Origin of the sequence: uncultured Caldilinea sp. (assembly GCF_937128415.1) — a bacterium.
GTDB lineage: Bacteria > Chloroflexota > Anaerolineae > Caldilineales > Caldilineaceae > Caldilinea.
On record NZ_CAKZMJ010000082.1, the window covers coordinates 10,001 to 121,999 of the forward strand.

The 111,999-nt window shown below is 61.3% G+C and carries 89 protein-coding genes, 8 tRNA genes and 1 other RNA gene (1 of these 98 running past the window's edge); 23 read left to right on the forward strand and 75 right to left on the reverse strand.

The features are described 5' to 3' along the window. Positions 1 to 725: the 5' portion of a phosphotransferase family protein gene (locus Q0367_RS15495; protein ID WP_298983311.1), read on the reverse strand. The gene continues 349 nt to the left of window position 1, outside the view; 725 of the gene's 1,074 nt are visible here — the first part of the coding sequence; it begins with the start codon at positions 723 to 725; its stop codon lies beyond the left edge, outside the window. Positions 726 to 950: 225 nt separating this feature from the next. Between Q0367_RS15495 and Q0367_RS15500 the strand changes: the two genes are divergently transcribed. Further along, entirely contained in the window at positions 951 to 1,982 is a 1,032-nt protein-coding gene (locus Q0367_RS15500; protein WP_298983314.1) for a beta-ketoacyl-ACP synthase III, read from the forward strand. Here the strand turns inward: Q0367_RS15500 and Q0367_RS15505 are convergent. Further along, a complete protein-coding gene (locus tag Q0367_RS15505) occupies positions 1,968 to 2,255 on the reverse strand; it encodes a hypothetical protein (protein WP_298983316.1) in 288 nt (95 codons plus the stop codon). The two genes, Q0367_RS15500 and Q0367_RS15505, sit on opposite strands and share 15 nt — an antisense overlap. Before the next feature lie 35 nt (positions 2,256 to 2,290). Continuing rightward, positions 2,291 to 2,776 (reverse strand): adenosine-specific kinase, encoded by a 486-nt coding sequence (locus Q0367_RS15510; RefSeq protein WP_298983318.1) that lies wholly within the window; start codon positions 2,774 to 2,776, stop codon positions 2,291 to 2,293. Positions 2,777 to 3,031: 255 nt separating this feature from the next. On the opposite strand from Q0367_RS15510, the gene Q0367_RS15515 reads away from it, so the two are divergent. After that, positions 3,032 to 4,510 (forward strand): phosphoglucomutase/phosphomannomutase family protein, encoded by a 1,479-nt coding sequence (locus Q0367_RS15515; protein WP_298983320.1) that lies wholly within the window; start codon positions 3,032 to 3,034, stop codon positions 4,508 to 4,510. Positions 4,511 to 4,597: 87 nt separating this feature from the next. Here Q0367_RS15515 and Q0367_RS15520 read toward each other — a convergent pair whose 3' ends face one another. From Q0367_RS15520 to Q0367_RS15530, 3 genes are read right to left on the reverse strand one after another with little or no spacing between them, the layout of a single operon-like run. Continuing rightward, a complete protein-coding gene (locus tag Q0367_RS15520) occupies positions 4,598 to 5,581 on the reverse strand; it encodes a deoxyhypusine synthase family protein (protein ID WP_297638531.1) in 984 nt (327 codons plus the stop codon). A gap of 41 nt (positions 5,582 to 5,622) precedes the next feature. Continuing rightward, positions 5,623 to 6,510 carry an agmatinase gene (speB, locus tag Q0367_RS15525; RefSeq protein WP_298983323.1) on the reverse strand — a complete coding sequence of 296 codons (888 nt, stop codon included), beginning with the start codon at positions 6,508 to 6,510 and terminating at the stop codon, positions 5,623 to 5,625. 13 nt (positions 6,511 to 6,523) lie between these two features. After that, entirely contained in the window at positions 6,524 to 7,069 is a 546-nt protein-coding gene (locus Q0367_RS15530) for a pyruvoyl-dependent arginine decarboxylase (protein WP_298983325.1), read from the reverse strand. Between the two features lie 310 nt (positions 7,070 to 7,379). Here Q0367_RS15530 and pdeM point away from each other — a divergent pair, with 310 nt between their 5' ends. Both pdeM and Q0367_RS15540 read left to right on the forward strand, forming a co-directional pair. Continuing rightward, positions 7,380 to 8,030, forward strand: coding sequence for a ligase-associated DNA damage response endonuclease PdeM (pdeM, locus tag Q0367_RS15535; RefSeq protein WP_298983327.1), 651 nt, complete (start codon positions 7,380 to 7,382; stop codon positions 8,028 to 8,030). A gap of 146 nt (positions 8,031 to 8,176) precedes the next feature. Further along, positions 8,177 to 10,774 carry an alpha/beta fold hydrolase gene (locus Q0367_RS15540; RefSeq protein WP_298983329.1) on the forward strand — a complete coding sequence of 866 codons (2,598 nt, stop codon included), beginning with the start codon at positions 8,177 to 8,179 and terminating at the stop codon, positions 10,772 to 10,774. A gap of 25 nt (positions 10,775 to 10,799) precedes the next feature. On the opposite strand, the gene Q0367_RS15545 is transcribed toward Q0367_RS15540, so the two are convergent. The 4 genes from Q0367_RS15545 to Q0367_RS15560 all read right to left on the reverse strand — a co-directional run bounded on the left by Q0367_RS15545 (position 10,800) and on the right by Q0367_RS15560 (position 16,599). Then, positions 10,800 to 12,191, reverse strand: coding sequence for a S8 family serine peptidase (locus tag Q0367_RS15545; protein ID WP_298983332.1), 1,392 nt, complete (start codon positions 12,189 to 12,191; stop codon positions 10,800 to 10,802). Between the two features lie 237 nt (positions 12,192 to 12,428). After that, entirely contained in the window at positions 12,429 to 15,203 is a 2,775-nt protein-coding gene (locus Q0367_RS15550) for a CHAT domain-containing protein (RefSeq protein ID WP_298983334.1), read from the reverse strand. Between the two features lie 77 nt (positions 15,204 to 15,280). After that, entirely contained in the window at positions 15,281 to 15,895 is a 615-nt protein-coding gene (locus tag Q0367_RS15555) for an anti-sigma factor (RefSeq protein ID WP_298983336.1), read from the reverse strand. 29 nt (positions 15,896 to 15,924) lie between these two features. Next, positions 15,925 to 16,599 (reverse strand): RNA polymerase sigma factor, encoded by a 675-nt coding sequence (locus Q0367_RS15560; protein WP_298983339.1) that lies wholly within the window; start codon positions 16,597 to 16,599, stop codon positions 15,925 to 15,927. Positions 16,600 to 16,691: 92 nt separating this feature from the next. Between Q0367_RS15560 and arsN2 the strand changes: the two genes are divergently transcribed. Next, positions 16,692 to 17,126 (forward strand): arsenic resistance N-acetyltransferase ArsN2, encoded by a 435-nt coding sequence (gene arsN2 / locus Q0367_RS15565; protein WP_298983342.1) that lies wholly within the window; start codon positions 16,692 to 16,694, stop codon positions 17,124 to 17,126. Here the strand turns inward: arsN2 and Q0367_RS15570 are convergent. The 5 genes from Q0367_RS15570 to Q0367_RS15590 all read right to left on the reverse strand — a co-directional run bounded on the left by Q0367_RS15570 (position 17,121) and on the right by Q0367_RS15590 (position 22,673). Continuing rightward, positions 17,121 to 18,260, reverse strand: coding sequence for a Zn-dependent alcohol dehydrogenase (locus Q0367_RS15570; protein WP_298983345.1), 1,140 nt, complete (start codon positions 18,258 to 18,260; stop codon positions 17,121 to 17,123). The two genes, arsN2 and Q0367_RS15570, sit on opposite strands and share 6 nt — an antisense overlap. A gap of 6 nt (positions 18,261 to 18,266) precedes the next feature. Continuing rightward, positions 18,267 to 18,962: a phosphoribosylglycinamide formyltransferase gene (gene purN / locus Q0367_RS15575; RefSeq protein WP_298983348.1), complete on the reverse strand. Its 696-nt coding sequence runs from the start codon at positions 18,960 to 18,962 to the stop codon at positions 18,267 to 18,269. A gap of 15 nt (positions 18,963 to 18,977) precedes the next feature. Continuing rightward, positions 18,978 to 19,994, reverse strand: coding sequence for a phosphoribosylformylglycinamidine cyclo-ligase (gene purM, locus Q0367_RS15580; RefSeq protein ID WP_297638506.1), 1,017 nt, complete (start codon positions 19,992 to 19,994; stop codon positions 18,978 to 18,980). Positions 19,995 to 20,081: 87 nt separating this feature from the next. Continuing rightward, positions 20,082 to 21,416: a phosphoribosylamine--glycine ligase gene (purD, locus tag Q0367_RS15585; RefSeq protein ID WP_298983353.1), complete on the reverse strand. Its 1,335-nt coding sequence runs from the start codon at positions 21,414 to 21,416 to the stop codon at positions 20,082 to 20,084. Positions 21,417 to 21,743: 327 nt separating this feature from the next. Beyond that, entirely contained in the window at positions 21,744 to 22,673 is a 930-nt protein-coding gene (locus tag Q0367_RS15590; RefSeq protein WP_298983356.1) for a glutaminyl-peptide cyclotransferase, read from the reverse strand. Positions 22,674 to 22,882: 209 nt separating this feature from the next. On the opposite strand from Q0367_RS15590, the gene Q0367_RS15595 reads away from it, so the two are divergent. Both Q0367_RS15595 and Q0367_RS15600 read left to right on the forward strand, forming a co-directional pair. After that, positions 22,883 to 24,391: a response regulator gene (locus tag Q0367_RS15595; RefSeq protein ID WP_298983358.1), complete on the forward strand. Its 1,509-nt coding sequence runs from the start codon at positions 22,883 to 22,885 to the stop codon at positions 24,389 to 24,391. A 42-nt stretch (positions 24,392 to 24,433) separates the two neighbouring features. After that, complete coding sequence (locus Q0367_RS15600; protein ID WP_298983360.1) at positions 24,434 to 26,092, forward strand: aspartate:alanine exchanger family transporter; 1,659 nt, start codon at positions 24,434 to 24,436, stop codon at positions 26,090 to 26,092. Between the two features lie 78 nt (positions 26,093 to 26,170). On the opposite strand, the gene phnX is transcribed toward Q0367_RS15600, so the two are convergent. The 6 genes from phnX to Q0367_RS15630 all read right to left on the reverse strand — a co-directional run bounded on the left by phnX (position 26,171) and on the right by Q0367_RS15630 (position 34,238). Continuing rightward, positions 26,171 to 27,001 carry a phosphonoacetaldehyde hydrolase gene (phnX, locus tag Q0367_RS15605; protein ID WP_298983362.1) on the reverse strand — a complete coding sequence of 277 codons (831 nt, stop codon included), beginning with the start codon at positions 26,999 to 27,001 and terminating at the stop codon, positions 26,171 to 26,173. Next, on the reverse strand, positions 26,998 to 28,119 hold the full coding sequence (locus tag Q0367_RS15610; protein WP_298983364.1) for a 2-aminoethylphosphonate--pyruvate transaminase: 1,122 nt from the start codon (positions 28,117 to 28,119) through the stop codon (positions 26,998 to 27,000). Before Q0367_RS15610 ends, phnX begins: the two co-directional genes overlap by 4 nt. 13 nt (positions 28,120 to 28,132) lie before the next feature. Next, positions 28,133 to 29,917, reverse strand: a complete 1,785-nt coding sequence (locus Q0367_RS15615) for a putative 2-aminoethylphosphonate ABC transporter permease subunit (protein ID WP_297638485.1) — start codon at positions 29,915 to 29,917, stop codon at positions 28,133 to 28,135. Further along, positions 29,914 to 31,032 carry a putative 2-aminoethylphosphonate ABC transporter ATP-binding protein gene (locus Q0367_RS15620; RefSeq protein ID WP_298983366.1) on the reverse strand — a complete coding sequence of 373 codons (1,119 nt, stop codon included), beginning with the start codon at positions 31,030 to 31,032 and terminating at the stop codon, positions 29,914 to 29,916. The genes Q0367_RS15615 and Q0367_RS15620 overlap by 4 nt, the downstream gene beginning before the upstream one ends. A gap of 365 nt (positions 31,033 to 31,397) precedes the next feature. Continuing rightward, on the reverse strand, positions 31,398 to 32,468 hold the full coding sequence (locus Q0367_RS15625; protein WP_298983368.1) for a putative 2-aminoethylphosphonate ABC transporter substrate-binding protein: 1,071 nt from the start codon (positions 32,466 to 32,468) through the stop codon (positions 31,398 to 31,400). A gap of 147 nt (positions 32,469 to 32,615) precedes the next feature. Continuing rightward, a complete protein-coding gene (locus Q0367_RS15630) occupies positions 32,616 to 34,238 on the reverse strand; it encodes a CHAD domain-containing protein (RefSeq protein ID WP_298983371.1) in 1,623 nt (540 codons plus the stop codon). 170 nt (positions 34,239 to 34,408) lie between these two features. Here Q0367_RS15630 and Q0367_RS15635 point away from each other — a divergent pair, with 170 nt between their 5' ends. The 7 genes from Q0367_RS15635 (at position 34,409) to Q0367_RS15665 (ending at position 39,300) form a co-directional block, all read left to right on the forward strand. Then, on the forward strand, positions 34,409 to 35,521 hold the full coding sequence (locus tag Q0367_RS15635; protein WP_298983373.1) for a histidinol-phosphate transaminase: 1,113 nt from the start codon (positions 34,409 to 34,411) through the stop codon (positions 35,519 to 35,521). Positions 35,522 to 35,530: 9 nt separating this feature from the next. Continuing rightward, entirely contained in the window at positions 35,531 to 36,340 is an 810-nt protein-coding gene (locus tag Q0367_RS15640; protein ID WP_298983377.1) for a hypothetical protein, read from the forward strand. Between the two features lie 109 nt (positions 36,341 to 36,449). After that, a complete protein-coding gene (locus tag Q0367_RS15645; RefSeq protein WP_298983379.1) occupies positions 36,450 to 37,724 on the forward strand; it encodes a DUF418 domain-containing protein in 1,275 nt (424 codons plus the stop codon). Positions 37,725 to 37,792: 68 nt separating this feature from the next. Further along, positions 37,793 to 38,224, forward strand: coding sequence for a hypothetical protein (locus Q0367_RS15650; RefSeq protein WP_298983381.1), 432 nt, complete (start codon positions 37,793 to 37,795; stop codon positions 38,222 to 38,224). 37 nt (positions 38,225 to 38,261) lie between these two features. Then, positions 38,262 to 38,495 carry a hypothetical protein gene (locus Q0367_RS15655; RefSeq protein ID WP_298983382.1) on the forward strand — a complete coding sequence of 78 codons (234 nt, stop codon included), beginning with the start codon at positions 38,262 to 38,264 and terminating at the stop codon, positions 38,493 to 38,495. Positions 38,496 to 38,502: 7 nt separating this feature from the next. Then, positions 38,503 to 39,006, forward strand: a complete 504-nt coding sequence (locus Q0367_RS15660) for a type II CAAX prenyl endopeptidase Rce1 family protein (RefSeq protein ID WP_298983384.1) — start codon at positions 38,503 to 38,505, stop codon at positions 39,004 to 39,006. Positions 39,007 to 39,075: 69 nt separating this feature from the next. After that, positions 39,076 to 39,300: a hypothetical protein gene (locus Q0367_RS15665; RefSeq protein ID WP_298983387.1), complete on the forward strand. Its 225-nt coding sequence runs from the start codon at positions 39,076 to 39,078 to the stop codon at positions 39,298 to 39,300. A 159-nt stretch (positions 39,301 to 39,459) separates the two neighbouring features. On the opposite strand, the gene rph is transcribed toward Q0367_RS15665, so the two are convergent. The 4 genes from rph to Q0367_RS15685 all read right to left on the reverse strand — a co-directional run bounded on the left by rph (position 39,460) and on the right by Q0367_RS15685 (position 41,276). After that, positions 39,460 to 40,182: a ribonuclease PH gene (rph, locus tag Q0367_RS15670; protein ID WP_297638453.1), complete on the reverse strand. Its 723-nt coding sequence runs from the start codon at positions 40,180 to 40,182 to the stop codon at positions 39,460 to 39,462. Positions 40,183 to 40,310: 128 nt separating this feature from the next. Beyond that, positions 40,311 to 40,383 (reverse strand) — tRNA-Ala (locus Q0367_RS15675). A gap of 70 nt (positions 40,384 to 40,453) precedes the next feature. Beyond that, positions 40,454 to 40,526 (reverse strand) — tRNA-Ala (locus Q0367_RS15680). Between the two features lie 45 nt (positions 40,527 to 40,571). Next, a complete protein-coding gene (locus tag Q0367_RS15685; RefSeq protein WP_298983390.1) occupies positions 40,572 to 41,276 on the reverse strand; it encodes a class I SAM-dependent methyltransferase in 705 nt (234 codons plus the stop codon). A 193-nt stretch (positions 41,277 to 41,469) separates the two neighbouring features. Between Q0367_RS15685 and Q0367_RS15690 the strand changes: the two genes are divergently transcribed. After that, the gene (locus Q0367_RS15690; protein ID WP_298983393.1) at positions 41,470 to 45,378 is read left to right on the forward strand and encodes a DUF4397 domain-containing protein; all 3,909 of its coding nucleotides are present in this window, start codon (positions 41,470 to 41,472) and stop codon (positions 45,376 to 45,378) included. A 226-nt stretch (positions 45,379 to 45,604) separates the two neighbouring features. Here Q0367_RS15690 and Q0367_RS15695 read toward each other — a convergent pair whose 3' ends face one another. Beyond that, positions 45,605 to 46,114 (reverse strand): hypothetical protein, encoded by a 510-nt coding sequence (locus Q0367_RS15695; protein ID WP_298983395.1) that lies wholly within the window; start codon positions 46,112 to 46,114, stop codon positions 45,605 to 45,607. Between the two features lie 462 nt (positions 46,115 to 46,576). Here Q0367_RS15695 and Q0367_RS15700 point away from each other — a divergent pair, with 462 nt between their 5' ends. Next, positions 46,577 to 49,840, forward strand: coding sequence for a S8 family peptidase (locus Q0367_RS15700; RefSeq protein WP_298983397.1), 3,264 nt, complete (start codon positions 46,577 to 46,579; stop codon positions 49,838 to 49,840). A gap of 150 nt (positions 49,841 to 49,990) precedes the next feature. Then, on the forward strand, positions 49,991 to 50,950 hold the full coding sequence (locus Q0367_RS15705) for an aldo/keto reductase (protein WP_298983399.1): 960 nt from the start codon (positions 49,991 to 49,993) through the stop codon (positions 50,948 to 50,950). 254 nt (positions 50,951 to 51,204) lie between these two features. On the opposite strand, the gene Q0367_RS15710 is transcribed toward Q0367_RS15705, so the two are convergent. Then, positions 51,205 to 51,420 carry a hypothetical protein gene (locus Q0367_RS15710; RefSeq protein WP_298983401.1) on the reverse strand — a complete coding sequence of 72 codons (216 nt, stop codon included), beginning with the start codon at positions 51,418 to 51,420 and terminating at the stop codon, positions 51,205 to 51,207. 157 nt (positions 51,421 to 51,577) lie between these two features. Between Q0367_RS15710 and mgtE the strand changes: the two genes are divergently transcribed. Further along, positions 51,578 to 52,930: a magnesium transporter gene (gene mgtE, locus Q0367_RS15715; protein ID WP_297638433.1), complete on the forward strand. Its 1,353-nt coding sequence runs from the start codon at positions 51,578 to 51,580 to the stop codon at positions 52,928 to 52,930. A gap of 261 nt (positions 52,931 to 53,191) precedes the next feature. On the opposite strand, the gene Q0367_RS15720 is transcribed toward mgtE, so the two are convergent. The 24 genes from Q0367_RS15720 to Q0367_RS15835 form a co-directional block, all read right to left on the reverse strand. Further along, positions 53,192 to 53,266, reverse strand: a tRNA-His gene (locus Q0367_RS15720). A gap of 51 nt (positions 53,267 to 53,317) precedes the next feature. Further along, positions 53,318 to 53,391, reverse strand: a tRNA-Gln gene (locus Q0367_RS15725). Positions 53,392 to 53,407: 16 nt separating this feature from the next. Beyond that, positions 53,408 to 53,480 (reverse strand) — tRNA-Phe (locus Q0367_RS15730). A 50-nt stretch (positions 53,481 to 53,530) separates the two neighbouring features. Then, positions 53,531 to 53,602: transfer RNA gene (locus Q0367_RS15735), tRNA-Gly, on the reverse strand. Positions 53,603 to 53,670: 68 nt separating this feature from the next. Continuing rightward, positions 53,671 to 53,742: transfer RNA gene (locus Q0367_RS15740), tRNA-Ala, on the reverse strand. Between the two features lie 17 nt (positions 53,743 to 53,759). Continuing rightward, positions 53,760 to 53,845: transfer RNA gene (locus tag Q0367_RS15745), tRNA-Leu, on the reverse strand. Positions 53,846 to 53,895: 50 nt separating this feature from the next. After that, positions 53,896 to 54,349, reverse strand: an RNA gene (rnpB, locus tag Q0367_RS15750) — RNase P RNA component class A. A 345-nt stretch (positions 54,350 to 54,694) separates the two neighbouring features. Then, the gene (locus tag Q0367_RS15755) at positions 54,695 to 55,633 is read right to left on the reverse strand and encodes a 1-phosphofructokinase family hexose kinase (RefSeq protein WP_298983403.1); all 939 of its coding nucleotides are present in this window, start codon (positions 55,631 to 55,633) and stop codon (positions 54,695 to 54,697) included. After that, positions 55,633 to 57,129: a xylulokinase gene (xylB, locus tag Q0367_RS15760; RefSeq protein WP_298983405.1), complete on the reverse strand. Its 1,497-nt coding sequence runs from the start codon at positions 57,127 to 57,129 to the stop codon at positions 55,633 to 55,635. The genes Q0367_RS15755 and xylB overlap by 1 nt, the downstream gene beginning before the upstream one ends. Then, positions 57,126 to 58,331: a carbohydrate kinase family protein gene (locus Q0367_RS15765; protein WP_298983407.1), complete on the reverse strand. Its 1,206-nt coding sequence runs from the start codon at positions 58,329 to 58,331 to the stop codon at positions 57,126 to 57,128. Before Q0367_RS15765 ends, xylB begins: the two co-directional genes overlap by 4 nt. Beyond that, positions 58,332 to 59,852: an L-fuculokinase gene (locus Q0367_RS15770; RefSeq protein WP_298983410.1), complete on the reverse strand. Its 1,521-nt coding sequence runs from the start codon at positions 59,850 to 59,852 to the stop codon at positions 58,332 to 58,334. A 4-nt stretch (positions 59,853 to 59,856) separates the two neighbouring features. After that, entirely contained in the window at positions 59,857 to 60,702 is an 846-nt protein-coding gene (locus tag Q0367_RS15775; RefSeq protein WP_297638421.1) for a carbohydrate ABC transporter permease, read from the reverse strand. A gap of 3 nt (positions 60,703 to 60,705) precedes the next feature. Further along, positions 60,706 to 61,605, reverse strand: coding sequence for a carbohydrate ABC transporter permease (locus Q0367_RS15780; RefSeq protein WP_297638418.1), 900 nt, complete (start codon positions 61,603 to 61,605; stop codon positions 60,706 to 60,708). 116 nt (positions 61,606 to 61,721) lie between these two features. Beyond that, positions 61,722 to 63,350 (reverse strand): extracellular solute-binding protein, encoded by a 1,629-nt coding sequence (locus Q0367_RS15785; RefSeq protein WP_297638415.1) that lies wholly within the window; start codon positions 63,348 to 63,350, stop codon positions 61,722 to 61,724. A gap of 242 nt (positions 63,351 to 63,592) precedes the next feature. Beyond that, positions 63,593 to 64,372 carry a class I fructose-bisphosphate aldolase gene (locus Q0367_RS15790; RefSeq protein ID WP_297638412.1) on the reverse strand — a complete coding sequence of 260 codons (780 nt, stop codon included), beginning with the start codon at positions 64,370 to 64,372 and terminating at the stop codon, positions 63,593 to 63,595. 152 nt (positions 64,373 to 64,524) lie between these two features. Continuing rightward, positions 64,525 to 65,601, reverse strand: coding sequence for a zinc-binding dehydrogenase (locus Q0367_RS15795; RefSeq protein ID WP_297638409.1), 1,077 nt, complete (start codon positions 65,599 to 65,601; stop codon positions 64,525 to 64,527). Between the two features lie 357 nt (positions 65,602 to 65,958). Then, entirely contained in the window at positions 65,959 to 66,984 is a 1,026-nt protein-coding gene (locus Q0367_RS15800; RefSeq protein WP_297638406.1) for a zinc-dependent alcohol dehydrogenase family protein, read from the reverse strand. A 40-nt stretch (positions 66,985 to 67,024) separates the two neighbouring features. After that, positions 67,025 to 67,831: an SDR family oxidoreductase gene (locus tag Q0367_RS15805; protein ID WP_363325878.1), complete on the reverse strand. Its 807-nt coding sequence runs from the start codon at positions 67,829 to 67,831 to the stop codon at positions 67,025 to 67,027. A 110-nt stretch (positions 67,832 to 67,941) separates the two neighbouring features. Next, positions 67,942 to 68,979: an NAD(P)-dependent alcohol dehydrogenase gene (locus tag Q0367_RS15810; protein ID WP_297638392.1), complete on the reverse strand. Its 1,038-nt coding sequence runs from the start codon at positions 68,977 to 68,979 to the stop codon at positions 67,942 to 67,944. Between the two features lie 6 nt (positions 68,980 to 68,985). Continuing rightward, entirely contained in the window at positions 68,986 to 69,207 is a 222-nt protein-coding gene (locus Q0367_RS15815) for a DUF2160 family membrane protein (protein ID WP_297638382.1), read from the reverse strand. Between the two features lie 4 nt (positions 69,208 to 69,211). Further along, positions 69,212 to 70,066 carry a carbohydrate ABC transporter permease gene (locus Q0367_RS15820; RefSeq protein WP_297638380.1) on the reverse strand — a complete coding sequence of 285 codons (855 nt, stop codon included), beginning with the start codon at positions 70,064 to 70,066 and terminating at the stop codon, positions 69,212 to 69,214. Positions 70,067 to 70,074: 8 nt separating this feature from the next. Beyond that, complete coding sequence (locus tag Q0367_RS15825; protein ID WP_297638377.1) at positions 70,075 to 70,950, reverse strand: carbohydrate ABC transporter permease; 876 nt, start codon at positions 70,948 to 70,950, stop codon at positions 70,075 to 70,077. A gap of 115 nt (positions 70,951 to 71,065) precedes the next feature. Next, entirely contained in the window at positions 71,066 to 72,550 is a 1,485-nt protein-coding gene (locus tag Q0367_RS15830; RefSeq protein WP_297638374.1) for an extracellular solute-binding protein, read from the reverse strand. A 120-nt stretch (positions 72,551 to 72,670) separates the two neighbouring features. Further along, positions 72,671 to 73,675 carry a LacI family DNA-binding transcriptional regulator gene (locus tag Q0367_RS15835; protein WP_297638371.1) on the reverse strand — a complete coding sequence of 335 codons (1,005 nt, stop codon included), beginning with the start codon at positions 73,673 to 73,675 and terminating at the stop codon, positions 72,671 to 72,673. Between the two features lie 180 nt (positions 73,676 to 73,855). On the opposite strand from Q0367_RS15835, the gene pdxH reads away from it, so the two are divergent. From pdxH to dcd, 4 genes are all read left to right on the forward strand, one after another. Next, on the forward strand, positions 73,856 to 74,500 hold the full coding sequence (gene pdxH / locus Q0367_RS15840) for a pyridoxamine 5'-phosphate oxidase (protein WP_297638369.1): 645 nt from the start codon (positions 73,856 to 73,858) through the stop codon (positions 74,498 to 74,500). Positions 74,501 to 74,538: 38 nt separating this feature from the next. Continuing rightward, complete coding sequence (locus tag Q0367_RS15845; RefSeq protein WP_298983425.1) at positions 74,539 to 77,199, forward strand: DEAD/DEAH box helicase; 2,661 nt, start codon at positions 74,539 to 74,541, stop codon at positions 77,197 to 77,199. A gap of 63 nt (positions 77,200 to 77,262) precedes the next feature. After that, a complete protein-coding gene (cobU, locus tag Q0367_RS15850) occupies positions 77,263 to 77,814 on the forward strand; it encodes a bifunctional adenosylcobinamide kinase/adenosylcobinamide-phosphate guanylyltransferase (RefSeq protein WP_298983427.1) in 552 nt (183 codons plus the stop codon). A gap of 38 nt (positions 77,815 to 77,852) precedes the next feature. Then, a complete protein-coding gene (gene dcd, locus Q0367_RS15855) occupies positions 77,853 to 78,410 on the forward strand; it encodes a dCTP deaminase (RefSeq protein WP_297638351.1) in 558 nt (185 codons plus the stop codon). Positions 78,411 to 78,432: 22 nt separating this feature from the next. Here the strand turns inward: dcd and Q0367_RS15860 are convergent, their stop codons facing one another. The 24 genes from Q0367_RS15860 to Q0367_RS15975 all read right to left on the reverse strand — a co-directional run bounded on the left by Q0367_RS15860 (position 78,433) and on the right by Q0367_RS15975 (position 109,893). Then, positions 78,433 to 79,368, reverse strand: coding sequence for a methionyl-tRNA formyltransferase (locus tag Q0367_RS15860; RefSeq protein ID WP_298983429.1), 936 nt, complete (start codon positions 79,366 to 79,368; stop codon positions 78,433 to 78,435). Between the two features lie 23 nt (positions 79,369 to 79,391). Then, a complete protein-coding gene (locus Q0367_RS15865) occupies positions 79,392 to 79,796 on the reverse strand; it encodes a DUF1667 domain-containing protein (protein ID WP_298983431.1) in 405 nt (134 codons plus the stop codon). A 20-nt stretch (positions 79,797 to 79,816) separates the two neighbouring features. After that, positions 79,817 to 81,106, reverse strand: a complete 1,290-nt coding sequence (locus tag Q0367_RS15870; RefSeq protein WP_298983433.1) for an NAD(P)/FAD-dependent oxidoreductase — start codon at positions 81,104 to 81,106, stop codon at positions 79,817 to 79,819. After that, positions 81,103 to 82,548 (reverse strand): NAD(P)/FAD-dependent oxidoreductase, encoded by a 1,446-nt coding sequence (locus Q0367_RS15875; RefSeq protein WP_298983435.1) that lies wholly within the window; start codon positions 82,546 to 82,548, stop codon positions 81,103 to 81,105. Before Q0367_RS15875 ends, Q0367_RS15870 begins: the two co-directional genes overlap by 4 nt. A 290-nt stretch (positions 82,549 to 82,838) precedes the next feature. Then, positions 82,839 to 83,753: a dienelactone hydrolase family protein gene (locus Q0367_RS15880; RefSeq protein ID WP_298983437.1), complete on the reverse strand. Its 915-nt coding sequence runs from the start codon at positions 83,751 to 83,753 to the stop codon at positions 82,839 to 82,841. Positions 83,754 to 83,921: 168 nt separating this feature from the next. Further along, on the reverse strand, positions 83,922 to 84,548 hold the full coding sequence (locus Q0367_RS15885) for a hypothetical protein (protein WP_298983439.1): 627 nt from the start codon (positions 84,546 to 84,548) through the stop codon (positions 83,922 to 83,924). Between the two features lie 86 nt (positions 84,549 to 84,634). After that, a complete protein-coding gene (locus Q0367_RS15890) occupies positions 84,635 to 85,660 on the reverse strand; it encodes an ABC transporter ATP-binding protein (protein ID WP_297638330.1) in 1,026 nt (341 codons plus the stop codon). 13 nt (positions 85,661 to 85,673) lie between these two features. Next, positions 85,674 to 87,299 (reverse strand): iron ABC transporter permease, encoded by a 1,626-nt coding sequence (locus tag Q0367_RS15895; protein ID WP_298983442.1) that lies wholly within the window; start codon positions 87,297 to 87,299, stop codon positions 85,674 to 85,676. 260 nt (positions 87,300 to 87,559) lie between these two features. Next, positions 87,560 to 88,630, reverse strand: coding sequence for an extracellular solute-binding protein (locus tag Q0367_RS15900; protein WP_298983444.1), 1,071 nt, complete (start codon positions 88,628 to 88,630; stop codon positions 87,560 to 87,562). Between the two features lie 345 nt (positions 88,631 to 88,975). Then, the gene (locus tag Q0367_RS15905; RefSeq protein ID WP_297638321.1) at positions 88,976 to 89,773 is read right to left on the reverse strand and encodes a sugar phosphate isomerase/epimerase; all 798 of its coding nucleotides are present in this window, start codon (positions 89,771 to 89,773) and stop codon (positions 88,976 to 88,978) included. Between the two features lie 24 nt (positions 89,774 to 89,797). Further along, a complete protein-coding gene (locus Q0367_RS15910; RefSeq protein ID WP_298983446.1) occupies positions 89,798 to 90,790 on the reverse strand; it encodes a Gfo/Idh/MocA family protein in 993 nt (330 codons plus the stop codon). Positions 90,791 to 90,804: 14 nt separating this feature from the next. Next, the gene (locus Q0367_RS15915; protein ID WP_298983447.1) at positions 90,805 to 92,208 is read right to left on the reverse strand and encodes a sulfatase; all 1,404 of its coding nucleotides are present in this window, start codon (positions 92,206 to 92,208) and stop codon (positions 90,805 to 90,807) included. Positions 92,209 to 92,298: 90 nt separating this feature from the next. Next, positions 92,299 to 93,093, reverse strand: coding sequence for a sulfotransferase (locus Q0367_RS15920; protein ID WP_298983449.1), 795 nt, complete (start codon positions 93,091 to 93,093; stop codon positions 92,299 to 92,301). 144 nt (positions 93,094 to 93,237) lie between these two features. After that, on the reverse strand, positions 93,238 to 94,296 hold the full coding sequence (locus Q0367_RS15925) for a Gfo/Idh/MocA family protein (RefSeq protein ID WP_298983451.1): 1,059 nt from the start codon (positions 94,294 to 94,296) through the stop codon (positions 93,238 to 93,240). A 20-nt stretch (positions 94,297 to 94,316) separates the two neighbouring features. Then, positions 94,317 to 95,315 (reverse strand): Gfo/Idh/MocA family protein, encoded by a 999-nt coding sequence (locus tag Q0367_RS15930; RefSeq protein WP_298983453.1) that lies wholly within the window; start codon positions 95,313 to 95,315, stop codon positions 94,317 to 94,319. Between the two features lie 68 nt (positions 95,316 to 95,383). Continuing rightward, positions 95,384 to 97,510, reverse strand: coding sequence for a hypothetical protein (locus Q0367_RS15935; RefSeq protein ID WP_298983455.1), 2,127 nt, complete (start codon positions 97,508 to 97,510; stop codon positions 95,384 to 95,386). Beyond that, on the reverse strand, positions 97,488 to 98,525 hold the full coding sequence (locus tag Q0367_RS15940; protein ID WP_298983457.1) for an ABC transporter ATP-binding protein: 1,038 nt from the start codon (positions 98,523 to 98,525) through the stop codon (positions 97,488 to 97,490). The genes Q0367_RS15935 and Q0367_RS15940 overlap by 23 nt, the downstream gene beginning before the upstream one ends. Before the next feature lie 16 nt (positions 98,526 to 98,541). Next, positions 98,542 to 99,558, reverse strand: a complete 1,017-nt coding sequence (locus Q0367_RS15945) for an ABC transporter ATP-binding protein (RefSeq protein ID WP_298983459.1) — start codon at positions 99,556 to 99,558, stop codon at positions 98,542 to 98,544. A 41-nt stretch (positions 99,559 to 99,599) separates the two neighbouring features. Continuing rightward, positions 99,600 to 100,814: an ABC transporter permease gene (locus Q0367_RS15950; protein WP_298983461.1), complete on the reverse strand. Its 1,215-nt coding sequence runs from the start codon at positions 100,812 to 100,814 to the stop codon at positions 99,600 to 99,602. Further along, positions 100,811 to 101,809, reverse strand: coding sequence for an ABC transporter permease (locus tag Q0367_RS15955; protein WP_298983463.1), 999 nt, complete (start codon positions 101,807 to 101,809; stop codon positions 100,811 to 100,813). The genes Q0367_RS15950 and Q0367_RS15955 overlap by 4 nt, the downstream gene beginning before the upstream one ends. A gap of 174 nt (positions 101,810 to 101,983) precedes the next feature. Further along, a complete protein-coding gene (locus Q0367_RS15960) occupies positions 101,984 to 103,942 on the reverse strand; it encodes an ABC transporter substrate-binding protein (RefSeq protein WP_298983465.1) in 1,959 nt (652 codons plus the stop codon). Between the two features lie 102 nt (positions 103,943 to 104,044). Next, positions 104,045 to 108,067, reverse strand: coding sequence for a glycosylhydrolase-like jelly roll fold domain-containing protein (locus Q0367_RS15965; protein WP_298983467.1), 4,023 nt, complete (start codon positions 108,065 to 108,067; stop codon positions 104,045 to 104,047). Between the two features lie 20 nt (positions 108,068 to 108,087). Beyond that, complete coding sequence (locus Q0367_RS15970; RefSeq protein WP_297638279.1) at positions 108,088 to 108,411, reverse strand: L-rhamnose mutarotase; 324 nt, start codon at positions 108,409 to 108,411, stop codon at positions 108,088 to 108,090. A gap of 12 nt (positions 108,412 to 108,423) precedes the next feature. Next, positions 108,424 to 109,893 (reverse strand): L-fucose/L-arabinose isomerase family protein, encoded by a 1,470-nt coding sequence (locus tag Q0367_RS15975; protein ID WP_298983469.1) that lies wholly within the window; start codon positions 109,891 to 109,893, stop codon positions 108,424 to 108,426. Positions 109,894 to 110,220: 327 nt separating this feature from the next. Between Q0367_RS15975 and Q0367_RS15980 the strand changes: the two genes are divergently transcribed. Further along, positions 110,221 to 111,900 (forward strand): substrate-binding domain-containing protein, encoded by a 1,680-nt coding sequence (locus Q0367_RS15980; RefSeq protein WP_363325877.1) that lies wholly within the window; start codon positions 110,221 to 110,223, stop codon positions 111,898 to 111,900. The last annotated feature ends 99 nt before the right edge of the window (positions 111,901 to 111,999 follow it).

Below are 111,999 nucleotides of genomic sequence, written 5' to 3' on the forward strand. Positions count from 1 at the left end.
TCGCCGATCGTGCACATCTCCCAGTCCAGAACGGCGATGATCTCCGTCAAGTTGGCAGGATTGAGCATCAAGTTGTCGAATTTATAGTCGTTGTGGATCAAGGCTGCGCTGCGTTCCGCAGGCATGTGCGCATGCAGCCATGCGATCAACGTTTCGAGCGCAGGAACTTCGTCGGTCTGCGCCGCGCGATAGCGCTTTGTCCAACCCTCGATCTGGCGGCGAACATATCCCTCCGGCTTGCCGAGGTCGCCCAGACCGGCGGCGGCGTAGTCGATGGCGTGCAACGCCGCAAGATTTTCAATGGCGGCGACGCCGATGGCGCGCAACGCCTCCCCAGAGAGCTGTTGCAGAAGAGGAGAATGACTGCGCAAAATCACGCCGTGGAGCCGTTCCATCACATAGAAGGGCGCGCCGATGACGGATTCGTCTTCGCAGTAGAGCAGGGGACGAGGAACTTTGCGATACACCGGATAGAGTCGAGAGAGAACGCGGTGTTCGCGGCCCATGTCGTGGGCGCTCTTGATGGCGGCGCCGAAGGGAGGGCGGCGCAACACCAGCTCTCGATCGCCAAGCCGAAGGAGGTAGGTCAAGTTGGAGAAGCCGCCCGGAAATTGCTCGACGACCAGAGGGCCTTGCGCTTCGGGCAAGTGCGCCAGCAGATAACGCTCCAACGCTGCAACATCCAATTCTTCGCCCCGCCGGACCGGCGCCGATGGATCGATCATCTTTTCCTCACTTCGACAAAGTTCTGCGCACCCTTGTCCCTACCCGCTCCAAGGCAAAGAAAAACATCGGAGCTTGCGTTCCTTCGCGTCTTGGAGTCTTGGTGGTCAAATTTTTTTCAAACACATCGGCTGAAAAGATGGATAAAAACACCGGTTTGTAGTATCGTAGCAAAAATTTGAATCATTGACCACTAAAATGACCATCCATCCGAAACGAGGGAAGCGATGAGCAGATTGTACGGCGCCATCACCGGATGGGGAGCCTACGCCCCGCCCCACATTGTCACCAATCATGATCTGGAGGCCACGCTTGACACGTCCGACGAATGGATCGTGCAGCGCACCGGCATTCGCCAGCGTCATATCGCCGGCGCCGACGAGACGACCTCCACGATGGCGATCAAGGCGAGCCTGGCGGCCCTCTCCTGCGCCAACACACCCGCCAGCGAGCTGGACCTGATCCTGGTGGCCACCTCTTCGCCCGATTACTTCACCCCGCCGGCGTCGAGTCTCGTGCAGGCGGCGCTCACCCCACGCCCGATTCCGGCGATGACGATTGTGACCGGTTGCACGGGCTTCGTGTATGCACTGGTTGCAGCCTATCAGTTCATCCAGGCGGGAGTGTATCGCAACATCCTGGTGGTGGGCGTCGAGCTGCTCAGTCGCTTTCTGGACTGGCGCGACCGTTCGACGTGCGTCCTGTTCGGCGACGCAGCGGGGGCCGTCGTCGTGCAGGCGACCGAAGAGCCGTGTGGTTTGCTTGGCTACGACCTGGGGTCGGATGGAGCCAATCACCAGCACATCATCATGCCGTCGGGTGGTTCGGCGCGGCCCTTCGGCCCGGATGTGCTGGAGGAGCGCAGTCATTATATTCGCATGAACGGACGCGAGGTCTTCAAATTCGCCACGCGCATCTTCACCCCGGCGAGTGAACGGGCGCTGCGCATGGCGGGCAAAAGCATCGGCGACATCGACTGGGTGATTCCCCATCAGGCCAATCTGCGCATCATCCAGGCTGCTGCGAAGGAAATGGGCGTCCCGCTGGAGCGATTCATCATCAACATCGACCGCTACGCCAACACGTCGGCGGCGTCGATCCCGCTGGCGCTGGCCGAAAATCTGGCGAACGGTCGCATCCGACCTACAGACACCCTGCTGCTGGTCTCCTTCGGCGCGGGGCTCACCTGGGCTGCGGCGGTGGTGCAGATGCAGCCGCACTCCCACCGTCTGGCGGAGCAGGCTTCACGACGCGCCTGACCGCTTCTCAACGAGCCTGGACGCCTGCGCCAATGCTGCGATCACGCGGCGAATTTCGTTCAGCGTTTCGAGGTCCGGCTCTGCGATCTGTCCGGGCACACCGCGCTCCAGAAACTGCGCCGGCGTCTGATCCACCTCGCTGTCGTCCCAGTCGCAGAGACAGCCGGCATTGGCGAACCAGCGCAGTTTGTGCGTCTCCTCATCCACCGAGAGGCCGTAGACTTCGCCGTCGGCGCCCCACATCCACGCCAGCGCTTTCGTCCTTTCGGGCATCCTTCTCTCCTTTTACGCCCCAGTTTACATCTCGGTCACAGCTTATAGCCAAACCGGCGCAACAGCGCCTTGCGCGCGGCGATCTCCTCCTCCCCCTCGACGCCTTTGCTTTTGACGCCGTCGATCACGCCGAGGATGCCGCGCCCCTGCTCCGTCTCCGCCACGACGACCTCGGTCGGATTCGCCGTTGCGCAAAAGATGCGGCAGACCTCCGGCACGGCCTGCACCGCTTTCAACACATTGACCGGATAAAAGCCCGCCGCCAGGAAAATGATAAAGCTGTGGCCGCACGCTAACGCGAGCGCATTTTTCCTGGCCAGCTCAATCATGGCCTCGTCCGTGCCCGACCAGCGCACGAGCGCAGGCCCCGATGCTTCGCAGAAGGCCAGGCCAAACTTGATGCCCGGCACGGCGGTCACCAGCGCCTCGTGTATATCCTCGACCGTTTTGATGAAGTGACTCTGGCCGAGGATGAAGTTGATCTCCTCCGGCTTTTCGATGCGCACCGTGGTGAGTTGCATAGCACTTCTCCGTTTTACGCTCAACTCGAAACCGCTCCGAGATCAGTATAGCACAGCCAGCCAGGGCTTGAAACACCCTGGCGAACAGAGACGATCGCTTTCGTGAAGGGCGACAAAACAGGCGCAAGCGCCGCAGCACGCGCCCGCTGAATTCATTCGGCGCCTCCCGCCCCATGGTATAATTGCGTCCGTTGGCAATGAGACGCCTTTCATGGAACAGCGCAAGGCCTGAGGTGTACGGGAAGAGAGAAAATTATGTCGATTCATTTCGGGACAGATGGTTGGCGCGCCGTCATCAGCGAAGAATTCACCTTTGAAAATGTTCGCAAGGTGGCCCAGGCGATCGCCGAAAAGACGCTGGCGGATGTTGCGTTGCGCGGGCAGGCGAACGGCGCCGCACCGCAGCAGCCGCCATCGCTGGTGGTGGGCTTCGACACGCGCTTTCTGAGCGATCGCTACGCCATGGCGGTCGCCGAAGTGCTCGCCGCCAACGGCATTCACGTCTGGTTGACGCATGGGGATTCGCCCACGCCGGTCACTAGCTTCGCCATCGTCGACAAACAGGCCGACGGCGGCGTCATGATCACGGCCAGCCACAACCCGCCTCGCTACAACGGCATCAAGCTCAAGGCGGCCTTTGGCGGCTCCGCCAGCCCTGCGGATTGCAAGGAAGTGGAGCGGCGCATCGTTGCAGCGAACGGCGCGGCGCCGAAGCGCATGGAGTTTGAGGAGGCGGTCGACGCCGGCCTCATCACGCGCTTCGATCCCTTCCCTGCATACGCTGCGCATGTGCGCACTTTGATCGACTTTGAAAAAATCGCAGCCGCCAATCTCTCCGTGGCGGTCGACGCCATGTACGGCGCCGGTCGGCTTTATCTGGCGCGGCTCTTGCGCGAGGCGGGCTGCCAGGTGCGCGAGCTGCGCAACGAGATGAACCCCGGTTTCAACGGCATCCATCCCGAGCCGATTGCGCGCCACCTGGAGCCGCTGATCGAAGTGATGCGCAGCGGCGACTATCATCTGGGCCTGGCGACCGACGGCGACGCCGACCGCATCGGCGCCGTCGATGTCACCGGTCAGTTCGTCGATCCTCATTGCATCATGGCGCTGGCGACGGAGCATCTGGTGCGCCATCGCAACCTGCGCGGGAGCATCGTCAAGACCGTGAGCACGACGCAGATGCTCAACCGTCTGGCGGCGCGTTACCATTTGCCGGTGCACGAGACGCCGGTCGGTTTTAATCACATCACCGAGCACATGCTGCACGAGCCGGTGCTCATCGGCGGCGAAGAGAGCGGCGGCATCAGCATCCAGGGGCACATTCCGGAGGGAGACGGGCTGCTGATGGGGCTTTTGCTGACGGAAATTGTCGCCGTGGAGCGCAAGTCGCTCGGAGAACTGCTCCACGAGCTGATGGCGTCTGAAGACGTCGGCGTGTTTCGCTATGGTCGCATCGACCAGCCGGTGCGGCCTTTCAAAAAGGCCGACCTTGTCACGCGGCTGATGGCGAACGCGCCGGATTGCCTGGCCGGCGAACGCATTGCTCACGTCAGCGACCGCGACGGCGTGAAATTCACCCTGGCGGACGAGAGCTGGCTGCTGATTCGCCCCAGCGGCACCGAGCCGGTGTTGCGCGTCTACGCCGAAGCCCGCACCGATGCGCAGGTGAAGGCGTTATTGAAGGAAGGCGTTGCGTTGGCGGAGAGACAGATCGCGGCGCTGGCGGCGGTGTAGCGCTCGACAAAAACCATTTCTTTTGCAGGCGCAGCGAAGCGCTGCGCCTGCGTGCTTCACTTCCCGCCGCATCAGGGAATGCGGAGTCTACTCTTCGCCCAGGACATAGGCGAAGATCAACGGTGCGACGATGGTGGCGTCGCTTTCGATAATGTACTTGGGCGTGGTGATGTCGAGCTTTTCCCAGGTGATCTTCTCGTTTGGCACCGCGCCGGAGTACGAACCGTAGCTCGTCGTCGAGTCGCTGATCTGGCAGAAATAGGCCCAGAGCGGCACATCGTGGCGCTGAAGGTCCTGGCGCAGCATCGGCACAACGCAGATGGGGAAATCGCCGGCGATGCCGCCGCCGATCTGGAAAAAGCCGATCGGCGTCTGCGCCGCCGTCTGCGTGTACCACTCCGCCAGCACCATCATGTATTCGATGCCGGTGCGCACCGTGTGGACATTCTTGATGTCGCCGGCGATGCAGTGCGCTGCATAGATGTTGCCCGTCGTCGAGTCCTCCCAGCCGGGCACGAAAATCGGCAGGTTCTTCTCGCAGGCCGCCATCAGCCAGGAATCCTTGGGATCGATCTGATAGTACTTCTCCAGCTTGCCGCTGCGCAAAATGCGATAGAGAAATTCATGCGGGAAGTAGCGCTCTCCGGCGCGGTCGGCGGTCGTCCATTCCTCCAGGATGGCGGCCTCGATGCGGCGGATCGCCTCTTCTTCCGGGATGCAGGTGTCCGTCACGCGGTTCAGGTGGCGTGAAAGAAGTTCGTGTTCATCCTCCGGCGTCAGGTCCCGATAGTTCGGAATACGCACGTAATGATCGTGCGCCACCAGGTTGTAGACGTCCTCTTCCAGATTGGCGCCTGTGCACGAAATAGCGTGCACTTTGTCCTGGCGAATCATCTCCGCCAACGAGAGGCCCAGTTCGGCTGTGCTCATGGCGCCGGCCATCGCCACCAGCATTTTGCCGCCGCTGTTGATGAAGCGGGCATAGCCTTCCGCTGCGTCGACGAGCGCAGCTGCGTTGAAGTGGCGAAAGTGTTGTTTGATGAAAGCGCGAACTTCTTTGGCGTATTGCATTGTTTGTCTCCTCATTGAACTCATGCAAGCGGCGGATTCCGTTAAGCTGTGCGCATCATTGTGTAAGAGATTGCCTTGTAAATGAGTTTTGCGACGGCGAAATCCGCCATGTGCAGACCCGGCGACGGCGCCAGCTCGACGCAATCTATGCCGATGACTTCTGCGTGCTCGTTGAGCGTGCGCAAAATCTCCAATGTCTCGCGCCACGTCAGACCATCCGGCTCCGGCGTACCCGTGGCAGGAACGATCGAAGGGTCCAGGCCATCGACGTCGATGGTCAGAAAGACGCGTCGACCGCGCACTCGTTCGATGAACTCTTCGCGCCAGCGTCCTTCATGAATCGCTTCTGCGTACCAGACCCGCACCCGATCGGGGTGGCTGCGGGTAAACGCAACTTCTTCCGTGCAGACTGAACGGATGCCAAGCTGCAGCGCCTGTTCAACCTGGGGTGATTCAAGCAGCCGACGCGCAATGCACGCATGGCTGTAGGGCGTGTCTTCATACCGATCGCGCAGATCGCTGTGCGCATCGATCTGAACGATGGTGAGCGGCCCGCCCAGGGCGTCGAGCAGGCCGCGGCCTACGCCGACGCTGACGGTGTGCTCTCCTCCCAGCGCCACAAGAAATTTGCCGGTGCGCGCCGCCTCGGCTACGGCAGCGCGAATGGTCGCCACCGCAGCTTCCGGTTCGTTCGGCAGCTCGAGCGCAGGCAAGGTGTGCACGCCGTAGCGCAATGCAGGCTCGTCGTCGTACTCGCGATCGTACAGTTCAACCTGCTGCGAGGCCGTCAGGATCGCCTGCGGCCCTCCCCCTGTGCCGTGGCCGTAGCTGACGGTCGCCTCGAACGGAATCGGCAACACCAGCACGCCTGCGCGCGCAAAGTCGCTGTATTCGGCTTCCAGCCCCAAAAAATTATCCGGCGTCGTCATCGGTCGCCTGCGCTCAAATCAAAATCGCTGCGCTGATGACCGTCGTCCAGACGCCGCCAGGCGCAGCCGTAGTCGCCATGGTGATGCTCGTGCTGTCGACGATCTCGCCGCCCATCATGTACTGCTCTTTGCGCTCGTTGTAGTCCTTGTTAGCGTCGAAGTTGATGCCCAGCGTGGTCGCCAACATCGTAGCGGCCAGGTCTTCTGCATAGTCGCCCGCTTCCTTTTCCGTCTGGCCGTAGCTGTGATGCTCGGAGAGATAGCCGTATTTGTCATGGTCTGCCGGCCGCGCCACGCCGATGGAAGCGGCAATGCGCCGCCCCGGCTCGTTGCTGGACATCTCGGCGATGACCGAGAAGACGATCTCTCCGGGCTGCAACAACTTTAACCCTTCCTCCTTCGAGACGATTTGACAGTGAGGAGGAAAAATCGAAGAAACTCGCACCAGATTGAACTGGGCGATGCCGGCGTCGCGCAGCGCCAACTCGAAGCTGGTCAGTTTTTCTTTGTGGATGCCCACCCCGCGCGTCAGAAACAGTTTACGTGGAATAAGTCGCATGTCGAACCCCCTCCATCCAACTGGAATCAAACAAAAAATCGCGGCCAGGCCAAAACCGCGCACCAAATGCGTATAGTACGATCATTGACGGCGCGCGTCAAATGAAAGGCGATCGTTTCGTGTAAATTCAACGTTAACAAGGCGCTGCGCGCTGGAAAAGCAGGCATGTTATACTGAAAAAGGTGAATTCATCACAGGCGGCTGTGAACAAATGGACGAGTTGGTAAATCAAGAGTTGGTAAATCAAGAGTTGGTAAATCAAGAGCCTCCAGGCAAAACTGCTGAAATCGCCCATCGCCAGGTTGAATTGATGGGAGAACGCGTGCTGTTGCTGGCCACCCGCGCGCTGTATTGGCCTTCCGGGGCGACGCTCTTTATCGCCGATCCGCATTTCGGCAAGACCGACAGTTTCCAGGCCGCCGGCGTTCCGCTTCCGAACGGCGCCACCGGAGACGATCTGCGCCGGCTCTCGGCGAGCATCCACGCCACGGGAGCGCGGCGGCTGGTCATTTTGGGCGATTTTTTCCACACCCGGGCCAGCCAAAGTCCGGCCACGCTGGATGCGTTAACCGCCTGGCGTCAAGAACATCTCGGCTTAGAGGTGCTGCTGGTTCCCGGCAATCACGACCGGCACGCCGGCGCGCCTCCGGCCGGTCTCGACATTGCCTGCGCCCCGGAGCCGTTGCTGTTGGCGCCGTTCGCTTGTTATCATCATCCGCCTGCAGACGCCTCGACGACGTACGCGCTGGCCGGACATATCCACCCGACCGCGACCCTGCGCGATATCGACGGCAGCCGTCATCGCTTCCCGTGTTTTCACATCGGCGCCAGGGCCGCCGTCCTCCCCGCCTTCGCCGCCTTCGCCGGCGGTCAGACGATCCGTCCTGCGCCAGGCGATCGCATTTTCATCGTTTCCGGCAATTCCATCCACGAAACGCCCATAACGTCGCGCCTCTTTTGATCGCCCCTCTTTCGGGCAGCTTCGGAGCTTCCTGGAAAGAGGCGTCTGCTGCGTAGCCTTTGTCGTTCAATTGGCGTTTGCGCAGTTTTCTGCGAAGATACCGGTGTGTTTGGGCGACGCTTTGCCGATGGATGAGGAGTAGTCCCGTGGTGAGAACCTTCCACAGGTTTGGTTGCAGGCTGCGAGGTCTGCGTTGTCTGGCCATTGCGATTTTGCTTTTCACGAGCACCGTTGCGCTCATCCCGCTTGAAATTCAGGCGCAACCCTCAGCGACATCTTTTGCCAACGTCTATAAAGGATGGACAACGACCTCCGACGGCGCAACGATCGACAGCACGCTGTATCTCAATGTAGATGGCAGTGCGTTGCTGGTCGATGATCCGCTGGTGACAGGCGGCGCGGCGGCCTACACCGGGCAATGGACTGCAGCGGAGAACGGCGTCCTGTTGACTCTCGTCGCCGATCTCAACGGGCCGCTCCCTCAACCTGTCACCCTCCTTCTGGATGCATCGGCAGGTCAGCCGCTGATCACACAGCCGGACGAGAACGTCCTGGATGGCCGCAGTCGACGTTATTATTCCATCGCATATCTGCTCGAAAATCGTGCGTCGCCGCCTTTCAATGCTGATTTTGCCATGGCTGCAATCAGAAACAGCGGGCTTGCCGGCGCATACAAGGCGTTCATTCCCGGCGGCGCCAGCGGACGCCTTGATCTTTCGCTTGTGCTCTTCCCAGATTTTCGCGCCCTGCTCAAACGCGATGGATTGGATGGGCGCCCTGCTTCTCTGACCTATGGCGCCTGGCAAGACATCAACGGCCAGCCCCTGGTGGTGCTGACCGAGCGCGATGGCGTGGCGCTGCAGACGCCGGCCGAGATCGCCTTCAGCGTGGAGAACGGCGCGTTGCGCGGTCAGAGCACCGACAGCGCTGCTGTCCGCGACCTGGTCGGCGTTCCTTTCTTTCGCGTCGAGGGGCTGGCGAACGCGGTCACCGTGTTGGTTCCTCCGACAGAGGTGACGTCAACCGAAGAAGGAACGGCGCCGGCTGTTGAGGAGCCTTCTGCAACGCCATTCAACCCAGCACCTGCGCCGCTCCCGACGGAGGTCCTGGCCGAATATGAACCGCTGTTTGAAGAAACTCCCTGCCCGGAGGAGCTGCAGCGCGATGCAACCGTCGTTTGCGGCTTCCTGCTAGTTCCCGAAAACCGCAGCCGGGCGGATAGCCGGTCGATCCGCATTTTTGTCGTAAAGTTGATGGCTCTGAACGAAGAGGCGCCCGACCCGCTTGTCGTGATTGCAGGCGCGCCTGGCGATGATCCCGATGCGTCGCTCGCGTGGTTCGCCGAAGCGCCTGTGCGCAGGGCGCGCAGCATTTTCATTCTCCATCCTCGTGGGGAGGGGCGCTCCGAGCCGTCGCTGGCCTGTCCGGAATCTTTCGACGGCGACGACGTCCAGATCAAGCTGCAAGCGCTGGCCGACTGCTACAACCGCCTGTTGCAGGAAGGCGTCGATCTGACCGGCTACGCGCTCGACCAGCGCGCCTTCGACGTGATCGACCTGGCGCGGGCGCTGCAGCTGGAGCAGATCAACCTGCTGGGCAACGATCTCGGCGCAGCCGTGGCGCAACTGGTCTTGGAGCGCCGGCCTGGGTTGGTGCGCAGCCTCATTCTCGAAAGCCCGCTGCCCTTGGGCGTCAACCGCACGCTGGAAAGCCCCTTCGGCGCCTACGATGCGCTGCGCCGGGTCTTCGCCGACTGTCGTCGCGAGCCGGCCTGCGACGCCGCCTATCCCGACCTGGAGACGCGCTTTTTAGAAGTCGTCGCACGCTACAACCAGAACCCAGCATCGGTTGGTTTTAACGGCGACGCTGCGGCGCGCTCGATCTTCGCCAAACTTCAGCAAGGAGGCGCCGAGATTCCGGCGCTGATCGACGCGCTGCAGCGAGAAGACCTGGACGCCGCCTGTCGGCTCGCCCCCCTGCTCGACGGCTGTCCATCGCCGGCCGCCGTGGACGAAACGGAGAGCGCCATCGACGCTGCACAGCCGATCACTGCTTCCGAACATCTGCTGTTCCTCCCTGCGATGCAGGCAGGCTCGCCGACAGCGCAAAGCTGGCGCGACTTTTTCACCGATCCGGGCGCCGGCGAAGGCGCCGAAGCGGAGTTGCTCAACTGGATTCAAGAGCGACTAGGGTTCGAGACGCGTGAGGAGCTCTTCGCCTTCCTGGACGACCTTCAGGTGCAGAACTTCTTCGCGCTGTTGCACGCCCTGGGCGTCTCGATCTCGTCGCCGCATGCAGAACGCCACGGCGCAGCGTTGAACATCCTGTGCGCTGAAGATGTCCCCCGCTTCAGCCTCGACGACGTGGAGCGCATCCGCAGGCGACTTCCCCCCGCAGTGGCGCCGTTGCTGACCGCCTCTGCAGAGGAGGCGCTGCTGATCTGCCCCCTGTGGTTGACCCCGCCGGCCGCCATCGGCGATCGCGTCGTGCAGGTGAGCGATGCGCCTGCGCTGATCATGGCAGGCGCTTACGACCCGGTGACGCCGGCGCGCTGGGCGCAGCGCAGCGCCGGCGATTTCACTCAGCCCTTTGTGCGCATCTTCGCCGGCCAAGGCCACAATTTGTTGCAGGAACCGACGGGCTGCGCCCAGCAGATGCTGGCGACCTTCGTTGAACGTCCTACGCAAGCGCCCATTCTGTCGTGCTTCCTGCGCTTGCGTCCGACGTTCTCGCTGCCAGACTAAAGACTGCTGGTCAGAAGCGACGCAATCACCGCACGATCGCAGGAAGATAACACCGGAGCGAAAGATGAGGCGGCGCAACATTGTTGTCGCCGTCGCCGCCCGGATCCTCTTCGGGCGGCGACGGCCGTTGCGTGGGCGGCAGCCCTAAAGCAGCGGCTGCATCGATGCGCGGCGGCTCCCCTGAAGGGCCAGACGCCGTCACCCGGATGCGCTTGGCGACCTGATGCGGAGTCCAGTTTGGGTGCGCCGCGCGCACAAGCGCCGCCTGACCGGCGACCAGAGGCGCAGCCATCGACGTGCCGCTCCATACACCGTACGCAGCGCCAGGCACGCTGCTGAGAATCCGGTCGCCAGGCGCCGCCACGTGCACCCAGGGCCCATGGTTTGAGAAACTTGCCAGTGCGTCGGCCTCGGTGTTGGCGGCTACGGCCAGCAGCCCTGGCTGCGCTTCTGCGGCAGGATATTCGGGACGGATGGAAGCGCGATTGCCTGCAGCTGCAATCACGACAGCCCCACGACCTCGCCCCGCCAGGCAGTCGTCATCATTGTCGTCGTCATCATCGTCGTCATCATCGTCGCTGCAGATGATATCTTCCAGAATTTCATCAAGCAGATCCGTGCGACGCAGGGTGCTGAGGCTCAGGTTGATGATATGCGCCCCGTCCGCCGTGTTGAGATCGCCGTCGGGATTGACTGCGTAGGCGAGCGCTTCGGCCAGCACCCATACGTTGCCGACGCCGTTACGGTCGAGCACGCGCACCGGCAGGATCTGCGCCTCCGGCGCAGCAAGCGCCACCAGACCGGCGACATGGGTGCCATGTCCGTACAGCAAGTCCTCACCGGCGACGCCCACCTCGCTCGGATCGTCATCCATATCGACGAAATCCCACCCTGGCAGTAGACGATCTGCCAACAGAGGATGAGTGCGGTCCACACCCGTGTCCAGCACCGCTACGATGACGCCCGCCCCTTGTGTTATGGTGTGAGCGGCAGGCAAGCCGATGAAAGCGCCTGCCCATTGCCCGGCGTACTCGTCGCTGCTTCCGCCGCGCGCCCAGGACACGCGTTGCTGCCCCTCCGGCGCCTGATGAATGTAATTCGGCTCTGCGTAGAGCACCCGTCCATCTTGCCGAAGCGCTTCCGCCTTTCGGGGCGGAGGCGCGCCATCCAAAATACGCAACCGATAGATCGGACGTGCACCAAACTGCCCCAGAGGCGTAGGGTCAAGGTCGTAGTCTATAGCTACGCCTGGAAGGTCGCCGGGATGCACAAGCTTCACCACCACTTCTCCTGGGACATACTCCTCATCGTCCTCATCGTCATCCTCAAACGCAAAGACCTGAATGCCGCCGCCGAGGGCCAGCAAAATCGTCAGCGTTAGACTGAGTAGACATCGCCAGAGGCGTCTCTTTTTCATAGCAACTCCCTTCTCATCACGGCGTGAGGTTCAGATCTTCTCCTCGCACACGGTTCTTTCAGTCGCCATGTCACGCCGGAGGCCATCATCTACGCAGGCGAAGTCAGTTCGCCGCCACAGCCAGACGGTTCGGCCTATGAAAGCCCGTTCCTCTTCTACAGAGCGACGCGACATCCATTTGATACATTTGATACATTAGACATGTTCTGGCTTGATGAATGACTTTCCAAAGCAATTTCACCATCGGCCGATCAAGGTGAAAGGCGCCCAGAAAAATGGATGGGGATGCCGGGCCAGGAGAGCGCGCTGCGCCTGACGCAATGCGGCTGCAGGACGGAGACCAGAAAGCAGCGCCTGATAAAAGTGGGCCATCAATTCGGCGGTGGCGGCGTCATCCACCATCCACAGCGAAACCAAAAGCGAGGGAGCGCCGGCCAGGAGAAAACCGCGCGCCAGGCCGACCAGTTCATCGCCTGGCGCCAGAGCGCTCAGTCCGGTTTCGCATGCGCTGAGCGTCACCAGCGAACAATCCAGCTGAAGGGTGTACGCGTCGCGCACGAAGACCCAACCATCGGCCAGATGTAAAGCAGAGAAGAAAGGATTGTCGTTGCGAAAGCGACCGTGACAGGCAATATGGAGGAGGTCCGCCGCAGGCGACTGCGCCTGAAGCTGCATCCAGGTGGCCTGGTCATCAAGCAGCACAGTGCTGTGCGCAAAAAGCGGTGCAAGGGCGGCCACCTCGTCCGCCACGCGCGGAGCGTACTCGTCAGGCTTCCCGACAAGCAACGCCCGCTGAGGGGGACGAACCGATTTTTTCAGGCAGTGATGCAACAAGGCGGCGCTTGGCGCCACTACGACTTCTCGGGTCTCGACGATGTAGCGTTCGCCATCATGAAGGGCGTGGAATGGAATATAGTGCAACGTCTGATAGGGTGCAATCGCCAGGCGACGATTGCCGAGAAGCGACGTCAGCGGGGCAAGGAGCAACCCGTACAGTTGACGCAAAAGGCGCTGCGTGCGCTCCACAAGCGCCGGCATATGTCGCCGCAGAGGGCCGCCGTTCCCTCGGATCGCGCCGAGCTGAAAGCGCAACTTTTGCAAAAGGTCGACGACGTCACCCAGTCCTCCTTCCAGTTCGATGGTCGCAAGCTCATTGTCGGTGACGACAAAAGCCACCAACTCATCGTCGATGGCGAAATATTCGACCAGGGCCGTCTCTTCACCCAGTTCTTTGCGAAGGGCTGCCAGGTCAAAGCTGAACGATGAATCGACGGGGCGAACGTTGCGCTGATGGAGCTGGCGCAACAACGCCTGGATGCTCACCTCGCGATGGCGCGCCTCTCGGTTCAACAGTTCCAGGGTGAGTCCGCGCTCGTGGTGTGCGTCATCTGGGCGGTTGATCTGAGTGTAGAACCAGTTCAGTTCCCTGCGCAGTTGTTCGATCTGGGCCATCAGCTCAGCCTCAAATGCATCGCGAGGCGTAAACATCGATGGAGCGGAGTGCAGCAGATCGAGCAGCGCCTGGGCGCGGCTGCGTTCGATATAGGTCAATGCCTCTTTCAGGCGCTCCGGCGAGCCATCGACGAGGCAAAGGCGCACCATTTCGACATAGGGGGTCAGCTTGTCGCCGAGGAAGCCCATGCGAAATTCCTCGGCGGGCAGCGGCGCGCGCATTGACTCAATCAGTTCAATCGCTCGACGGAAATAGTTTTCCGCCTGTGCAACGTTCTTTTCGGCGAGAGCCGCCAATCCAAGCTCGGTGAGACAGCGCTGAACCGTCTGGAGCGCCAGATTCTGTTCGGCGTCCTTTTGGGTGGCCGTCAGGATCCAACGCGCCTCCGCCAACCTATTCTGCCGTCGGGCGATCAGCCCCCGCAGCCATCCGGTCACCAGACGCCATCCTTCTGCGCGAGCTTCTGCAAAAACAGGTTCAACTTGTCTCAGGAGGGCATCGGCAGTCTCCAGATCGTCTCCCCAAATATGAAGCTGCGCCTCTGTGAGAAGGGTGATGGCTACGCCGACGGGCATCTGCAACGTTTCATAGAGGGCGCGCGCGCGTTTCAACAACTCGTGCGCCTGTTGCATGCGTCCCAGCAGGATGGCGGCGCGAGCGTGATAGGCGCAGGCGCGCGCTTCTTCCACGGGCATGCTCAGTTCGGCGAAAATAGATGCAACGCGCGCGTAGATGTCCGCAGCCTCGTGCGCCAGATTGAGCTCAAGATAGGCGTCGGCCAGCTCCTGCTCTGCGATGGCAAGCTCATGGGGCATGTCCAGTTGCATGTAGCGCCGACGGGAACGTTCCAGGTAATCGAGCGCCTGAGCGAATTGTCCCTGGTACAGCGCCAGACATCCCAGGTTGCACTCGATTTCTGCGAGCGTCATCTCGGAATGGGTTCTCTGTGCATGGCGCAAAGCGTCGGCGTAGAGAGCTTCCGCTTCGGCGAAGCGGTGTTGGGAGGTCAGCGTCGTCGCCAGGCAATTCTCGATCTGGGCAAGCTGTCGCAGATCGCCCACCTGCTCGATGTATGTTTTGGCCAGCCGGTAATGTTCTTCGGCGTCCAGGTAGCGATGGCGAATGAATTCGACGTTGCCGAGATTTTGTGCGATCTTGGCCACCGTCGCCAAATCGCCGCCGGCTTGCGCGGAGATCAGCGCCGCTCGCCCCACCTCAATCGCTTCGTCGAGCCGACCTTGCATCGCCAGCGCAATCAACCGGCCAACTTGAACGGACGCCGCCTTTGCACGGAGTCCGGCCTCGGCGAAATGTTCCTCCGCCTCAGAGAGCAACTCTACGGCGCGAGAGAGTTGTCCGGAGTCGAGCGCTGTAAGCCCGGAGACCCAAGCGGCAAGCCCCCTTACGCCAGCATGATCGACCAACTCGGCCAGCACACAGAGGAGATCGGCTGCAGCTTTGGCGCGGAAGGGATCGCTCTGATAACTTGCATCATAGATTTGCTTCAACGCTTCGGCCAGCAATTCGGCGGAGCCGCCCTCCCGCAACCAGGTGTACAAACCTCGTTTGCGGTCTCCAGCCTCCTGTAGGAGGAGTTGCTCAGTCAGTATTCCAATATTCATTCACGTTCGCCGATTCACCCACTCTCGCCGACCACGAGATCTTCAACCACTAGCTCGACGGCGCCCAAACGCACGATCAGCGTGTAACGTCCTGATTGCACGCCGACGAATCTAAAGAACAGGTCGTCACTCAGGCTGGCGTGCAAAGTCAACTCCCCGCCGACGAGCGTCGCCACGCCGGCGACCTCCGCCTTCTCGACGCCGAGCACCTGACCGCTGACTGTCCAGGCGGTTGCATCGGGGGCGATGCGAAGATCGATGTCAAACCCATCGGCGTTGTAGATTTGCTGCAGCTCCGCCACGCTTTGAGAGCGCAGACCAAACGCCGGCGCCAACGTTCGGCTCTCAAAGCTGAGCGTCGCCACCCAGCGCTGGAGCAGGCCAGGAGTTGGCTCAGAAGCTCGCCGCTGGAAGAGCTTGACGGCGCGCGTGATCAATTCGGGCGGGGCGTCGACGCCGGCATCGCTGCGCATCACCGCCGTCATCCGCTCGATGCGGGCCGCCTGCTTGCGACAACGGGCGCAGGCGTTCAGATGGCTCTGGATTGCCGCCTGCTGTTCTGCAGAAAGTCGACCTTCCACCCAGTCCACTAATTGTTCATACGAGAGATGAAAAAAGCCTGGCCGCACAAAACGCCCTTTCTTTGTAAGCGTCCAGCCTACAGATGCTGTACGATTGCCCAACTATTCAGACAGAGCGCAATGAACCCGACAAAATACATGAAGAATCCGCTGTCTTTCAACAGGCGCTCCAATTTTTTCAGGCAGCGCGCTCGGGTCGGCCCGATGCTGCCCACCGGCGCGCCGATCTGAGCGCTAATTTCCTCATACGTCGCCGGTTCGGAGGAGTAGAAGAGCAGCGTCAGCAGTTGCCGGCATCGCTCGTCGAGTTTCGCCAGCGCAGTGCGCACAATGTGCTGTTCCTCCAGTTCCGCCACCATTTCGTCGGGTAAAGGCGCGGGATCGACCAGAGAAGGAGAAGACTCCTCCGTTGCTTCCTCTTGCGTTTCGTGGACCAGAGGTTGAATACGCGCTGTGCGTTGCAACGCGCGTTGCGTTTCGCGTCGCGCTGTGGTCACCAACCACGCCCGCACCCGCTCCGGTTGGCTGATGCGGTCGAGGTGCTCCACCAGCAGTGCAAACGTGCGCTGGAAGACGTCGGCGCAGCCTTCATCATCCAGGCCGGCGCGGCGAGGAATGGCGTAAATCAGGCGTTGAAAACGATAAACCAGCGCCTCCCATGCTGCAGCGTCGCCGCGACGACAAGCGTCCACCAGAGCAGCGTCGTCGGCGTCGACGAAGAGTGTTTGGGTAGAGTCTTTTGGAGTGACCATAGAGCTAGACATTGCTGTATCTTACACAAAGCTTTAGAATTTTTGAAGCAGGCCGAGAAGGGGTTGAATTGCAGGGATGGAGGGAGAGCATTATGAACCATCTGTTGTTTCGCACCGCCATTGCGTCGGACTGGCCGGCGGTTGCGATGTTGCTTCAGCGCTACGACCTACCGCTTGAAGGCGCCCAGGCGCACTTAGAGAATTTTATCGTCGCTGTCAACGGGAAAGGTGAGTTGGAGGGCGTCGCCGGGCTGGAGCGCTACGGGGAAGTGGGGCTGTTGCGTTCGGTGGCGGTCGCAGAGCGACGGCGCGGGGTCGGCGCCGCACTGGTGGAGCGTATTCTCGAGCTGGCTCGCTCGCTGGGGATGCAGCAAGTGGTGCTGCTCACCACGACGGCGGCCGATTACTTCCCGCGCTTCGGCTTTCAGCGCATTGAGCGCAGCGAAGCGCCCGCGGCTGTGCACGCCTCCGCCGAATTTCAAGGGGCCTGCCCGGCCTCCGCCACGGTGATGTTGTTGCAACTATGAACGCGCGCGCCGATCGATCCTGGCCTCATTTTCATCGAAGAGGATCACGCTGCGAATGGCCTGGCCGGTGAGCATTTGGGCGTAAGCGTCATTGATTTGCTCTAGCCGGTAGACGTCTGTGATCAGGCTGTCCAGGTCGAGCAAGCCCTCCAGATAGAGGGAGGCCAGAAACGGGAAATCCCTCCGCGGATTGGAGCTGCCGTAGTAGGAGCCTTTCACCGTCTTCTCTTCGCGGGTGAGCACGGCGCCGGGCAAATTGGTGTTGCTGCCCATCGGCGCCAGCCCGGCGAGCACGATCATGCCGCCCGGCCGCGCCGCCTGGAGACACATCTCCTGCACCGCAGGCGATCCCACCGCCTCGAACACATAGTCCGCCCCTCGTCCGTCGGTCAGGCGACGAATTTGGGCAAGGGTTTCTCCATCGGCGTGCACAAAATGGGTGGCGCCCAGGCGCAGCGCCATGGCTGCTTTGGCCGGTTCTCGATCCACGACGATGATGCGCGCAGCGCCGGCCAGCTTTGCCCCCAACACCATGCTCATGCCGACGCCGCCTGCGCCGAAGATCGCTGCACTGCTTCCCGGTTGCACGTGGGCCGTATTCAGCACTGCGCCGACGCCCGTTGTCACCGCGCAGCCGATCAAGGCGGCCACCGTCGCCGGCACGCGCGGGTCGATGGGGACGCAGCTCGGCTCCGGCGCCACGACGTATTCGCTGAAACAGCCTAATCCGCAGTAATGATAGACAGGCTGACCCTGCAAGGAGTAACGCGGCTCGCCGTCAAATAAGACGCCCGCCCAGATCGGCTCCAAGTAGCGTTCGCAAAGGGCCGGGCTGTCATGTAGACAATAGAAACATTCGCCGCACGCGGGCGCCCAGTTGAGGCTGACGAAGTCTCCCACTTTGAGCCGCGTCACGCCCGGCCCCACCGCAATCACCTCGCCGGCGCCCTCATGACCAAGCGCCGCCGGCAGTGGATGCTGCGTGGCGCCACTGACCAGATGCCAGTCGCTGTGGCAGACGCCGGCGGCGCGCATGCGCACGAGCACTTCCCCGCTGCGCGGCTCGGCGAGATCGAGCGTCTCAATGGCGATCGGCTGTCCAACTGCATGCAGCACGGCTGTCCTGGTTTGCATAGGCATTCACCCTTTTCTTGAGCGTCTGCGCCCGCTCTTTGCGCCGCCCCTGTCCTGATCGGCGTTCTCTTCGCCGTCCTCTTCATCGTCCACGACTTCTTCCTCGTCGCCCACGATCAGGCGCTGCAACGACTGCACAAGCAGGCGATGCTCGGCCTGATGCATGCGATTGGTGAGCGTCTCCAGCGTATCGGTGCGGTAGATGGGCACTTCGGCCACGCCGATCACCGGGCCGGCGTCCACGGCTTCATCCGGCACCAGGTGCACCATGCAGCCCGTCTGTTTGATCTCCCCGCGTTGAAAGGCGGCGAAAGCGTCTGCGATGGCGTGCGCTCCTGGGAACTGACCGGGCAGGGCCGGATGCAAGTTGACGACGCGATAGGGAAAGCGGTCGAGAAACGCCTTGCTCAGGATGTGCATCCATCCCGCCAGCACAACCCAGTCCGGCTTGTACTCCGCCACGAGCTGAGCCAGATCGGCGTCGTATTCTGTGCGCGGGCGCCCGGCGTCGGTGTAAGGCTTGAGTGGGAAGTAGCGGCTGGGGATGCCGGCCTTTTCGGCGCGCACCAGGCCAAAGGCGTTTTTGCGGTTGGAAACGACCACGACGATCTCGGCGTCCAACGTCCCCATGCGAATGGCGTCGATGATCGCCTGCAAATTGCTCCCATTGCCGGAGATCAGCACGGCGAGTCTGGCGGTCATGTGGCTCCTCGCTGTTTAGAAGATTAATTTCACGGCCACTTCATCCTGACGTTCGACCAGCCGGCCGATGACGACGGCGTCGGGCAGCAGGTCCAGGATCGGCTCGGCGACGCCGGCGGGCGTGACCAGCACCATGCCGACGCCCATGTTGAAGACGCGATGCGCCTCGACGAGGTCAAGCTCGCCCCAGCGCAGCAGCAGCTCGAAGATGGGCGGTCGCTCCCAACTGCGCACAACAATGCGTGCGGCGAGGCGCTCGGGCAGAATGCGCGGGAGATTGTCCAACAGGCCGCCGCCGGTGATGTGCGCCATGCCCTTGATTTCAAAACCCGCGCGCTGGATGGCGTCGACGTGCGGCAAATAGCAGCGATGAGGCGCCAGCAGGGCGTCGACCAGCGTACGGCCGTCGGGCAAGAGGTCGGAGAGATCGCGTCCGGCGATGAGCTTGCGGATGAGTGAATAGCCGTTGGTGTGGGGGCCGCTGCTCGCCAGCCCGATCAGCGCATCGCCCGCCTCCATCGTCTCCGGTTTGGGGAGCAAGTTTTGGCGGCTGACGAGACCAACGATGGCGCCGGCCACATCCAGGGCGCCTTCTGCATAGACGCCCGGCATTTCGGCCGTTTCGCCGCCGATCAGGGCACAGCCTACGGCCCGACACGCTTCGGCGACGCCCGTCACCACCTCGGCGGCGGCGGCGGGGTCGAGTCGACTCGTCGCCAGGTAATCCAGGAAAAAGAGCGGCCGCGCGTTCTGCACCAAAATGTCGTTGACGCAATGGTTCACCAGGTCGTGGCCGATGGCGCGCCAACGTCCAAACTCCGCAGCCAGTTTAACTTTGGTGCCGACGCCGTCGATAGAGGCGACCAACGCCGGCTGCGGAGGGAGATGATCCAGCGCAAAGACGCCGCCGAAGCTGCCGACGTCGGCCAGGACGTTTGCCGTGAAGGTGCTGCGGATCGCTTCTTTCATGGCGGCCACCGCCGCCGCTCCGGCGTCAATATCCACGCCTGCTTCTTTGTAACGCTCACTCATGGGGATATACACAATCGATCTTTGTGTCTTGGCGTCTTCGTGGTGATTTTCTTTTATGCATTCAATGATGAATAGCGATAGGTTGACTCATTTCCGACCTGCGCCGGATCGCTTCGATGGGCTTTTCCCGGGTGTCGTTCGATCTGCCCGCGCAGGCGCATGGGCGACGCCGATGTCGCGACGATAGTGTGCGCCGACGAAATAGATGCGTTCGACGCCTGCGTAGGCGCGCTGCGCCGCCTGGGGCACAGTTGGCCCCGTCGCCGTGACCGCCAGCACGCGCCCGCCGGACGTAAACAATCGGCCATTCTGAAGCCTGGCGCCTGCCAGGTAGACGGTGCAGCCGAGCGCCTCCGCTTCCTCCACCCCAGAGATTTCCAGACCGGTGCGATAATTGTCTGGATAGCCTTCGGAAGCCATGACGACGGTCACGCAGGCTTCCGGACGCCAGCGCAGCTGCATTCGATCGAGTCGCCCGTCGATGCATGCCTGCAGCGCGTCGATCAGGTCGCTTTCGAGCAGCGGCAGCACCGCCTGCGTCTCCGGATCGCCGAGGCGGCAGTTGAATTCCAGCACGCGCGGCCCCCTGGCTGTGAGCATCAGGCCGGCGTAGAGCACACCTACATAGGGATGGCCTTCGGCGGCCATGCCCGCCAGGGTGGGTTGGATGACGGTGCGCTCAATCTCCTGAAGCAGCTCTGGCGTGACTCGCGGCGAGGGCGAAAACGCGCCCATGCCGCCCGTGTTGGGGCCGCGATCGTGGTCGAGCAGACGCTTGTGATCCTGCGCCGTAGGCAGCAGCGCGTAGCGCTGACCATCGCAGAAGGCGAGCACCGAAACCTCCGCGCCGTGGAGTCGCTCTTCGAGCAGAATCGTGGCGCCGGCGTCGCCGAACTTACGCTCGAGCAACATGCTGCGCGCGGCGGCGGCAGCGGCCTCCGGCGTGGAAGGGACGATCACCCCCTTGCCGGCGGCCAATCCGTCCGCCTTCACCACGGGCGGACGATCGAGCGTGCGCAAATAGCGCATCGCTTCATCGAAATCGTCGAAAATTGCGGCGCGAGCGGTCGGAATCTTCCAGCGCTGCATGAACTGCTTGGCGAAAGCTTTGGAGCCTTCCAACCGCGCCGCCGCTTGGGTAGGACCAAAGATGCGCAGGCCGGCGGCATGAAAGGCGTCCACCACGCCGGCGACGAGCGGGGCCTCCGGCCCGACGACGGCTAGATCGACGTGATGCTCCTGCGCAAAGCGCACCAATGCATCGATTTGGCCGGCGTCGATAGGAATGTTCTCGCATTTGGCCAATCGGGCTGTGCCGCCGTTGCCCGGCGCCACGTAGAGGCGCTCGAGCAGGGGAGATCGGGTCAGCTGATGGGCGATGGCGTGTTCGCGGCCGCCGCCGCCGATAAGAAGCACTTTCATCTGAACAGGCGCATTCCTTGTCAATTGCTAGATGAGAGTCTCAAAGATATGGTGCATCTTGCATGCCGTTTGCAACACACACCAACTTTCATTATCCCTTAATCTGAATGGAGACCCAAGTTTTGAAGCCGGACTTTCTCATATCTTTTGCCGCTTGGGAGGATGGCTGTCAGCTCTGCGGAATAACCTGACAACCTGCACAGGTTCGGCTTCCAGCCCGAGCGTCCGGCCGGATCGGAATGGCGCGCCGGAGGCGGCGACCTACATGTGCAACTGTAGGTTCGGCTTCCAGCCAGACGCCCTCAACGGTGCATGGGACCGCCTATTTTACGGTCTGGGGAACAGCTCCACCTCGAACAGGTAGGGCCAGAGTTTGCCGGTCACAAACAGGCGACGGTTTTCGGCGTCGTAGGCGATGCCGTTGAGCACGTCATAGCCGCCTTGAAATGGCGGCGCTTGTTGCAGCAGGCCGGTGAAATCGTAGACGCCATCCACGACGCCGCTTTCAGGATCAATCTGCACGATGAAATCCGTCTGCCAAACGTTGGCCAGAATTCTGCCCTCGACGTACTCCAGCTCATTGAGGCGAGGCAGCGGCTGACCCTCCAGGGTGACGGGAAGGCGACGCACCTCCTGCAACGTTTCCGGATCGAGATAATAGATCGTCGGCGTGCCATCGCTCATGATGAGATATTCGCCGTCATAGGTCAATCCCCAGCCCTCGGTCGCATATGAAAAGCGTCGCAGCTCCTTGAAGGATTCGCGATCGTAGATGAAGCCAACGCCATTCTGCCAGGTCAACTGGAAGATGCGATCGCCGACCACGGCGACGCCTTCGCCAAAAAACTCGGCGTCCAGGTCATGTCGCTGAAGCACCGATCCGCTTTCCACCTCGACCTTACGCAGCGAAGAGCGGCCGTAAAGTCCGGTCCCTTCATAAAAAACGCCGTTCCAATAGACCAACCCCTGTGTGAACGCCTCCGGATCGTGAGGAAAGACGTTTTTCACCCGATAGTCATAAATGAGCGGCGACGGAGGAGGGAGCGGCGTTGTGGGCGCCCCGGAGGACGAAGCGAGCGTCGGACTCGGCGAGGCAAAGGCGGGCGAAGGAAGAGACTCCTCCACCGCAGGCTGGGGGACAGGCGCAGGAGGGGCTGCTTCATCCGAAAGCTGCGTGGGAGACGCACAGGCGGAGAACAACGCTGTAAGAACCAACAAAAAAATAGAGGTGATCAGACGCTTCTTAAAAGGAGTCATAGATGGCTCGGTTTCTTGTCTGCGCTCATATTGCACGATGGAGCCTGCGAACTTGACGGTTGAAATTTACGGCAATTTCATGATGGGACAAGCCATTGGATTTATAGTATGATACACGATGTTTGGTCACAGGGTTTCAACGCTATGCATGCTTGGTGCACATTGCGCGCAGAATCGTACAACGAACTCAACATTGCAGGAAACGAGCCATGACAGACGCAAACACCAGCCAATCCAGTCGAGCTCCGAATAAAAGTCTCATCCTGGTGGTCGATGATTCGCCGGCAGGCCGGGAAACGCTTCAGGCGCTGCTCTTTTCCGACGCCTATGAACTTCACTTCGCCACCGATGGATTGCAGGCGCTGGCCATGGCGGCGCAGCTGCGTCCAGACCTGATCCTGCTCGACGTGATGATGCCGGGCATCGATGGCTTTGAAGTCTGTCGGCGTCTGCGCGCGGACCCAGAGTTAAAAGATATCCCTGTCATCATGGTCACGGCGTTGGATGATCGCGCCTCGCGCTTGCAAGGCATTGAAAGCGGCGCCGATGACTTCGTGTCCAAGCCCTTTGATTCCGGCGAGCTGCGCGCACGCGTGCGCACCGTTACGCGCCTCAACCGCTATCGACGTCTCATGGAGGAGCGCGAACGGTTTGAATGGATGATCGAGCACGCAGACGAAGGTTATCTGATCCTGGACGGCGATGTGATTCGCTACGCCAATCCTCGGGCGCAAACGCTTCTGAATCTGGATGAAGAGACGCTTGCCACACAGCCTTCGTTTCTGGCGCTGGTGGACAAACGATTCAACCGCGAACCGCAAGAGCTGTGGAGGCGCTGGCCGAATTTATGGGAGGAGACGCAAGCGGGGACGGCCCAGAGCGATGTCAATCTGTTTCTGATTGCGCCGGAGACGTCCACCTCGCCGGTCAACTGGCTGGAGGTGACCGTCTTCGGTCAGTTTCACGTTCAGGAGAGCGGTCGTCTGGTTCGCGTGCGCGACGTCACGGCGTTGAAGACGGGGCTGCGCGATATGTGGTCCTTCCACACCATGGTGATGCACAAGCTCAACACGCCCATGCACATGATGCTGGGCAGCATGGAGCTGCTCACCATGAACGCCAACGCCAACATCTCCAGCGGCGAAATTCTCGATTTGGTGGAAATGGCCGCCAACGGCGCCCAACGGCTGGCGGCCGCCGTCAACGACGTCATTCAGTACGCCACGGCGCTTTCCACGCCGGCGAGCATCGGCGAACGCTTTTCCCTTGGCGACTTGCCTGCAATGGCGAGGGAAGTGGCGGAACACCTGGAGCTCGAGCAAGTCACGGTTCAGATCGAGGCGCCGCAGGACGTCAGCCTCGTGCTCGACCCGCGCGAAATGGAGTCGATTCTCTTCGAGCTGCTGGAAAACGCCAAGAAGTTCCATCCCCAGCACCGACCCACCGTGACGCTTTCCGCCGCCTTGCGCAACGAAAGGGTCGATTTGAAAGTGCAGGACGACGGCATTCACCTTTCTCCCGATCAACTCAATCGAGTGTGGCTCCCTTATTATCAGGGCGAACGCTATTTCACCGGCGAGGTGCAGGGCATAGGACTTGGACTGCCGCTGGTGGCGTCGATTCTCTGGGAGCACGGAGGAGAATGCCGCATCAGCAACCGCGAGGATGCACCGGGCGTCGTCATCCGTCTCGCTATCCCGATCATGCGCAATGAATGACAGGGCGTCTTCGGGAACTCACAGAAATGGCGTCAAGCCGTTATGAACGTCTTCATTGAGTGGTTGGTTGAGCATCCCCTGCTCCTTCTCTTTCTGGTCTCCACGATCGGATATTATCTCGGCGAAATTCGAGTTGGGAATACGGGCCTGGGCGTTGCGGCGGTGCTCTTCGTCGGCTTGGCCTTTGGCGCCCTCGATGCGCGCATCTCCCTACCCCCAGAGCTGGTCTCGTTGGGACTAGTGCTCTTCGTCTATTCGATCGGCCTGGCGAGCGGGCCGGGCTTTTTCGCTTCGTTCTCCCGCAGCGGTCTGCGCGACAACATGATGGTGGCCGCCGTTTTGTTGATTGCTGCAGCGATCGTGGCGGTGGAAGCGGTCGCGCTCGGCCTCAAGTCGACCATCGCCGCCGGCATCTACACCGGTGCGCTGACCAACACGCCGGCGCTGGCGCAGGTGCTCAACTTTGTCACCCACAGTTCCCTTCGGGACGCCGGTCCTGCGGTCGCCACGGAGCCGGTCGTCGGCTATTCGGTCGCCTATCCGCTCGGCGTCATCGGCCCAATTCTGGCGATCCTGCTCATGCAACGCGTCTGGCGCATCGATTATAAAAAAGACGCCGAGCAGGTGCGCGATATGTTTCCGATTGAACAAGAGATTTACAACCGCACCGCCCAGGTCGCCAACCCTGCCGTCATCGGCGCCTCCTTGCGCGCATTGAGCCGCCAGCGGGGATGGCGCGTCGTGTTTGGCCGCGTCAAGCACGGCGACAAAGTCGAGCTGGCCATCGATGACCTCATCTTGCACGAGGGCGATCTGATCAGCGTGATCGGCGCACCCGAAGACGTCGACCGCGTGGTCCATGAACTGGGGGAGCTGGCGTCGGAGCAGCTCGACGTCGACCGCAGCGCCTATGATTTCCGTCGCGTCTTCGTCTCCAACCCAGACCTGGTCGGCCGTAAACTGGCCGATCTCGACCTGCCCCATCGCTTCGGCGCCATCGTCACGCGCGTCCGTCGCGGGGACATCGAGTTGCTGGCGCATGGCGATCTCGTGCTGGAGCTGGGCGACCGCGTGCGCTTCGTCGCCCCACGCGATCAGATGCGCGCCATCAGCCAATATTTCGGCGATTCGTACAAAAAGTTGAGCGAGATCAACCTGGGGACATTGGGCCTCGGGCTGGCGCTGGGGCTGCTGGTCGGTATGATCCCGATTTCACTGCCGGGCGGCCTTCAGTTCAAACTGGGCGAGGCAGGCGGTCCGCTGCTCGTGGCGTTGATTTTGAGTGCGCTGCGCCGCACCGGCCCAATCGTGTGGAGCATGCCTTACAGCGCCAACCTGACGATCCGTCAACTGGGGTTAACCGTGCTGCTGGCGGGCATCGGCATCCGCTCCGGCTACACCTTCCTCTCCACCATGACGCAGACCGGCGGGTTCACGATTCTGCTGGCCGGCGCCGTGGTTTCAATTGTAACCCCGCTGCTTGCGCTCTGGATCGGCTATCGCTGGCTCAAGTTGCCCTTCGGCGTGCTGACGGGCGTCGTGTCGGCGGTGCACACGCAGCCGGCGGTGCAGGCAGCCGCCCTGGCGCAGGCGCGCAACGATTTGCCCAACCACGGTTATGCGCTGGCCTTCCCGATGGCGACCATCACCAAAATTTTGCTGGCGCAGGTTCTGGTGGCGCTTCTGCCGTATATGACGTAAACATTCGCTTGCGCCGCCAGGCTTTACCTCTTTTCTTCGCGCCCTTGCGTTGAATCGATTTGCAGCCCAGATAATTCCCTACGGCTCCTCGCCATTGCGCACCCTGGCGTCGATCCGCTCCAACACCGGCGGCAAATCGGCGATGCTGTCGATCACATAGTGTGCGCCCGCTGTCAAGAATCGCGCTCCAGCCTCGCGGCGCAAGGCTGCGACCTCCTCGGCGCTCAGCTGCGCAAACTCCGCCTCGCTCAGCCCCACCATATTGCCGGTGAGGGCGACGCCCACCGTCCACATGCCGGCGTTCAGCCCTTCCTCGACGTCGGGAAGGGTGTCGCCAACCTTGACCATGGCCGCCATCGGGTAGACCTGCAGATCGATCGCCAGTTTGTAACACATCCATGGATAGGGGCGACCGGCGGGCGCGTCGCTGGGCGTGACGATGGCGTCCGGTTCATAGCCGTAGGCGCGCGCCGCCTGCGTTAACGCCTCCATCATCGGTCGCGTGTAGCCGGTCGTCGTCCCGATCTTCCACCCGCGAGAGCGGATGAAGGCCACCGTTTCGAGCAGACCGGGAATCGGTCGGGCGTAGTCGGCGACGACGTCGATCTGGAGCGGCTCGAAATCAGCGTAGAGGCGATCGACGTCGGCGTCGCCGGCCGGCGCGCCGTGGACCGCCTCCCAGGCTGCGCGCACCTCGGGAAGTTGTAAGATGGCGCGCAGATGATCCTTTTTCATCAGCCCCATGCCGCTGCGCGCATGCGCCGGCGTGATCGCCACGCCATGCCGCTCGAAAAGGCGCACAAAGACCGCCGTCGGCGCAAACGAGCCAAAATCAACCGTCGTCCCCGCCCAGTCGAGGATGACGGCCTGCACCCCTCCAATGTAGGAACGATGATAACGAAAGGTCATGAAAGCTGAATCTCCATTTCTTTCAGAGCTGCGCGCACGGCGCAAAGCAGGTTTTCCACGTCCGCCACATCCAGCCGGCCGATGTGGCCGATGCGGAAACAGTCGGCGTGGCTCAATTTGCCCGGATAGATCACACAGCCGCGCTCGCTCAGCAGTTGATAAAAGCGTTGAAAGTCGAAATTCGGATGGTCAGGATAATAAAAGGAGGTGATCACATAGCTGCGATGGGGCTCCGGCACATAAGGGTGAAAACCCAACGCAGTCATGCCCTGCAGCGTTTGCTCGTAGTTGCGGCGATAGCGCGCGGCGCGACCGGCGACCCCGCCTTCCGCCTCCAGCTCGAGCAGCGCCTGATGAAAGGCGAGCAAGGCGTGCACAGGCGGCGTAAAGCGAAACTGGCCATCTCGCTCCAGCCCTTCATACTGCGCCAGCAAGTCGAGGCTGACGCTGCGCGCATAGCCTTCGGCGGCCCGCAGCGTCGCAATGCGCGCCAACACGAAAGCAAAGCCCGGAACGCCCTCGATGCACTTGTTGGCGGAGGAGATGAGATAGTCGATTCCCCAGCCGGCAAGATCGATGGGATAAGCGCCAAAGCTGCTCATGGCGTCGACGATCAGCGAGCGCCCGAAGCGCGCAGTCACGGCGCCGACGGCGTCGATCGGGTTCATGACGCCGGTGGTTGTCTCGCAGTGCACGACGGCCACGTGCGTAATGGCGTCGTCTTGCGCCAGCGCGGCATCGAGGGCGTCGACGTCGACCGGCGCGTTCTCGGCGCTGCGCAGCGCAACCACTTCGATGGAGAGACGCCGGGCGATCTGCACCATGCGCTCCCCATAGGCGCCGTTGACGAGAACCAGAAGTCGTCCATCCGGCGGGATCGCCGAGCCGATCACAGATTCGATAGCGAAGGTGCCGCTGCCCTGCATCGGGACGGCGGTGTAAACGGCGGGGTCTGCGTCGGCCAGCGCCACCAGCCGTCTGCGCACGTCGGCGACCAGCGCAATGAATTCCCGGTCGCGCGAGCCGAGGTCGCGCAGCATCGCCTGCTTCACCGCGCGACCGGTGGTGAGCGGGCCAGGGGTGAAAAGCGCTTTGTCTTTCCAGGATGAAATTGTCATAGAGCATTCCTGTTCAGGGCAGGCGCCAGGCCTGTGTGCGCCGATTGAGTTGATGAACAACGACAGTATACACCAGCCGTGCGATCAGGCAGGCGGCGATGATCAGCACGGACATCGCCGCCGCAGCGGCGGTGTCGCCCGCTTCGTCCATGTTGACGATCGCCACGGAGGCCAGCCGAAGCTGCGGCGAGTAGAGAAAGATCACGGCGGAGACCGTGACCATCGAGTTGACGAAGAGATACATGGCGATCTCCGCCACGGCGGGCAGGGAAAGCGGCAGCGTGATGCGGGCGAACGTGCGATAGAACGGCACGCGCATCGAAGCCGAGACGGACTCGAACTCCGGATCGATCTGTTTCAGGGCCGTGGTGGCGGTCATAAAGCTGACGGTGTAGAAATGGACGATGTTCGCCAGCACCAGGATCGCCATCGTCCCGTAGAGAAAGGCGAACGGATTGGGAAGGGCGAGGCCCGCAATCGTCCAGCTCTTTGGGTTGAAAAAGAAGATATAGGCGATGCCGATCACCAGCCCGGGCAGCGCCACCGAGATCATGGAGAGAAAGTAGGCGAAGTGGCGCAAAAGGGGCCAGGTGCGGCTCTTTTCGATGATATACGCGCCCAGGAAGATGATGACCACGCCGAAGAGCGCCGAATAGAAGGACATCCACAGGCTGTTGGTGTAGGCGGCCCACCCTCCGCCGCCGACGTGGCGAAAATCGTAGTGGCGCAAAGTCAGGCCGAGCCGATAAGGCCAGACGTCGACGAAGGAGGCGTAGACGACCGCGCCGATGACGATAAGAATGGCGGCGGCGATCAACGAGCAATAAATCAACGCAATCGTATCGATGAGCCGATGAGGGCGCGGGCGCAGCGGCACAGAACGCGAGGTGAGCACCGCCATCTGTCGCCGCTGGGCGATGCGGTCGATGACGAAGGCGATCACGGTCGGCGCCAGCAGCAGGATGCTGATCGTGGCGCCCATCACGAAGTTCTGCTGGCCGATCACCTGCTTGTAGATGTCGGTCGCCAGCACGTTGAAATTGCCGCCGACCACCTTGGGCACGCCGAAGTCGGTGAAGGCGAGCGTGAAACAGACGAAGATGGCGCTGATCAACCCGTAGCGCATGCCCGGCATCGTCACCACCCAGAAGGTGCGCAGCGGCGAGGCCTTCAGCGCCAGGCTCGCCTCGTAGAGGCGGGCGTCCGCCAGCGACGCAGCCACCGTGAGGATGAGAAAGGCCTGGGGAAAACAGTAAAGCAGCTCACCGAGGATGATGCCGTTCATGCCGTAGAGATGGATGTTGTAGGCCAGCGGCAGCCCTAGCGTGCGCTCGAAGAAACCGAAAAAGCCGGTCGTCACCAGCCCCTTGTTGCCGAAGAGATAGACCAGGCCGATGGCGAGCGCCAGCGGCGGCGCAAAGAGCGGCAACAGCGCAATCGCGCGAAAAAGACCCTTGCCTGGCATACAGGTGCGCGCGATCGCCCAGGCGTAGCCAAAGGCCAGCCCGACCGCCAGCAGCGTCGTCGCCGTGGCGATCGTCAGGCTGTTGACGAACGAAGAGGCGAGGCCGGGGCTGCTGAAGTAGCGCACGTAGTTCGCCAGCCCCACGAAACGCCCCTCTGGATCGGAAAGGCTGCGCGCCACCAGCGGAACGAGCGGCAGCAAAACGCCGACCAACAGGAAGCCAACGACAAGGAGCAACAGGAGACGACGCAGCCACTCCTCCGCCGTGACCACCGGACGCACCCGACCGTGGGGCAGAAGCAACGCCCGCTCTTCTGCGGTTCGCATCGTCATGAGGAGCCTCCTGACGGCAGGCGGAAGACGCGCAGCGCATCGGCGGGGGCGTGGACGGGCAGGGTTGCGCCGACGCGCAGATCATGCTGCACGGTGGCGTGTCTGGGCAGATGGACGACCAGGCTGACGGGTCGTTGTTCGTCGACGTGGTGTCGATAGTGCAACAGCAGGCGATAGTGCGGCCCCATGAACTCCACCGAGCGCACCTCCGTCACCAGCACGTTGCTCAGGCCGACGTGCTCGCGCTCGATGCGCAGCTCTTCGGGTCGCACGGCCAGCATCACTTCGCTGCCCGGCGGCAGATGGTTCTGCCATCCCTGCACGCGCAGCGCAAACGGGCCGGTGCGGAAGACGCCGACGCCCTCGCTGCTGACCAGGCCGGGCAGAAAGTTCATTTGCCCCACAAAATCGGCGACGAAAGGCGTGGCGGGATGTTGATAGATCTCCAACGGCGCGCCGACCTGGACGATGCGCCCGTGGTCCATGACGACGATGCGGTCGGCCATCGTCAGCGCCTCCTCCTGATCGTGGGAGACCATGATCGCCGTGACGCCGAGCCGCCGCTGCAGCGCCGTGATCTCCCCGCGCAAATTGGCGCGCACGCGCGCATCGAGCGCCGAAAGCGGCTCGTCGAGCAGCAGTAGCCCGGGCGACAGCGCCAACGCCCGCGCCAGCGCCACGCGCTGTTGTTGCCCGCCGGAAAGCTGCGCAGGATAACGACGGTCAAGTCCTTGCAGCCCGACAAGGCGGAGCAATTCCTCAACGCGCGCCGCAATCTGCGCTTTGGGCAGCTTCTGGTTTTTCAGCCCGTAGGCGATGTTGTCCGCCACAGTCAGGTTGGGAAAGAGCGCATAGGACTGAAAGACGATGCCAAAATCGCGGCGCGAGGCGGGCAGCCGCGTGACATCGCGGCCGGCCTGCACGATGCGGCCGGAGGTCGGCTCCTCCAGCCCGGCGATGATGCGCAGCAGCGTGGTCTTGCCGCAGCCGCTCGGCCCCAGCAAAAAGAGAAATTCGCCCGCCCGCACGTCGAGCGAGACATCCTCGAGCGCCACCGTTTTGCCAAAGCGTTTGTGAATATGTTGGAGTTGAAGATAGGGGGACGGATCGCCCATAGAATCCTGTCAGGATGAAAGGGTTAGCACACAACCCAAGACGTTATGCAGTTGGCTCATCTTCCAGGAAGCCTCATGATTTTTAACAAAAATCATCTGGCAATGATAGCTGCGGCTCGCAGCTGCGGGTTCCGGCGCACAACCTATGAAAGAGCCTCATGACGCCCGATGCAGCATCAGGCGCATATTCCCGATGCATCACACGGGCTTGAAAGACTCAAGGAGGCGCAACGCGTCGCTGCGCCTCCCGGTTGCCAGAACCATTTGTGAAATTTCATCCTGCTTCCTGGAAAGTCGCTATTTTCACAGCTGCTCCCCAGCTCCTCAGAGTGACGACGGGGATGTGCGGCGAAGCTTCGCCCGGTTCAGCGCGGCTCGGACTTGCCGTCGTAGCGCTCCGCCCATTGCGCCAGGATGCGCTCGCGCTCCATCGCCATGGTCACAAAGTCATTCTTGACCAGCTGTGCGATCGGGTCCTCAGGATAGCCCTCCGGAATCGGCACGTCGGTGACTGCGGCGGTGATGGGGAAACTGTTGGCGTAGAGCCGCATCGCCTCGTCGCTGATGGCCCAGTCAAGGAAGGTTTTGGCGGCGGGCAAGATGTTGTCCTTCTTGATCAGCGCGTTCGCCTCGATCTCCCAGCCAGAGCCTTCCGCCGGGAAGACCGGCTCAATCGGCTCGCCCGACGCTTTCTGCTTGATGGCGCGGTAGTCGAATGAAATCCCGATCGCCACCTCGCCGGCGCCCGCCATCCGGCACGGTTTGGAGCCGGAGTGCGTGTAGACGGCCATGTTCTCGTGCAGCTTGTCGAGGTACGCCCAACCTTCTTCTTCGCCCATCATCTGCAAGATGGCGGAGACGGAGAGGAAGCCGGTGCCCGACGAGGCCGGGTTGGGCATGGCGATCAGTCCCTTGTATTCCGGCTTGATCAGGTCAGCCCAGGAGGTCGGAATGGGCAGCCCTCTGGCCTCCAGCTCAACCGTGTTGACGCAGAAAGCCGAGAACCAAGTGTCGATGCCCACCCAGTGCGGCGGATCGGCCGGGTCGCGGAATTCCGGGCGGATGCGCTCCAGGCCGGCCGGCGCATACGGCTCCAACATGCCCTGTTGATCGGCGACGAGCAGGCTGGTGGCGGCCAGCCCCCACACCACATCGGCCTGCGGATTGTCCTTTTCGGCGAGCAGACGGGCCGTGATGATGCCCGTTGAATCGCGGACGATGTTCACCTTGATATTGGGATAGCGTTCGTTGAAGGCAGGAAGGTAAACGCTGATCTGGTCGTCTTCCAGCGCTGTGTAGACGGTGATCTCGCCGGAAGTGGCCGCATCGACGGCGGATTGCCCTGCAGCGTCCATCGGCGCGCCGACGGGCTGCACGGTCGTACAGCCGGCGAGCGTCAACAGGGCCGCCAGCGTCGAGAGAATGAGCCGTTTCATCGATTGCGCTCCTTTTTTTGTTTCAAAATGGGAAACAAATCTTTTCGCACAACAGTGAAACCGATCCATGTAAAAAACGGCACCCTGCGCATTAACGCAGGGTGATCGTTTTGTTAACAAATGATGTGGAGAAGTTTGGAATGGCGATTAAAGCCGCGCGATGGCCGAGAAAAGGCGCCTGCGGTTCTCTGCAGCGACGAAATTGGCGAAATCTTCGCTCAAATGTTTGCGCAGTTTTTCGATCTGCTTTTGCTGGGCGCGTTGATAGCGGGTGACGGTGGGGGCGTCGCCGTTTTGAGAATTGTTGTTCAGAAGCTGCATACTGACAGCCGCGTCGTTGAGGTCGCCCAGGTCATCCTGCAATTTACGCAGCAGCGCAATGATGGCGGCGCTCTCCGAGCCGAGCAGGCCGGACATAAATTCCAGGTTGTAGCGCAAATATTTGCATTCGATGCGCAGGCGGTGCAATGTTTCAACCGGAACCGGTTCAGGCTGCTCAAACCAAACCTCATAGGCGCGCACGCGCTCGAAGTTGGCGACCAGCATCATCGGCGCCACGTGACGCACCTGAAACGGCGTCACCTCCTGCCCAGGCTGCGGCTGCATGTCGGCCAGCCCAAGCCCCGGCGTGCGACAAAAATGCAAGAATTCCACAATAAATTCACTGTATTTGGGGCTGTCCAGCCATTCGAGCAGCGCGCGACGGGCGTCGGCGCGCTGACCACGCCACTGTTCGAGCGTAGCCAGGAGGTCCGCCTGATTTTTCTTTTTCGCCTTTTGTCGATATTTTTCGAGCTTCTCAATGGCGACATCCAAATCCCGCACAGCGCCCAGGAGCCGCGCCGTATGGCGCAAATTCTTGAGGTGGGAGCGGATCGCCTTCGGCTTAAAGTAGCTTTCGTACATGTGCGCGGCCGCTCGCGCGCGGCGAATCGCCACGCGCGCATCGTGGACGAATTCAGGGTCCACGCCGGCGCGGACGCCCGCCTCATTGAGCAGCAATTTCATGAACTGCTCCTGCCAGATGATCCGACACGCCTCCCCCATGTGCATGTCGGATCGCAGCCCCTGCCAGCTTTCCGGGGAATCGACGGGATGGCGGCTGAGGATGACCAGGGCGCGCTCCAGCTTGCTCTCTCGACTCGGCGTCAACTGATAGGCGCCGCTCAGTCGATCGGCGAAGACTTGCAGCTCCGCCTCCTCGACGCCAGGCGCCAGCTCAACCTCCATTTCATAGGTGCGCGCCAGCACAGGGCCTTCGACGTCCTGACGGATGCTCACTTCGTCCAGGCTGAGCAGCGCAAGCACGGCGTCTTCTTTCTGCCGCCTCCCGGCCGCCGCCGGCGTCACCGGCCGCATCTGGCGCGTCTGTTCGAGCACGCAGAGCACAGTCAACGGACGCTCTTCATCCACCACTTCGGCCAGCGCCTCAACGATCGAAGAAGGCAGTTCGTCGATTGTGCGCGGCAGCGACTCACGCTCCAGCGGCTCTTCGATCTCCAGACGGCGATGGATGCCCTCATCATCGCCGACCTCGCGCGACTTGAGCGTCGCCAACCACCGGTCATCGACCCGTCGCGCCCGCAACTGATAGCCTAGGCGCAACAGCCGGTAATCGGGCGTATCCAAATAAATGTCGGTCACCTGTTTACAGGTGATTTCGCCGAAACGGTAACCAGGCAGGGCGCCGTTGCGTTTCACCAACGCATGAAATGTATTGGCGTCGGCGATTTGAAATTTCGCTTCGATTTCGGTCGTCTCTGCGTTCATGATTTTGATCCGTTCTCGAAGTCAGCGAACTGTTGCTTTCATTCAAACGCCCAAACGTTCAACAATCGTTAAAAAAAGTATAGGAAAATGTTATCATGACATCAGCGAATTTGCTAGAGTTGGGGGCGAGATGGATCAGGTGCAATCGTCCGACGGGAAAAAGTTTCAACATGCTGCAAATTGACGAATCGCTTTTCGAGCAGACGACGCATTCTCCTTCGCTGATCGACCTGGTGGGCTACGAGAACGCTCAGCGCGTGATCGACTTTTGCTTCATCGCCAATCCCTACTACCCGACGCCGGCGATGATCGAGGCGCTGGCGCAGGCGTTGCCGCGCTTGATCAAACACTACCCCTCCAGCAACCCATTGGTCGGCGCCCGTCATCTGGCCGCCGTCCTGCATGTAGACGCCGAACGCCTGATCATCGGCAACGGCGCCACCGAGCTGATCACCGAGCTGTGCCACCGGCTGGTCCCTTCCATCGGCGTGCCGATTCCGACGTTTGGCGAATACCTGGACAAAATTGAGCCAACGCGTCGTCGCCTCTATCCGCTTCAAGCCGCAGACAACTATCAACTTGACCTGACCGCCTATTTGGAGTGGCTGCGCAGAGAATCCTTGCAGGCGGCGCTGGTGATCAATCCGCACAACCCGACCGGACAGCTCTTTGCGCTCGACGCAATGCAGGCGTTTCTGGAGGCGGCGCGTTGGCTTGAGCTCGTCATCGTGGACGAGTCGTTCATCGACTTCGCGGGCGAAGAAATTCCCTCGCTCCTGCATGCGGCGGAGCGTTATCCTAACCTTGTGATCGTGCGCAGCATGAGCAAACACTGCGGCGTTCCTGGCTTGCGCCTGGGCTACTGCTACAGCGCCAATTCGCGCATCCTCGACGTTTTGCGCAGGTCGCTGCCGACGTGGAATCTGAATACGCTGGCGGAGTTCTTCCTGAGTTTGCTGCCCGCCACCGACGCCGACTATCACGCCTCACGGCTGCGCGTGATCGAAGATGTGCGCTGGCTCCACGCTGCGCTGTCGCAGGTCGAAGGGATCACAGTCTATCCGACCGGCGCCAACTTCGTCTGTTTTCGCATCGACAGCGGGATGACGGCGCGCCAGCTTCAACGTCGCCTGCTGGTTGACCATGCCATGTACGTGCGCGACTGCTCCAACAAGGTCGGCATGGATCCGTTTCACATCCGCGTCGCAACACAGGGCAGAGAAAATGATCGCAGGCTGGTCGAAGCCTTGCCGCAGGCGCTGATCGCTCCGGCCGGTCGATGAGGAGGAGCTATGCCAACACTGACGCAGCGCAAGTGGTTTTACCCGCTTGTTTATTTTTTGCTGGTCGTCATTGCTTTTCTCCCTCTATTCACCGAGCAGCCCTACGATCCCCGCAACACCGGGGAGGTCATCTCCAGCATTCTGCTGGTCTCCACCCAACCTTACGCATCGTGGGGATGGGTCTTTCACATCGCCACGCTGGCGGTGATTGCGCTGGCGGCGTGGCGCCCTACCTTGGGAGGGCGCTTCGCAGCTGCATATTTTGGCCTCAACTATCTGGTGGTGGCTGCGGTGCAGACCCATGGCGTGACGGAGGAATACGGTTTAGCCGTGCACATCGGGGCGTTGGTCGCCTCCATTCTGTTGGGGCTGATCTGGCTGTCGGTGGCCTGGCGCAACCGTCTGCATCTTTCCTTCCGAGACGCACCGCGCTGGCGTTGGCTGCTCTTGCCCTTCGCATTGCTCGTCTTCTGGGCGCCTATGACAATCGAAAGCAAGCGCATCGTCCCCAACTTTGACCCTCTGCTCTTGCTGACCTCGCCCGACTATGGCCTCGCCTATTGTTTCGTCACTCCGGTCTTTCTGTTCCTTTTGATCCTGGCCTATCCCCACGTGGACGAGTTTGCATTTCGGGTGACTGCGTTCAACGGACTGCTGTATGGATTGTTCAACCTGAGCCACTGGAGCGACCCAGATCGCATCTGGATGGGAGTCATGCATCTGCCTCTGCTCGTGACGTCGTTGACGGCGCTGCTGATGACCCATCGCCCCTCTGCGCGCAGGCGGTCGCAGGATGTCTGGCGTTCTCACCCAGCTTAGGTCTGCCTCGCGACCGTTGCGCTGCGGAGACGTAGAGAGGAGGTGAGGATAGCTGCAAAGATGTAATCAAGCGACGATATTTTGAAATTTTCAGAGAAAGCGAGGAGACATGACCACCGTTTCAGCCCTCGAACCTACTGTTGCGCCCGTGCGCCCCGTCGAACGCATTCAAATCATCGACATCCTGCGCGGTTTTGCGCTCTTCGGCATTCTGCTGGTCAATATGGTCATCTTCAGCCATCCGTTCCAGTCGATCCTCTTTCCAACGCCGCCGGACACTCCCTGGCACGACCGCTTCGCGCTCTGGCTGATCCACTTTCTGGGGGAAGGGAAATTTTACTCGCTGTTTTCGCTGCTCTTCGGCCTGGGCATGGTGTTGCAAATGGAGCGCATCGAGAGCCGCGGGCGGCGCTTTGTTCCTCTCTATGCGCGCCGCCTGCTCGTCCTGTTGCTGATCGGCGTGGTGCACGCCTTTCTCATCTGGCCCGGCGATATTCTGATCATCTACGCACTGTTGGGCTTTCCGCTGCTGCTCTTTCGCAAGGCGAAGCCGCGCACGCTGCTGATTTGGGTGGTGGCTCTGCTTGTTATTCCGTGGCTCTTGATGGCTGCAGGCGCTGTTTTAGTTGCCTTGGGACGCATGACGCCTGAGGGGGCTCAGGCAATCGAACAGAGCTTCGCCATTGTGGAGGCCGGCTACCGCGCCGACCTCGCCCGCGCAGAGCAGGTGTACGCAACCGGCAGCTTTTGGGAAATCACCGGCCAGCGCGTCTACGACTACATGAGCATGGGGCTGAGCTCCTTCTTCGTCCTCGGCTTCAACATTCTGGCCATGTTTTTGCTCGGCGCGTATTTCGCCAAACGCCGCATCTTCAACGACCTGGAGGCGCATCGTCCGCTCTTTCGCCGGTTGCTGATCTGGGGCGGCGTCATCGGGTTGACCGGAAACGCCATCTACGCCACGCTGATTATGGAGCTTCCACGCTACGATGTGACGCCCGAACTGCTGATCGCCACCGTAGCGCAGGGCGTCGGCGCGCCGCTGCTCATGCTGGCCTACGTCTCGGCGATCTGTCTGTTGGCGCTGCGTCCGAGTTGGGGCAGTCGACTGCAGATGCTGGCGCCGCTGGGACGGATGGCGCTGTCCAACTATCTGCTGCAGTCGATCGTCTGCACGTTGATCTTCTATAGCTACGGCCTCGGCCTCTTCGGCAAGGTCGGCGCAGCCTGGGGGATCGCTCTGACCGTTGTGATTTACCTGTTGCAAATTCCGCTCAGCCAGTGGTGGATGAGCCGTTTCCTCTACGGCCCGGCGGAATGGCTCTGGCGCTCGCTGACATATGGGAAGATGCAGCCGATGCGACTCAAAAACAATTCTGCTTAGGAAGCAAGAGAGCATTCCCAGTGACAAACGCACAGACGAAACGATCAAAACGTCCTCTAAGCTTTTGGTTGCTATTTTTTCTGCTCTTTTTTCAGGGCATTTCGGCCACGCCCAGCGGCGCCATGCTGGTCATCGATCCCAGTGGCGAACGCATGCAAATGCCGGTGACTTGGTTAGAGGGCACACCTTTCTCCAATTATCTGATCCCTGGTCTGCTCTTGAGCATCGTGCTGGGGCTGGGCGCATTCTTTGTCCTGATCTGTCTCCTCATCCTGCCAGAATGGAGTTGGGCGCAGCGGTTGAACCCATTCAAAGAACAGCACTGGACGTGGGCCGCTTCGGCTGCTTTTGGGCTGGCGCTGATGACTTGGATCACTGTTCAGGTGCTGATGATCGGCTTGAGCGTCTGGCTGCAGCCGTTTTACTTTGCCGTAGGGTTGGCGATCCTGCTGTTGACCTTAAGCCCGTCGATGCGCAACTATCTGCGTCGGCGCACTTAATGCAGGTAGGAGAGAGCTTCGTCGGAAGGAGCTATCGATGAATAAGAACACACAGCCGCTGCTTCCGGAGCGCCTGCCCTATCCGTCACACCCTGCGCTGCGCGCGCTCTTTCGTTTGCCGATCCTGCTCTATCGATTGGGCTTTGGGCCGTTGGTGGGTCGGACGTTCATGATTCTCACCACCACCGGCCGCAAGAGCGGCCTGCCGAGACGCACGGCCATCCTGCTGGTGGCTGTGGTTGTGCTGTTCCCAACCCTCTGGTTCGTTTGAGGTGAGCATGTCCCGACCCACAGTCGTGTACTTTCTCCTGGCCTATCTGCTGAGCTGGTGCGCCTTCTTGCCGCTGGCTTTACAAGGGCAGGGCGTACTGAGCGGCGTCCCTGTCTGGCTGCACCTGGTCGGCGCCTACGGCCCCTTCCTGGCCGCCTTCATCGTTACGGCCTGGACGACAGGGCGAAAGGGCGTGTGCGAGCTGATAGGTCGCCTGACGCGCTGGCGCATCGGCTGGGGATGGCTGGCGGCGGCGTTCAGCCCGGTGGCTGTCTTTGGCGTTGTGGCTCTGGTGATGCGCGTGATCTCGGGAACCTGGACGGCGGCGAGCGGCTTCGGCCAGGTGGCGGAATTGCCTGAATTAGGCTGGCTGGCCGGCTGGCTGGTGTGGATTCTCACTTTCGGCCTGGGCGAGGAGACCGGCTGGCGCGGCTTTGCCTTGCCGCGCTTGCAGGCTCGTTACAACGCGCGCGACGCTTCGCTCATCCTGGGACTCCTGTGGGCAGGCTAGCACGCGCCGGCTTTCTTCTGCAACTACGAGCTCTCCCCCTTTTCTGTGCTGGCCTTCGGGATCGGCATCGTGGCCGGCGCAATGGTGCTGACCTGGCTTTACAACAGCACCGGCGGCAGCGTGCTGGCGACCGCCTTGTGGCATGGCTCGTACAATGCGGTCGTGGCCGGCGGTGAGGCGGCGGTCTCGACAGTCGTGACGGCGGCGGTCATTCTGGCCTTCGTGCTCATCGCGCGGCGTTATGGGCCGGAGACGTTGTCGGCTCAGCCGAAACATGTGCTGGAGAGTCATTGAAGAAGCCATAAGTGCATCCCCCCTGCGCACATGCGCCGCCGAAATTCGGCGCCAGTTCGCAGGGGGCGGCGGGCTACAGGTTGCCAGCGGTGGCTTTTCCCGTTACGGCGGGAACAAGCCGCGCCCCAACCGGTGTTCCGCCCTTGGGCTGGGATCCGCTTAAATCTTCGCCTGCGCCAGCGCTTCGGCCTGGATGGCGAACAACTGCCGAATGCCGTGTTCGGCGAGCAGAAGCATGGCGTTGAGCGCACCGCGGCTGAAGGGCTCGCCTTCCGCCGTGCCCTGAATCTCGACGAAGCGACCGTCGGAGGTCATGACCACATTCATGTCAACGTCCGCCTTCTGGTCCATCGAATAGTTGAGATCGAGAACGGCTTTGCCGTTGATGATGCCGACGCTTACGGCCGCCACCGCCTGCACCAGCGCGCCCGGCGCAATCACTTTCCGCTTTTCCAGCCGTTTGATCGCCAGCGCCAGCGCCACATAGCCGCCCGTGATCGCAGCGGTGCGCGTGCCTCCGTCCGCCTGGATCACGTCGCAATCCACCACGATCTGCCGCTCTCCCAGCTTGTTAAGGTCAACCGCAGCGCGCAGGCTGCGCGCAATCATCCGTTGAATCTCTTGGGTGCGTCCTTTGGGATACTGAATCTCGCGTTGGTTGCGCTGTTCGGTCGCGCGCGGCAGCATGGCGTACTCCGCCGTCACCCACCCCTGCTTCTGACGATTGTTCGCCATCCAACGCGGCACCGTCTCCTCGACGGTGGCGTTGCAGAGCACGCGCGTGTTGCCCATGCTGATCAACACCGATCCTTCAGGATAGATCACATAGTCCAGCTCCATCTTCACAGGACGAAGTTGATCGAGTGCTCGGGTGACGGTCAAGGGCGCATCCTTTCTGAATGACGATGACGCAATGGAGCAAGATCCGAGGCTTTCGCTTTTTGGCTTCCGTCTTTGCAAATAAGTCTTCGCAAATAAAATGACCCTTCCGCCCGGGAAGGGTCGTCGTGTGGACCTAAAGGGACTTGAACCCTTGACCTCTACAATGCCATTGTAGCGCTCTCCCAACTGAGCTATAGGCCCTTGCACTACTCTTTTATTATAAGCCTTTTGCCTCCAATTTCAAAAAATCGGAAGCACATTATCGGCTGTGTGGACCAGAGGGGACTTGAACCCCTGACCTCTACAGTGCGATTGTAGCGCTCTCCCAACTGAGCTACTGGCCCAAGAGGTCATCGACACTTTCAGTATAGCAAACGCAACAGAGCAGGTCAAATTTTTCCTGAATTGTTCGCCTTCTTTCTTGCCACAAGAACGCCAACTTCGGCGTTTGCCGCTGCTTTCCCCTGAATATCAACGACAAAGCCCGCCGACGCAAAGGCCTCCGTCCAAGAAGCCAGCAGCGACGGAGACGGCGTCGCATAAAGCAGCGGCAGGTTGATCCGCCGCCCGGCAAGAAGCGGCGTCACCCAAAGGCCGACCACGACAAACAGTCCCTCTGCGTTTAGGACGCGAGCACACTCGCCCAACGTCGTCGCCTTCAGCAGAAAGGGCGCAGGAAAAGTGGCGAGCAGCGCGCCGAAACATCCATCGGCGAAGGGCATGGCCTCTGCCGTCGCCTGCACACGCGGCGCCTCGAGCTTCTCCTTCAACGCCTTGGCGCTCGCAACGGCGTGCATCTGCGACGAAAACTCGAGGCCAATCATGGCCAACCCCAGCCGCTGCGCCGTAAGCAGCAGATCACCCGTGCCAAAACCGATCTCCAACATGGGAAGATCGATGGGCCTTTTGCGAGCTTCGATCTCCCCGAGCGCCACTCTGCGCCAGGCGTCCCAGCGGCCCAAGCTGACCAGCCAGCTGACCCAATCATATTGCCATGCCAGCTCATGATAGAGTCGCTCGCACGCCCATGCATAGCCGCAGCGCAGAAGCTGTTCGATTCCATTGCTTGCACAAAAACTTACACATGTTTGCATAAAAAAATTCTGAGGAAGATGAAAAATTGTAAGCAAAAGAGTATTTACAACGCGTAGATCGACTGTTATTGTACATATTAATTGTCGACTCGGCGAGCAAGATGCTCCGGAGTGGATACGCGCCTATCTCCAAATGGGCGACGTCTAGATCGCAGCGCTTCATCACGATTACAATCTAGAAAAAGGAGTCACAATGAGAAGGACGATTCTCAACCTGCTGCTTGTGTCGGCGCTGGTGTTGAGCATGGTCACCCCCGCGTTTGCTCAAGATCAGACGCCGGACGCGCCCGATAATCTTTTCTCGAACCGCGTCTATCTGCCTGCAGTGTCAGGCTCTGGAGGGGCGCAGGCCAGCGATGAAGATGAGGATTTGTCTCCTCCGGTCACCGTCGTTGAGGTGGACGCAGAGAGCGTCGGCGGAGTGACGGCCAGCGCGCGGCCGGCGCGGCCTCTGCCCGCCTGGGTGGCTGCCGCCAAACTGGACGCGCCGGTCGAAATCCCCGATTTCAACCAGCTCAAGCTCAGCCCGGCGCTGGCGACCGAGGGCGCGCAGGATGTCATCATCCGCTTGAGCCAGCCTTCGGTCAGCGAAGTGATTGCGGCCGCCGTCGTGCGGGGCGCCGCCGTCTCCTCCGCCGAGCAAATGGTGCAGGCTTCGGCGGTCGATCAACAACAGGCGAGCGTTCTGGCCGAGCTGCAACAGCTCGATCCCAATGCCGTGGTGTGGGGAACGACGCGCGTGGCGCTCAACGCTGTGCTCGCCAACACGACCTACGACGCCCTGAAAGAGCTGGCGAAAAACCCGGCGGTGGTGGCGGTGCGCCCGGTCAAAAATTACGAACGCGACTTGAGCGAGACCGTTCCCTACATCGGCGCCGGCATTGTCCAGAAGGCGTTCGGCTACGACGGGTCCGGCGTCAAGGTGGCGGTGCTCGACAGCGGCATCGACTACACGCACGCCAAATTAGGCGGCGCAGGGACGCTGGAAGCCTATCGAGCCGCCTATGGCGTCGGCCCCAACGACCCTGCCAACAAGCAGCGCAACGGCCTCTTCCCCACAGAAAAGGTGGTGGAGGGCTTTGACTTCGTCGGCGAGGCTTGGCCGAACGGCCCGCTTGCGCCGGACGATGACCCCATCGACTTCGACGGCCACGGCACGCACGTCGCCGACATCATCGCCGGCCTGCCTATGCCGGACCCAAGCCGGGCGCGCGTGCGCGTGGTGCACGCTTCGCCCGATGCGCCCAATGTCGACGTGCTCGTCAACGACGGTCTGGCCTTCGCAGACGTCGCTTTCCAGGAGATCACCGGCTATGCGACGCTGCCGCCGGGCGACTACAACGTGAAGGTTGTGCCGGCCGGAGCCGCCGCCCCGGTGGTGATTGAAGCCAATTTGACGCTCGAAGCCGGTAAAGAGTACACGGTGATTGCCAAGGACGTGCTCGCCTCGATCGGCGCGTTGGTGCTGGTCGATGACAACAGCGCGCCCGCTGCAGGCAACGCGCATGTGCGCTTCGTCCACCTCTCGCCGGATGCGCCGGCGGTCGACATCGCCGTGGCGGGCGGCCCGGTGATCTTCGCCAACGTGGCGTTCGGCGAGGTCGGCGCGTACACGCCGGTTCCCGCCGGCACATACAACCTGGAGGTGCGCCTGGCGGGCACGAACACCGTCGTCCTGCCGTTGCCGGGCGTGCGATTGGCGGCCGGCCGCGTCTACACCGCCTATGCCTTCGGTCTGGTCGGCGACGGCACTCTGACGGCCGGCTTCAGCGTCGACAACAGCGACCAGGGCGGCGTCGGCGTGGCGCCGGGTGCATCGCTGTATGCCGTCAAGGTCTGCTCGTCGATTTCGCCGGCCTGCAGCGGCGTGGCGTTAATCCAGGCGATGGACTACATCCTCGACCCGAACGGCGACGGCGACACCAGCGATCGCGTCGACATCGTCAACATGTCGCTCGGCGCGCTCTACGGTCAATCCTTCGACGACGATCTGTCGCAGGCGGTCGAGCACGCCTCGGCGGTCGGCGTCCTCACGGTCGCTTCGGCGGGCAACTCCGCAGATAAGCCGTATGTCACCGGCACGCCGGCGGCTGCGCCCAGCGCGCTCTCCGTCGCACAGACCAGCGTGCCGTCGGGCTTCTTGCCCTTCCTGCAGGTGCTGCAACCGGCGAGCATTGCCGGCAGCTATCAGGCCGTCTTCCAGCCCTGGTCTGCGCCGTTGACCTCCGTGATCGAAGCGCCGCTGCAATACGGCAACGGCGCCGGCGGCAATTTGCTCGGCTGCGATCCCTTCCCCGCCGGTTCGCTGGCCGGCAGGGTCGTGCTCGTCGATCGCGGCGTCTGCGCATTCAGCATCAAAATCAGCAACATCGCGGCGGGCGGCGGCCTCGCCGGCATCATCGGCCTGGTGGCGCCGGGCGAACCCTTCGAGGGCGGCTTCGGCGGCGGCAACCCGGACGTTCCCGCCTTCATGATCAGCCAGGCGGACGCCAACCGCATCAAAAGCGGGCTGGCCGCAGGCGTAGTGGTGCGCCTCGACCCAACCTTCGGCATTCCGCTGGTGCGACACATGGTCGGCTCCTCCTCGCGCGGGCCGGCGATGAGCGACAACATCATCAAGCCCGAGATCGGCGCGCCCGGCGCTTCGGTCTCGGCGGTGGTCGGCACCGGCACAGGCGTGGAGCCTTTCGGCGGCACCTCCGGCGCAGCGCCGATGGTCGCCGGCGCGGCGGCGCTGCTCATGCAGGCCTATCCGCACCGCACGATTTACGAGATCAAGGCAGCGCTGGTCGGCACGGCGGAGACGAATATTCGCAACCGACCGGTTCTGGGCGGCGGCCCGCTGGCGCCGATCACCCGCATCGGCGGCGGCGAAGTGCGCGTCGACCGCGCGCTGACCAGCCCGCTGGTGGCCTACGACGCAGAGACAGGCGCGCCCACGCTCTCCTTCGCCTTCCATGAGGTCAGCCAGACCAAGCTGCGCCTCTCGAAGTGGGTGGCGGTGCGCAACTACAGCCTCAAAAACGTGAAGCTGCGCGTCTCTGCAGACTTCCGCTTCGCCGACGACGCGGCCAACGGCGCCGTCACCGTCCGCGTGCCGCGCACGGTCGACGTTCGCGCCAATGACTGGGGATACTTCGAGGTCAAGATCGAGATCGACGGCGCCAGGCTGCGCAACTGGAACCTCAACTCCGGTGCGCTCGGCGCCAGCGGCGATGCGCTGACGGTGATGGAGTACGACGGCTACATCTACATGACCGATACAGCCGACGGCGCCAACCGCATCCAGCTCCCGTGGCAGGTGTTGCCGCGCAAGGCCGCCGACGTCACGCTGCGCAACCTGAAGCGCGCCGATGTGCAGGTGCGCAACCGCGGCGTGGCGACGGCGACGGTGGAAAGCTACTCGCTGATCGGCGCCAACTACAATCTGCCCAGGGGCGGCCCCGGCGAGCAGAACCCGGCGCCAGACTTCCACTACCTCGGCTACGCCACCTATCCGGTGCCGGCCGGCTTCTGCAGCGCCAATCCGTCGTTCATCCTGGCCTTCGCTGTCAACACCTGGGAGCGCCAGACGCACGCCAATGCGCCGCTGAGCGTCGAAATCTTCCTCGACACCAACCAGGATGGACAGGACGACTATCTGGTGCTCAACCGCGACCTGACGCTCAACAACCTGACCGACGGTCGCAACGTCACCTGGGTGGCCAACCTGCGCACGGGCGCGGCGAACGCCTTCTTCTTCACCGATCACTACACCAACAGCGGCAACACGGTGCTCTTGCTCTGCGGCGAACAGATCGGCATGAACGCAAGCAACTTCTTCCAGCCGATGAACATCAACGCCTACGCGCGAGACATCTACTTCACGGGCGAAGTGACGGATAAGATCGAAGGCGTCACGATTGCACCGCTGGGCGAACGTTACCTGGGCGTTTTCCAGAATGGCGGCGTGGGCTTCACCGAGATCGGCTTCCGCCAGAACGACGTGTTGACGGTCGTGGACACGGGTTCGCGCACGAACAATACGGAGTTCGGCCTGTTGCTGCTCTATCGGCCAGGCGCGCCGGTGAACGCCGAGGCGGGCGTCGTGATCGTGCGGTGATAGGTTCAGCCAATCTGACAAGGTTCGTTTGAAAAAGAGCGGGGGAAGCCGGGCTTCCCCCGCTCTTTGATGCATTAGAAAGGCGTGGTACGCCCCGGGAACTGCGGCTACGAGCCGCAGCTACGCGTGAGCCGAGAACTGCGGCTACGAGCCGCGGCTACGCGTGGGCCGGGAACTGTGGCTACGAGCCGCAGCTACGTGTGACTCGGGAAATGCGGCTCAGGCGCTACTGATCAGGCGCCGGCTCCGATACTCGCCCTGCTCCTGCGGGCAGTGGATTCTCACACAGCTTGAAAAATCCGCTGCGGCTCGCTCGATAGTCCAGTTGATGGTCGCCCGCCTGAACGATGATGTGATAGCCCTCCACAAGGGCCTGGGTGTACATCATGTCCGGCTCCGGGCAACCGAGCGAGCCATCCGACCAGACGACTGCTTCATCCTGCAATACAACCAGGGCGTTGCGTTCGAGGCCGGTGCGGCCGGCTGCGTCCGCCAGAATGGCCTCCAGCAGGTCGGCGGGCGCTTCGCCGGTGACGCCGCCAGAGGGCGCCGGATATTCTGCAAGCGGCGTCAGCAGCGGTGAGAGCGGCGACGCCGGCGCCTCCAACGGCGAAGGTGGGGGCGCCTCCTGTTCCATGGGCGTCTTCGGCTCCTCCGCGGGAGGAGGGGTGCAACCGGCGAACGCCAGCAGCGCCGCAACGCCGATCAGCAAAATGAACGAGTGCTCTTTCATCATATGCGTTTGCCCTTTTCAATCGATTGAGATCCTCTGGCTGCAACGATTCAACCTTTCCTCGTAAAGGGGACGAAAAGCGGCCGGGAAACGTTCCGCGTCCCTGTTTCGTGATTAGTGGGAAGAAGTGCAAATGTTCAAAAAATAAGGTGATACGGTTGGGGGATCGTAGAACACATCTTTCCGGGCTGCTTCAGGCTTTTCCTGGCAAAGTGTGTTTAGCTCGTACAACCTCCATTTCGATAAAAATTGTAAGCTTGGACGGATTGAAAGCGGACGCAGCAATGAGATATAATCAGACGATTTCCCCGCCTCTCTTGACACTTCGTTCCTCATTCAATCGATCAGCGCTCCTATGAGCGGACAACGGCCACATCGGCAAAGGAGGTGAGCTGCAAAGTTACAACGAATACACTTCACCCATCATTCACTTTCTCGGCCACAGGTGTCAAAGGAGATCACCGTATGTCCCGAAAACTCAGAACCATCCTCATCAGTTTTCTCGTCCTTGGGCTTCTTGTCTCGAACATTGTCCCTGTTTCAGCGCAAGACGCCCCTCTATCTCCGTCAGAGCCCAGTCATCATATTTTCTTGCCGGCGGTTTCCTCCGGCGGTCAGAGCGACGTTGCGCAGACGCCCACGCCGGCCGGGCCGCTCGGGCTCGGCGCCGCTCCGGCCGCCGACTCGATCGAGACGGTTGAGAAAGCAGAAGTCAGCGCCAGCGCGCAGTTGCCGCCCGATCGGTTCCGTCTCGCCAGCGTGATCGTCGTGATGGATGAAGGCGCCGATCCGGCCGCCGCAGCTGCAGCCGGTCAGGGACAAATTGTTCATCGGTACACCAGGATTTTCAACGGCGCCTCCATGGTGTTGCCGGAAGCCAATATCGGTCAGGTTGCCAACGCTCCCGGCGTGAAAGCAGTCTATCTGGATGAGCTTCGCCAGCTCGACACCTATCGCACGCCGGAGTTCATCGGCGCGACTGTGGCTTGGGCCGCGCTCGGTGGACAGAGCAACGCCGGCGAAGGCGTCGTCGTCGGCATCCTGGACAGCGGCGTCTGGCCGGAGAATCCGGCTTTTTCTGACCCCGATCCGAGCGGCAAGCCTTACCCTGCGCCTCATGGCGGCCCATACGCCTGTGATTTCGGCAACACGGCCTGGAACCCCAATGACGCGCCCTTCACCTGCAACAACAAGTTGATCGGTGCGTATAAGTTCCTCGACACCTATCGGCTTGTGATTGGCCAAACGCCGAATGAATTCAACTCGGCGCGCGATGACGACGGCCACGGCACGCATACGGCTTCGACGGCGGCGGGCAACGGCGGCGTGACCGTGTCGCTTCTCGGCCGCGACCTGGGACTGATCTCCGGCATAGCGCCGCGCGCCCACATCATCGCCTACAAAGTCTGCGGACAGCAGGGCTGCTTCCTCAGCGATTCGGCGGCCGCCATCGAGCAGGCGATCCGGGACGGCGTCGATGTGCTCAACTTCTCTATCAGCGGCGGCGCCAATCCCTATACAGACGTCGTCTCCCAGGCGTTCCTGCAGGCCTACGCCAACGGCGTTTTCGTCGCAGCCTCCGCCGGCAACAGCGGCCCGACCGCAAACACGGTGAACCACAGAGGGCCGTGGGTCACCACCGTGGCCGCCAGCACCTCAGACCGCAGCTTCCTGAGCACGGTCACCCTCTACAGCGCAGGAGGGGCGACGCTCTCCCTGGTCGGCGCCAGTTTAACCGCCGGCGTCAGCACGCCGGCGCCCGTCGTTATCAACAGCGCCGATCCGCTCTGCCAGACGCCCGCCGCGCCTGGGTCGTTCGCCGGCCAGATTGTCGTCTGTCGCCGCGGCGTCAACCCGCGCGTGGAAAAGAGCGCCAACGTGGCCGCCGGCGGCGCAGTCGGCATGTTGCTGTACAACCCGACGCCGCAGGGCACGAACACCGACCTTCACTCGATCCCCACCGTCCATCTCGAGGCAGGGGAAGGCGCCCAGCTGCTTGACTTCCTCGCCAACAACGCCGGCGTGACCGCCACCTTCACCGACGGCGCGCCGGGCGTGGTGCAGGGAGATGTGATGGCCGGATTCAGCTCGCGCGGCGGAACCGGCCAGACGTTGGGCGTCAGCAAACCGGACATCACTGCGCCGGGCGTGAACATTCTGGCCGGCTACACCGGTCTGCAATACGGCGCGTCCACGCCGCTCTTCAACTTCCTCAGCGGCACCTCGATGTCCAGCCCGCACATCGCCGGCGTCGCCGCGCTTCTGAAACATCTGCATCCGGACTGGACGCCAGGGCAGATCAAGTCGGCGATCATGACGACGGCCAGGGTCGCCGGCGTCGTCAAGGAAGATGGCGTCACCCCGATCAACGCCTTTGACGCCGGCTCGGGCCGCGTCGACGTAGCCGCCGCCATGAATCCTGGTCTCACCTTCGATGAGACGGCGGCCAATTATATGGCGTTGCAAAACGCGCTGTGGAACGCCAACTACCCCAGCCTCTACCTGCCCAATATGCCGGGCAAGATCACGGTGCAGCGCACCGTGCGCAGCGTCGATCCCCGCCCTCGCACCTGGAGGGTGAACGTCTCCGCTCCGCCGGATGTGAGCATTGTGGTTCCAAAGCAGATCCGCATCAACCCCGGCCAGTCGGTTACGTTCGACATCACGGTGGACGCCCGCTACGTGCCGCTGGGGCAGGTGCGTTTTGCAACCATAGAGTTTGTGCAAGAGAATCGGGTGTTGCGCTTCCCTGTCACGCTGGTGCGCGGCGAGCCTGCCGTCAACGTCTCCAAACAGTGCAATCCCGCCGTCTTCCCGCGCGGCGCGCGCACCACCTGCACGATTACGCTCCGCAACACCTCGTTCCAGACGGCGGCGGTCGACTTCTTCGATCAACTTCCGCCGCAGCTGAGCCTCGATCCGCAGACGGTGGTGAACGCCACGGTGTGGGGCAACGGCGTTGTCTTCCAGGGCAATCTCGCCGGCGCGCAGCCGCCGATCGTGACCATCGCAGCGACCGATGACTCGCCGGCCGGCTACTTGCCGCTCTCCTTGTTCGGCGTGGCCCCCATCGCCGGCGTAGGCGATGAGACGATCTCCAACTTCAATGTCCCGGCTTTCACCTTCGGCGGCAAATCCTGGACGCGCGTTGGCCTCGTGAGCAACGGCTACGTCGTCGTAGGCGGCGGCGCAGGAGCGGATGTGCAGTTTATCAACCAAAGGCTTCCGGACCCAGCCAGGCCCAACAATGTGCTGGCGCCCTATTGGACCGATCTGAATCCGGCCGCAGGCGGCGCCATGCGCATCGCCATTCTCACAGATGGAGTCAGACAGTGGCTGGTCTCCGACTGGGAGAATGTGCGTGAATATGGCTCCGGCCGCCCCAACTCCTTCCAGGTCTGGATTCGGCTGGGAACCGTCGAGGACATCACCTTCACCTATGGCAACGTCAACGATGGCGACGGAGGGTTCCTGACCGTAGGCGCCGAAAATGAATTCGGCAACAGCGGTCAGAACTACTATTACAATGGCCAAGGGGTGTTGCCCACCGCAGGGACGGAGCTGCGCGTCAGTTCAACCCCAGGCGCGCCTGGCGAAGTCCGCGTCATCACCTTCCAGGCTGTCGGCGCAAGACGAGGCGCGTGGAGCAATTGCGCCTTCCTTTGCAGCCCGGAAATCTTCCAGGGCGACAACATTGCTTGCTTCAACGGCGAAGTGACGCAGCGGTGAAGCCTCGCGCATCCTGGCTTCGATCTCGGACGTTCCTGGCGTAAAAGAAAGGGGGCGGTGCATGCACCGCCTCCTTTCTTTATAGTTATGATATGATTTCGTTTGGTCTTTGATTCCGTCGCATTTTTTCAACATGAACGAGGTTTAACCATGCAGTACGGTGAAATTCCCGGCGTCGCCAAACCGGTCGCCCGCCTGATTCAGGGCACGGTGATGATCGGCTCCGACAAAATGGACTACAGCTTCAAGCTGCTCGATGACATCCTGGCCTTGGGCGGCAACACCTTCGACACTGCCCACGGCTACGGCAACGGCGACTGCGAACGCACCCTGGGGCGCTGGATCGAGGCGCGCGGGGTGCGCGATCAGGTCGTCGTCATCACCAAAGGCGCGCACCACAACCAGGATCGCGCCCGCGTGACGCCCTTCGATATCACCTCCGATCTGTTCGACTCGCTGGCGCGCCTGCGCACCGACTATATCGATCTCTATCTCCTCCATCGCGACGATCCAAGCGTTCCTGTCGGCCCGATCGTCGAAGTGCTCAACGAACACCTGGCTGCAGGTCGCATCCACGCTTTCGGAGGATCAAACTGGAGTCACCGCAGGCTGCAGGAAGCCAACGAATATGCGGCTGCGCACAACCTGACGCCCTTCGCCGTCTCCAGCCCTCACTTCAGCCTGGCGATTCAGTTCAAGGAACCGTGGGCCAATTGCGTCACCCTGACCGGAGACGCCAACGCCGAGGCGCGCGCATTCTACGCGCAGACAAAGATGCCGGTGTTGGCGTGGTCCAGCCTGGCCGGCGGCTTTTTCAGCGGCCGTTTTCGTCCGGACAACCTCGATTCCTTCACCACCTATCTCGACCGACTGTGCGTCCAGAGCTATTGCTATCCGGAGAATTTTGCGCGGCTGGAGCGCGCCCGCCGGCTCGCCGAGCAGCGCAACGCAACGCTGCCGCAGATCGCCATGGCGTACGTCCTGGCGCAGCCCTTTCCGGTCTATCCGCTGGTGGGATGCGCCAATGGCGCCGAGTTCGCCGCCAACGCCGCTGCTCTGGACATCACGCTCTCTCCCGAGGAGATCGCCTGGCTGGAGCATGGCGGCTGAGGCCGTGATGGGCTGGCCGGACGCCCTATTTTGACAGAGGATGCATCGGGTGTTATGCTTTGCCTGTTTGAGTGGCCCGGCGCATTTCTGAAGACGCCTGTTGCGCTCAATCGAGATCGTCTGATCGGCGAACTCGTTCAGGCATGGAGATGCTCCGGTTTTCAGAGAAAAAGATGAGTCGCGAACACCCTTCTTCGGGATCGTTGCAAGTGCAAATCGATCCGGACAGTAGTGCGCCCGACGCAGACCCTGGTTCACGTTGGCTGCATCAGCGTCTTACAGGCGCCCAGGCTGTCAAACCAGACAAAAGCGGCGCAACTCGCCGCTGCATAGCGAATATAGACCGTCGTTGCGCGACCGGTGGACGCCCGGAAAACTGGCGGCGCCGGCAGTCCAGGCAGTCGAAACGAACGACGGCGGCGCCCCCTCCCTGAAAATGAGCCGGCGGGAGAGCGCCCGCCGCGATTCACCTGCTTTGCTGTCGCCGAACCGCCTGCACAATCGCTTGTGTCAGGCGGTTTTTTCTTTTCCTGACAAGCCGGCTTCTCCGTTCGTCCACCTCTGCGCCTCATGACAACTTACAGCAATGGATTACAGCAATAGAATTTTTCGTGGAGGTGGGGTCTTATGGTCGAGCCAATCGAACTGAGCGATGCACTGGAGCGACTCAACGCCTATCTGGAGAACAACGACCTGGAAAGCGCAGTGGCGTATCTGCGCACCCTCCATCCGGCCGACAGAGCGGAATTGTTATCTGAATTAGAGCCAGAACAGCAGGCAGCCATTATCGAGCACCTTCATGTAACGGAACTGGCCGAGGTCTTTGAGCAACTCGACGAGGAGGACATGGCCGACGTGGCCCAGCATCTCGACGTCGAGGAGCTGGCCGAGGTGCTCGACGAGATGGAGCCCGATATGGCCGCCGACCTGTTAGGAGAGTTGGAGCCAGAGCAGGCCGCCGAAGTGCTGGAACAGATGGAAGAACCGGCGGATGTCGCCTCCTTGATGAACTATGCGCCGGACACGGCGGGCGGCATCATGACGGCGCCGCCGCCCTCCTTACGCCGTTTCTGGACGGTGGCGGAGGCGCTTTGCTTCATCAAGCAGCATTACGCCCAGGAAGAAGATTTCTATTATCTGTATGTCCTCGACCGCTACGGCCGCCTGATCGGTCTGGTGAGCTTAAAGGCGCTCATTCTTGCCGAGCCTGAGCAGACCATCGAAGAGATCATGAATCGCAAGGTGATCTGGGTTCACGCCGACGCCGATCAGGAGGAGGTCGCCCAAATTCTGCAACGTTACGATCTCGTCGCACTGCCGGTCGTGGACAACGAACGGCGCCTGATCGGAGTCGTCACGATCGATGATGTGGTCGACGTGATCGAAGAGGAAGCCACCGAAGACATGTACAAGTTGGCGCAGATGAGCCCTGACTCAGAGATCTACAGCCCGATCCCGGAATCGGTGCGCAATCGACTGCCCTGGCTCATCGTCAACCTCGGCACCGCCTTTCTGGCCTCCAGCGTCGTCGCTCTCTTTGAAGGCACCATCGCGCAGGCTGCAGTGTTGGCGGCCTTCATGCCCGTTGTAGCCGGGCAGGGCGGCAACGCCGGCACGCAGACCATGACCATCATCGTGCGTTCTTTGGCCTTAAAAGAGATCGAGCCAAGGGACACCTTCTGGGCCATCTGGCATGAGGCGCGCGTGGGGATCATCAACGGCGTTGCGCTTGGCATTTTGGTGGCGCTCATCGCCTGGTTTTGGAAAGGCAATCCGTATCTGGGGGTGGTGATCGGCCTGGCCATGACAGGCAACCTGTTCGTCGCTGCGTTGGCGGGGGTGACGGTGCCCATGGTGCTCAAGCTGCTGCGCGCCGATCCGGCACTGGCTTCCAGCATTTTTGTCACAACGTTCACCGATGTCGGCGGTTTTTTCTTGTTCCTTGGCCTGGCGAGCTACTTTTTGCGCTACCTGCGCTGAACGCCTTCGCAATGGCATTTGACAAAAGATCGGCGATATGGGATACTGCTGCGCAGCTAGGTGAAGGTGTTCCGTGAAGACAACGAAACGCCGAGACCCAGCCTGACGACGCTATCCCACAACAAGGAGGTGATGTGCATGGACAGTACGCGTTTTAGTCTGTGTCCGGTAGCATCACCTCAGGGATATACCCTCTAGGTGCTACCGGACGCACAAAAGAAAAAGCCTCGGCGACGCCGAGGCTTTTTCTTTTTGATTTGCTGGGGCGACCAGTGGGGATTGAACCCACGACACCCAGAGCCACAATCTGGTGTTCTACCGCTGAACTATGGCCGCCATGCACAAAACATAAGTTTTTATTCGGGGCAGGTCTCCCTGCCCCGAAGCTGGCTGGGGGACAGGGATTCGAACCCCGATTGACGGATCCAAAGTCCGTAGTCCTGCCGTTAGACGATCCCCCACCGGGGCGTTGCCAGGTGCCGAGGCCCAGACTTGAACTGGGGACACCAGCATTTTCAGTGCTGTGCTCTACCGACTGAGCTACCTCGGCGCACTATGCTTTTTCAGGAAAAGGGTCGGCCTGCGAGCCGACCCTTCGAGAGCGGGCGATGAGATTCGAACTCACGACCTTCTCCTTGGCAAGGAGACGTTCTACCACTGAACTACGCCCGCATCATGTTATCGTACAGCTCTGTCAACCGGCGGTTGCGGCGTTCCCGTTGTGACGACGATTCAAAAGGTGGACCCGGTCGGATTCGAACCGACGATCTTCTCCTTGCAAAGGAGACGCCTTCCCGCTAGGCCACGGGCCCGCAACCTGGCTGAACCGTGGTGCCGACGAGAGGACTCGAACCTCCACACCTTAGCGGTAATAGATCCTAAGTCTATCGCGTCTGCCAATTCCGCCACGTCGGCATCGCCGCCGCTAACTCTGGAAAGTATACCTCACCGGTCGTGTCTATGCAAATTCAGAGCAACTTTGTACCCCCGATTCTGTCCACAGACGCTGGAATCGCTTCGCAACGTCTGCTCCGCCGTCATCTGTCTCACATCGCTTCTATCGACGATGTGGCGGTTTGTGGCCTGCCAGGTGTTGCCTGACTTCACCCGCACCGCTGCAGCAAGATTCAGCCAGCCTTGCGACCGCCGAACCCACTTGCCTTGCTCCCGATTGCACGCTCGCCCAGCCGACGACATTGCTGCCGCCGCTGGTGGGCTCTTACCCCACCGTTTCACCCCTTACCAGGCGCATTCGCAGCGCCGGCGGGACTCCTCTCTGTTGCGGTTGTAGTCGCAAGGTCGTTTCCAACCTTGCGCCCCCACTTGCTGTTTCGTGGGGCAATCTTCCCGGTCGAACCGGGTGGGAGTCGGGAAGTTCCTCTGCCGGTTTCCACCGACAGCGACGACGCAGTTGCTCTGAATTTGAACTTGTTAAGTTGCATTGATTGTTCAACAAAAGTTAGCGGCTTCATGCATAGCTTTGTGCATAACCGCAGTATATAAATATTGATACCATAAAACCGAAATTCTGTCAAAGTGCGCTCCTCTTTGACCTCTTGACATCTTCCTTCATCACGGCTGTAGGCCGTCACGTAGAGGGACGGGCTGCGCCGGCGAAAGTGCAGCCCGTCCCTCCCCTTCATCGTCCGATAGGCGCCTCCTTTCTGAAAAATCGCTCGATAAACCGATGAAACGCAGGCTGGACAACGCCGATCCCGAGGGCTGTGCAATTCCGAACGGGACAACCATTCCTGCTTGTCCAGTCTACGGTTTCAGCACCGTGATTTGCAGACGCTCGATCATTTGGCGTACGACGGGCTGCGCGTCGAAAGGAAGGCTGTCGTCCTGGACGTAAACAGCGCCGGTCGCCGCGCCCCAACGCGCCACCTCGATGGACGGCATTCCCTGCGCAAGCGCCCAAACCAACCCACCCAGCAGCGCATCGCCTGCACCCACCGCCGTGCGCACGCGCACCGGCGGCGGCGCTGCATGCACAAGGGTTTCGCCGTCGCTATACAGCAACCCTTGCGCGCCCATCGAAAGCGCCACGCGCCGCGCGCCCGCTGCATGAAAGGCGGCCACGGCGCGACATGCATCCTCCATCGACGTCACCCGCTCTCCGGTGAGGTCGTACGCCTCAGCTACATTGGGCTTCACCAGCTCCGGACGCGCCGCACAGCCCGCCCGCAAGGCGGCGCCGCTGGTGTCGAGCGCCGCCCATGCGCCGCCGGCGTGAAGCAGTTCGATCAGCTCGGCGTAGAAGTCCGTCGAAAGTCCGGGCGCCAGGCTGCCCGTCAGCACCCAGAGATCGCCGGGCTTGAGATGACGGCGCACGCAGGCGCGAAACTTCTCTTGCGCAGCCGCGGAGACCGGCGCGCCGGTCTGGTTCACCTTGATGTGCCGGCCCACGCGGAGGTCCACGATCATGACGTTAGTGCGCGTCTCTTCCTCGACGGTCACAAAATCCGTCGCAATGCCTTCGGCCTCCAGGCCGGCGCGGATCGCCATGCCTGCATAGCCGCCGACAAAGCCCAAAGCGGTGCTCTTTCCGCCCAGGCGCTGCAACGCACGCGAAACGTTGAAGCCTTTGCCGGCCCACACCCGCCGCACCGCCGTCGCCCGCAGCACCTCATCGAAGACAATCTCCGGCACATCCAGAAAGAGGTCGATGGCCGGATTGACGGAAACTGTATAGATGTTCATCACACAAAATGTCCTGCATTGCGTTGATAAAGCGCCCGAAACGCCCTCAGCCGTTCTTGATAGAAGCGATGCCGTTCGCCGTCCGGCTGCACCGGGTCGGCGTAGTGCGCCCACGCGTGCGCAGCCTCCACCGCGTCGAAGGCGCCGAGCGCAGCGCCGGCCAGAATGCACGCGCCTGCGGCCGACTGCTCCGCCGTGCGCAACGCCTGCACAGGCGCCCCGAAGACATCCGCCACCACTTGCTGCCAGAAGCGACTGCGCGCGCCGCCCCCCGCCAGCACGATCTGGCGAGGAGAGGCCCCCAACTCACGCAGCACGCCATAGGCGTTGCACGCCGCCAGCGTGACGCCCTCGACGACGGCGCGAATCAGGTGGCTGCGCCGATGGCTCAACGTCAGGCCGAAAAAGACCCCACGCGCCGTCGGGTCCATATAGGGCGTGCGCTCGCCGACGAGATAAGGCAGAAAGAGCAAGCCGTCTGCGCCGGGCGGCGCCTCGGACGCAAGCGCCATCATCCGGTCGTAGGAAACGCTTGTCGGATCGTCATAAAGTTGCTCGCGCAGCCAGTGCAGCGCCAATCCTGCGGCGAGCATGGCGCCCATCTGGTACCAGCCGGCGCGGCCTTCGCCGGGCTCCAGCGCGCTGCAAAAGGTGTGGATGCGCCCCTGCGCGTCGATGCGCACACTTTCACAAGGCTGCGCGAGCTGGCCGCCCGTGCTGATCGTCATCAAAAGCTGATCGCTGCGCACGACGCCAGCGCCGAGCAGGCTGCACGCCGTATCCGCCGCGCCGGTGGCCACAGGGAGACCGGCGGGCAGGCCGAGCGCTTGCGCCGCTTCCTCACAGAGACGGCCACAGATCGAGGCCGAAGGTTGCACAGGCGGGAGCTGGCTGCGCCGAATTTCCAAAAGAGCGAGCAGCTCGTCAGACCAGTCGCGGCGCACCTCGTCGAAGAGCAAGGCGCCGGCGGCGTCGCTTGGGTCGGTCGCAAAGACGCCGGTCAGCCAGAAGCGCAGATAATCTTTGGGCAGCAGGATCCTCTGCACCTGACGCCAAAGTTCCGGCGCATGGCGTTGAAACCAGCGCACGGTGGCCGCCTGAAAGCCGGTGGCTATCGGGCTGCCGGTGATGGCGTAGAGCCGCTGCGCGCCGATCCGTTCGGTGATCTCCTGGACCTCTTCTACGCTGCGGCGATCGGGCCAGATGACGGCCGGCGCCAACGGTCGATGGTCGGCGCCGAGCAACACGGTTCCATGCATCTGACCGGAGAGACCGATGGCGACGATCCGGTTTTGCGGCGCTTGCGCCAACACCGCGCGCACTGCGCCCGCCACGGCGCGGAGCCACATGTCCGGCGCTTGTTCGGCGCGATCCGGTTGAGGCTGTTCGATCGGATACTCAGCGGAGGCCGAGGCGACGACCGCGCCGTTCAGCGTCGTCAGCAGCGCCTTCACCGCCGAAGTGCCCAGGTCGATGCCCAGCAGGCATTCGCTCATGCGCCCTCCTCCCACTCGGCGTCGAGCGGGCTGCGCCACACCTGGCGCATGGCGTCGGGTCGCCAGCCGCTGGCGTCGATGCGCAGCGGATGTTTGGGCCAGCCGGCCGCGCGTCGCGCCTGCACCGCCTCCCAGGTGGGCACGCCGCCGGTGGCGTCTGGGCTTTCGACGCTGGCGGCGCCGACGGCAGTTGCATCCAGGATCGCCTCCTCGGCGGTGCGACCGTATAGCAAGCTGGTGAGCAGCCCCGCAATCGTGCAGTCGCCGGAGCCGGTTGTGCCCGCCAGGTTGGCGACGAAGCAGGGAGTCAACAGCTCCCGCCCGATCCACCCTGCGCGCGGCGAGGCGAAGGCCGCCCCCGCCGCCGCAATGCGACCGACGTCGTCTGTCGTGCGCAGATAAAGCCCCAAATCGCCCAGTTTGAGTGCAACCACCGCCGCTCCCATCTTGAGCAGCTCTTCGGCGAGGCGGCGCAACAGCTCGGCGTCCGGCATGTGCGGCGCTTCCCCATGTTGGATGGCGTCGAAGAGCGGACGGTCGAGCATGTAGATTGTCTCGTCAAGGCTCGGCGCAATGATGTCCACGTGGGGCAAGACGCGCGCAAGCAGCTTCCGCCAATCGATGCGGCCAGCCTCCGAGTTCGGATCGGGCTGGGCCAGATCCAACGAGGTCGTCACACCCAGGGTGCGCACGGCCTGCAGCAGCGCCGCCAGCTCGGCGCCGTCGTCGAGATACATGCGCCGCATGATGGGCGGATAGCCGAAGTGAAAGATTTTAGCCCCGCGCACCTTCTCCAAATCCACGTCGCCGGCGCTGAAGGTGTTGTTAGCGCCGGGGCAGTGCAGGAAGATGCGGTCCACACCCGGCGGGTTGATCACCAGCGTATAGGAGGAGTCCGCCTCCGGATCGACGATCATGCCTTCGGTGAGCGCCTCGTCGTAGCTGCGCACCACGTCGAGAATGGCGCGGCCAAAGAGGTCCGGGCCGATCTTGCCCATCAACCGCACAGGGACGCCCAGGCGATGCAGCGCAATGCCGGTGTTCGAGACCGCTCCGCCGGTCGAAACCAGCGCGGGCCCGACCTCGGTGAGTCGTCCAGGCCGGAAGATCGCAGCGATCGACTCGACCGCCTGCGTCCACGCCGGGATGATGTCCACGCAGATGTGGCCTGCAACGATGATGGAAGGGTGTCGATGCATCATCTACTCTTCTAAAGTCCCAATCACACGATGGATAGTGCGCACGGACGGGTACAGCTCCCGATAAACTCGCTCATACGCCTTCGCGTAGAAGGCCGCCGCAGTTGGCTCCGGCTCCACGAGGGCCGTGGTGTAGCGAACTGACTGCACGGCGGCGCCGACGTCGGCGTAGACGCCCGCGCCGAGGCCGGCAAGCATAGCTGCGCCCAAAGCCGTCGCCTCGTCGATGCTGACGACGCGCAGCGGATGGTTGTAGACACTGGCTTTAATGCGCATCAACAGGGGATTGCGCGTGCCCCCGCCGGTCGCCACGATGCGTTCGATGCGCGTGTCGCTCAGGTAGGGCAGCAGCGTATCGAGAGAATAGCGCGCTTCATACGCCAGCCCTTCCAATAGCGCCCGATAGAGCGCGCCGCGTCGAGCGTCGAAGGTTAACCCGACAAAGGTCGCTCGCGAATAGGGATCGTCGTAGCCGGGGTTGGCCGTGCGCAAATGGGGCAGGAAATAGACGCCCAGGCTCCCCGGCGAGACGGCTGCTCCTTCCTCGGCCAGCGCCTCATAGTCCAGCCCTGCGCCGATGTTCTCGCGGAACCATTCGATGCATGCGCCGGAGGTGTATAGCCCGCCCAGGATGTAATAGCCGCCGCTGACATGCACGCCCTGTGCATAACCGCGGCGCCCCACTTCCGGGTCCTTGAGCACCTTGTCCGTGGCGAGAAAGATCGCCTCCGCCGTGCCCAGCGAATCGAGCACGGCGCCCGGACGCATCACGCCCAGCGCCATGGCGCCGCAGACGTGGTCATGGCCGCCGGTCGTCACGACGGCGTGGGCAGGGAGGCCGGTCTGTGCGGCGACGTCGGGCAGCACGGCGCCCAGCTTCGTCCCGCTCGGCAGCAGAGGGGGCAACAGCGCGGGGTTCAGCCCGACCTCTTCCACCAGCTCGACGTTCCAACGCAGGCGCTCGATGTCCAGCATCAGCGTGCGCGAGGCGAGCGAAAATTCGGAGGCCGCCACGCCGCACAGTCGAAAAGTCAGATAGTCGGCGGCATTGAGCCAGCGCACCGTGCGCGCCAGCGCCTCTGGCTCGTGTTGCTGGAGCCAGAGAATTTTGCAGAGCGTAAAGATCGGCTGCAGCGACACGCCGCTGCGTCGAAAGATTTCGTCGGCGCCGAAGCGACGGCGCAGTTGCTCGGCCTGCTCCTTCGTGCGCGTGTCGAACCAGGCGATCATCGGATAGGTGGGCTGACCCGCAGCGTCGATGGGCGTCCCCGCCTCGCCTACGCTGGCGACCGCCACCGCCGCTACACGGCGCGGGTCGTCGAGCTGCGCAGTCATTGTGCGCAGCGCCGACGCCGTCTGCGACCAGACGGCGTCGGGGTCATAATACGCCCACCCCGGCTGCGGATAGACCGTAGGCGTGGGCGCGCTGGCATGGGCGACGATCCGTCCCTCCGGCGTGAAGGCGATGGCCTTGATATGCGAGGTGCCGAAGTCGACGCCGACCAGCAATGGCTCGGCCGCCATGGGACTATCCTTTCACTGCGCCGAGGGTGAGGCCGCGGATGATGTAGCGCTGCGCCAGCAGGGCGAAGACGATCGGCGGCAGCATGGTGAGCAGCACGCGCACGCCCACAAACCAGAACTGCACCCCGCGCGTGTGCTCGGCGCCGGCGATAATCACCGGCATCGGGATGGCGCGGTTGGTCGTCAGCGACAGGGCGAAGAGGAACTCGTTCCAGCTGAAGGCCATACAGATGATCCAGGTCGCCACCAGCCCGGGCAGGATCAGCGGCAACACCACGCGGGTGAACGCTTGAGAGACGTTGGCGCCGTCGACCAGCGCCGCTTCTTCCAGCTCCTGGGGCAGCTCGCGGATCATCTGGCTGAGGATGATCACCGGGAAGGGCAGCGTGAAGGTGGCGTTGAGCAGCACCAGCGAAAAGACGTTGTCGAGCAGCTGCAGCTGTCGCATGATCAAAAAGAACGGGATCACCACCACCACCGGAGGAAGAATGCGCTGCGAAATGAACCAGGTGGTCAGGTTAGCGTTGCCGCTTTTGCCAAAACGAAAGCGCGCCAGCGCGTAGGCAGCCAGCGTGCCGAGCAGCACGGCGAGCGTGGCGGCGCCCAGGGCAATGATGGTGCTGTTTATAAGCGCCTGGCGGATTTCAAGGATCGCCAGCTCCGAGACCCAGTGTTCAAGCGTGGGCTGAAATTGCAGGAAAGGCACCCACGCGCCTGATCGGAAAGTGTCGGCCGGCTTTTTGATCGAATTAACGAACGCCCAATAGAAGGGGAAGAGCACCCACAGCAGCGCCACCACCATCACGCCGCCGATCAGGATTGCTTGCACCGGTGAAGTTCTGCGCCGCATAGTTTAGCTCCTCTCTTCCTGATAGATGCTGCGAATGCGCCCAAAGAGCAGGGCGACGATCAGGCTGACGATGAACAGCAACAGGAATCCCTGCGCGGCGGCGTAGCCGTGGTCGAAAAAGCGCAGCGCCGTGCGATAGGTGAACAGGCTGTAGACCTCTGTGGCCCGCCCCGGGCCGCCGAGCGTCAGACTGGTGGGAATGTCGAACACCTTAAAGGCCTCGACCAGACGCAACAACAAGATTAGCCAGAGGATCGGCGTCATCAACGGCAGCGTGATGCTGCGAAAACTCTGCCACGCAGAGGCGCCGTCCACTTCAGCGGCTTCGTAGAGGTCGGCCGGCAGTCCTTGCAACGCCGCCAACGAAACCAGGAAAACAAAGGGCGTCCACTGCCAGATGTCGATGATGATCACCGCTACCAACGCCCAGAAAGGGTTGGAAAGCCAGGGGATGCCTGCGCCGCCCAACGCCCGCAGCAGCTCGTTGATGGGGCCGTTGATTTCGTAAAAAAGCGTGATGCTCAAATATCCCACCGCCACCGGCGTGGCGAAAAGCGGCAGCACCATGATGGCGCGCAACACGCTTTTGCCGCGCATTTCCCGGTTGAGCAAAAGCGCCAGCGCAAAGCCGAGCAACATCTGCACGGTGACGGTGACGATGACAAAAGTCAGCGTCACGCGCAGGCCATTGTGCAGGTTAGCGTCGGTGAACAGACGTAGATAATTGCCGAAGCCGACAAATTGATTAATTCGCCCAAAGCGAAAACTAAAAAAGCTCGTATAAAGTGCGTATAACAGCGGGAAAATCGTAAAGAGCAAGACCCAGATCACCGCTGGCATGATAAAGAAAAATTTGGTTGGGTCCGTTCGGCGCGGACGCGCAGGCGTCTCCGATGCGGCCATAGGTTGACACTCCGTTCATTTTGAAACAGCCTGTGACGGCGATTTGCGAGGATGCGGAGCGCTGCTCCGCATCCTCAAGCCATTTCCAGACGGGGTTGCCCCTCGACCTGTTGGCGTTACTCGAGGCCGAGAGACTTCACATAGATCTCGCGCTGGAGGTCGCGACCCAGGCGGTCGGTGATGGCGTTGAAGTCGTCCACTGTCGCCTTGAGCGCTTCGGCGGCGGTCTTCTGCCCCGTCGCCGCCTCGGAGAGGTGGATGTCCAGCGCAGTCCAGTACTCAAAGGTGCCCGGGATGCGCAGGTAGGGGAACATCAGCTCCGAGCCGAAGTTCTCGTAATAGGCGAAGGTGTAGGATTCGGCGTCGCCCGGGTCCCAGCCGGCGGCCACATAGCCGTCGATGGTGTTGGTGCCGGCCGGCGGCAGGTAGTGGCTGAAGCGGCCCGGATCCACGCCATCCCAGCCGCGGTAGGCGTAAACCTTGGACTTTTCAGGATGCGCCATCAACGCCAGCAGGAAGTAGGTGCAGTCCGGCGCGTCGGAGAACTTGGAGATGACGCCTGCCCACGAACCGCCGGTGGTGTTGCCGACCTTGTTGACGCCCTCCACCTGCTTCCACTGCCCGCTGGTGATGTCGTAGTACTGCGTGGTGCCGGGCATCGGCGCGGCGCCGGTCTTGCCCTTGACCTGGCTGCCCTCCTGCTGCGCCAGCGCGCCGAGGTCGCCCCACGTGAAGGTCAGCGCCGCCTGACCGCGCAGGAAGTGATCCCATGACTCACCGAGGCTCCAACCCATCATGGCCTCGGGGCCAAACTGGATCAGGTCGACCAACGCCTCCATCGCAGCCTGATGGCCAGGGCTGTCCATGAGCGGCTGCATCGTCTCCGGATCGAACCAGTAGAGCTTGGGATTGTCCGGCCCGATGACGAAGGGCGCCGAGAAGGACATGAAGTGGAACATGCCCTGACCGCCGACCTTGAGGTGCATGGTCAGGCCGTTATCGGGCGTGCCATCGCCGTTGAGGTCTTTGCCGTTGAAGTACTCCGCAACGTCGCGGAACTCCTGGATGGTGTCCGGCACCTTCAGATCGTAGCCGTATTGCGCTTTGAAGGCGGCCTGATGCTCAGGATCCTCGATCAGGTCGCGGCGATAATACATCACCTGACCGTCATGATCGTTGGCGACCATGTACAGCTTCTCATCATAGAAGAGCAGGTCGCGCGGGCCGGGCTGCACATCCTCGACATCCCACTTTGGATACTTGCCGGTCGTGTCGTTGTAATAGTCGTCGAGCGGCAGGATGTAGTCGCCGCCCACCAGGTCGCCGAGCCACCACGCGCCCGCGATCGACGTGTCATATTGGCCGGTGCCTGTGGTCAGGTCGGTGAGCAGCTTGGGGAAGTGTTCGGCGAAGGGCACTTCGACGATCTCGAGCTTGGCGCCGGTCGCCTTCTCGAATTCATCGCGCACTTCATAGAAGGGGCCGGAGATCGGGCCTTTCTCGCCGGCGGTGTTGACGATCACGGTGACCGTCTTGTCCCGGCAGAAACAGGCGTCGCCTTCGCAGGGTTGGGCCACAACGGGAGGAACCAGCTCGCCGGCCTCGACCACCGTTGCATACGTTTCACCTTCGGCCTCGCCCGTCGTCGGCGCAGGAGCCGTCGTAGGGGCCGGCGCAGGGCACGCCGTCAACACCATCGCTGCAATCACCAAAATGGGAATGAGAGGAAAGAAAACTTTGCGCATAGGTCTCACACTCCTTTTTTGTGGTAGTCCGACAAATTTGAATTGTAGACACTCAGTGCGACGCACTCCTTCAACCTATGCTTTCGTGTTTGGCTCGATAGACGCCTCCTTTCGTTTCATCTGCGCTTCCGCTTGTTCAGCGCCAAAGCCTCATGCGACGTATGACTTTTCACGGAAGTGTGGACGCAGCCATTGATGGATGCCCCGAGAAACTCCCTCCTCGGCATCCATCAATGCGCTGTTTATCCCAGCTCCTGCATCGCCTCGGCCACGCTGGCGCCGCCGTGGATGACGCGCTGCAAGGCGCGCACCATGCCGGCCGGGTTGTTGTGTTGCCAGATGTTGCGACCGAAGACGACGCCGCTGGCGCCTGCAGCCATCGCGCCGGCGACGACTTCCAACGTCTCTTCAACCGTGTTCATGCGCGGCCCACCAGCGATCAAACAGGGAACCGGGCAGTTCTCGATCACGGTGCGGAAACTTTCCGGCGAGCCGGTGTAGTACGTCTTAATGTAGTCGGCGCCATGCTCGAAAGCCAGCCGCGCCGCCGACGCCATCGCCAGCGAATCTTTGGCGTCGGGAATGCGAGGGCTGGGACAAGGCAGCGCTTCGACCAATAGCGGCAGGTTGGCCTGCATACACTCGCTCGCCACCGAGGCGACGATCTGGAGCGTTTTCAGCTCGACCGGAATGCCGATGAAAGCCATCAGCACCACTGCACTGGCGCCCAGCATCAGCGCATCCTCGACCGAATGCAACAGCTCCCATTCGGTGTAAGCCAGCCAATCTTCGCGATAAAGGCTGGGACCGCCGTCCAGACGCAGCGTCACCGGCACGCGGCCGGCGATCAGATTGCGATACTTCTTCATGACGCCGAAGGTGGTCATGACGCCGTCGGCGCCCGCCTCAATCACCGTCTCCAGCACCCTGCCGGGATCTTCCAGCCCTTCGATCACGCCGTGCGTGCGGGCGTGATCCATCGCTACGATCAACGCGCGGCCATCATTTCTAAGCACAGACATATGGATTTTTCCGTTTCTTTGTGAATATTCGTGCAGGATTTGCAATTTTGTTGCATTGTTACTCTAATCAATCATTGAAGCGTTGTCAAGCAGCGTAAAACCTTTTAATCTGGGACGATTTTTCACTCCCTTAAGTTATAATCGGCTCAGCGTCAGGTCGATTGTGAAACGTCGATGACAATCTTCACGACATTGTCGGCGTATTGTTCGTTCAACGCGTAGGCTTCCGGCGTGCGTTCAAGCGGGAAGCGATGCGAGACGACGCCGGTTAGGTCAACGGCGCCGCTCGTCCACAATTTGATGGCGCGCGGATAGACATGCTTCATGCGCCGCGAAAGGCGAATGGTCAGCCCCTTGCGTCGGGCGGTGGAGTGTTTCATCTCCAGTTTATCCGGCCCAGGAATGCCGACGAGCACGAGCCGTCCGCCCAGTCGCGCCATCTCGGCCGCCCACTGGATCGAATGATCCGCCCACGCCGCTTCGATGGCGATGTCGACGCCGCGGCCAACGGTCGCCTCCTTGACCGCCGCCACGGGGTCCGTTTCTCTGAAGTTGATCGGAACGCCGCCGTAGCGCGCCGCCAGCGCCAGCCGCCAAGGGAATTGATCGATCACGTAGATGGGATCGGCGCCCGCCAGTCGCATCACCTGCAGGATGTACAGCCCGATCGGCCCTGCACCGAGGATCACGGCGCTGTCCGCCACGCGCACTTTGGCCAGGTCAACGGCATGGATGGCGATGCCAAGCGGCTCCAGCAGCGCTGCACTGGCGTCGTCCATTGCATCCGGGATGGGAAAGCACGAGTGCGCAGGCATGAGCATGTACTCGCTAAGGCTGCCGGGGTCGGGATAAGTGCCGCAGAAGTGTAGCCGATGACAGAGATTGGGGTGCCCCTGCTCGCACATCTCACAGCGGCCGCACGGCTGCGCCGGATCGACCGCCACGCGCGTCCCTGGCCGGAGCGGCTGAAAATTGCCGTCGTAGCTCTCCGGGCCGACCGCCTCCACTACGGCGGCAAATTCGTGTCCCAAAACTAGCGGCGTCTCCACCACGGTGTCGCCGATGCGCGCGTCTTGATAGGTGTGCAGGTCGCTCCCGCATACGCCCACCGCCGTGATTCGCAGGAGCGCCTGTCCCGGCCCCGGAGGATTGGGTCGGGGTATGCGCTCCACGCGCAGGTCGCGCGGGCCATGCAACCGAACCGCCAGCATCGTGTCCAATGTTTCCATTCCGCGTTTCGCTTTCTATTTTCGCTCTCTCCAAGGCGTTATGTAATTGGATGAAATTTCCTCGTAAAATACGAGCTTCTAGGAAGCTTGATAGAATTCAACAAATGATTCGGCGACCCGCGTAGGCGCAGCTCGTAGCTGCGCTTTCTTGATTCACCCAGAATCTTGCGATTCGCCGAGAACGTGCGGCTGCGAGCCGCACCTACGGCGTTCTCTTCCCCCTCTCCCAGCTTTGGGAGAGGGAGCCAGGGGTGAGGGCCCACTGCGCCTCCTCGAATTCCCCAAACCCTTGCGATTCACCGAGAACGTGCGGCTGCGAGCCGCACCTACCGTCAAGCCGGTTGTTACTCAGTCCGCTCAAGATGTGCGTTGGGGGCCGATCTCTATGTGAACCTTCAAGGTGTGGCCCGCTGCAAATTGCTGGAAGACCTCGGCGAAGCGCTCCATCGGCGCCGTATGGCTGACCAGCGGGGCGACGTCGATGGCGCCGCTGGCAAGCCAGTCGATGGCGGGGATGAAGGTGTAACAAAGCGCAAAACTGCCGACGATCGTCCAGTCGTTGCGAAAGATGTCGTAGGGGCTGAGCGAGACGCGCGCGTGATTCGGCGCCACGCCGAACTGCAGATAGGTCCCCCGCGGCCGTAGATAGCGGAACGCCCCCTCGATCACTGCCGGAACGCCGGTGGCGTCGATCACCACGCCGAAGCCGCGTGGCGCCACCTCCCGCAACGCTGCATCCTGGTCCGGCCCGGCAGGCACGGCCAGGGAGGCGCCCATGGCGCGCGCCAACTCCAATCGCGCGGGCTGCTTTTCGACCGCCACTACGTAGGAGCCCCCCATCCGGCGCAGCGCCTGGATCAACAGCAACCCCATCGGCCCTGCGCCCAGGATCAGCACAGGGTCGGCCGGCAGCACGCGGATGCGCTTCATGGCGTGGACGACGCACGCCAACGGCTCGATGAAGGCGGCCTGGGCGTCGCTGAGCGAGTCCGGCAGACGGTAGCAGGCGCGCGCCGGAACGGCGGTGTACTCGGCGAAGCCGCCCGGCCGCGTGATGCCGACGCCCTGCCAGTTCAAGCAGTGGTTCGCCATCTCATTGCGACACATGTCGCACCGTCCACAGTAGAGGTTCGGGTCCACGGCCACCCGCTCGCCGACGCGAAAGTCGGTCACGTCCCGGCCCACCTCGACAATTACGCCGCCGAACTCATGGCCGGGGATGACCGGAAAGGCGGACATGTACTCGTTGCGGTAGATATGGATGTCGGTGCCGCAGATGCCGCAGCGCGCCACCTGGACGACCACTTCATCCGGTGCGCAGGAAGGGTCGGGCACGCGTTCAACGCTGATCGATTCGGGTGCCGGGAAGAGCACGGCTTTCATGCGAAGCGCTCCTTCAAGAGACGAAAATGCTTTTGGAAGCTCACCAGCAGCAGTATCCGCCGTCGATCACCATGTCGTGGCCGGTCATGTAGTCGGACGCCGACGACGCCAGATAGACCACGGCGCCCTGCAGGTCGGTGACCTCCGCCATGCGCCCCATCGGCGTCATGCCCATCCACGTGGGCAGCATCGTCTGCCCGATAGGCGTGGCCAGCAGATCATCGACCAGCTTGGTGCGCGTGTAGCCGGGGCTGATGCTGTTGACGCGCACCCCGCGCTTCGCCCATTCGGCGGCCAGGCTGCGCGTCAGGTGGATCACGCCCGCCTTGGCCGTGTTGTAGGCGGATTGGTTCTGCGGCGTGTTGCTGATGTGGCCGGACATCGACGCCGTGTTGATGATCTTGCCGTAGCCGGCGGGCAACATGACTTTGGCTTCCGCCTGGGCGCAGAGGAAGACCGAGTTGAGGTCGATGTCGATCACGCGCAGCCAGTCTGCGTAGGCCATGCTTTCGGCGTCCGCCCAGAGACCGATGCCGGCGTTGTTGACGCCGATCGTCAAGGTTCTCCACTTCGCCAGGATCGCATCGACCATCGCCTGCACCTGTTCGGGCTTCGTCACGTCGGCCTGGAGGGCGATAGCGTCGATCTGCTTCGCCGTCAGCTCGTGCGCCACTTCCTCGGCGAGGTCCAGGCGTAGATCGACGACGGCCACAGCGGCGCCCGCCTCGCCCAGCGCATGGGCGAAGGCGCGACCGATGCCCTGCCCGCCGCCGGTCACAAGCGCCACGCGGCCATCCAGCCGGAATCGCTCCAAAATGGGTCTGGCTTCCAACACCGGATCGCTCATCATCTGTCCCTTCTCTCACAGGCTGTTGCGCTGATAGGCGCAGCGTTCGATTGAATTTCTTCTGCGAATCGCTGCGCCCTGCGTTGCAAGATTTTTCGCTGAAGAACGACTCACTCCGAAACCACGATTTGCGCCTTGACCGAGGTCGGCGGCATGTGGGCGGCGAACTCAAAGGCTTTGACGCTCTCCTCGAAACGGAACACATCGGTGATCAGCGGCTTGACGTTGATCTTGCCGCTCGCCATCAGCGCAATGGCGCGCGGATAGACGTGGGCGTAGCGGAAGACGTGCTCGACGCGCGCTTCCTTGACCATGGCGGCGGAGACTTCATATGCAATGGGGTGGAGCGGGATGCCGACGTAGACAACCGTTCCGCCCGGGCAGAGCGGCTCGAAGACGCTGGCCGCCGCTTTTTCGTTGCCGCTGCACTCGAAGACGATGTCCGCGCCCCAACCGTCGGTCATCTGATCGATGACTTCCTTGAGATTCTCCTTCGCCACATTGACCGGACGAATCGGGCCAAGCGTGGTGGCGAGGTCGAGTTTGGGCTGTTGCACGTCGGTCATCACCACCTGGCTGCAGCCGCCGGCGAGCGCCGCCAGCGCCGTCACCATGCCGATTGGCCCGGCGCCCATCACGATGGCGAGGTCGCCCGGTTTGATGCGGGCCTTGGTGGCCGCGTGCATGCCGACGGCGAGCGGCTCGACCATGGCGCCTTCGGCGAAGCTGACGTTGTCGGGCAGCTTGTAGGTGAAGGCAGCGGGATGCACGACGGTCGGACGCAATACGCCGTGCACAGGTGGCGTCGCCCAGAAGCGCACCGCAGGGTCGAGGTTGTACATGCCCAGCCGCGTCGCCTTGCTGTTGGGGTCGGGGATGCCCGGCTCCATGCAGACGCGGTCGCCGACCTTGAGGTGCTTGACCTCTGACCCCACCTCGACGACGACGCCGGAGGCCTCGTGGCCGAGCACCATCGGCTCGCGCACGACGAACTGGCCGATGGCGCCATGCGTGTAGTAGTGCACGTCGCTGCCGCAAATGCCGACCGTGCGCAACGCAATGCGCACGTCGTGCGGTCCCAGCGTCTCGGGGATGTCGATGTCTCGCAAACGGAGCTCGTTGACTTTTTCAAGGACCAGCGCTTTCATAATCTTTTATCCTTTTTTCACAATCCATACGCCCAAAATAATGCATAGTATCGTGCAAATCCAGACGGAAAGCCCCAACGGTTCGATGAAGCGCATCCATAACAAGGACGCGCCGATCCAGATCACGACGCTGATAAAGACGCGATCGAACGTATTGGTCTCGATGGGTAAAAAACCGCGACGCCCTTTGTGCTCGACGGGCGCCTGAATGGGTTTTGTCTCCGTCATGTCGTTACTCCTTTACGGCGCCGAAGGTCAGACCGGTGACGATGTAGCGCTGCACGAAGACCAGGAAGATGAGCGCAGGCAGGATCGAAATCGTGGCGACAGCCGCCATCTGCCCCCAGTTGGTGCCGGTGACGGTGACGAACTCGGCCAGGCCGGTCGTGATCGTGCGCGCGTTGACGCTGGTCAGCGTCGCGGCGAACAGGTACTCATTCCAGGCGAAGATCAGGCTCAGGATGAAGGTGATGGCCAGCCCCGGCGCGGCGAGCGGCACGATCACGCGCCACAGCACCGTCCACTGGCTTGCGCCATCGACCATCGCCGCCTCGTCGATTTCGACCGGAATGCCGTCCATAATGCCTTTCATCAGCCAGATGGCGAAGGGCAAATTGAAGACGCAGTACAGCAGAATCAGGCCGATCTGCGTGTCGAAGAGCGTCCAGTTGCCGATGCGAAACACCTGGGTGTAGAGCAAGAAGAGCGGCAACAGAAAGGCGGCGGGCGGCGCCATGCGGTTGGTGATCGTCCAGAAGAAGATGTTGTCGGCGCCGGGCAGCCGCCAGCGCGACAGCGCATAGGTGGCGAAGAGCGCCAGCACGGTCACAAGCAAAGCGTTGCCGACGGCGATATAGAGAGAGTTCAAGAGATAACGCTGAAAGACCGGGTCGCTCAGCGGACCGGTGTAATTCTGAATGTAAAAGGAGCGGATCAACAGCGTCGGCGCGTCGAAGAGTTGAACGCGACTGCGCGACGAGACCACGAACATCCAGTAGATCGGCAGCACGGTGAAAAGCGTCAGGGCAATCCACAGCGCGTATAGCCCGATCCATCCCAATATTTTTCGCCAACGAGCTGTCTTCATAGGGCGCCCTACGCTTTCTGTTTCCCCACGTTGGCAAGCGCTACAAAGAGCAGCCAACACATCACGATTGTCACGTATAACACGAGCAGCGACATGGCCGAGCCGTAGCCATAATCGGTTTTGGGAAAGACCACGCGGAAAATGTGCAGGCCGATCAGCGTCGTCGCCGTGCCCGGGCCGCCGTTGGTCAACATGTACACCTCATCCACCACGCGCAATGCGTCCATGATGCGGATAAAGACGACCGTCAGAATGACGGGCATCATCATGGGGATGGTAATGTAGCGGAAGACCTGCCAGCGGTTGGCGCCGTCGACCATCGCCTGTTCGAGCGGCTCTCGGGGGATGGCGGAGAGGCCGGCCAGCAGCGTGAGCGTGACAAAGGGCGTCCAGTGCCAGATGTCCATCAGCACCGCCGTGGCCCAGGCGTGTTCGGCGTAGGTGCCGATGCGATACTGGATGCCAAACCAGCGCTCCAGGAAGTAGGGGATCGGCCCAAAGCCGGGGATCACCATCAGACGCCAGGTGGCGCCGACGGCGATCGGCGCCACGACGAGAGGGAGCACGTAGATCGTGCGAAAGAACGCCCGGCCTGGAAACTGTCGCGTCAACGTCTGCGCCAGCACAAAGCCCAGCACCAGCTCCGACGTAACCACGGTGAAGGTGAAAACCAGGGTGCGCCATAACGCCGCCAGAAAATCCTGGTCAAAGACGAGGCGACGATAATTGTTGGCGCCCGCCCAGGTCATGCCGCGCGTCGCAGCGAAGATATTCCAGTCGTGAAAGCCCACCCAGATCACATAGAGGAAGGGCAGAAATCCCACGATAAACAAAACGATCAGCGACGGCGAAAGCAGTAGCCATCCCAGACGATTCGATCGCATCGGTGCCGCTCCTGATTCTTGACCGGTGAGAGATGCTCGGTGCAGCGCTCACGCCAATGGCGCTTCTGGAATTCCTGGGAGAGGCGGCGCCTCTCCCAGGAAAGAGGACGTTCGATTACTCGCCGTAGCCAAGCTTGGGCAGCTCAGCGTCGACCGCCGCCGCCGCCTGGTCGAGCGCATCCGCCGCCGAGAGCTCGCCGGCGATGGCGCGATAGACGAAGGGCGCAATCACCTCGCGAATGGTGGCGTGGAAGGGGAAGGGCGGCGCACCGGCGAAGAGATAGCCCTTTTCCTTGAGCAGCGTGAAGTAGCCGTTGGTCTTGGCGTCCATCTCCTGCACCTTCGGATCGTCGAAGGTGGAGTCCATGACGACGCGCGAGCCGGCGACGGCCCAGTCCGCCTGCACCGACTCCTGACCGATGTACTGGTTCCACAGCACTGCACAGGCCTGATTCTTCGAGCTGACCGGGATGCCGAAGGCGCCGCCGTCGTAGTAGCCGATGTAGCCGCGGCCTTCCTCGGCGTCCTGCAGCACGCTCTCATCCGCCAGCGGCGGCAGGGCGACGCCAACGTTGCCGACGACGCGCGAGCGCTCCGGATCGCTGGCGATCCAGGCGGCGTTCTCACCGTAGACCCAGCCCTGCGCAGCGCGGCCGGCCGCGAACGAAGCGGCGACCTCATCCCAGGTGCTGCTGGTGGCTTCCGGCGGAGCGAACTGGAGCATGTCCAGCCAGAACTGGAAGGCCGCCTTGGCGCGATCGCTGTTCATCGTGCCGCCGTTTTCGACGCTGGCTTTCCAGTTCTCCATGTTGATGCCCCAGTTGTAGACGCCGCCGCTGGGCAGGATGGTCTCAAAGAGCTCATAGAAGGAGGACGGATGGCCAGAGGCCGCCTGCACGGTGGTGCCCCACAGCTCCAGGCCGCGGTCTTTGCCCCACTGCGTGAAGAACTCGGCGTTGTCGCGATACTGTTCATAGTTGGTCGCCGGCGCCAGGTCGTAGCCATACTTCTCTTTGAAGGCCGCCTGCGCCTCCGGATCGCCGAAGAGGTCGGTGCGATAGAGGTAAATCTTCACAAAGGCTTCCATCGGCACACCGTAGACGTTGCCTTCGGCGTCCTTGAAGTAGTCGATGAAGGTCGTGAACTTGCCGAAGTCAAAGTCCGGCGCAGCCAGGTTCGGGTTGTCGGCCAGGAACTGGGTCATGTTGAGCAGGTAGTTGTTGGCCAGATAGGCGTAGATGATGTCCTGCTCGATGTAGACGAAGTCATAGATGCCGGTGCCGGCCTCCATATCCTTGATGGCTTTGTCGTACATCTGATCCCAGGAGGTCGTCTCCAGCTCGACCTTGATGCCGGTGTCGCGCTCAAAGGCGGGCGCCAACACGTCCTTGGCGAAGTTAGAGGGCGGGGTGCTTTCCGAAACGCCGCGAATGGTGACGCCCACGCAACCCGCAGACTCCGCCGCCGTGCGCCACCAGGTCGCCTCGCCTTCCGCCGGTGGAGCAGCGGCCGGCGGCGCCACAGGCGCCGGACAGGCGGCCAAAACCATCGCAGCAAGCATCAAAATGCTCAGGGTGACGAAAAGCCTGTGTCTCAACATGTTTGGACTCCTTTTGTTTTGAACAAACTGGTAAAAACGCTGAAGAACTCAACCGTCGCAAGAGGGGAACAAGGCGTGAGTGGCAGGAATCACCTCCCTTCTGCCGAACGCGTGAACCTGCTAGATCAATCGACGACTCGACTCGCGCAGCTTGATCGTCGGCTGCAGCGTTACGATCTGGGCCGGACGAGTTGGATCGGCGATGCGCTGCAGCAGCAGCTCCGCCGCCCGCCGCCCCATCTCATAGGTCGGCTGTTTGACAACCGTCAGCGCGGGCTTCACCAGAAACATCCAGTCCATCTCATCGAACGCTGCAAAGCCGATGTCTTCCGGAATGCGCAGGCCGAGATCGTGAATCGCATGCAAGGCGCCCACCGTCAACAGATTGTTGCCGGTGAAGATGGCGTCAGGCGGCGGCGATTGCTGGAAGAGGTCCATCGTCATCGCATAGCCGTTGGGCGTACGCGGCGAGCCGGTGCGCACAAGCTCCGGCTGCACCGCCAATCCATGGCTCGTCAAGGCCTCCACGTAGCCCTGATAGCGCTCGGCGCCCGTGCTGATCTCCAACGCACTTAGGACGGCGGCGATGCGTCGATAGCCGCTCTCCACCAGATGGGAGACCACTTCGCGGGCCGCCCTCACGTTGTCGCAGACCACCATGTCCATCGCCACGCCGCTGACCCGCCGATCAATGGCGACGACCGGCATCTGCATGGCGACCAGCTTGCGATAGAGGTTGTTGCTGTGCGCCGTCGGCGCCACGATCAACCCGGCCACCTGCTCCGCCAACATCAGCTCGACGTAGGTCGCCTCTTTCTCAGAGTCCTCGTCCGAGTTGCACAAGAAGACAGGATACTGTTGCTGCTGCGCTACATCCTCCACCGCGCGCACGATCGACGTGAAAAATGGATTTTGAATGTCCGAAATAATGAGCCCGATAATGCTCGAACGCTGCACGCGCAGCGAACGCGCCACCCGGCTGGGGCGATAGTTGAGCGTTCGCGCCGCCTCCAGGACGCGACGCCGCAACTCTGCACTGACATATGGTTTACCGGCCAGCACCCTCGACACCGTCGCCGTGGATACGCCGGCCTCGCGAGCCACATCTTCGATTTTGATCGACACGGTGAACTTATATGAGAGTTTCGCAAATCAAGCTATTCCTTATTGTAATCGTTTTCAGGGAACTTGTCAAGGGATTTTTCAATTTGTTGCTTCGGCAATAGGAAGACCAATGGCGGCGGTTGTGATAACATGCGTATGTTGCTGGCTGGACTGCGTTTTTGTTCCTTGAAAGGACGCACGATGACAACGGATGTGAACAATTTCCGCAAAGAGTATCGCCTCGACCGCCTCTCGGAAGAGAGCGCGGGCAACGATCCGTTTGCGCTCTTTGAACGATGGTTTCGGCTGGCCGGAGAGAGCGCTATTCAGGAGCCGAACGCCATGGCGCTGGCCACCGCCACCCCCGATGGCAGGCCATCGGTGCGCATGGTGTTGCTCAAGGGGTTTGACCGCAACGGCTTCACGTTTTTCACCAGCTACGAAAGCCGCAAAGGGCGAGAGCTGGCTGTTAATCCACATGCCGCCCTGCTTTTCTGGTGGGAGCCGCTCGAACGGCAGGTGCGCATCGAAGGCGTGGTGGAAAAGTTGTCCGCCAAGGAGTCCGACGAGTATTATTACAGCCGACCGCTCGGCAGCCGTCTTGGCGCCTGGGTCTCCGAACAGAGCCGAGTCATCCCCAACCGAGAAATGTTGGACAAACGTTTCGCCGAGCTGCAGGCCGAATACAGCGACAAACATCCCGACCGCCCCCCTTTCTGGGGCGGCTATCGGGTGATTCCGGAGGTCTTTGAATTCTGGCAGGGCGGCGTGAACCGGCTGCACGACCGTCTCCGTTATCGTCGCCAACCGGACGGCGGCTGGCTGCGCGAACGTCTGGCGCCCTGAATCCTTCAGGAGTCGAACGCATCGGCGAGGTCGATTGCATGGCTGTCACCGACTTGCTGGCGCAGTGGCGCAGCGACCCACAATTCATGAACAAAGTGGCCGCCTGGCGCGTCCTGCCCGAGCAACCCGCCGTCTATGCATCTACGCCTTCCTCTCTGCATCCCGTGCTTCAACGCGCACTCGTCGCCTGCGGCGTGGAGCGGCTGTATGCGCATCAGCGCGACGCCATAGAAGCCGCCTTGCAACAGGAAAGCCTCGTCATTGCGACGCCCACCGCTAGCGGCAAGACGCTTTGCTATAATTTACCTGTATTGCACACTTTATTGACAGACGCTGCGGCCTGCGCGCTCTATCTGTTCCCCACCAAAGCGCTGGCGCACGACCAATGGGCGGAGCTGAACCGATTGGCAAAAGCCGTCGAGGCCGTCGACTCTGCACACCCTCTGACGTCGTCGATCGCCGCCTACGACGGCGACACGCCCTCGGCGCAACGCGGCCAGATTCGCAAGCAGGCGCGTCTGCTGCTGACCAACCCCGACATGCTGCATATAAGCCTCCTGCCCAACCATGCACAGTGGGCGGATTTTCTGGCGGGGCTGCGCTGGGTGGTAATCGACGAGATGCACACCTACCGCGGCGTCTTCGGCAGCCACGTCGCCAACGTGCTGCGCCGGCTGCAACGCATCTGCCGCCATTACGGCGCAGCGCCCCGTTTCATCTGCACCAGCGCCACCATCGCCAACCCTGTGCAGCTCGCCGAGCGGTTGACCGAGCAACGCGTGCACCTGATCGAGCGCTCCACCGCCCCGCGAGGAGAGAAGCACATCCTCCTGCTGAACACGCCGCTCGTAGACGCTGAAAAAGGCGTGCGCCGCGCCGCGGTGTTGGAGGCGGCCGACCTGGCGGCGCAATGCGTCGACGCCGGCCTGCAGACCATTGTCTTTGGCCGCTCGCGCGTCGCCACCGAGCTGTTGCTCACCTATCTACGCTCGGCGCTGGAGCGCCGTCGCAGCCGGGGGGCGCAACGCTATGCTCTCGGCGAGGAGGCCGCTGCACCGAAGCAGAGGCTCGACGTCGCCGAGCATGTGCAGGGGTATCGAGGCGGTTACCTGCCTGCGGAGCGGCGCAGCATCGAGGAAGGGTTGCGCAGCGGCCGCGTGCGTGCAGTCGTCGCCACCAATGCGCTGGAGCTAGGCATCGACATCGGTGGGTTGGCCGCCGCCATTGTGTGCGGATACCCGGGCGGCGTCGCTGCGACCTGGCAGCAGTTCGGCCGCGCCGGCCGCACCACCGAAGCGGCGGTGGCGGTGCTGGTCGCCACCGCCGGTCTGCTCGACCAGTATGTGATTCGTCACAGCGAATTTCTGTTCGAGCAGTCGCCGGAGCATGCGCTGATCCATCCCGACAACCTGATGCTTCTCGTCGACCATGTGCGCTGCGCCGCGGCTGAGCTTCCTTTTCACCAGGAGGAAGCGTTCGGCGCCAGCCCTTATCTGCGCGACGTGCTTGCGCTGCTGGCCGAGCAGGGCGAAGTGCAGCGCCACGGCGAGCGCTTTTTCTGGAGCGGTCTCCGCCATCCGGCGCGGGAGGTGGGCCTGCGCAGCGTCGGCGGCGACCCTGTGCTCATTCAAAGGGTGGGGCCTTCGCCGGAGCACGAGAAAGGCGCTCCCTGCGTCCTCGGCGAAGTGGATCAGGCGAGCGCCCAACTGCTGGCGCACGAGGGTGCGATTTATCTGCACGGCGGGCAGAGTTATCTGGTGCAACGGCTCGACTTGACAGCGCTGCGCGCAGACGCAACGGCTGTCGACGTGGACTATTACACAGAAGCTATCTCCGACGCCGAGGTGGAGCGCCTCGCCTGCCATGCCGTGCGTTCGGCGGGAGGCTCTCTGGCCGCCTGGGGCGACGTCGCCGTACACACCCAGGTGATCGGCTATCGCAAGATCAAACGCACCACCCATGAGACGCTGGGCGTCTATCCGCTGGACTATGCGCGGCGCACGCTCGAAACGAACGCCTACTGGTGCGAGATTGCGCCGGCGGTGCAACAGGCGCTGGAAGCGGCCGGCCTCTGGTTCGACTCGGTCAACGACTACGGCCCGAACTGGGAAGAACAGCGCGCCATCGTGCGGGCGCGCGCTCGGGGACGCTGCGCTATCTGCGGCGCGCCGGAATCGCCCGGCCGTCAGCATGACGTTCATCACAAAATTCCGTTTCGCCTCTTCGGCTACGTGCCCGGCCTGAACGACTTGTACTTAGAGGCCAACAGACTGGAGAACCTGATGCTCGTCTGTCGGGGATGTCACCGTCGCATCGAGACCGCGGGCCGCTATCAGACCGGGTTGGATGGACTGGCTTATCTGCTGAGCAACCTGGCGCCGTTGCATCTGATGTGCGACCCTGGCGACCTCGGCGTCCATGTAGCGCGCGGGGATCCGATCGGGCGGGCCGAAGCGTCCGATGCTCGAGCGCGCGCGCCGCGCGTCTATCTGTACGAACGCGCGCCGGCGGGGCTGGGATTTAGCGCGCTGCTCTACGATCTGCACGAAACATTGCTGGAGGCTGCGCTGGAAAGCGTGCGGTCGTGCGCCTGTATCCATGGTTGCCCGGCCTGCGTCGGCCCGGTGCTCGACGATCAGCCGCTTCAGCTTCAGACCAAGCGCCTGACCCTGGCCTTGCTTGAACAACTTGTAGTATGACGGGAGCAATGAACCCCAGCTGCGAGCTTACATCGGAAAGTCGAACAGAAGCGAAACATTGCAATGATGAGAAAACAATTTACGCTCATTCTGGGCGGTGCGCGCAGTGGAAAAAGCAGCTACGCCGAAGCGCAGGCTGCAGCGCTTGACGGCGAGGTGCTCTATGTCGCCACCGCCGAGGCGTGGGACGAAGAGATGGCGGCGCGGATTGCAGCCCACCGCAGCCAACGACCGGCGACGTGGCGCACACTCGAGGCGCCTCGACAGATCGGCGCAGCCATCGCCGCGGCGCTGACGCCGGACGTCGCCTGCGTGGTGGTGGACTGCATCACCCTGCTGGCGAGCAACGTGCTGTTGCGCCTGCCGGAAAAGAGCGACGAGGCGACGGCCGCGAATGCGCTCCTCGCCGAGATCGATGCGCTGTTGGCGGCCTACGCCCAGAGCAACGCAACGTGGTTTGTCGTCTCCAACGAAGTGGGCCTGGGCATCGTGCCCGCCTACCCATTGGGGCGTCTCTATCGCGATGCGCTGGGCCGCGCCAATCAACGGCTGGCGGCGGCGGCGGATCGCGTGGTGTTTATGGTTGCAGGTCTGCCCATGACGATTAAGTCATGACGATTAAGTAATGGAGATAAGTAATGGAGAGATGCTCGATGTCCATCAAGCCTGACCACTGGATCCGACGCATGGCGTTGGAGCACAAGATGATTGAGCCCTTTGTAGAGAGTCAAGTGCGCCAGGGCGTGGTCTCCTACGGCCTGAGCAGCTTCGGCTACGACATTCGCGTGGCGGATGAATTCCGCATCTTCACGCCCGCCACCGGTCAGCTCAGCGTCATCGACCCCAAGGCCATCGACGAGCGCGCCATGATGCCTTATCGAGGCGACGTCTGCATCGTTCCTCCGAACAGCTTTGCGCTGGCGCGCACCGTGGAGTACTTTCGCATTCCACGCAACGTGCTCACGATCTGTCTGGGGAAGAGCACTTACGCCCGCTGCGGCATCATCGTCAACGTCACACCCCTTGAGCCGGAATGGGAGGGACATGTCACGATTGAGATCAGCAACACGACGCCGCTGCCGGCCAAAATTTACGCGAACGAGGGAATTGCGCAGGTGATTTTCTTTGAGGGCGATCCGCCCGAGGTCTCCTACGCCGATCGCAAGGGCAAATACCAGGGGCAGCAGGGCATCACGTTGCCGCGACTGTAGGGGCCTGGCGCTACAGAGGGGGTCAATGATGGAGACGCGCCTGGACTGCACCGGGAGAGCAGCGGAATGTGATCAGGCCATCCTGAATCACGAATGGGGCCTCGATCGTCGCGTAGTTCGACCAGGAGAGCGCGTCCGAAAGCAGCCAGCGATGTCCGTCGATCTCTAAAATGTACGGATGTCCCCACACGGCGGAGGCGCGCATGAAGTTGAAGATGCGGCGGGCGGACCACTCCGTCGAAATGGCAAAATCTTCCGGGCGTGGCCAGGGCTGATAGCTTCCTCCGGGCGGCTGTCGCCGATAGGGCAACTCCCCTCCGGCGACGTGTTGAAGCACCTCCACCAGGAGGCGACCGCCCACCCTGGCCATCAGCCGGGTGGCGTCGTGCTCCGAGATGCCATCGGGAAGCGGGACGGGGCGCTGCGCCGCAATCGGGCCGGTGTCGAACTGAGCGTCCATCCAGTGCACGGTCACGCCGGTGCGTTGTTCACCGGCGCGAAATTGCCAGAAGAGCGGAGCAGGGCCGCGGTAGTTCGGCAACAGAGAAGGATGCACATTGAGGAACCCATGGCGCGGCGCCGACAACAGGGGTTCAGGCACGAGCCGTGGGAAGCAGGCCACGACGCCCACCGCCGGCGCCAGCGACTTCAGCGCCAGCGAAGTCTCCTCGGCCTTGATGCGCTTGACGCCGTACAGTGGAATGCCGTTGCGCCAGGTGGTGGTGAGCACGCTCTCCTGCACAAAGGTGGAGGTGAGCGGCACCGAATTGGGATCATTTTCTGCGACGACTGCGTTCGGGGGGAGCAACGGCTGAATCGTCGCCGAGTCGGAGAGACCAGGCAAATTTTGTCCGGCCAGCCACACTGCGGCGATCTTGATGCGCGCAGCGATCAGAGACTCCAACACGATGCGGCTGTAATCACAGTCCGACCCCAAGAAAATGATCTCAAAGGCCATGTGGCCGCCTCTCCATTCGATGGTCAGGCTTCTATGTTTTGCGGCGAGGCCCATTCCACCATGTCGCGCGTGGCGATGATATTGACGCCGGTGTTCAACACGTTGCGGACGATTATATCACCGCTTGCGATGGGAGCGGAGACGCGCACGGTGCGCAACGCCCGACAGATCTCCAACACCTTGTCTTTGGGCGCCGGTCTGCTCGTCCGCACCGGCAGCCTGGCCCAGCGCGCCTTGTCAATGGCGACGGTGGTGGTCACCATGCGTTGCGGCGCCGTATGCTCCTGGATTGCATACTCCTTACCGCGTCGACAGGAAAAGCCGCGCACTTCGACGATGGCGTGCTCCTCCAGGTCCTCGTCCACCTCCAGACGGCAGCCCAGCGGACAGCCGATGCACAGATAGCGTACTGTGACAATTTCACCCATGGCATCGCCCTTTCCTCGTATCACCGCTCTGCGCTTCGACCCACGATGTCGATGCGGAGCGCGTCGTCGTGGAAATGCTGCAAAATGGCCGGCTTCAACTTTAGGTTGACCATCTCCGCCGGAAAGACGTAGCGCAGCCGTTTCTCGTACACAATGCGACCATCGGGCGCGACCAGCCGGAGTCTGCAGCCCTCCAATATGCGACGCGTGCGCATGTAGACGGTGTGCTCCCGCTCGGTGGAGATGGTGTGCGGCACACAGTACGCGACGTTTTCGCCCGGCAGCAGACGCACGTTGTCGGGGCGCAGAGGCGCTCCAATGGCGAACAGACCTGCGCTGCGTCCGGCCAACATCGCCTCGGCGCTGACGAAATCAACCAGGTCGTGAATATGCACCACATTGCCACAGGCGAAGACGCCGTTGAGCGAACATTCCATTGCGCTGGTCACAACCGGACCACGGGTGACCGGATCCATGCGGAGCCGCAGCTGCTCGGAGAGTTCATTCTCCGGGATCAGCCCGATGGAAACCAACAGCGTGTCGCACTCGACCTCCCAGGCGCGCTCCATCTGAGGACGGAGATCGCCGTCAACCGGCGCCACGGTCACTTTTTCGACGCGGTTGTGGCCATGGATCTCAACCACGGTGGTGGAGAGATGGAGCGGGATGTCGAAATCGTGCAGGCATTGAACGATGTTGCGATTCAAGCCGTTGGGATGCGGCATCAACTCAAAGACGCCCGCCACCTCCACGCCTTCCAACGTCAGCCGCCTGGCCATGATCAGCCCGATGTCCCCTGAGCCTAAGATTGCGGCGCGGCGTCCGGGAAGCCAGCCGTAAAGGTTCACCAGCCGTTGCGCCATGCCGGCGGTGAAGACGCCCGCGGGGCGCGCGCCCGGAATCCGAGCGGCGGCGCGCGTGCGTTCGCGCGCGCCCATGGCGAGCACGACGGCGCGCGCCTCGACCAGCGAGACTCCTTCTTCCCTTGTCATCAACTTGACGCGACGCTGCAGATCGATGTCGAGCACAAAGGCGTCGGTCACGATGTCGATCCTGTGCGCCAGCGCCTGCTTCACCACGCGTTGCGCATATTCCGGGCCGGTCAACTCCTCGCCAAAGCGATGCAGTCCAAAGCCGCAGTGGATGCATTGCAGCAGGATGCCGCCCGCCTCCGGCTCGCGATCGACGACCAGGACGTGATCGGCGCCGGCCTCCTGGGCCGCCACCGCCGCCTCCAGGCCGGCCGGGCCGCCGCCGACGACAATCACGTCATAGCTGCCGCGCAGATGGCGTGGATTGGAGGTGATCATGTCGCACTTGCCTTTTCCTCTTCAGTTCTGGCGCACACCAGCCAGGAGCCCGGGCCGCGCTTGGTCACCGCAGTCATAGGCAACTGCCGCGCCCTTGCAAGCAGCTCCATACAGCGAATGGTGCAGAAGCCGCCCTGGCAGCGCCCCATGCCGGCGCGCGTGCGAAATTTGACGCCGTCCAGCGTACAGGCGCCCCGTGCGATGGCGTCCAGCACTTCCCCTTCGGTGACGATTTCACAGCGACAGACAATGCGGCGATAGCGCGGATCGCGCAGCGCAAGGGCGATCTGTTCCTGCGTAGAGAGGGCGGCGAAGTGGATCGGCGCCGGGCGCTTTGCGATGAAGTCATCGCGCAGCTCCAGCTTTAGACGCTCGTCTCGCAAGAGTTCCACCACCCTGCGCGCAATGGCGGGCGCAGCGGTCAGGCCGGGCGATTGGATGCCGGCCACGTTGATGAAACCTCGTTTCGCCGTCGGGCCGATGATGAAGTCCTCGCCGTCCGCCGCCGCGCGCAGACCCGCAAACTGCGCGATCACATCCTTCTCGTGGATGCCGGGCGCCAGCCGGCGCACCGCATCAAAGACGGTCTGCGCCCCGCGCGCGCTGGTGGTGAGATCGGTGCGATCGTGCACATCTTCGGCGGTCGGCCCCACCATGATCGTCCCGTCATAGGTGGGGATGATCAGGATTCCCTTTGACACCGGCGAAGGGCAAGGGAAAATGACCCGTTTCACCAGCCCGCGCAGTCGCTTGTCGAGCAGATATTCCTCCCCCTTGCGCGGGTGGATCGTGAACGTCTGCACCCCTGCCATGGCGGCGATGACGTCGGCGTACAGCCCCGCCGCGTTGATCACAAAGCGGCTTGCCAGATAGGCCCCCGGGGTGACAACCTCCCACAGATCGTCCTTTTGATGCAGGCGACGCACCGGCAGGCCGGTCAGCAGCGTCACGCCATTTTGCACGGCGTTTTCCGCCAGCGCGTAGCAGGCTTCATAGGGGTTGACGACCGCAGTGGTCGGCGCATACACCGCAGCAAGGATGTCGTGGCTGAGCGCCGGCTCCTCGCTGCGAATGCGCGCCGGCTCCCACCGCTCGACGCCGGGAATCCGTTTCACCGCTGCATGATGGAGCAACCGGTCGAGCACAGGAAGCTGCTCTTCGTGCAACGCGACGGTCAACTCGCCCACGCGCGCAAAGCCAAAGCCCAGATCGGCGGCCAGATCATCCCAAAGCTGGTTGCCTTCCCACTCGAGACGGCCTTTCAACGTTTCCGGCGCGGCGTGATGGCCGCCGTGAATGATGCCGCTGTTGGCTTTCGTCGTTCCAAAGCCGACCTCGACCTCCTTTTCACACAGGGCCACCTCCAGACGGTAGCGACTCAGCTCGCGGGCGATGGCGCAGCCAACGATGCCGCCGCCGATGATGAGGACATCGAAGAGCATGAGAGCGCTCCTTTCGCGCAACGCACAAGGGTTCGGCTGCTGATGGGCACTACTTTTTTCTATTGTTGCATGCGCAACGGGTCAGGCTCAACGGTCAGATAACCAGTTTTTAGCGGATGGACGAAAATTTTATGGAAGTGGATCGATGTGGCGCGCCGGAGGCGATGATTTCTGTGAGCAAACTGCAGCTTCAGCTTCCGGCGAGGCGCTCTTGCAAGGCCGGGAGGGGATGGCGAGCAAGGATGCGCCATCCCCCTTGAGGGCTCGCGCCAAAAGTTCCACAAGAAAGCTCACGAACTTTTCAGATATTTCTCAAACCATTGCAGCATGCGCTCCCAGGCGTCGGCGGCGGCTTCCGGGCGATAGCTGGCGCGCGTGTCGTTGAAGAAGGCGTGGGGCGCTCCCTCGTAGATGTGGATTTCGTTGTCGATGCCGGCGGCGGTGAGCGCCTCTCCCATGGCCAACACGGCGTCGACCGGAATGCCGCTGTCTTCGGCGCCGTACAGGCCGAGCACCGGCGCTTTGACCCGGGCGGCTTCCTCCGGCGTCAGCGGCGCGCCGTAGAACGGCACGGCCACGGCGAGTTTGTCGTTGGCCAGCGCCGTCATCAATGTCAGGCGGCCGCCCATGCAGAAGCCAACGACGCCCACCTTCTCCCCGCGTACAAACTCCTGGGCCAGCAGAAAGTCAATGGCGCTGCCGATCTCCTCGACGGCGGCGGCCATGTCTAGCTCCATCACCAGCTTGCGCGCCTCGTCCGGCTCGGTTGCAATCTGCCCTTTGTAGAGGTCCGGCGCCAGCGCCACATACCCCTGCGCAGCGATGCGGCGGGCGACGTCCATGATATGTTCGTTCACGCCCCACCACTCCTGCAACACAACCACCGCAGGCCAGGAGCCTTCACCCTGCGGACGCGCCCAATAGCCGCTCAACGTCTCGCCGTCCGGGCCAGGATATTCAACCCTGCCCGCCACCAGTCCCTCTTCGGTGGTCATGCTGGTCTCCGGCGAGCCGACGCCTTCGCCGCTGGGAGTCGGCTCTGTGACAGGCCTCGGCGTCTGACTGACAGGCTGGCAGGCGGCGAGCAACAAGCTTGCCGCCGAGAAGCTGCCGATCGCCGCCGTAGCCCGGCTCAAAAAGGTGCGGCGGTCGATCTCTCCAATCTGAAATGAACGCACCAGCTGCATCACATAAATTCGATCCATGGGGTTCCTCCTTGTTGAATAGGGGCGTCTGAAGACATTGCGACAGAGTCCAAATCACTTTGTCAATCCACGGCAGGATAAGGTGGAGAGCGCCGGAAACAGACACTTTAACGTTGAAGATATTTTGATGCAAAGAGGGGAGCGCTCGATGTAAGACTCAATGCAAAGTCAGGCTTCTGGGAGGCTTGAGGCGAGGAGAGCGCCGAAGCGCACCCAGGCGAAACCATACACCGCCATCGCCAGCGCAGCGTAGACCGGCGCCATCCAGCTTGCCAGCGGCAGCAGCGCCTGCGCCAGCAGGCTGACCATGCCCAGCGCGCCGACCAAAAAAAGCGGCCCGGCGATGCGATAGGCCTGCTCGCTGCCGTTGGCCTCGATGGCGACCAGCATTGCGCCCAGGGGCGTCAACACTGCGCCGAAGAGCTGCATGGCGTTGTTGGGCAGCTCAAGCGACAGAAGCGCCGTTGCAACGGCCAGAAGGCCGGCCAGCGCGCCGACCCACGCCATCGCCACGCCGTAGCGCGAGGGAATCACGGCGCCGAAGCGGGGCGGCTCCTCGCCGGGCAATCCATAGCGCGACGCCACGCCGACGACGGCCAGCCCCTGGAGCACAAGCGCAGCGCCTCCGGACGCGCCCGCCAGCCAGAAAGCCGGCGCACTGGTTGCGACGTCGCCCAACGGCTGCAAGATGCCCAGGACGGCGTACCCAATCCAGAGCAGCCCTCCAAGGATCGCCAGCGTGCCCGCCATCTGTTTAAGTTGATCGACGATTGCGCTCAATCGATTGAATTTCATAGTGCACCCGGATGTTGCTTCTGGACCGGCGCCGCCGAATCAGGCGTGGGCGTCAAGGACGCCCCTGAACGGATTGGAAACTTCCGTCAGTTCGCCGGATACGCCACCACCACCCCGCGCACGAAGACATCCACCTCCTGGCCGACGCGCAGGTCGGGGCGGGGCAGGCTGCGCACAAGCAACGGCTCGCCGCTGTGCAGCCGAACGTGCAGCGCCTGGTCGTGTCCGAAGTAGCGGATGCGCTCGATGTACGCAGCGCCGCTGCGCACGGCGCGCAGCTCGAACGCCTCCGGGCGAATCATGATCTCCACCGGCCCCTTCTGTGGCGTGGCGAGGATCACTCGCCCCAACGCACAGTCGGCCACTGCGCCTTCGGCGAGACCGGGCAGCAGATTGGCCTCGCCGACGAAGGTGGCCACCTGTCGCGTGGCCGGCCGCGTATAGATTTCGTGCGGCGCGCCGATCTGCGCCGCTTTGCCGTCGAACATGACGACCACGATGTCGGCGATGCTGAGCGCCTCCTCCTGATCGTGGGTGACGAAGATCGTGGTGGCGCCGGTGCGTTTGACGATTTCGCGCACATCCTCGCGCAGGGAGACGCGCAGCGCCGCATCGAGCCGGGAAAAAGGCTCATCCAACAAAACAACCGCCGGCTCCGGCGCCAGCGCGCGTGCCAGCGCCACGCGCTGCTGCTGACCGCCCGACAACTGATGTGGATAGCGCTCGCCGTAGCCGGCCATGCCGACCAGCTCCAGCAGCTCCTCTACGCGGCCGCGGCCGTTGCGCGTGTTGAGCGGGAAAGCAATATTCTGCGCCACGGTGAGGTGGGGAAAGAGCGCGCCGTCCTGGAAAACCATGCCTACGCGACGCGCCTCTGGCGGCACCCAGGCCCCGTCGCCGGCCACTTTACGCCCTTCCAGCCAAATGGCGCCGGCGTTCGGCATTTCCAGGCCGGCGATCAACCGCAGCGTCGTCGTCTTGCCGCAGCCGCTCGGCCCCAGCAGGGCGACGATGGCCCCGCGGGGAACGTCGAAGGAGACGCCCGCCACCGCTGCGCCGACTTCGCCATAACGCTTCACCACATTTTGCACCGAAATTAATGCATCACTCATTGCCTGTGCGGGTTTACAAATTGTCCTGGATTGCTTTATCGATGCCCAGCCGGTTCTGCATGAGCGGCAACAACAGCAGCGTCGTCAGGGCGATCAGCAAAAAGGCCGGCGGCGCGGCCTGCGTATGCACGCTTTCGCTGGCAGCGGCCCAGATGCGCACCGGCAAGGTGTCGAAGCCGGGCGGGCGCAGGAGGATGGCCGTCGGCAGCTCTTTCATCGCCGTAATAAAGACCAACACCCAGCTTGCCAGGATGCCCGGCGCAGCCACCGGCAGCGTCACGCGCCAGAAGACGCGCATCGGTGCAACGCCCATCGTGCGCGCCGCCTCTTCCAACGAAGGCGCCACCGCGCGCAGCGCCGATTCTTCGGTCGAAAGCGACTGAGGCAAAAGCCGGAAGGTGAAGGCGAAGACCAGCGCGAAAATCGTGCCGTAGGCGAAAGGCGCCCAGCGGTTGATCAGCAACACGAAGGCCAGGCCGATGATGATCCCCGGCAGGGCAAAGGGGCTGCGGCTCAACGTCAGCACAATGCGCGAAATTCGACTGGGGAATCGCACCGCCAGATAGAGCGGGCCAAGCGCCAGCGCCGTGGCGAAGGTCGCAGCCAGCGTCGCCACCAGCACGCTGTTCAAACCAAACCTCAGGATGCCTTCGTTGTTGACGCCCCAAATGCGGTCGGCCTCGGTGGGGAAGAGCCAGCCTTGCAGGCTGAGGCCGCCCAGCACCAGCAGCGGCAACCCTAACGAAAGGAGCGCAAGCAGGCTCACCAGCGGCAGCGCCAGCCAGCGCCAGCGTCCGAGCCGGACGAGCTGACGCGGTCGCCACACCGTGTCGGCCGTCAATCGGCGTTGTCGTCGGCTGAACCAGCCCTCGCCGAAGAGCAGCGGCAACGCCAGGAGGATCAACACGACGCTCAAGATGGCTGCGCCGGAGCGATCGATCTGACCGGTGAACTGGTTGTAAATGGCCGTCGTGAAGGTGCGATAGCGCAGCATCGCCACCGTGCCGAAGTCGGAGAGAACGTAGAGCCCGACCAGCAGAGCGCCGCCCGCCACCGCCGGCGTCACCAGCGGCAGCGTGATCTGACGAAAGACGCTCCATCCGTTGCGTCCGGCCATGCGCGCCGCCTCCTCCAGCGAACGGTCGACCGAACGCAGCGCCGCCGCCGTGGGCAGGTAGATGTAGGGATAGGTGACCAGCCCGATGATGAGAATGGCGCCCCATACGTTGTACAGGGGCGGCAAGGGAATTTCCCCGCGGGCAAACCCGGCGAAATCGATCAGAAAGCGTTCGACGACGCCGCCGCGGCGCAACAGGATAATGTAGGTGATGGCGGCGACATAGCCCGGCAACGCCAGCGGCAACGCCAGCAGCACGCGCCAGACAGTGCGACCGGGCAAGTCGCTGCGCTCCACCAGCCACGCCGCGCCAATGCCTAAAACCAGCGCAAAGCCGATGGTTCCCACCAGCAGCGTCGCAGTCTGCCAGAGCAGGGTGGGCATCTGGCCGTACCACAGCCTGGACCAGGTGGCGGCGTCTGCAGCCAGCGCACGCGCCACGATGTAGATCAGCGGCGTCACCGCCAGGAGGCTGACGATGGAGGCGATCAAAACCAGAGATGTAGGAGCTTTTCTTGGCAACTTAGCACACCTCTCAGCACACCTCAATGCAGCGACATTGTTTGCAATACGCAGTTCAGCACATTTTCCATTAAAGAAAAATTGTATCACATTGAACAAAATTGATTCACATAAACATTCGTGCAAAAGAACGTTTTCCGCTGGTTCCTTGGCGCCCACAGGCGCAGCCCACTGCAGAGACGACGAGAGCGCAGAGCCTTCTCTTTGTGCTCTGCGCCTCGGCGATGAATTTTTACGTCATGGAGCGCCCATGGCGGACGTTACGGCAGACCGGCCGCCTGCGCCGCCTGCTGCGTCGGCTGCAGCTCCTCCCACAGCGTTTTCAGGGTGATATTGGCCAGCTTGAACTCGCTCAGCGGCGGCACGCCTTCGGCCAATTCGACGCCCGGCGTGACCGGGTATTCGAAGTTCTGCTCGGCGTAGACTTTTTGTCCTTCGGGCGAAAGCATGAAATCGACGAAAATCTTCGCCAGTTCGGGATGTTTGGCGCCTGCCACAATGCCGGCGTTGGTGGAGTTGACGATCAGCCCCATCTCTCCCTCGCCCTGGTCGGGATAGACGATGCCCACCGGCGCGCCTTCCGCCTTGGAGAGGTGATAGTAGTAGTGGTTGACCAATCCAAGCTTGAGCTCGCCGGCGCCGACCGCCTTGCGCACGTCGGTGTGACCGCCGAACCACTGCGTCTCGTTGGCGACCAGCCCCTGCACGAACGCTACCATCGCCTCTTCGCCGAGGAGGTGGCGCATCGCCACGAGCTGGGCCACCATGGCGCCGTTGCGGCTGTCGGCGGAGCCGATCTGCCCTTTCCACTTCGGATCGGTGAGATCCATCATGGTGGCGGGCAACTCATCCTCGCTTACCAACTCGGTGTTGTACATGATGACGCGCAGTCGCAAGGTGAGCGCCACCCAGCTGCCGTCGTCGGCGCGATAGCTTTCCGGCACTGCAGCGACCGACGGCGAATCGTTCGGCGCAAAGACGCCCTGCTCGGCCAGACTTTGCATGGTGAGGATGTCGCTGTTGATGAGCAGGTCGGCCTGTGGATTGGCGCGCTCCTCAAGCAGCTTGGCCGCCAGCTCGCCGTTGCTGCCGGTGAGCACCGTCACCTTGACGTCAGGATAAGCCCGATTGAAGGCCTCCAACACCGGCTTGAAGAGCGACTCCGCGCGCGAGGTGTACACAACCAGATCACCTGCTGTCGCCTCCCCCTGCTGCGCCTCCGTCGCCGCGGGCGCAGCGGGCGTCGCAGGAGCGACCACGGTGCAGCTCGCCAGAACGACGGAGAGGGCCAATAAGAGAACGACGCTGAAAGAAAATGTTCGCTTGTTCATCTGACTCCCTTCTTTTTTCGGCAATTTCTCTGTGCTTTGCTGTTGAATTCCCATCCTGTCGACGTCCGGCCGGATGTCCTGCCGCACGCCGACAAGCATAGCCTAGGGGGCGGAAGGAGAGACTTTGTGAAGGGAATCTTACAATTCAAAATGCGGCGCACCTTTCAGCGTCGCTTCAACGCTGTTAACAAAATCTGTTTAGCGAGATGAAAAACGATGAACGCCCTCAAGGGCGCGCTTCGCCACCGCTGTCAAAATCATAGAGGCCTCTGGCTGCAACCTTCTAGGAAGCCGGGCGGCCTCCTGGAAGGTTGCAGGAGGGGAAGATACGAGGGGAGGGGGCGCTCAAACTGCGCCGCACGCCTGCAGACAAGCGCGCATGTGGCCGCGCGCCTCGGCGGCGATGATGCAGCACTGCTCCAGGGCGTATTCTTTGGCGCCGATGATCTCCAGGTCGAGCGGGCCGGTGTAGCCATGCTCGTGCAAGACGCGAATGTATCCCACCAGATCGATGTCCCCGCGACCGTTGGTCTGATCCTCCGGCTTGCCCGGCCCTTGTTGTCGCCCTTTGCAATCGCGGATGTGCACATGTTTGACTCGGCTGATGACTGCAGCGATGGCTTCGACCGGGTTTTCGCCGGCGCGATAGATGTGCGACGGATCCATATCCACGCCCAAAGCCGGCGACGAGATCGCCTCCATCATGCGCAGCGTCGTCGGCGTGTTGTAGACAGCCTGGCCCACATGCGCCTTGACGCAGAGCGTGACGCCGTAGCGCTCCGCCATCTGCGCCAGCGCCGCCAGCTCCTCCATCGACTGTTGAAAGCTCGCTTCGTCGCCTGACTTGCCGCCCGGCCCGCAGTTGATGATGGGGATGCCCAGCTCCACCGCCGCCTGCATCGCTTTCTCCATTTTGACCGGGTCGCGCGAAGGCTGCTCGATGGCCAATAGCTCCAGCCCATACGTTGCGGAAAGGCGCTTGATCTCGGGAACCAGCTCGCGCCAACGGTCGAGCACCAGATGCTCGCTCATGCCGTCGATGGCGGAAAGCTCAACGCCGTCATAGCCGGCCATGGCCAGGTAGCGAAAAGCGGTTTCCAGCGGATAGCCGCCGAACAGAACAGAGTTTGCGCCCAGTTTCATTGGATGTCTCCAGGTTTCTTGCGTTTATTTCACATAGACCACAGTTTCATTCTCCAGCGACTCGATGGCTGCGGCCAGCACCTTCTGCGCCGCCAGCGCATCGGCGCCGGAGCCGTCGATCTCCTCCGGCCTGGCGCCTTCCGTAAGCTGCTCTAAAAAGCGGTGCAGCCGGTTGCGGAAGGTGTCCTCGAAGTCGCGCATGCCGCCGAAGATCGGGTTGGTGTAGACAGTTTTCTCCAGGTTGCCGGCCGGATAGAGCGTCGCTTCGCGATACATATCTTCGATCACGAAGCGCCCCTTCGTGCCCGCCACCTCGCAGCGCTCCATCGGGTGGCCGCGCTCGATGTCGTAGCTGCCGGTCAGGGTGCCGACGGCGCCATTTTTGAAGCGCATGTTGAAGGTGGCGGTGGACCAGATTTTACGCCCCGGCGCTTTGGTGGCGAAGCAATGCACCGCCTCAATGTCGCCGCCGAAATAGCGCATAATATCCACCGTATGGGGGTGGAGCGCTTTGATCTGAAAATAGGGCGAGCTTTCGCGCGGATTCATGATCCACATGCTCATGTTGATAAAGAGCAGATGGCCGACCCGCCCTTCCTCCTGCCAGCGTTTGGCCAGCCAGGCGGCGGGCGTGAAGCGATGGTTCAAGTTGATGCCATAGCACAGCCCTTTCTCCCGCGCCTTGGCGACCATCTCCTCCGCCTCATCGATGCGGTTGGAGATCGGCTTTTCGCCCAGCACATGGCACCCCGCCTCCAGCGCCTGCATGGTGGGCAGATAGTGATCGCTGCCATATTCCTCACCGCCCGTCGCCACCACGCACATGTCCGGGGCCAGAGCGCGCAGCATCTGCTCCGTGTCGTAGAAGGCCGGAACGCCCAGCCTCGAGGCGGCTGCATCCGCCCGCTCCGGGATGATGTCGCAGACGCCCACCAACTCAGCCAGTGGATCTTCTTTGAGCAGGCGGGCGTGGCGGTTGCCGATGGGCCCCATGCCGATCACGCATGCACGGATCATCGTTGGCTCCTTGCTCACTCTCTTGAACGCGACTGCAAGCGCGCAGCCTGAGCCGGGTCGCCGATGTGCAGGGTGTCGTAGGCTTGCTGAGAGCTGGTGAAGTAATCGATGCCTGCGTGACCATGCCAGCCGGGTTGATTGTAGATCGGGTTGGGCAGCCCGGTCTCCGCCTCGCGTTTGGCGATCCAGGCGTGCATGCGCCGCTCCAGCTCGGCCACGATCTCCGGCTGCGTCTCCGCCAGGTTGACCGACTCCTCCGGGTCCTCAAAAAGATTGTACAGTTCGACCGGCGGCTTGAAGTGAAAGTCCGGCTCCAGCGCCACGATCAGCTTCCAGTTGGGCGTGCGCCATCCATGTTTGCGCATCCACGTGCACTCGGTGATGTAAAACTCGCTTTCGTGCGAAGCCACCTCCCCGCGCACCATCGGCAGCAAAGACCGGCCGTCGAAGCGCAGATCCTCGCGCTGGATGCCGGCGAGCTCCAGCAGCGTGGGGACCAGGTCTTTGTGCTGGTTATAGCCGGAGACGCGACGGCCTGCAGGCAATTTGCCGGGATAGCGAATGATGAGCGGCACGATCAAAGTCGGCTCGTACAGGCCGTGGTGGTCGAAATAGCATTCGTGGTCGTACAACGTTTCGCCGTGATCGCCGTTGACGACGACGATAGTGTTCTCTGTGAGGCCGAGCGCCTCGATGGCGGTGAAGATGCTGCGGATGGCGGCGTCCATGTAGGCGATGGCGCCGTCGTACTGGGCGATGACGTAGTCCTTGTCGGTGATGCCCGGCGGCATCCAGCTTGCGAAAAAGTCGCGGAAAGGTTTGAACGCCATCACCGGCTCCATCGACTTGTTGCGCTTGTCGCACTCGTTGCCGTGGTAGAACATGCGCTCAAACGGCTCCGGCGGCAGATAAGGCGCATGGGGGTCCATGTGGCGCAGAAACAGGAAGAACGGCTCGCGCTTGCGCGCCAGCCGCTCCAGCTCCGGCAACGCCACTTCGTTCAGCTTTTGCGCCTTGGGGCTGCGTCCTTCGTTCCAACTTCCCCAGGCCGGATAGTCCAGATATTTGTCGAAGCCGCGCGAGCTGGGGTTGCCGGTGAAGCCGACGCAGGTGGTGTTGTAGCCTTCCTCGCGCAGAATCTCGGCCAGCGTCTTCACTTCCGGGCGCAGCGGCCCCTTATGGCGCAGCGCCACCACCTGCGTCGAAAAGACGTCCAGCCCGGTCAGCATCGAGGCGTAGGCGCTGGTCGTCGGGATGTGGGCGCTGAAGGTCTGCTCAAAGAGCACGCCCTCTTGGGCGAAGCGATCGATGTGCGGCGTTGTGAGGCGATGATAGCCGTAGCAGCTCATGTGGTCTCGCCGCAGCGAGTCGATGCCCAGGAGAATGATGTTTGGTTTGCGATTGCGACGCGCAGGCATATGATCTTCCTTCCTACTGGTTTTGAAATGAAGGGTGGTGCGTGATGTGTGTTGCGTTAGGCGCTCGTACTACGGAACACGCACCACGTTTTACTCCGGGATTTCGTAGCCGAACTCGCGCATGCCGGCTTCCAAAAAATCGAAATAGCTGACGCCTTCGGCCTGGCTGTAGCGGCCGACCGCCTCGGGGCGCACGATGATGCGCGCCAGCGGGATGCCCAGGTACGCTTCCAGCCGGGCCAGCGTCTCTTCTTGACGATTGACGAAGTCTTCAAAGCGCACCACGATCCAGTTGGCGGGTTTGGGCGTCGCCGTCACGATGGCGTATTGATATTGCCAGGAGATGGCGCGACGCATGCGCCAGATCAGCTCCTCCATCTGCTCCGGCGTCTCGGCGCGGGCGACCAGATCGGGGTAGCGCTCGCGCAGGAGCTGCTCGGCGTCGGGCTGCGGCACGCCGAAGTCGGCGAGATTGTCGGTCAAATGGCGCGCCAGGATGTTGTCGCGCGGGTTGCGCACCCAATAGATGTATTTGATCTCCGGAAACAGGCGCACGATCCAGGGAAAGACGAGCGTTGTCTCCGGAATTTTCCAGCCTTTGTGCTCCTCCTTGGCCGACAGGACTTTTTGCAAGTAGGTGTGAATCAGGTCGGTGAATTCATCGGGAATCGGCATGGTGTGCAGCGCGCTGAAATCCCACTCCAGGCCGCCTTTCCACACCACATAACGCGCCAGCACGCGGCAGGCCTCGTACATCGCCTGGGGCGGCAACAGGTCGCCTGAACGGTTGAGCGGCTCGCCCATGAAGACGTTGCTGGCGATCAGCGTATGCGAAATGGCGCGCGTGCCGCCGTGGCCGCGGCCGATGATTGTGATCAGGGACATTGCGGTCACCTTTTACGTTTGAAGTTCTAGAGGATGGTGGTTGCGTTTCATCGTGTTGCGTGTTGCGTGATGCGTGTTGTGTTGGTTGCACAACGTTCGACGCCCAGAAGTATTTTAATTTTCCCTTGTGCGCCTCCTGGCCGCTCATGCTTGCAATGGAAAGCGGACGCGCCGCCCCTCTTGCGCGGAGCGATAGGCGGCGAGCACCATTTCCACAGCCACGCGGCCATCCCGCGCCGTGGCAGGCGGCTCGCGATCCTGCAGGATGCAGTCCATGAAGGCGCGCGGCACAGCGGCGATGCGCTCGGCGTGGCTGGCAGGGATCGGAATGTTCAAATCTTGCCATGACGTCTCCCCGCGACGGTAAAGCTTCAGGGCGATGGGATGCGGCGGCAGCGCCACGTTGGTCGAAACGAGATCGTCGTGGTTTTGAATGATGACGCCCTGGTCGCCGTACACTTCGCAGGTGTTTTCGCCCGCCAGCGCAACGGAAGAGTTGACCAGCACCGCCATGGCGCCGCTCGCATAGCGATAGATGGCTACGCCCGTGTCGTCGGGCGCCACATCGGTCACCGTGTTGCCGATCTCGGCCATGACGCTCATCGGATACCCGAGAATCCAGTGCAGAAAGTCGGCGGCGTGCACGGCGTCGTCCATAAACATGCCCAGGTTCTTCTCTGGGTCGAGATGCCAGCGCGTAGGGCCGTGGATGAAGGCCTCGTTGAGCAGCACCGGGATGCAATGGCGACGACGCACGAGGCTGATCCTGCCGACGGCGCCCTCTTCGATCAACTGCTTGATCTTTTGATTGGAGGGATCGTGGCGCATCTGAAAGGCCATCATGAACTTGACGCCGGCGCTCTCCACCGCCGCGATCATGCGGTCGCAGTCGGCCAGGGTCAACGCCATCGGCTTCTGACAGAGAATGTGCTTGCCTGCGGCCGCGGCGGCCACCGTCATCTCGGCGTGACGGTGGGTTTCGCAGGCGACGATCACCGCCTGCACGTTGGGATCGTCGAGCGCATCCTCCAGATGCGGCGAATAGCGCATGCCATAGCGGGCCGCCATCGCTGCCCCGCGCGGCGCATCATTGTCCCAACAGGCTGTCAACCGCACATCGTCGTAGGTCGCCAGCCGGTCACAATAGATGGCGGCGTGCCCGTGTGCGAAGCTGAGCACAGCCACGCCAAGCTTTGTCGTCATGCCTTCACCCTGATAGCCGCTTACCCGACCGGCACTGCTTCGGCGCAACCGCTGTGGAAGGAACGAATCGCCGCCTCAATGATCTCCTGCACCGCCAATCCTTCGCGACCGGAGGCCTCGATTTGGTCGCGTGGGACGCCCGCCGTGATCTGCTCCAGCCAGCGGTGGATGCGGTTGGTGAAGGTGGCGTTGAAGCCGCTCAGGCCGCCCATGATGCTGTTGCGGATCACCGTCAGCTCGTCGGAGTCGCGCGGATAGAAGGTCAGTTCTTCGTAGAGATTGTTGAGCACAAAGCGGCCCTTGGTCCCCATCACTTCGCAGCGCTCCAGGTTGTGCCTCGGGTTGGCGTCGTAGCTGCCCGTGAGATGGCCGACGACGCCGTTGGCGAATTGCAAGTTCACCTGTACGTTGGAATAGCAGACTCGCCCCGGCGCCCGGTTGAAGAAGGCGTGAACGCGCACCACGTCGCCGCAGAAATAGCGCATGATGTCGAGCGAATGCGGATGCAGGGCGCGGATGTGGAACCAGGGTGAAGTGTCGTTCGGGTTGTTGATCCACATCGTCATGTTGATCAGCAAGAGGTCGCCCAGGCGCCCCTCTTCGACCCATTTTTTCGCCCGGGCTGCCGGCGGCACAAAGCGATGGTTGAGATTGATGCCGTAATAGACGCCCTTTTCCTCCGCCTTGGCGACCATCTGTCGCGCCTGTTCAATGTTGTTGGAGATCGGTTTTTCTCCCAGCACGTGCAAGCCGGCTTCCAGACATTGCATCGTCGGCTCGAAGTGATCGCCGCCGTTCTCCACGCCGGCGGTGCAGATGCTCACGGCGTTGAGCTGCTCGTGTTTGAGCAGCTCCTCGACGCTGTAGTAGGCGCGCACGCCGTAGCGGGCGGCCGCCCGGTCGGCGCGCTCCGGGATGATATCGCACACGGCAACCAGCTCGGCCAGCGGGTCGGCCTGATAGACCGGCGCGTGGATATTGCCGATGTTGCCCATGCCGATGACGGCTACTTTTAGCATGTTTCTTCCTCGCTCCAGGGTTTCAGATTGCTAAAACATCTGATAAATTTTCAAAATTACAGTTGACATTACGGTTGACGTCGCCACATCTCATACATCCCTATCTTGAATTCACGACGATAGTATTCCCGAATGTACTCATCCAGGATTCTGACGCCGCTGCTGAATCGGCTGGCGTTCGGCTCATTAGGATTTTCCCACGTGGCGAGCACCAACCATTGCGGCCTGTTGGCGTCCAACTCCGCAACCATTTCCTGTTGCACCGGACGCGTGGTCGTAACGCCGGGATGCAACTCGTGATAGCGTGTGGCGCTATCGCGACCGGCCAAGAAATAGATGCTGACGTCATTGACAAAGACATTATCGTGACGCAGCAATCCCGAAAAAATCGGCCCAAGCTGCGGATCCTCGCGATCTAAAATCCGTACAACCTCATCTTGACCTGGCAGCGTCATCACGCAGCCGGCGCGCGGGTTGTCAGAGTAGCACCTGTGGGGTGGAAAGTGGCGTACGATCTCGGCGAGCCTGGTGTAAGGGGCCAGAAAATAAAGAGGGACTGCAATGACGAGCAATAGAGCGACCAGCGCCGCCGCGAAATTCTGTTGGCGGAGGGAAAGGAACGATCGCACCAACCACGCAATCAAAAGCACTACGCACAGCGAGGCGGGCAGCACGTGGATCTCGTCATAGCGACTCAACGCCTGCATAAAGAGGCCAATGCCCAACAGGACAAGCGCCGCCGCCAGACAATCACGACGTGAAAGCTTCAAGCCATCGGGCGTTGCTCGCCAATTTCGCCAGAGCAGCCATAGCCCCGAAAGACCAAACGTGAGCAGCGGTAGATAGAAACGTAAATAATCGCCCAAAAAGCGGTATATCCCCGGATCGATGGCTCCACTGCGCAGCCAAATTGACCAATCTGGCAGCAAGGGGGGATAGGGAAGCCAGCGCACAGCGCGGAAGGTCGTAGCCGGGAAGATGAGCAAATTATCGATCAACAGAGCAAAGCCGGCTACTGCAGCAAGATAGCCATAAAAGCCGACCAGCATCAACAGGACTGGCGCAGCCACGATGAGCAGGTCTAACAACGTTTGTTTTGCACGAGTGCTCCATCTGACCTGAGCAGCGACCGATAAAAGTCCAGAAAGAAGCAAAAGCGCTCCCACCGAAACAGCCGTATAAAAACCAATATCCAGTCGAAAGAAAGCAGCGATGCCTATGAGGAATCCGGCGCCGATTAACCAACCTTTTCTTCTAACGCAGCTATATCGAAAGGCCAACGCCAACGCTGAAAAGCTAAAAAACAACGCTGGAAATACGGCGTATCCATAGAAAGTTGCAGCGGCCAACAACGTGGCTGCGGCCATGAAGGGCGCCAGGGCCCAGCGCCAGGACTGCACTAATGGTGCTGCAAGCAAATAAACCATCAAAGCCAGCGCCATCCGCACCAGCGTGTCGTAAATTCGTGCAACGAGCACGTTTTGTTCGAACACACCAAAAAGTGCAGCAAGCACATAGGACTGTCCAGGAGGATAGATGCCCCAATAATCCCGAAAAGGAACAGCGCCCTTTGCAATGCGCATCCCATTCACCAGTGCTAATCCCTCATCGTAGGGGTTCAGAGGGGATTTGATTGGGAGCGCAATCAAGGCGAGACCCACTGTCAACGTCGCTGCAATCAGCAGGCGGGAATGAATTCTCTGCGCCGAAAAGACGGCTTGTGCAGTCTCGCTCCGAGGACGGGGCTGGACTATTGCGCGTGTCCAGCCAGAAGTTAAAAGCGCAAAGACAAGCATGAGGACAGTGATCAGATTCACGGCGCCAACAGATAGCTCGAGGACGAGTCGAAAGGCCTGCACGGCTGCGAGAATGAGCGCTAAAACGCCGAGTACGCGCGTAAATCGTATCCAGAGATCGCGTTGTGATACACCATTTCGATAGTACGCCTCGGTGACCACCACCAATATCACCAGCAGCACAACCAGCACTACGACGCTGACTTGATTGACCAGATGCACGAGATAGCGATCCCAAGGCGTAAAGAGCATCGCCATCTGGGAGAGGTCGCGGGCAAAGAAGGCGACGACCAGTCCAAGCAGAAATGTGAGGAGCCAGAGCGCATAGGCGAGGAGATAAACCCGCCAGGAAGGATGTACGAACCTTTGCCCGGCGTTATGCTGCGAAAGATTGGACACGTGGAGCGACCCCGCTCAAAGTAAGCTCTTCGGCGAAATGACAACTGACAAAATAGCCCGTCTCCAGCTCGCGCAGTTGGGGCTCTTCTTCGGCGCAACGCTCTTTTGCATATTTGCAGCGCGTGCGAAAGACGCAACCTGAAGGCAAATGCGCCAGATCGGGGGGCTCTCCTGGCGTCACCGTGCGTTGGCCACGACGCCTCTCCACCGTGCGCGGCACGGCCGCCAGCAGCAGTTCGGTGTAGGGGTGTTTGGGACGCGTGAGCAATTCATGCTTGGGGCCGAGCTCAACCAACTTGCCTGCATACATGACCGCAATCCGGTCGCTGATATAGCGGATCACCGCCATGTTATGAGAGACAAAAATGTAGGTGAGGTTCTGCTGCTCCTGCAGATCCTTGAGCAGATTGAGAATTTGCGCCTGAATCGAAACGTCCAGCGCAGAAACCGGCTCGTCGGCCACTACGAGTTTTGGCTCCACCACCAATGCTCTTGCAATACCGATGCGCTGACGTTGACCACCGCTGAAACTGTGCGGATAGCGACGCAGGTGTTCGACGCGCAGCCCCACCTGTTGGATTACCTTCGCTACGCGCTCTTCCAACTCTCGTCCGCTGGCGATCTTGTTGACCAGCAGAGGTTCACCCACCGTCTCCAATATGCTCATGCGTGGGTTCAACGAAGCGAACGGATCCTGAAAGATCATCTGCACCGAACGACGAAAAAGCCGCATCTCTTCACCGCTCAGCTCGGTGAGGGATAACTCACGGCCATCGACGTACAAGGTCATCTGACCATCGGTCGGTTCATAAACGCGCACAATGCAGCGGCCCAGCGTCGTTTTGCCGCAGCCGCTTTCGCCGACCACGCCCAATACTTCTCCGCGGCGCACGTCGAGAGAAAGATTGTCGACGGCCTTAATATAACCGACGGTGCGACGCAGAAAACCTCTCTGCAGCGGGAAATACTTGCAAAGCCCTTCCACCTTGAGAAGCATGTCTTTATACACGTTCATGGTTCTGTCCTTCTTCCTACTCAGAGTACAGGAAGCAACGCACCCAGTGATTGGGACGCACCTCGATCATCGGCGGGCGCGAAACCTCACAGACGCCTGGAATGCGCTTTTCACAGCGGGAATAGAAAGGGCATCCTTTGTGCACCGCAAAAGGACTCGGCAGCGCACCGCGGATAGGCGACAGACGCTCAAGCTCACCGTCGATGGTGGGGATGGAGCGCCACAACGCCTGTGTGTAGGGATGCAATGGATTGTCAAACAGCTCATCGGTGGCCGCCTGCTCCATCACCAGCCCTAAGTACATCACGACGACTTCATCCGCTATGCCGCCAACCACGGTCAAATCGTGGCTGATGTACATGATCGACATGCCAAACTCTTTCTGCAGATCCTGAAGCAGCTCTAAAATTTGCGCCTCGATCGTCACGTCCAGCGCCGTCGTGGGTTCATCGGCGATCACCAACCGAGGATGACAGATGAGCGCCATGGCGATCATGGCGCGTTGACGCATGCCGCCGGAAAACTGGAACGGATAAGCATCCACGCGCTGCTCCGGACGCGGGATGCCAACGCGACGCATCATTTCGATCGTGCGTTCGCGCGCCTCCTTTTTGCTCACTTCTGGATAATGAATGCGGATGGCCTCCATGATCTGATCGCCGATCGTGTGAACAGGGCTAAAGGAGGTCATCGGTTCTTGAAAAATCATGGAAATCTCTTTGCCGCGTATCTGACGGATTTCGGCGCCGTTCGGTGGCAACTCTGTGACGTCCACGACGCGTTCGCTGCCATTTTCCGGCAGGTACAAGCGCACCCGCCCCTGAACAATCTTGCCCGGAGGCGAGGGGATAATGCCCATAATCGCCTGTGCAGTCACCGATTTGCCTGAACCGCTCTCGCCGATGACGCCCAGTGTTCGTCCCTGCGGGATGCGAAGGCTGACGCCTTCAAGGGCGTGAACGGTGCCTTCGTGAAGACGAAATTCGACTTTTAAGTCCTCTATCTCGACCAGGACATTCTTCGTGGTTTGCATGATGTGTTCAACCTGTCAGATGCCAATCTCTCAACGTCATTTCATGTCGAATAGGGATCGGCGGCGTCGCGCAGTCCATCGCCGACAAAGTTGAAGAGCAACACGGCGCCGATCACAAAGATCGCCGGGATGAGACGCCACGGCTGCTGCGCCACCACCATCAAATCCTGTGCATCCTGCAGCAGCACGCCCCAACTGACCGCGGGCGCCTGGATGCCCAGACCCAAAAAGCTGAGCGCCGTCTCACCCAAAATGGCGACTGGGATCGACAGCGTGATCGAGACGATCAGATGGCTCGTGAAGCCTGGCAGCAAATGGCGGAAGATGATGCGCGGTTTGCTGGCGCCGGCCACCTGCGCCGCCAGCGCGTAATCCTCTTCGCGCAAGGCCAGCAGTTTTCCACGCACAACGCGCGCCAGCCCTGTCCAGTTGACGGCAGCCAAAATCAATGTAATGGCAAAGAAGGTTTGCACTGTCGTCCAGTTGCGCGGAAGCGCCGCCGACAGAGCCATCCAGAAGGGAATCAGCGGGATCGAAATAATCACGTCGATCAATCGTTGAATCACCTCATCGATCGTGCCGCCGAAATATCCGGAAATTCCGCCGATAATGACGCCGATCACAAAGCTGATCGCTACACCGAGCAAGCCGATGGTCAATGAAATGCGCGCGCCATAAATCGTTCTAGAGAAAATATCGCGCCCCAGCGGATCCGAGCCGAACAACATGATCGGCGGGGCGTCTGGGCCAGTGCCGAACAAACGCAGATTGGCGCTCCATAACCCCCAGAGTTTGTATTCCTCACCTTGAGTAAAGAACAAAATTGGATAGGGTGTGCTTGTATCTTCGACAAAGATGTATCGGAACGTCTCCGGATCGAGCGACCTCTGTGGCGCATAGATAAAGGGGCGATGGAGCTTGCCTTCGTGGAAGATGTGGATCCTGGTGGGCGGCGCCATCTGCAGACCTGTAAAACGGGAGGTGGCCAGGTAAGGGCTGAAGAATTCGGCGAACGCCGCGAGCAAGTACAGAATCACCAGTAAGATTAGCGAGAGCACCGCCAATCGATGACGTTGAAACCTCCATAAGATCAGTTGCCACTGGCTAGCATAGTAAAATCGCTCGCTGACGGCTTCTAGTCGCTCTTCAATGGCGCCGATGCTGAGATCTTCCAGTTCATCGACTAAAGTGGAGTTGGCCGGTGGGCTGTCATTGCCAAGCCTTTGCTCGGCGGGTTTGGAAATCTGGGTGCTCATCTGCTGAGACCTCCGTAGCGGATGCGTGGATCGGCCCACGCCAGGTAGATATCCGAAAGAAGCGTGCCAAAGATCGTCAGGGCGCTCAAGATCAGCACAATGCTGCCGGTCAGATAAGTGTCCTGCGCTAAAGTAGAACGCAGCAAGAGCGGACCGATAGAAGGCACGCTTAATACGATCGAAATTAATACTTCACCGGCGAAAATAGCGGGCAAAAGCCAACCGATCGTGCTAAAGACAGGGTTTAGCGCCAGTCGAACCGGATACTTAAACAGCAACTGAATCTCTGACATTCCTTTGCAGCGTGCGGTGATGACATACTGTTTTTTGAGCTCGTCGAGTAGATTGGCGCGAAGCACGCGAATGATTGATCCTGCACTGGACATTCCAATAATTACCAGTGGCAAGATCATATGCTTTAACATATCGAGCACTTTAGCTACGCTCCATGGAGCGTCCAGATATTCTCTGGAGTGAAGTCCTAATGCTGAAAATCCAAAAAATTCATACACTGCCCAGGCCAAAATCAGCGCCAAGAGAAAGCCCGGCGTCGCCAATCCAATAAATCCTATGAAGGTCGCCAGGTAGTCGACGAAAGAATATTGGTGAGTGGCGGAGTAAATCCCGATCGGAATTGCAATCAGCCAAGAAAAAATCAAAGCCATTAGAGAGATTGCCAGGGTGACCGGAAGCCGTTCCGCGATCACCTCACTCACCGGCTTTCCCCACTGAAACGACCAACCGAAATCTCCGCGCAACACGATTCCCTGCACCCATTTGAGATATCGGGCGTACATCGGCTGGTCGAAGCCATAGAGTTCAGATAGGCGCTGCGCCTCTTGCTCTGAAAGCTCAATGCCGGAAGCGCGCAGTTGAGAAACGTACGTCGTCATCCAGTCGCCTGGCGGGAGCTCAATCACGAAAAATGCGATGAACGAAACCAAAAATAGAATCGGTATCAACATGATCAGACGACGGATGATGTAAACAAGCATGGAAAACTCACCTCCTTATATTCCAATCGCAATCCACCCAGGATGATGCTACAGAACAGCAACATCACAGTCCTTCGGATGTCGCTGTTCTGTAGCAATTCAGAGCGATCCTGTTCCCTGGAGCAAATTTTGCGCTATCTCTCCCAAGACGGTTCCCCTACGAAGAGCTGCCCATCACCGGTCAAACCAAAGCTGCTCGCCGGCAAAATTGGAAGCGATGGCATATCCGGCGCTCGCCACATTTCTAAGATCCTTGTTGGCAATCATCGGATACTTCACTTTCTCCACAACCGTGATGCGAGGCAGGTTGGCGCGCACCCAGGCGTAGGTTTCCTCCTTGAGGCGATTGTACTCGTCCGACCCGGAGACTGCGCTCCAGCGCGCTGCGTCGAGGGCATACATGTCTTTCACCCACTGTGGCGGCTCCTCGCCCTCGGCGCCGTTGGTCAGATGCCACAGGGACCAAAGCCGGAATGAGCGATTCGCCGCGCCCTCGCTGCCGCTGTAATCGCTGTCCCAGCCTTGGTCGTGCCCCCAGAACACGGTAGCTTGCATTTCGTTGGCAAGGATGCGCTGCCCCCACAGTTGCGGGTCGATGCGCTTCACCTGCAGGTTGAGGCCCACCGCTTTCAGTTGCTCCGCCAGCAGCTCTGACACCGGTGCAATGTCAGGAGCATGGGCAGCGTGTTCGACCAGAATCGGGAAAGGCTTACCGTCCACCATGCGGAAGCCGTTGGCGTCGCGCTCCGTCATCCCCATCTCGTCGAGCAGCGCATTAGCCCGGGCCACGTCATACTGCGAGAATTCTTCGCCTACGCTCACCAAAGGTTTGCTGGCAAACCCATAGTAGACGCTTTCAATGATCTCATCACGGTCAATCGCGAGGCTGACCGCCTGGCGGAAGCGCAAGTCCTGCGTCACCTTGCGCCAGGTCTCATCGTTGTAGGTCATGTTGAAGTAGAGGATGCTGGAATCCACGTGCATATCGAGCAAGATGGTGCGGAAGCCGCCTCGCTCTTCATTTTCCTTATACAGAGGCACCTTCACCAATGCAGTGCTCTCTCTCAGGAAGTCGACGTCGCCCGCAAGCACGCGCTGGTTGACCATCTCGACGTCTTCGACTTGCACCGAAACAATGCGATCGATGTATGGCAGTTGTTTGCCCTCAGTGTCCACCTTCCAGTAGTACGGATTGCGGTCAAAGACCTTGACGCCGGGCGTCTCGGAGCGGACAGAGATCCAGGGGTTGAGCGTCGGATAGCCGATGCAGCGGTCGGCGGTGACATGCCAGTTCTCGCACCACTTCTGCTGGCGGAAGAGCTGCCACCACTCATCGGTCAGGTTGTTCGCCCGGAGTTCTTCCTGCATTTCCTCGATCGGTGTGAAGTCAGGATGCCACTTCTTGAGCACATGGCTGGGATTGATGAGCACGGTGTAGCCATTCCAACCTTCAATCGTGATGTTGCGCAAGAAACCGCCGTAGGGGGCTGTGGAGGTCAGGCGGAAGGTGTAGTCGTCAAGAATCTCCAGGGTCATCGGGTCGCCCGCCGGATCATAGCCGGTGCGGAAGCGGGCAGGCACCCCCTGTGGGAAGAGTTTCTCGTTGCCGTAGATGTTCTCCCAGGTGAAGCGCACATCTTCCATCGTAACCGGCGTTCCATCCGACCATTTCAGTCCTTCACGCAGCTTGAAGGTGAACACCGTGTTGTCGTCACTCACTTCAAAGCTCTCCAGCACGTTGCCGCGGATGCCCTGCACGCCGATGCCTGGCGCAGAGAGCAACGGCTCATTGAGCATGACGAAAACATCGGGCGCCCAGTCGGCGACGCTGTGAGCAGAATTCAAGGTGCCGCCATAGCGTCCCGGCCTCCAGTCCGGCAAATCTTCTTCAGTCAACAACACGCCTGGGCCGACCACAAAAGGCACCTTGGGCAAACGCTCTTCCAAAGGGGGCAGCGTGCCGGCGGCCACGGCTGCAGCCAGGCTGGGCGCCTCCCTCACCACCTCTGCGGCAGGGGCGGCGGCGGGTTGCTCGGCGGGCGCCTGCGCTGCAGGAGCTTCAGGACCGGGAGCACAGGCGGCGAGCAAAAGGCTCAGAATCATAAGCAAAGCGATGATTTTCAGCAGCTTCATACGTTCTCCCTTCCTTTTGTGAGAAATGTCAACAGAAACGAACACTCCGCAATCTTGATCAAAAGAGCGATTTCTCGATCAAGAATTTGCTGCAAACGAAGTTCAATCCATCCTACGCACAATCAGACGGACGGGGCCTATCAGCCCAGAATCGCACTGGCCGGGAAAGATGTAGGAAGTAGGGCTTTGCACATCGAGATAAGGCGCCAGCGTGTTAAGTACGACGATCTCAATATCGTTTTCGCCGGTTGTCAACAGATCGGTCACATCGAAACGGTACGGAGACAAGACTCGCACTCCGACAAATTTTCCATTCACCCATGCTTCTGCAACGCCCCGCACACGCCCCAAATCAAGCCAAATTTCTCCCTTGGAGATAGCGTTGAGCGTCACCTTGCGACGGTAACGCATTCCTCCCGAATAGCTTTCCAACCCCTGGTCTGCCCATTTGCCAAGCGCGATCTTACCGGTGCCAACGCGATAGGTGACGGGTCCGCTCAAGAGACGTCCACCGCTACAACCAGGCGCAGGCTCAATACGCATCACCACATTGCGCGGTCCAGACGCTTCATCGCCGAGCAGAACGCAACCGGCGTTATCGACTGGTTTCTCGACGCCATCGACCCAAACACGCGCCCGCCCCTGCACTGGAATCGTCATTTCCACGGCGCCTGGCGGCGCCACCCAACGCAGCCACTCGACTCGCCTGAGGCCTGCAAATGGATCGGGGGCGACATCCACAACTGTATCGTCAGCGGGGAAGTCCTCCAGCCAGTGTGCATTGGGGAGCGGATGTGGACGCCGCCATAGGTGCGAAAAGGCAGGATCCATGTCAACCGGAATTGCTCCTGAGGGCGCATCCGCCCACTGACGGCGACGGAGCTGAACAGGAAGCGGAGTTTCATCGTTGCGCTGCACCTGCCAGCTTGAATCGCTTCTCCATGTGAAGCGCTGACCCTCTGCGCCTGTGATGACGCCGTCCACCACTATCGCCGGCTTCCAACCCATATCTTGAATTTCTAGCTCGATGCGATTCTTCCCTTGCGTCAGGTTGGGAATGTCGTACGGTTGGACGCGCATCAGGCTGTAATACGGGTCAAAGCCGCCCTGTCGTCCGATTTCAACGCCATTCACCAGCACGCGACAAGGGGCATCTGCTCCCACCTGTACAACGCTGTGCAGCGGTGCGAAAGGCGCGTCGATTTCGCAGGAGAATACAAGCCGGGCGTACTTGCTCGGCTCGTCGGGAGTCGTCATCCACTCAGGCCGGGCATAGCGCTCCGGCGCCCGCACCAACGCCCAAGACGCCCTGAGGTTAACCGCTTCTTCGGCAGTCAGGCGAAACTCGACGATGTTCACCCCTGCCTTGAACTGCACAGGCGTCATCCACCAGTAGCCCTGCGGCGCGTCTCCGGCGTCTACGCCGTTGATCCAAAGCCGTTTGGCCGCCGGTGCGCCCAACGCAAATGTCAGCTCGGTCGCTTGATCCATCCAGACGCTGGTGCGAAATTGCACAGCTTGCCCGGCGTCCAGACGTCCAAACAGCAGAAACTCCTCAGGCACATGACCCTTCGGGCCAAGCCAGGATTTATGAATTGGATCGTGATCCGCGCCTCGCGAAAGTGAATAGACTACAGGACGCCACCCCGCAACCTGGAGTGGATCGTCTCCTGCCGCCAATGCAGCGAGTGGAGGCGGCGCCTCTCCAGGCTGCAAAGGACCGAGAAACCATCCTTGGGGGCCGAAAGTAGCCAGCACTTGCGCTGTTTCAGATGGAGGCCAGTTTCTGGAATGCCAGCCGGCGGAGAGTCCATCCTCCCCCTGGCTTTCAACGCGGTGTGCAAAGCGCCAGGTCTGGACAGGCGGCGCGCCCGGGTGCGCAGGCCGCGCAAAATCGCCGAAGCGATTGTCGATCGTCGGTTCTAGGACGGAAAGCCAACCCTCCGTCAATTCTTCCAGCACCGTCACGGCGCTCTGTTGGGTGACGGGAGCCGCCTCAATTTGTTTCGATTCTTCAGGCCAGACGATCAATGCGGCTGGCCCTCTATCAAAGGGGATTTCAACCGTTACACTGTCACCGTTCCGAACTGCGTGCAAGGGACGACGATCGCCCCCAAACGGATCCCAAAGCTCCGGCCTCCCGTGCTTTCCGCGCAGCGTCACCTGCATGGTGCGGTGATAGTCAGCCGGATCGAAGGTGTAGTGGACATCGAGCCAGGAACGATTGTCGCGCTGACGTGTAGCGTAGGGAAACGCCGCCGGTGCAAAGATGACGTCACAGCCGTCAATGCGTCGATGCAACACCGGAACAGGCGCATCGACCGTGCGCGGCAACGAGGCTAATGCAGCGGGCAGAGCCTCGGCGTCATCGATGCATCGGGCGCGGCCATCTGCGAAACATTGTCGTAAGCGCACAATGGCGTCATTGGCATCCCCAACGCTCAATTCCGGCGCAGCGCCGATAGCGATCAACTGACCGCCTTCCTCAACAAAGTGGAGCAGTCTTTCTGCACTCTTCGCCTCTAGCGCCCGACACCCCGGCAGAACTATCACCCGATACTTCTCAGCGCCAATGACAATAGAGCCGTCTTTCACATGGCCGCGCTGAAGGGAATCATCATCGATAACATCATAATCGCGGCGATCGCGGTCGAGTACGCCGGGTTGCATGTTTTGCCAAAACATGCTGCCGACCAATTTTTGATAACAATCATGAGCTGCCTGGGCTTCGGGCAGAGGCTGGGCATCTGGGGGCAATCCGGCTTGCACCGTCGTCGCAGGAAAGAGCAAGCCGATGTCGCAAACATGATGTCCTTGACTCAAAACATAGCAAAGGCGGCTGACCGCACGCGAAAAATGTGAATAATGACGCCAGTAGGGTTGACGCCAGCATGTAGAAGGCGGCGCCCACTCCCACCATCCGCCGCGCGTGCTATAGTAGACGGCATGCGGATCGTAGAGGGTTGCGCCTGCGCGCAGCCAAGGGAGCAGCCAGTCGAAAGTCTCTTCAAGGGTGCCGCCCCAACCGGTGGTGTGAAACGCTTCGATCCAGACGCGCGGTCGCCCGTACAAGTGTGCAAGAGAGCTGTGAATTTTCGCCTCGCCGTGATGATCGCTGCCTGGCGCTGTATACCAACGGTGCGTGCGCAGGTAGTCTGCGTAGAAATACACCGAGGCGATCGGGTGCCCTGCGCGTGCAGGCCCTTGTTGATCAAATCCGCAGAGAAGTCCATGGCGTTCATGCCACGCAAAAAGCGACTTGAAGAACGCTTCTTCAGCCAGCGCAGCGCGCACGCGATGATAGTCGGCGCGCAGCCGATCCGCATCCGGGCCTCGCCCATCCCACAACGCAACGAGGCGAGGCAGAATGTCATACCCTGTTTGAGTCAAAAAGGCGGCGGCGAAATCCTCTCCCCACGTGGCCAACGAAGGCAGCTCATCCTGGAACGAGCCAACGATGACCTCACCGAAGAGATGGCCTGCGCGCCGTTCAAACTCGCCGTGCACTTTATCGAGCAGCTTCGCACAACCCTCAGGGTTGAAATAGTCGAAGCCGCGACGCACTGCATAGACGAGCCGGGCGCGCCGTCCTTTTCCAGCCTCCACCGTCAGCCGCCCATCCCGCAGAGGCAGCGGCGTAACCGCTCCTGCAGGTTGACCCTGGGCGTCCAGCGGCGTAACGCCGGCTGCCAGCGGAATCCCCTCAGGAGGGCAGATCAATTCGGTGCGCTCTTCCCCCTCGTAGACGATGCTTTCCAACCACTGACCAGCAAATCGAGGCGTCTCGCGCACAACTTCGCCCTGAAAATTGGCGCCGGAAAAGCCTAGCTGATCATAAAACCAGATGCGCACGCCCAGTTGGCGTGCATCCTCGCACATTCCCAGGAAAATTTCCCACCACGCCTCGGAAAGAAAGGGAGGATCATCGGCGTCGGCGCCGTAAAGAGGGCCGGTCGGCGCCAGGTTCAGAACGATCAAATTGTAGACGCCTCCCTCGGCGAAGCGCTCTAATTGCCAGCGCAAGCGCTGGCGATCTAAACGTTCGCCGCTCCACCACCAGATGGGGACCGGAGAATATTCTTTGGGTGGGTTTGTGAAAGAAGCAAAAATTGCATCGAGCGTCATGGAGCTAGCCGATCTATTTTTCAATCCAAATGAAAAACTTCTTCCAGTTCGATCAACATCTGGTCGGGCCGGGCATTGTTGGGCGATTCAAAGTAAGGCGCCATCATCTGCTGCCAGCGGGTGTTGACTTCTTTGTCGGCCATTCTGGCAATAGCGGTTTCCAGGTCGTGCGGCGTCTCAAAGTAGCCGAACAGAAGGCCATCCTCATTGAGAAAAAGCGAGTAATTGCGCCAGCCTGCCTCGCGCAGCGCGTCCAACATTTCCGGCCACACGTGACGGTGATGCTCTTTGTATTCGTCGATCTTTTCTCTTTTGACCTTGAGGACGAAGCCAATTCGTTTCACACGCCGCTCCCTTCAGCCGATGACCGCCAGCTCGATGCCGAGCAAGCGCGCCAGCTTGCGAATCTTGTCCACCTGATGCCCGACGCCCAGCGCTACGTGATGGGTCGGCCCGTGTTCGCACCAGCGATCCATAAAGGTTGCGGGGTCGAGGCCAAAGCGCAGTCGGGAATTGGTGTTGCCGATCTCCAGCCGACTTCCCGGAATCGATTCGCCCTCTGCAGCCAGCATCTTCAGGCGGCCATCTGCGGTCTGCGTCATGCCGAGGATGGTGATCGGTCCGGTGCGCACATTGAACTCAACGGAAAGGCCGTAGCCGCGCTTCCCATGAAAAAGCCCCAACCCGCGCAGCACCGGACGTTCGGCGCTGATTTTGACGTGGCCTGGCCCATCATGTCCCATCAAAATAAAATCTTCATTGAAGTCCATCGCATAAAATTCGGTGTAAGAGCCGCCGGCGCCCAGCCGATCCATGATCAGCATGGCGATGCAGGTCTTCAGGTCGCCTTCGCCCGAAGCCGGAATTCCTCTGGCGGTCAGCAAAGAATTGCCTACAATCAGCGAGGCGCCTAACTCTTCATTCTCGTTGCCATTGAGGCCTCGATAGTAGTAGGTGAGGCCGTTGAGGTTGAAATCGTTCACGAGTTTGTCGAGACCAACCGCCACCGTCGCCGACCAGCGCAGCGCCTCTTCGGTCACCGGCTGCGAGATTTTGTCTTTGCCTGGCGCAGCAATGTCGAACACCCTCTTGATTTCGTCGATTTTGGCGGCGATTTCTGCTTCCGTCGCCGACTGCACGCGCACGTGAAGGTCATCCATTTCCAGAATTTCAATATGGGCGCCCAGCTGAGCATGATGCATGGTGAAGTCGGAATACATGTCAAGCATGCCCGGATAGGTGTGCCCCAAAAAGCCGATGCGCGCGTAGTTCAATTCCCGCATGACGCCAGCCGCTTGAATCCATTCTTCGATTTCACGCCAGCCACGCTCATAATATTGTCCGGCATGGCCTTCCGCCGGAAAGAGCAGGCCGGAAACCACGTTGAACTGAATGCGGCTGCGGGCGAATGCGTTGGAGATTTCCGGCACGCAGCAGGCGCAGCAATTCGCCAACCATTCGGCAGTGTCGGTGTTGGGATAATCGAGCGCCGGCGTCGGCTGCAGGTTCAGCACCAATACCGGTGCGCGACGTCGCTGCACTGCGGGCAACACCTGCGAAGACGTAGCATAGGTGCCTACGTAGCACACAATCAGATCCACGTTGTTGGCGGCGAAATAGTCGCCAGCCTGTTTAGCAGCCGGCGCTGTGTCCACCAATCCAGCGGAAACAACTTCGGCGCCCACCGCAGCGAGACGCCGTTCGACCTCTTGCTGATAGCCGATCAATCGTTCACGCAATCCCTCGAATTGCGGCCAGTAAGCGGCCAGACCAATGCCAAAAACACCCACGCGGGCGCGCCTTTGAAAAGAAACTGACTCTGTCATATAACCTTTCCTGCGTCAGTGCAGTTGAGGAGAAGCCGGAAGGCGGATGAAACGCTGACGAACGCTGCGCAAATTTGTCGAAATGGACGTAAATTAACGCAGTGCAATCGTCTCGTGGAGCGCTAACGCACTTCCGAGAATTTTTGAATGTTATTGATTTTTAATGGAGTTTGATGAATAATATAGCAAACTCTATATCGCATGTCAATACCCTTTTGAAAATAAAAAAAAGAATTGCATAACTGTTATGTAATTTCTTCTCGCTTTGTTCGACCTCGGAGCATCAACACCAAACAGCGCCGGCAATCGGAGAAGATGTCCATACGCATGATTGCCTTTGAACGACGTCAACAAATCCTTCGTTTGCTACATCAACACCCTGGCGTGCGCGTCTCTGAGCTTGCCAAGATGCTTCATGTCACCGAGACGACAGTGCGCACAGATCTCACCTTCTTGCAAGAGGAAGGCAAGGTGCGTCGTGTGCGAGGCGGCGCTGTTCCTGTGGCGACGGCGTCCCCTGCCAACAACTCGCTCCATTTTTCCGCTCAGGGAGATATTTTTGCTCGGTGGATCGCAAATCGAGCGGCGGATCTCGTCGAGGACGGAGACACGATTTTGCTCGATGCGGCTCCTCTGACGCGCGCGATGGCGCCTTACCTTCAGACGCGTCGTCGGCTCACCGTTGTGACAAACGATTTGGAAATTCCCCGGCAGCTGGCTCAGCACGATTCGTTCGCAGTCATATTGATCGGAGGGTTGGTGCGCAGCGACGGTGGCGCCACCTCCGGTCTCCTCGGCGCAGCCCTGCTTCACGATCTTCACATCCACCTTGCGTTTGTTTCCGGCGCAGGTTTTACGATGGACATGGGGTTGGTCGACAATGACCTGGAGAAAGCGCATCTCACGCGAGCGATGCTGGACGCCGCCGACGAAGTAATCGCGTTGATTGAGGCGCCGCAATTGGGACGGAAAGGGTTGACATCCGTTGCGCCCATCGAGCGCATTCATCGACTCTTTGTGGATAGTCGTATTTCAGCCGAGCAAATCGAACAACTGCGCCATCTTCCCCTTGATCTGACAATCTGTGGCGAGAACACCGTGGTCAATCTTTCGGGCCAGCATACAGAGTCGACTTTCAAAATCGGTTTTGCGAATCTAAGCGAAGAGCTGCCTTTCGCCGTCGATGTGCGGCGCAGCCTTGAACGCGCTGCCAGACGGCATCGCAATGTGGAGTTGGTGCTCGCCGACAACCAACTCAGCGGAGAGCGCGCGCTGCAGGTTGCCGATAACTTCATCGCCAAAGGCGTCCAACTGGTCATCGAATATCAGATCGACGCAAATATGGGAGCTGCACTCATGAACAGATTCCGGCGCGCTGGCATCCCAGTGATCGCCGTCGACATTCCGATGGTGGGCGCTACATTTTTCGGGGTGGATAATTATTACTCAGGTCATCTGGCAGGCGTTGCGCTTGGGAAATGGGTGCAACATCACTGGCAGGGCAGGTTCGATTATTTGATCGTGCTGGAGGAGCCACGCGCTGGCTCACTACCCCAAGCACGTATCGAAGGGCAGATTCACGGCTTTGAAGAGATTCTGGGGCCGGTTCCAAATGAGCGCAAAGTGATGTTAAATAGTGGCAACACCAGCGCCGTCAGCGAAGCTGAAACCTATCAGGCGCTGCTACGTATGCCGGAGGCCCGACGCATCGCCGTAATCTGTTTCAACGACGACGCCGCCATCGGTGCACTGCGCGCTGCGCGCCGCCTGAACCGCGAGCACGATCTTGCCATTGTTGGACAGGGGGCCGACCGAATGGTTCGGGAGGAGCTGCGGCGACGCAACACGCGCATCATTGGGTCGACGGCGTTCATGCCGGAGCGCTACGGTGAGAAATTGATGGATCTGGCGCTCCATATTCTTCGGGGAGAATCAACGCCGCCCGCAGTCTACATGGATCATGTTTTCATCGACCACAAAAACATCAACGTTTATTATCCCGAATGATTATTTCGTTATGAGTGACTTGATGCATCGCCTCTGGGCCCTTCTCCTCCAACGCTGTCCCGTCTGTTTGCAGGGCGAGGTTTTCACCTCGCTCTTCGG

What these genes read in the sequence shown, in the direction of transcription:
- Q0367_RS15500 (WP_298983314.1), top strand. Translation starts at nt 951, where the DNA reads ATGAGCAGATTGTACGGCGCCATCACCGGATGGGGAGCCTACGCCCCG.
- Q0367_RS15505 (WP_298983316.1), bottom strand. Translation starts at nt 2,255, where the DNA reads ATGCCCGAAAGGACGAAAGCGCTGGCGTGGATGTGGGGCGCCGACGGC.
- Q0367_RS15510 (WP_298983318.1), bottom strand. Translation starts at nt 2,776, where the DNA reads ATGCAACTCACCACGGTGCGCATCGAAAAGCCGGAGGAGATCAACTTC.
- Q0367_RS15515 (WP_298983320.1), top strand. Translation starts at nt 3,032, where the DNA reads ATGTCGATTCATTTCGGGACAGATGGTTGGCGCGCCGTCATCAGCGAA.
- Q0367_RS15520 (WP_297638531.1), bottom strand. Translation starts at nt 5,581, where the DNA reads ATGCAATACGCCAAAGAAGTTCGCGCTTTCATCAAACAACACTTTCGC.
- speB (WP_298983323.1), bottom strand. Translation starts at nt 6,510, where the DNA reads ATGACGACGCCGGATAATTTTTTGGGGCTGGAAGCCGAATACAGCGAC.
- Q0367_RS15530 (WP_298983325.1), bottom strand. Translation starts at nt 7,069, where the DNA reads ATGCGACTTATTCCACGTAAACTGTTTCTGACGCGCGGGGTGGGCATC.
- pdeM (WP_298983327.1), top strand. Translation starts at nt 7,380, where the DNA reads ATGGGAGAACGCGTGCTGTTGCTGGCCACCCGCGCGCTGTATTGGCCT.
- Q0367_RS15545 (WP_298983332.1), bottom strand. Translation starts at nt 12,191, where the DNA reads ATGAAAAAGAGACGCCTCTGGCGATGTCTACTCAGTCTAACGCTGACG.
- Q0367_RS15560 (WP_298983339.1), bottom strand. Translation starts at nt 16,599, where the DNA reads ATGGTCACTCCAAAAGACTCTACCCAAACACTCTTCGTCGACGCCGAC.
- arsN2 (WP_298983342.1), top strand. Translation starts at nt 16,692, where the DNA reads ATGAACCATCTGTTGTTTCGCACCGCCATTGCGTCGGACTGGCCGGCG.
- Q0367_RS15570 (WP_298983345.1), bottom strand. Translation starts at nt 18,260, where the DNA reads ATGCAAACCAGGACAGCCGTGCTGCATGCAGTTGGACAGCCGATCGCC.
- purN (WP_298983348.1), bottom strand. Translation starts at nt 18,962, where the DNA reads ATGACCGCCAGACTCGCCGTGCTGATCTCCGGCAATGGGAGCAATTTG.
- purM (WP_297638506.1), bottom strand. Translation starts at nt 19,994, where the DNA reads ATGAGTGAGCGTTACAAAGAAGCAGGCGTGGATATTGACGCCGGAGCG.
- purD (WP_298983353.1), bottom strand. Translation starts at nt 21,416, where the DNA reads ATGAAAGTGCTTCTTATCGGCGGCGGCGGCCGCGAACACGCCATCGCC.
- Q0367_RS15590 (WP_298983356.1), bottom strand. Translation starts at nt 22,673, where the DNA reads ATGACTCCTTTTAAGAAGCGTCTGATCACCTCTATTTTTTTGTTGGTT.
- Q0367_RS15595 (WP_298983358.1), top strand. Translation starts at nt 22,883, where the DNA reads ATGACAGACGCAAACACCAGCCAATCCAGTCGAGCTCCGAATAAAAGT.
- Q0367_RS15600 (WP_298983360.1), top strand. Translation starts at nt 24,434, where the DNA reads ATGAACGTCTTCATTGAGTGGTTGGTTGAGCATCCCCTGCTCCTTCTC.
- phnX (WP_298983362.1), bottom strand. Translation starts at nt 27,001, where the DNA reads ATGACCTTTCGTTATCATCGTTCCTACATTGGAGGGGTGCAGGCCGTC.
- Q0367_RS15610 (WP_298983364.1), bottom strand. Translation starts at nt 28,119, where the DNA reads ATGACAATTTCATCCTGGAAAGACAAAGCGCTTTTCACCCCTGGCCCG.
- Q0367_RS15615 (WP_297638485.1), bottom strand. Translation starts at nt 29,917, where the DNA reads ATGACGATGCGAACCGCAGAAGAGCGGGCGTTGCTTCTGCCCCACGGT.
- Q0367_RS15620 (WP_298983366.1), bottom strand. Translation starts at nt 31,032, where the DNA reads ATGGGCGATCCGTCCCCCTATCTTCAACTCCAACATATTCACAAACGC.
- Q0367_RS15625 (WP_298983368.1), bottom strand. Translation starts at nt 32,468, where the DNA reads ATGAAACGGCTCATTCTCTCGACGCTGGCGGCCCTGTTGACGCTCGCC.
- Q0367_RS15630 (WP_298983371.1), bottom strand. Translation starts at nt 34,238, where the DNA reads ATGAACGCAGAGACGACCGAAATCGAAGCGAAATTTCAAATCGCCGAC.
- Q0367_RS15635 (WP_298983373.1), top strand. Translation starts at nt 34,409, where the DNA reads ATGCTGCAAATTGACGAATCGCTTTTCGAGCAGACGACGCATTCTCCT.
- Q0367_RS15640 (WP_298983377.1), top strand. Translation starts at nt 35,531, where the DNA reads ATGCCAACACTGACGCAGCGCAAGTGGTTTTACCCGCTTGTTTATTTT.
- Q0367_RS15645 (WP_298983379.1), top strand. Translation starts at nt 36,450, where the DNA reads ATGACCACCGTTTCAGCCCTCGAACCTACTGTTGCGCCCGTGCGCCCC.
- Q0367_RS15655 (WP_298983382.1), top strand. Translation starts at nt 38,262, where the DNA reads ATGAATAAGAACACACAGCCGCTGCTTCCGGAGCGCCTGCCCTATCCG.
- Q0367_RS15660 (WP_298983384.1), top strand. Translation starts at nt 38,503, where the DNA reads ATGTCCCGACCCACAGTCGTGTACTTTCTCCTGGCCTATCTGCTGAGC.
- Q0367_RS15685 (WP_298983390.1), bottom strand. Translation starts at nt 41,276, where the DNA reads ATGCAAACATGTGTAAGTTTTTGTGCAAGCAATGGAATCGAACAGCTT.
- Q0367_RS15690 (WP_298983393.1), top strand. Translation starts at nt 41,470, where the DNA reads ATGAGAAGGACGATTCTCAACCTGCTGCTTGTGTCGGCGCTGGTGTTG.
- Q0367_RS15695 (WP_298983395.1), bottom strand. Translation starts at nt 46,114, where the DNA reads ATGATGAAAGAGCACTCGTTCATTTTGCTGATCGGCGTTGCGGCGCTG.
- Q0367_RS15700 (WP_298983397.1), top strand. Translation starts at nt 46,577, where the DNA reads ATGTCCCGAAAACTCAGAACCATCCTCATCAGTTTTCTCGTCCTTGGG.
- Q0367_RS15705 (WP_298983399.1), top strand. Translation starts at nt 49,991, where the DNA reads ATGCAGTACGGTGAAATTCCCGGCGTCGCCAAACCGGTCGCCCGCCTG.
- mgtE (WP_297638433.1), top strand. Translation starts at nt 51,578, where the DNA reads ATGGTCGAGCCAATCGAACTGAGCGATGCACTGGAGCGACTCAACGCC.
- Q0367_RS15755 (WP_298983403.1), bottom strand. Translation starts at nt 55,633, where the DNA reads ATGAACATCTATACAGTTTCCGTCAATCCGGCCATCGACCTCTTTCTG.
- xylB (WP_298983405.1), bottom strand. Translation starts at nt 57,129, where the DNA reads ATGAGCGAATGCCTGCTGGGCATCGACCTGGGCACTTCGGCGGTGAAG.
- Q0367_RS15765 (WP_298983407.1), bottom strand. Translation starts at nt 58,331, where the DNA reads ATGATGCATCGACACCCTTCCATCATCGTTGCAGGCCACATCTGCGTG.
- Q0367_RS15770 (WP_298983410.1), bottom strand. Translation starts at nt 59,852, where the DNA reads ATGGCGGCCGAGCCATTGCTGGTCGGCGTCGACTTCGGCACCTCGCAT.
- Q0367_RS15775 (WP_297638421.1), bottom strand. Translation starts at nt 60,702, where the DNA reads ATGCGGCGCAGAACTTCACCGGTGCAAGCAATCCTGATCGGCGGCGTG.
- Q0367_RS15780 (WP_297638418.1), bottom strand. Translation starts at nt 61,605, where the DNA reads ATGGCCGCATCGGAGACGCCTGCGCGTCCGCGCCGAACGGACCCAACC.
- Q0367_RS15785 (WP_297638415.1), bottom strand. Translation starts at nt 63,350, where the DNA reads ATGCGCAAAGTTTTCTTTCCTCTCATTCCCATTTTGGTGATTGCAGCG.
- Q0367_RS15790 (WP_297638412.1), bottom strand. Translation starts at nt 64,372, where the DNA reads ATGTCTGTGCTTAGAAATGATGGCCGCGCGTTGATCGTAGCGATGGAT.
- Q0367_RS15795 (WP_297638409.1), bottom strand. Translation starts at nt 65,601, where the DNA reads ATGGAAACATTGGACACGATGCTGGCGGTTCGGTTGCATGGCCCGCGC.
- Q0367_RS15800 (WP_297638406.1), bottom strand. Translation starts at nt 66,984, where the DNA reads ATGAAAGCCGTGCTCTTCCCGGCACCCGAATCGATCAGCGTTGAACGC.
- Q0367_RS15805 (WP_363325878.1), bottom strand. Translation starts at nt 67,831, where the DNA reads ATGAGCGATCCGGTGTTGGAAGCCAGACCCATTTTGGAGCGATTCCGG.
- Q0367_RS15810 (WP_297638392.1), bottom strand. Translation starts at nt 68,979, where the DNA reads ATGAAAGCGCTGGTCCTTGAAAAAGTCAACGAGCTCCGTTTGCGAGAC.
- Q0367_RS15815 (WP_297638382.1), bottom strand. Translation starts at nt 69,207, where the DNA reads ATGACGGAGACAAAACCCATTCAGGCGCCCGTCGAGCACAAAGGGCGT.
- Q0367_RS15820 (WP_297638380.1), bottom strand. Translation starts at nt 70,066, where the DNA reads ATGAAGACAGCTCGTTGGCGAAAAATATTGGGATGGATCGGGCTATAC.
- Q0367_RS15825 (WP_297638377.1), bottom strand. Translation starts at nt 70,950, where the DNA reads ATGCGATCGAATCGTCTGGGATGGCTACTGCTTTCGCCGTCGCTGATC.
- Q0367_RS15830 (WP_297638374.1), bottom strand. Translation starts at nt 72,550, where the DNA reads ATGTTGAGACACAGGCTTTTCGTCACCCTGAGCATTTTGATGCTTGCT.
- pdxH (WP_297638369.1), top strand. Translation starts at nt 73,856, where the DNA reads ATGACAACGGATGTGAACAATTTCCGCAAAGAGTATCGCCTCGACCGC.
- Q0367_RS15845 (WP_298983425.1), top strand. Translation starts at nt 74,539, where the DNA reads ATGGCTGTCACCGACTTGCTGGCGCAGTGGCGCAGCGACCCACAATTC.
- cobU (WP_298983427.1), top strand. Translation starts at nt 77,263, where the DNA reads ATGATGAGAAAACAATTTACGCTCATTCTGGGCGGTGCGCGCAGTGGA.
- dcd (WP_297638351.1), top strand. Translation starts at nt 77,853, where the DNA reads ATGTCCATCAAGCCTGACCACTGGATCCGACGCATGGCGTTGGAGCAC.
- Q0367_RS15860 (WP_298983429.1), bottom strand. Translation starts at nt 79,368, where the DNA reads ATGGCCTTTGAGATCATTTTCTTGGGGTCGGACTGTGATTACAGCCGC.
- Q0367_RS15865 (WP_298983431.1), bottom strand. Translation starts at nt 79,796, where the DNA reads ATGGGTGAAATTGTCACAGTACGCTATCTGTGCATCGGCTGTCCGCTG.
- Q0367_RS15870 (WP_298983433.1), bottom strand. Translation starts at nt 81,106, where the DNA reads ATGATCACCTCCAATCCACGCCATCTGCGCGGCAGCTATGACGTGATT.
- Q0367_RS15875 (WP_298983435.1), bottom strand. Translation starts at nt 82,548, where the DNA reads ATGCTCTTCGATGTCCTCATCATCGGCGGCGGCATCGTTGGCTGCGCC.
- Q0367_RS15880 (WP_298983437.1), bottom strand. Translation starts at nt 83,753, where the DNA reads ATGGATCGAATTTATGTGATGCAGCTGGTGCGTTCATTTCAGATTGGA.
- Q0367_RS15885 (WP_298983439.1), bottom strand. Translation starts at nt 84,548, where the DNA reads ATGAAATTCAATCGATTGAGCGCAATCGTCGATCAACTTAAACAGATG.
- Q0367_RS15890 (WP_297638330.1), bottom strand. Translation starts at nt 85,660, where the DNA reads ATGAGTGATGCATTAATTTCGGTGCAAAATGTGGTGAAGCGTTATGGC.
- Q0367_RS15900 (WP_298983444.1), bottom strand. Translation starts at nt 88,630, where the DNA reads ATGAACAAGCGAACATTTTCTTTCAGCGTCGTTCTCTTATTGGCCCTC.
- Q0367_RS15905 (WP_297638321.1), bottom strand. Translation starts at nt 89,773, where the DNA reads ATGAAACTGGGCGCAAACTCTGTTCTGTTCGGCGGCTATCCGCTGGAA.
- Q0367_RS15910 (WP_298983446.1), bottom strand. Translation starts at nt 90,790, where the DNA reads ATGATCCGTGCATGCGTGATCGGCATGGGGCCCATCGGCAACCGCCAC.
- Q0367_RS15915 (WP_298983447.1), bottom strand. Translation starts at nt 92,208, where the DNA reads ATGCCTGCGCGTCGCAATCGCAAACCAAACATCATTCTCCTGGGCATC.
- Q0367_RS15920 (WP_298983449.1), bottom strand. Translation starts at nt 93,093, where the DNA reads ATGTCCCTGATCACAATCATCGGCCGCGGCCACGGCGGCACGCGCGCC.
- Q0367_RS15925 (WP_298983451.1), bottom strand. Translation starts at nt 94,296, where the DNA reads ATGACGACAAAGCTTGGCGTGGCTGTGCTCAGCTTCGCACACGGGCAC.
- Q0367_RS15930 (WP_298983453.1), bottom strand. Translation starts at nt 95,315, where the DNA reads ATGCTAAAAGTAGCCGTCATCGGCATGGGCAACATCGGCAATATCCAC.
- Q0367_RS15940 (WP_298983457.1), bottom strand. Translation starts at nt 98,525, where the DNA reads ATGAACGTGTATAAAGACATGCTTCTCAAGGTGGAAGGGCTTTGCAAG.
- Q0367_RS15945 (WP_298983459.1), bottom strand. Translation starts at nt 99,558, where the DNA reads ATGCAAACCACGAAGAATGTCCTGGTCGAGATAGAGGACTTAAAAGTC.
- Q0367_RS15950 (WP_298983461.1), bottom strand. Translation starts at nt 100,814, where the DNA reads ATGAGCACCCAGATTTCCAAACCCGCCGAGCAAAGGCTTGGCAATGAC.
- Q0367_RS15955 (WP_298983463.1), bottom strand. Translation starts at nt 101,809, where the DNA reads ATGCTTGTTTACATCATCCGTCGTCTGATCATGTTGATACCGATTCTA.
- Q0367_RS15960 (WP_298983465.1), bottom strand. Translation starts at nt 103,942, where the DNA reads ATGAAGCTGCTGAAAATCATCGCTTTGCTTATGATTCTGAGCCTTTTG.
- Q0367_RS15965 (WP_298983467.1), bottom strand. Translation starts at nt 108,067, where the DNA reads ATGACGCTCGATGCAATTTTTGCTTCTTTCACAAACCCACCCAAAGAA.
- Q0367_RS15975 (WP_298983469.1), bottom strand. Translation starts at nt 109,893, where the DNA reads ATGACAGAGTCAGTTTCTTTTCAAAGGCGCGCCCGCGTGGGTGTTTTT.
- Q0367_RS15980 (WP_363325877.1), top strand. Translation starts at nt 110,221, where the DNA reads ATGATTGCCTTTGAACGACGTCAACAAATCCTTCGTTTGCTACATCAA.